Raw genomic sequence first — 110,606 nt, forward strand, 5'->3', positions numbered from 1 at the left:
TCCGCCTGGCCCGAGGACGTCGCCGACCATGAACGGCCGCTCGCGCCGCGCGGCCTCAGGGACGCCCCGGCCGCGGGGCGGGCGCTCGTCGAGGCCGACTGCCTGCCCGACCTCGCGCTGTGCTCCACCGCCGTGCGCGCCCGCCAGACCTGGGAGCTGGCCTCGGCCCAGTGGAGCATCCCGCCGCCCGTTCGCTTCGAGGCGCGGCTGTACGCCGCCGACGTACCCGATCTGCTGGAGGCCGTGCACGAGGTGCCCGCAGGGGTTAGGACGCTGCTGCTGATCGGGCACAACCCGGGGCTCACGGATCTGGTGCTCGCCCTCGCCGGGCAGGGGCTCGACGACACGCTGGAGCGCGTCGGCACCAAGTTCCCCACCGCGGCGATCGCGGTCCTCGCCTCCCACGGCGGCACCTGGGAGGCTCTCGCCCCCGGCACGGCGCTCCTGACGGAGGTGATCGTGCCGAGGGGAAGGAAGAGGTAGCGGCGGCGCCGCCCGGCCGCGACCGGCGGCACCAGGGTTTCGTTTGGATCAGCCCGGGTCCGCGACGCCCGGCACGGCACCTCTCCGCGTTGTCGCATCACCCGAGTACATCCAGTACGCGGGCGATGCTCCGCCTTGCGATGCTCCCCCAGCTACCGCTGGGAGGTGCCCCCTGCACCGGACGCCGCGAGCTTTCCGGCAAACCCTTCCGGTCACAGCACTAGCCGACGTGGATCCGAGGGCGGCGCACCGGATCGGGCTCGGCGCGGCGCAGCACCTCACGGGTGACCGGGGCCACCTCGCCGTCCCCGAACACGAGGAAGCGCAGCAGATGGCTGAACGGGGCGCCCTCGGTCCAGTTGAAGTAGGCGTGCGGCACCTGGCCGGTGCGGTCGCGCAGCTCCATCAGGACCGCAGCGATGGTGTTGGGCACGGTCGCGCCCGCCACCCTCAGCCTGCGCACCCCGTGCTTCTCGTCGCCGTGGACCCTGAGATCGGCGGTGAAGTCCGAGGAGTCGGTGACGAAGACCTCCAGGAACAGCACCGGCCGTCCGTCCGGGATGTGCGTCTGTTCCCGCTGGCTGTACTCCTTGGCGCGGTACTCGCGCCTGCTGTGCTCCTGGGGTTCGTTGGCGATCAGCCGCAGCGGTCCGTGCGCCGCCGCCTCCTCGACGAAGCGGGTCGCCGCCTCGTCGAAGGTGACGGCCGCGGCACGGAGTTCAAAGGCACGGTGCACCCGCGAGGCGAACGATGTGACCAGGATCGCGAGGATGAAGATCAGTGCGATCTTGATGCCGTCGGGGCGCTCGATCACATTGGTGACCAGGGTGTAGGCGAGGACCGCGGTGATCGTTCCGAAGCCGAGCGCGGCGGCCCGGTGGCCCCGCCGGTGCACGGCGACCGTCGAGGCGAACGCCGCGGAGAGCATCAGCACGAGCACACCCGTCGCGTACGCGCCGCTCTGGGCGTCGACGTCGGCGTTGAACCACAGCGTGATGAGGACGGCGGCCACCATGAAGACCAGGACCAAGGGGCGGACGGCGCGGGTCCACTCCGGGGCCATGCCGTAGCGCGGAAGATAGCGCGGCACCAGGTTGAGCAGCCCGGCCATCGCGGAGGCGCCCGCGAACCAGAGGATCGCGATGGTCGCGACGTCGTACACCGTGCCGAAGGCCCCGCCCAGGTGTTCGTGCGCGAGATAGGCGAGCGCGCGTCCGTTGGCGGGGCCGCCGCTCTTGAAGGCGTCCTGGGGGATCAGGATCGTCGTGGCCAGGCTGGACAGCAGCAGAAGACAGCTCATGATCACGGCGGCCGTGGTGAGCAGCTTCCGGGTGTCCCGCACACGCCCGGCCGGATGGGCGTAGGTGTCCGACGGATCGCCCTTGACCTGGGGCATCACGGCCACACCCGTCTCGAAGCCGGACATGCCGAGCGCCAGCTTAGGAAAGACGAGAAGCGCCACGCCGATCATGGCGAGAGGCGAGGAGTGCTCGGCGGTCATCGCGTCCGTCCAGTCGCCGATGCTCACCGGATGGCTCAGCACCTCCCAGACGGCGACGGCGAGCACGATCACGTTGAGGGTGAGGTACGTGGCGACCAGCGTCACGGCGATGCCGATGGCCTCCTTGAACCCCTTCAGGAAGACGGCGCCGAGCGCGGCGAGCAGAAGCAGGGTGATCCAGGTGTTGCCGCCGTCGGCCCAGTGCGGGGCGTACGGGTTCTCCACGACGTGCGCGGCGGCGTCCGCGGCCGACAAGGTCATCGTGATCATGAAGTCGGTGGCCGCGAAGCCGAGCAGCACCAGTACGAGGACCTTCCCCGCCCACCACGGCAACAGCCGCTCCAGCATGGCGATCGAGCCCTCGCCGTGGGGGCTCTCGTGGGCCACCCGGCGGTAGACGGGGAGCGCCCCGAGAAGGGTCAGCGCGATCAGCACGAGCGTCGCGAGCGGCGACAGCAACCCGGCCGCGAGGGCGGCGATACCGGGCTGGTAGCCGAGGGTGGAGAAGTAGTCCACGCCGGTCAGGCACATGACGCGCCACCAGGAGTGCCCCTCGTGCTCGTCGTCCGGGGTGGCGTGCGGGCCAGGGTGCCGGGCCGTCCGCTCGCTCAGGCCCTCCAGGAGCCAGCCCCGCCAGCGGGTCGTGGCGGCGGAGGGCCGCACATGGTCGGGCTCGGCGGCGTCCGGGCTCTCCACCTGGGTGCCGGTCATGCTGTGCTCTCCTGCGTTCGCTCGGGCGGCCCCGCGGGGCCACGGCTCTGGTCCCGGGCTTCGAACGGCCCGGAACCCGGGGACAACGACGAGCGAGTATCCACTACGGGGCCGTATGCCCGGGTGCCGGGGGCGAACGCGTCGAGGCCGGAAGGAGCCGGGTGAGAGCTGCGGCACATCGGGCGGATGCCTCGTAAGAGCCGGGGCCCGCCGCGTCCGCCCCGCCCCACCGCGGCCCCGTCGACGCCCTCGTGCGGCGTGCCCGGGCGCGCCGCATAGGCTGGCGTGATGCAGGACGAGTACCGCACCGTCGCCCGCGCGGGCGTGCACGAGACCGAGGTCAACCGCTCCCGCTTCCTGTGCGCCCTCGCCCCGGCCGCCACCGAACTCCAGGCGCAGGAGTTCATCGCCCGCGTCCGCAAGGAGCACACGGACGCCACCCACAACTGCTACGCGTACGTCATCGGCGCCGACGCCGCGATCCAGAAGGCGAACGACGACGGCGAACCGGGCGGCACCGCCGGCGTCCCCATGCTCCAGATGCTGCTGCGCCGCGACATGCGGTACGTCGTCGCCGTCGTCACCCGCTACTACGGCGGGGTGAAGCTCGGGGCGGGCGGGCTCATCAGGGCGTACGGGGGAGCGGTCGGCGAGGCACTGGACACCCTCGGCACCCTCACCCGCCGCCGTTTCCGGCTCGCCACGGTGACCGTGGACCATCAGCGCGCGGGCAAGGTGCAGAACGACCTGAGGGCGACCGGCCGCGAGGTGCGCGACGTGCGTTACGGAGAGGCCGTCACCATCGAGATCGCACTGCCCGACGCCGACGTCGAGGCCTTCCGCGCCTGGCTCGCGGACGCCACCGCGGGCACGGCCGGGTTGGAACTGGGCGAAGAGGCGTACGGGGACGTGGACTCCGGACGGTGAGACTCCGGGCTGAGTCCTCCTCGCAGGGAGCCGGATGATGGCGGATATGTCGCAGTATCGGGCCTCGGGCAGGGGGATGACAGGTCGAGGTTCGTGAGGGAGCAGCCGCCGAGAGGGGTTAGCGTGGTGGGCGCGGACCGGGAGTCAGTGCCCGGTTCGTGCCGGTCGTAGAGGTGCGGTAGGGGGAGACGTGCAGGTCGGAGCGGTTTCTTGAGATTGCTGCACACGTCCGACTGGCATCTGGGGCGGGCGTTCCACCGTGTGAACATGCTTGAGGCCCAGGCCGCGTTCATCGACCACCTCGTCACGACCGTGCGCGAGCGCGGCGTGGACGCCGTGGCGGTGTCGGGAGACGTGTACGACCGGGCGGTTCCGCCGCTGGCCGCGATCGAACTGTTCGACGACGCCCTGCACCGCCTCGCCGACCTGGGCGTGCCCACGGTGATGATCTCCGGGAACCACGACTCGGCGCGACGCCTCGGCGTCGGCGCCGGACTCATCGGCCGCGCCGGCATCCATCTGCGCACCGGGCCCGCCGCCTGCGGCACTCCGGTCCTGCTGCCGGACGCCCACGGGGACGTCGCCTTCTACGGCCTGCCGTATCTCGAACCGGCCCTCGTCAAGGACGAGTTCGGTGTCAGGAAGGCCACCCACGAGTCGGTGCTGGCGGCCGCCATGGACCGGGTCCGCGCCGACCTCGCGACGCGACCGCCGGGAACCCGCTCCGTCGTCCTCGCCCACGCCTTCGTCACCGGGGGCGAGCCCAGCGACAGCGAACGGGACATCACGGTCGGCGGGGTCGCCGCGGTACCCGCGGGCGTCTTCGCCGGGGTGGACTACGCGGCCCTCGGGCATCTGCACGGCAGCCAGACCATCACCGAGCGCGTGCGTTACTCCGGCTCCCCGCTGCCGTACTCCTTCTCCGAGGCCGACCACCGCAAGAGCATGTGGCTCGTCGACCTCGGGGCCGACGGCTCCGTGACCGCGGACCGCGTCGCCTGCCCGCTGCCGCGCCCCCTCGCCCGGATCCGGGGGAGTCTGGAGGACCTGCTCGCGGACCCGGAGCTGGAGCGCCACACGGAGGCGTGGGTGGAGGCCACGCTCACCGACCCGGTGCGGCCGCCCGAGCCCATGGCCCGGCTGACCGGGCGTTTCCCGCACACCCTCAGCCTCGTCTTCGACCCCGAACGCGCCCCCGAGGATCCCGCCGCGTCCTATGTGCGGCGGCTGGCGGGCCGCTCCGACCAGCAGATCGCGGAGGACTTCGTGGCCCATGTGCGCGGGGCGGGACCCGACGAGCGCGAACGGGTCGTGCTCCAGGACGCGTTCGACGCCGTGCGCGCCGACGAGGCCGTGCGGGAGGTCGCCCGGTGATCTCGCACGCTCGGGACACGGAAGGAGCCCTGTGAGGCTGCACCGGCTCGACATCACCGCCTTCGGTCCCTTCGGCGGCACCCAGAGCGTCGACTTCGACGCACTGTCCACCGCCGGGCTGTTCCTGCTCCACGGCCCCACCGGGGCGGGCAAGACCTCGGTGCTGGACGCCGTGTGCTACGCGTTGTACGGGGCCGTTCCGGGTGCCCGGCAGAGCGGCCAGGGCCTCACGCTGCGCAGCGACCACGCGGCGCCGGGGACCTGCACCGAGATCCGGCTCGACCTCACCGTCGCCGGACGCCGGCTGGAGATCACCCGCCGGCCGCCCTGGGAGCGCCCGAAGAAGCGCGGCACCGGTACGACCACCGACAAGGCACAGACGTGGCTGCGCGAGTACGACGCCACCGCATCCACCTGGAAGGACCTCAGCCGCTCCCATCAGGAGATCGGAGAGGAGATCACCCAGCTGCTCGGCATGAGCCGTGAACAGTTCTGCCAGGTCGTGCTGTTGCCGCAGGGTGACTTCGCCCGCTTTCTGCGCGCCGACGCCGAGGCCCGCGGCAAGCTGCTGGGCCGGCTCTTCGACACCCGGCGCTTCGCCGAGGTCGAAAAGCGCCTCGCCGAACGGCGCCGCGCCACCGAGGCGGAAGTGCGCGACGGAGACGCCGCGTTGCTCGCCGACGCCCACCGGATGCAGCAGGCCGCGGGCGACCTGCTGCCCCTGCCGGACCTGGCGCCGGGCGACCCGGGTCTCGCCGCCGCCGTCCTCGGCTGGGCCGCCGTCGCCCGCAGCACGGCCCGCGAGCGGCTCACCGTCGCCGACTGTGCGCGGAGGGCCGCCGAGTCGGCGCGGGCCGCCGCCGAACGCGCTCTCGACGACGTACGCGAACGGGCCCGGCTGCAGCGCAGATTCACCGAGGCCCGGGAGCGTGCGGCACTGCTGGAAGAGCGGGCCGACGCCCACCAGGAGGCCCAGGCACGCATGGAGCGCTCCCGGAAGGCCGAATCCGTGGGGCCCGCCCTCGACCTGCGGGAGGCCGCCGAGACGCGGCACCGGCGGGCCGCCGCCGAGGAGGCACGCGCGCGTGCCCTGCTCCCGGACACCTTCGCGGACGCCGGCGCGGCGGGGCTCGCCGCCGCCGCGCGCCGCGCCGCCGAGGAACTGGGCGGCCTGGAGTCGGCCCGCCGTGCCGAGCGGCGACTCGCCGGCATCACCGCGGAACGCGCGGACCTCGACCGCGAGGAGCGCGCCGACGAGGCGGTCCTGCGGGATGCCGAGGACTGGCTCGCCGAGTGGGAGGAGACCCTCGCGGGCCTCCAGTCCCGTATCGACTCCGCCCAGGAGGACGCCACCCGGGCCGAGCAGCTCGCGGTGCAGCGCGAGACCGCGCGCAAGCGGCTGGAGGCGGCCCGCGAGCGTGACCGGCTGGCCCGGGACGCCGACGCCGCTCAGGCCCGCGCCCTGGCCGCGCGGGAACGCGCGCTCATGGCCCATGAACACTGGCTCGACCTCAAGGAACAGCGCCTCAAGGGCATCGCCGCCGAACTCGCCGCAGGACTCGTCGACGGCGAACCCTGCGCCGTCTGCGGAGCGCCCGACCACCCGGCGCCCGCGCGGAAGGTCGCCGGACACGTCGACCGGGAGGCGGAGGAACGCGCCCTGGCCGCCCATCGGCACGCCGAGGAGGTGCGGGCCGAGGACGAACGGCGGGTCGGCGCCCTACGCGAGGCGCTGGCCGCCGCCACCGCGGAGGCCGGTGACGTACCCGCCGGCCGCCTCGCCGCCGAGGCGGAGGAGCTGGAGCGGCTCTACGGCGCCGCCCGGGCAGGTGCCTCCCTGCTGCACGCCGCCCAGGAGGATCTCAGACGGGCCGAGCGCGAGCGGGAGCAACGCGCCACGGCCCGGCAGGAGGCAGCCCTGCGCGCGGCGGCCCGGACCTCCCGCAGGGACACACTGGACCGGGAACGCGGCGCGCTGCAGGAGGAGTTGGACCGTGCCCGGGGCGACGCGGTGAGCGTGGCCGCCCGCTCGGTGCAGCTGGAGCGCAGGACCGCCCTGCTGACCGAGGCCGCCGACGCCGTCCGCGCCGCCGAGGACGCCGCGCAGCGGCTCAAGGAAGCCGACGCGCGCCTCGCCGACGCCGCCTTCCGCGCCGGATTCGACACCCCGCAGGCGGCGGCCGCCGCACTCCTGGACGACGCGGCCCACCGCGAGCTGCAACTGCGCCTGGACGCCTGGCAGCAGGAGCGGGCCGCCGTGCGCGCGATGCTGGCCGAGGCCGACACGGTGGCCGCCGCGCAGCAGCCGCCCGCCGACCCGGCCGCCGCCGAACGGGCCGCCGAGGCCGCGGCCCGGCGGCTTCAGGAGGCGGTGTCCGCGCTGGACGCGGCGGCCCGGCGCTGCGCCGAACTCGACCGGTTGTCCGCGCGCGCCACCGCGTCCGTACGGCGTCTCGCGCCGCTGCGCGAGGAGCACGACCGGGTGGCCCGGCTGGCGTCCCTGACGGCCGGCACCTCCGCCGACAACGAACGCAAGATGCGCCTGGAGTCGTATGTGCTCGCCGCCCGCCTCGAACAGGTGGCGGCCGCCGCGACCGTCCGGCTCCAGCGCATGTCCTCCGGCCGCTACACCCTCGTGCACTCCGACGACCGCTCCGGACGCGGCCGCAGCGGCCTCGGCCTGCACGTCGTGGACGCGTGGACGGGACGCGAGCGGGACACCGCGACGCTCTCCGGCGGGGAGACGTTCTTCGCCTCCCTCGCGCTCGCCCTGGGCCTCGCGGACGTCGTCACCGACGAGGCCGGCGGCGTCCGTCTCGACACCCTCTTCATCGACGAAGGGTTCGGCAGCCTCGACGACCAGACCCTCGACGAAGTCCTCGACGTACTGGACTCTTTGCGGGAGCGGGACCGCAGCGTGGGCATCGTCAGCCATGTCCCGGACCTGCGGCGACGCATCCACGCACAGCTGGAGATAGTCAAGGGCAGAACAGGGTCGTCCGTACGTCAGCGGGGAGTCGGCTGAGGCGGCTCGGTGGCCGGGGCGGCACATCGCGCGGCGGTCACCGGCCGAGGGGGCGGTGGGGGAGAGGGGACGAGTAGACGACGCTCGTCGTCACCGAGCCCAGAGCGCCGATCCTGCCCGAGACCTCCTCCAGGTGGCGCATCGAGCGCGCCGCGACCTCCACACCTGGCCGGGCTCGCCGCGGACCGGGCGGGGTCGATCGCCGGCCGATCATCGACTCCGAGGGCCGCTCCCGGCGCTGACGGCCGGGCCCACACCGACGACGTGGGCCCGGCCGCGCGGTGCGGTCAGAGCCGGGACAGCTCGTCCAACAGATCGTCCAGGCCCAGGGAGCCCTGCGAGAGCGCCGCCATGTGCCAGGCCTTCGCGTCGAACGCCTCGCCGTGGCGGCTCCTGGCGTTCTCGCGGCCGAGCAGCCAGGCCCGCTCGCCGAGCTTGTAGCCGATCGCCTGGCCGGGCATGGAGAGGTAGCGGATCAGCTCGCTCTCCACGAAGTCGGCCGGGCGGCTGCTGTGCGCGCCGAAGAACTCCTGCGCCAGCTCCGGGGTCCAGCGCTCGCCCGGATGGAAAGGCGAGTCCGCCGGGATCTCCAGCTCCAGATGCATACCGATGTCGATGATCACGCGGACCGCCCGCATCATCTGCGCGTCCAGATAGCCGAGCCGCCGCTCCGGATCGGAGAGGAAGCCCAGCTCGTCCATGAGGCGCTCGGCGTACAGGGCCCAGCCTTCGACGTTGGCGCTGACACCGCCCACCGTCGCCTGGTAGCGCGAGAGGTTGTCCGCGACGTGCACCCACTGGGCGAGCTGGAGGTGGTGGCCGGGCACGCCCTCGTGGTACCAGGTCGAGACCAGGTCGTACACCGGGAACCGGGTCTGCCCCATCGTCGGCAGCCAGGTCCGGCCCGGGCGGGAGAAGTCGGCGGACGGCGAGGTGTAGTACGGTGCCGCGGCGCTGCCCGGCGGCGCGATGCACGACTCCACCTTCCGGACCTGCTCCGCGAGTTCGAAGTGCGTGCCGTCGAGCGCTGCGATCGCCTCGTCCATCAGGCCCTGGAGCCAGGCGCGGGTCTCGTCGACGCCCTCGAGGTGGGCTCCGTGCTCATCGAGGTGCGCGAGCGCGACCCACGGCGTCTCGGCGCCGGGCAGGACCTTCTCGGCCTCCTTCCTCATCTCGCCGAGGATGCGGTGGTACTCGGCCCAGCCGTACGCGTACGCCTCGTCGAGATCCAGGTCCGTGCCGTTGAAGTAGCGGGCCCAGCGGGCGTAGCGCTCGCGGCCGACCGTGTTCGGCGCGTCCTCGACCGCCGGCGCGTACACGTCGCGCATCCAGTCACGCAGCTCGACGACGGCCGCGTTCGCCGCACGGGCGGCCTCGTCCAGCTCCGTACGCAGCGTCTCGGGCCCCTGGGAGGCGAAGTCCTCGAACCAGCCGTGGCCCTCGCCGTCCAGGTCCGACCACTCGGTGAGCTGCTGGATGAAGGTCGCGGTCGGGCGCGGGCCCGCGTACAGCTTGCGCTCCAGACCGAGGGCGATGGACTCGCGGTAGCCGCGCAGGGCGGCCGGCACGGCCCGCAGGCGCTCCGCCACGGCGGCCCAGTCCTCGTGGGTCGCGGTGGGGGTGATGGTGAAGACGTCACGCACGGAGTGCACCGAGGTGTGCATATTGCCCACCGTCCTGAGGCCCTCTTCCGCCTCGTGCACGGCGAGTTCGGCGGTCAGCCGCTCGCGCAGCAGGCGCGCGCACCGGCGCTCGATGTCACTATCCGCGCCGGGTTGGCGCTCCGCCTCGTCCAGCCGTGCGAGGGTGGCCCGGGCCAGCTCGGCGAGTGCCTCCTGGCCCGCGGGCGAGGTGTCGGGCAGCTTGCTCGCGCTCTCCTTCACCCCGAGGTACGTGCCGGTGACCGGGTCGAGGGCGACGAGGTCGTCGACATAGGCGTCGGCGACCTCCCGTGGCAGGAGTCTCCTGGTGGTGTCTGACATGCGGACCATCCTCATACGGTGACGTGGTCCACGTCACGGGGATTCCGCGCTCGGCTTAGGGGTCCTTGCACAATGAGCGCCCGATGAGGTCGCGTGGTCCGGTGCCGTGCATCGCAAGGCGCCGAAGAGCCCTTGTAGCGGAGCTACCAGGGCTTTGCGGCAACGCGGCGAGGTGTGGTGCCAGGCCGCAAGACCCGGGCGGGCATAGTGCCAAGGACCCCTTAGGCCTGCTCAGCGGGTTTCGGCGCGACCTGCCCGGGTGGCAGCAGTGGTCCGCAGTCCCACTGCTGGAAGATCAACCGGGTCTCCACCCGCGCGACTTCGCGCCGGGCCGTGAACTCGTCGAGGACCAGGCGCTGCAGGTCCGCCATGTCCGCCACCGCGACGTGCACCAGATAGTCGTCGGGGCCGGTGAGATGGAAGACGGTACGGGACTCCGGCAACGCCCGGATCCGCTCCACGAAGGGCCCCACCAGCTCCCGTCGGTGCGGCCTGACCTGCACCGACAGCAGCGCCTCAAGGCCGCGCCCCAGCTTCGCCGGATCCAGCCGCAGCTGATGGCCGAGAATCACTCCCGAGCGGCGCAGTCGGGTCACCCGGTCGAGACATGTCGAGGGCGCCACCCCGACCTGCGCCGCCAGGTCGCGGTACGTCGTCCGGGCGTCGTTCTGCAACAGGCGCAGAAGATGCAGATCCACCGGGTCAAGTACGACGGATTCGGCCATGCGCCGAACGTAACACGGGTTCCGCCTCCGTGACCCCGTTCGGTGTTCAGGCTGCGGTCCATGGATGCCCGTACTCAGGACACGCAGGACGGATTCCCCGCGGGCGGTCTGCCCGGCCGCCGGGCGCTGGCCACCGAGGCCGTGCACGCCGGACGCGAGGATCTCGTCGCCCAGGGACTGCACGCCCCGCCCCTCGACCTCTCCACCACCTACCCCTGCCACGACAGCCGGGGCGAGGCCGCCCGGCTCGACGCCTTCGCGGCCGACGGCGCGGAGCTGACCGGCCCGCCCGTCTACGCGCGGCTCGGCAACCCGACCGTCAGCCGTTTCGAGACGGCGCTCGCCCGGCTGGAGGGCACCGAGAGCGCGGTCGCGTTCGCCAGCGGGATGGCCGCGCTGAGCGCCGTCCTGCTGGCGCGGAACGCGCTAGGGCTGCGTCATGTCGTGGCCGTACGACCGCTGTACGGATGCAGCGACCATCTGCTGAACGCCGGACTGCTGGGCTCCGAGGTGACCTGGACGGACCCGGCGGGTATCGCGGAGGCGCTGCGTCCCGACACCGGTCTGGTCATGGTCGAGTCCCCGGCCAACCCGACGCTCGCGGAAGTCGACCTGCGCGCGGTCGCCCACGCCTGCGGTTCGGTTCCGCTGCTGGTGGACAACACCTTCGCGACGCCCGTACTGCAGCGCCCCGCCGGGCACGGCGCCCGGTTGGTGCTGCACAGTGCCACCAAATACCTCGGCGGGCACGGCGATGTGATGGGTGGCGTGGTGGCCTGCGACGAGGAGCTGGCGCGCCGGCTGCGTCAGGTGCGCTTCGCCACGGGCGCGGTGCTGCACCCGCTCGCCGGCTATCTGCTGCTGCGTGGTCTGTCGACGCTGCCGGTACGCGTCCGCGCCGCGTCCGCCACCGCCGCCGAACTCGCCTGCCGGCTCGCCGTCGACCCGCGTGTCGCCCGTGTGCACTACCCGCGTATCGGCGGCGCGATGGTCGCCTTCGAGGTGCACGGCGATCCGCACGCGGTGATCGCCGGGGTCCGGCTGATCACCCCCGCGGTGAGCCTCGGCAGCGTGGACACCCTCATCCAGCACCCGGCGTCCATCAGCCACCGCATCGTCGACGAGAGCGACCGCCACGGCGCCGGGGTGAGCGACCGGTTGCTGCGGCTGTCGGTGGGCCTGGAGGACGTCGAGGACCTGTGGACCGATCTGGACGGGGCGCTCGGGAGCGAGCGGACCGGGGGCGAACGGCGCAGGGAAGAAGTCGCGGGGCGGTAGCCGGGCGGCAGTCGCCGGGCCCCGCGGCCGCGCGGCCCGGTGGAGCGGAATTCCGTCGCGTACGCCGAGCGGAGCGGTAGACCGTGAACTGCGTCCCGTACGCCGAACGGCCCGGCGGAGTGCGCCGGGCCGTGGCCTTGGGGCGTAGGGGAGGTGCGCCTCGTCAGTCCTGGACGCCCTTCGCGCCGTGCTGCTCGTAGGTGTGGGCGTAGGGCAGGCGCGAGGCCGCCGGGGTCCCGTCCAGGCGGGCCGTGATGACGAGGGTGCCCTCCTCGATCTGGTAGTCGAGGGGCAGCCCGAGGCCGCGCATCGCGGCGACCATGCCCGTGTTGGACGCCTGCGTGACCGCGTAGACGTTCTCGCAGCCCGCCTCGACCGCCATCGCCACCAGGCGTGTGAGCAGTTCGCCGCCGATGCCGCGCCCCTGCCACTCGTCCTCGACGAGCAGCGCGACCTCCGTCTCGTCGCCGTCCCACAGCAGATGCCCGAGGCCGACGATGCGCCCCGACGGCGTCTGCACCGCGAGGGTCCGGCCGAGGCGAGGGCTGAGCAGGTGGTTGAGGTAGCGGTCGGCGTCGCCGACCGGTCCGTGGTAGCGCATGCCCAGGGTGCGCGGCGAGCACCTCGCGTGCATCTCCTTCGCCGCCTCGACGTCCGAGGTGTCGGCGCGCCGCACGGTGATCGCGCTGCCCTTCGGCAGGCTCAGTACGTCCTGGCTGAGCGGGATCCGCGGGCCGAGCCGGGTGTCCAGCTCGACCAGCGCGCGGGCCCGCGCGAACTCCGTCGGCGTGAACGGCAGATACGGCCGCTCCACCGTGATCACCCCGCCCTCCGGCGCCCGCAGCCGCATCACCGTGTCCTCGAGAACCCCTTCCACCGGGACCTCCTCCTCCGGGAGGCCGGAGCAGGGGGACACGGCGGGCAGGGAACGGATGGTGCACCGGCCGAGCAACTGCCTCAGAGCCAGCGGTAGTTCGGCCGCGTCCAGCGCGGTGCGCGTGGCCAGTCCGAGCACTCGGGTCGGGGCGTCCACGAGGTCGTGCGCGTCGGCCCGCTCGATCCAGGTCTCGGAGCCGCCTGCCAGCGAGACGGCGCGGGTGATCCCGCCGGCTTCCTGCTCGGCCGGGGCCCGCACCAGGAACTCGTCGACCGTGCCCTCGGCCAGCGGATGCGCCTGGAGGCTCAGGATGTCGATCCGCAGCCCGGCCAGCGCCGTGCACAGCGCGGCCAGCGTGCCCGGTTCGTCCTGCACCGTGGTCCGCATCCGCCACAGCGCGGTCGCCCCGGCGGCCGCGTCCCGCTCGGACGGCCCGGCCTGCTGCCCCTCGGAGAGCGGCCGGGCGCCGGTATCACCCTCGGGCGGAGCGTGACCGTGGCGGCGTGCCCACCAGCTGTGGAAGGCGGCCGTCGCGACGAGTGCCGCGGCCGACAGCCCCAGCAGGACGGGGCCGTCGGGGCCGTGCCCGACCAGATTGGCGGTCACATCCGCCACCGCGACCGCTGTGAACAGGGCAGCGAGCTCCACCAGGTCCCGTCGCCAGTGGTGGACCGGACGACCGTGCTTCGCACGCCTCACATCAGACATGTCTGGAGTCATGCAACCACTGTGGACGAAGGGTGTTGCGTGATCACAAACGCTTTGTGTCTGATGGGTAAAGTGTGCTTCTGTCCTTTTTGTTGTTCTTTTGATTAAGCTCGTGGACGCGGGCGCCTCTCCGCGCGGCGCACCGGGGGATGACACCGGTGCGCGACGTGGTGATCGAGGGTACGCGAGACGGCGGGCGCGGGCCTCAAGTGGCGGGCCCCAGGGGAGTTACTGCCCGACCCGGCCCGGTTGCAGTACCTGGGTGAACAGTACGGTCCCGTCCTGCTCCCGCAGCCTGACCGTCAGCTCGCCGCTGCCGCCGTCGATCTCGACCTCGCCGAAGAACTGGTAGCCGCCCGCGGGGGAGACGTTCGAGGCGGTCGGCGCCTTCACGAACACCCGTTCCGGGCCGAAGGTGCCGTCCAGCGCGCTCGCCGGGAACGCACCCGCGTTGAGCGGCCCCGAGACGAACTCCCAGAACGGCTCGAAGTCGGTGAACGCGGCGCGCGAGGGGTGGTAGTGCTGCGCCGAGGTGTGGTGCACGTCGGCCGTCAGCCACAGCGTGCCCGTGATCCTGCGGTGCTTGATGAACCGCAGCAGCTCCGCGATCTGCAGCTCCCGTCCCAGCGGCGCGCCCGGGTCGCCCTGGGCGACGGCCTCGAAGTTGGGCTGGTTCTCCATGGGATCCGGCACGACCAGGCCGAGCGGCATGTCCGTGGCGATCACCTTCCACACCGCACGCGACCGCTGCAACTCCCGCTTGAGCCACTCCAGCTGCTCGGCGCCGAGGATGCCCTGCGCGTCGACGGTCTGGCTGTCGGGCGAGTTGGCGTTGCGGTACGTGCGCATGTCCAGGACGAAGACGTCCAGCAGCGGACCGTGCCGCATCACCCGGTACACCCGGCCGTTCCGGTCGCCCGGCCGCAGCGTGGAGAGCGGGAAGTACTCGCTGAACGCCCGCCTGGCCCGGGCGGCCAGCACGTCGACGCTCTTCTCTGTGTAGCGGGTGTCGGAGGAGGCGATCACCTCGCCGGGGTACCAGTTGTTACGCACCTCGTGGTCGTCCCACTGGATGATCGACGGAACCTGGGCGTTGAACCGCCTGAGGTTCTCGTCCAGCAGGTTGTAGCGGAAGTTGCCGCGGTACTCGGCCAGGGTCTGGGCCACCTTGGACTTTTCCTCGGTGGTGATGCTGCGCCAGGTGCTGCCGTCGGGCAGGGCCTGGGTCGCCGGGATCGGCCCGTCGGCGTAGATGTTGTCACCGCTGCACAGGAAGAAGTCCGGGTCGAGCTTCGCCATCGCGTCGTAGATCCGGTAACCGCCGAGGTCCGGGTTGATGCCCCAGCCCTGGCCCGCCAGGTCGCCCGACCACAGGAAGCGCACTCCGTGGCGCCGTCCGAGCGGTGTCGTGCGGAAGGTGCCCGTCACGGGCTCGCCGGTGCGCCGCGGGTCGTCCGGGTCGGCCAGCAGCACCCGGTAGTGGATCTGCTCACCCGCCGGCAGCCCGTGCAGTCGCGTGGTGCCCGTGAAGTCCGTGCCGGCGCCCACCAGCGGGCCCTGCCACCTGCGGGGGTTGCGGAACGACTCCGTCGCGGCGGTCTCGACGACCATCCGGGCGGGCCGGTCGGAACGCACCCAGACGAGACCGGAATGGGCGCTCACGTCTCCGGCCTGGACTCCCCATGCCGCCTTCGGACGCCCCGACAGGGCGAAGGCCGGTGCCGCGCCGAGCGCGGGGGGCAGGGTCAGGGCGGCCGACGCGGCGAGGGAGCCGCGCAGGACGCTGCGGCGGCCGGGGAAGGGACGATGCGACATGAAGGTGCCTCCTGGGACGGTTCCGGCCAATGGGCACTGTCACAACTACTGGGGCACCGCAGCGCGCACGGAAACCACAAGTGAACAACTGCCCGCCGTGCCACGAGCACCAGGGAGGACAGGTGCCGTCCGCAAGGGTCCTCAGCGGCTGCCGTCCAGGATCACGCGGGCCACCAGCGCCGGGTCGTCGTTCATCGGGACGTGTCCGCAGCCGGGCAGCCGTACCAGACGGGCCGCCGGGATGATCCGCTTCGCGCGGACTCCCTGACGAGGCACCAGGATCCTGTCCCTGGTACCCCAGGCCACGGTGACCGGGAGCCCGGGCACGTCCTGCGTGAACCGCACGGTCGCGCCCTGTCGGAGGGTCGCGGCGAACCCCTCGGCCCTGGCCAGCGCCAACGTCTCGGCGACGACGGCCTCGGGGGAACGGCGGCCCGGCCGGGCGTAGATGGTGCTCGTCAGCACCGTGCGCCCGGCCGCCGTGCGCGACAGCCGCTCCACCACCGGCAGCGGCACGTTCCGCGCGGCCTGACGCATTGCGAGGAGCACCGTGAACGCGTACCGCCGCTCGGCCGGGGTCCAGAAACCGGCCGGTGCGAGGGCGGTGACGGATCGTACGAGCTTCTCGCGGCCCAGTTCGAGGGCCAGCAGACCGCCCAGCGAGTTGCCCGCCACATGTGGGCGGTCGATCTCCAGTGCCTCGCACAGCGCACCGAGCGCGGGCACCACACTCGGCAGGTCGTACCCGAGCCCGTCCGGCAGGGCGGGAGAGGCGCCGAAGCCGGGAAGGTCGACGGCGATCACATCGCGCTCGGTGGCCAGGATGTCCACGACCGGGTCCCAGGCCTGCCGGTGATGGCCGATGCCGTGCAGCAGGAGAAGCGGTTCGCCGGTGCCCACGCGCGCGTACGACACGGTCACGGTCCGCGGGCCGTGCGGGGAGGGAACGCCGAAGGAGACCGTGGCGGCCATGCTGCTGCTCCTCGTCTGGATTCGGGCTACGGACGATGTTCGTAGACAGCTTGTCAGCAACCGCTACCGCTCGGTAGCCCCCGGTTCGCCCGCGTGTCATCCGTGTCGCCCCCGCGAACGTCGTGTGAACGCGCTGGGGCATCGCACCCGAGCGCTGCGTAAGGGATCGAGGATTGGTCTTGACCAAGGGTGGGGGCCGCCCTATGGTCGCAGAGAAGTGCAACAACCTTTAATAAACAAGGGCGCTAAAACGCCGCCGCACCACGGCGATTGCGGAGGACAGGGTGGGGACCACGCAGCTGGAACCGGCGCCGGAACCTAAGTACTGGCACCTGAAGACCGTGCTGACCGAAGCACTCGACTCGGAGTTCTCGGTGGGTGAGATCCTGCCCAACGAACGCGACCTGGCAGCCCGCTTCGGCGTCGCCCGCGCCACGCTGCGGCAGGCGCTGGAACAGCTCGAACTGGAAGGCCGGCTGCAACGCCGCCGCGGTGTCGGAACGACCGTCGCCCCGCCCCGCGTCGGGGTCGCCGTCGGTTCCGAGCGGCACATGTGGCCGGGCGCCGCCGGAGACGCCTGGCGGCCCGTCGACTGCACGACCGCGGTCCCGCCCGCCGCCGTGGCCGACCTCCTGGGAACCGCCCGGGACGAGGAGGCCCACACGGTGCGGCGCTCCCGGGTGACGCACGGCCAGCCCGTCGCCGCCGAACTGCTCTACATCCCGGGCTCCTCGGTGCCCGACCTCTCCGCGATCGACGCGCCCTCCGGTGCGGCACGCGCCCGTGCCGTCCTGCGGGAACTCCAGCGACGCGAGCTTGAGGACCAGGACCAGGCCGTCGAGCTGGGCTCGGCCAGCGCCGAGGACGCCAAGGAGCTCGACCGGCTGCCCGGCGCGCCCGTCCTCGTCGTCACCACCCGCTACCACGCCGAGGGCCGGACGGCGGCCGTCTCCGTCGCCACGTACCGCGCCGACACCTGTCGGCTGACCTTCGGCGCCTCGGGCCGCGTCGAGATCCACCACGACCCGGAGCGCCGCGCCTCCTGACCGCCCGGGGGCAGGCCCGGGGCAGCCCGTGCCCGGGGCCACTCCGCCCTGGGTTCGGCGGGCTTGCGGGTTCACCGGCCGGGTTCACCGGCCGGGTTCCGCGGGCCGCGGGTTCGCCAGGCGGGTTCCCGGTGCGGAGAGGTTCACCCGGCCACCGAGAGAGCCGCATCCGTCGCGTCCCGGGACATCCGGGGCGCGAGGCTTTGGCGCGACCCCAGGCGCCCGTACGCGGACGGACCCATGCTGCGCACGCGGTCCGCTTCAGCGCCGCGCCGTGACCGTGCCCTCCACCGCGAACAACTGCTCCTCCACATGGTCAAGCGCCAGCCGCAGCGCCCCCGTCGCCACCGCGGCCTCGCCGAGCCGGGACAGGGTCACCTTCGGCGGGCGCAGGCAGTAGCGGGCCAGTTCCTGGCGCAGCGGATCCAGTACACCGTCCAGGCCCGCCGCCCAGCCGCCTATGACGACCAGTTCGGGGTCGAGGGCCAGGACGAGGGCGGCCACGTCGTGCACCAGCCGCTGGATGAAGCGGTCCACGGCGGCGCGGGCCCTCTGGTCGCCCCCGCGGGCGAGGGCGAAGACGTCGGCGACCTGCTGCTCGTCCAGCGGCTGAAGTGGTTCGTCCGTGGTCGACAACAGCTTCTCGGGAGCCGCCTCGCGGCCCAGCAGGTGCAGTGCGCCGATCTCCCCCGCCGCCCCGCCGTAGCCGCGGTGCAGCCTGCCGCCGATCAGCGAGCCGGCGCCGGGACTCAGCCCCGCCAGTACGAAGACAATGTCGTCGGACTCCGCGGCGGCGCCCTTCCAGTGCTCGGCCACGGCCGCCGCGTTGGCGTCGTTCTCCACGAGAACCGGGCACTTGAAGGAGCGGCTGAGCCGTTCGCCCAGGTTCAGACCGGTCCACTCCGGCAGGGCCGTGCCCAGGCGCACGGTGCCGTCCGCCTCCACGATGCCGGGGCTGCCCACGCCCACCGCGCGCAGCGAACCGCGAGCCACGCCCGCACGGCGCAGCAGCTCGGCGACCGTGCCCCGCAGCCGGTCCAGACGTTCGTCGGCCGATGCCGCCTCGGAGATCTCCTTGGACAGCGAGCCCAGCTCCCGGCCGTCGAGGTCGGTGAGAAGGGCGGTCACCCGGTGGGCGCCGACATCCAGGCCGAGCAGATGGCCCGCCTCCGCCCGGAACCGGTACCTCCGTGCGGGCCGCCCCTGCCGACGGGCCGCCCCCTCCTCGGCGGCCTGCTCCACCACGAGCCCGGCCTCGATCAGCCCCTCGACCACTCCCTCGACGGTCGGCCGGGACAGCCCGGTCACCTTGGTGACCTCGGTGAGAGTCGCGCAGTCCGTGGCACGCAGCGCGTGCAGCACCACCGCGGAGTTGATCCTTCTGAGCAGAGAGGGATCCCCGCCGGTCAGCCGCCCCAACGTCCGTCCTCCCAGCTCGTGCGCGTGTTGGCCGGATGGTACTCGGCACCGCGCACGCCCGCGAGGGCCGGGCGGCATCCAGACGGATCAGCCCGGCGTGACGAACCCCGACTCGTACGCCGCGATCACCGCCTGGGTGCGGTCCCGGGCTCCCAGCTTGGCCAGCACGGCGCTGACGTGGGACTTCACCGTCTCGGTACCGACGATCAGCTGTCCGGAGATCTCGGCGTTCGACAGGCCGCGCGCCATCAGCCGCAGCACCTCGGCCTCGCGCTCGGTCAGCGCGGCCCGCTCCATCGCCGCCCGGGCCGCCCGGTTGGCCCCGCCGTCCCCGTACGCGGCGGCCAACTCCCGTACTGACGCCGGGAACAGCAGCGACTCACCCTCGGCGACCAGCCGCACCGCGTGCACGATCTCCGCCGGACGTGCCCGCTTCAGCAGAAAGCCGTCCGCGCCCGCGCGCAGCGCCTGGTAGACGTACTCGTCGTTCTCGAACGTCGTCACCACGATGATCTTGGGTGGGGCGTCGACGGTACGCAGCACCGCGCGTGTGGCCTCTATGCCGTCCATCAGCGGCATACGGACGTCCATCGCGACCACGTCCGGCCGCAGTCGGCGCACCAGGGGGATGACCGCCGCGCCGTCCGCCGCCTCGCCCACCACCTCGATGTCGGGCTGCGTCTCCAGCACGGCGCGCAGACCCGTGCGGACCAGGGGCTCGTCGTCCACGAGCAGAACGGTGACCGGCATCCGGTCAGCCTAGTGCTGCGACCGGACGGGTTCACCGGCCACAGCACCAGATCAACCGAGCGGCAGCTCCGCACGCACCTGCCAGTCGCCCTCGTCCGGACCGGTACGGGCGCTGCCCCCCAGCAAAGCGGCGCGCTCCCGAATACCGCGCAGCCCGCTGCCCCGCCCGGGCCCGGGTATCGCGGCCGGGAGCGGATTGCGGACCTCCAGGGCGAGCGTGCCGTCCGTGACGGACACCCGGACCCGCACCGGGACGGAACCCGCGTGCCGCAGGACATTCGTGAGCGCCTCCTGAAGGATGCGGTACCCCTCACGGGAGACCGGCCCCGGCAGCGCCGCCACGGGCCCTGTCACCTCCGCGTCGATCTTGGCGCCGGAGGCGCGCGCCGACTCCAGGAGGCGGCCGGCGTCGGCCAGCGTGGGCCGGGCGCTCGCGGGCCGCTCCGACTCGCGCAGCACCCCGAGGACCCGCTCCAGGTCGGCGAGGGCGGCCCGGCCGGTTTCCTCGATGGCCCCGAGCGCCCGGTCGGTGAACGCCGGATCGCCCGCCGCCCGCGCCGCGCCCGCCTGCACCACCGCCACCGTCAGGGCGTGCCCGATCGAGTCGTGCAACTCCCGTGCGATCCTGGTGCGTTCGAGCAGCTGCTCGGTGCGCTCCTCCAAGGCGGCCAGCCGCTCGGCGGCGGACGGTCCGAGGAGCCGGCGCGCGCATGCCGTGACCAGCACGCCCAGAGCGAGGACGGCCCCGTAGAGGGCGAGCAGCGGGAGCGGAGCCAGCAGGGCGAGGGCCCGGTTCGGCGGCAGCCGATCCACCAGCGGAAGGCCGGAAGGCGCCCCTCCCCAACCGCACCTCGCCAGCTCGTAGGTGAGGGCCGGCAGCCACACCGTGGCGAACGAGGCCACCCAGCCGAGAGCCATCCGCAGCTCCAGCCACAGCACCGTGCGCATCCGGTCCCGCCAACCCGCCGACGGGGTCACGGAGATGCCCGGCTCCTCCTCGCCGGGTGTCAGCAGCAGCCGGGCCTGCACGCCCTCGCCCGTGCGCACGGCGGGCACGAGGCCGATCGGGACGAGGACGAGCGCGGGCACCCAGGGTCTCGACATGTCGATGAACAGCCACACGCTTTCGATCAGCATGGGCACCCAGAGATGCAGCAGGCGGGTGTACGTCGTCCCGCGCAGCAGCGGACGCAGGAAGCGGACCATGGGCACATGGTCGCAGGGGGGCACCGACAACGGCCTCCCCCGCACGGGGGAGACGATCTCCACCGGCGGGGGAGGATCCGATCCGTCCGCCCGGCCAGGCTGGTGCCATGACCAGCATCGACGTACGAGGCCTCACCAAGGAGTACGGCAGCCGACGGGCCGTGGACCAGCTCACCTTCAGCGTCCGCCCCGGCCGCGTCACGGGCTTCCTCGGTCCCAACGGCGCCGGAAAGTCCACCACCATGCGGCTCCTGCTCGGCCTCGACCGGCCGACCTCCGGCACCGCCACGATCGGCGGCCGTGCCTACGCCGGACTGCGCGACCCCCTGCGCCGGGTGGGCGCCCTGCTCGATGCGCGGGCCGCGCACGGCTCCCGCACCGCGCACGCCCATCTGCGCGTCCTGGCGGCGAGCAACCGTATCCCGGTCCGGCGGGTCGAGGCCGTACTGGAGGAGACCGGACTCGCCGCGGTGGCCCGGCGCCGGGTGAAGACGTACTCCCTCGGCATGCGTCAGCGGCTCGGGATCGCCGCGGCCCTGCTCGGCGACCCCGAGGTGATCCTGCTGGACGAGCCCGCCAACGGCCTCGACCCCGAAGGCATCGCCTGGATCCGCACCCTGCTGCGCAGACTGGCCGCCGAGGGCCGTACCGTCCTGGTCTCCAGCCATCTGATGAACGAGACCGCGGCCTTCGCCGACCACCTCGTGATCCTCGGCCGCGGCCGTCTCCTCGCCGACACCCCCGTCCAGGAGTTCATCCACGCGCGCGTCCGGCCCGGGGTCAGGATCCGCACCACCGACGCCGTTGCCCTCGGCGACCTGCTCGCCCGGCACGGCCACGACGCCTCCAGGGGCGAGGACGGGACGTGGACCGTGCGGCACGCGCGCGTCGACGACCTCGGCCGCCTCATGTCCGAGGCGGGCGTGCCCGTACTGGAACTGGCCCCCCAAGAAGCCACCTTGGAGCAGGCCTACTTCGATCTGACCGCGGCCGAGGCCGAGTTCACCACCCAGCCCCAGGAGGCCTGACCATGCCGCTCGCCCCCGTTCTGCTCGCCGAGTGGATCAAGATCCGGACGCTGCGCTCGCTCGTCGGCAGCCTGGCCGGGATCCTTGTCGCCACCGCCGCGTTCTCCGCGCTCGCCTCCGCCGACGCGGGCACCGACGACCCGGACCCGCTGTTCTCCGTGTTCCTCGGCGTCGGCTTCGGGCAGATCGCCGCGATCGCCTTCGGTACGACGGCCCTGTCCTCGGAGTTCCGGGGCGGCGCGCTGCGGCTGACGCTGGCCGCCGTGCCCGACCGGCGGCGCTGGTTCGCCGCGAAGGCCACCGCGATCGCACTGCCCGTGCTCGCCGTCGGCCTGCTCACCGGAGTGGTCACGCTGCTGGTGGGCAAGGCCGTCCTCGGCGCCTTGGGGCCGAGTTGGACCGAGGGACTGCGCGGTGCCGTGGGCTGCGGCCTCCATCTCACACTGATGGCGCTGTTCGCCACCGGACTGGCGGCCGTGCTGCGCAGCGGCGTCGCGACCCTCTCCATCCTGATCCCGTTCCTGCTGATCGTGTCCTTCGTCATCGGCGACCTGTCCGCGGGCGTCGCCGACTACCTGCCCGACCGGGCCGGTCAAGTGGCCCTGCACAGCACATGGGAGGGCTCCCTCGGCCCCTGGACCGGGCTCGCGGTCGCCGCGGTGTGGACGGGGGCGGCCCTGTTCGCGGGAGCGTGGAGCATCCAGCGCAGGGATGCCTGAGGGCCCGCCAATTGTCAGTGGTGCCCGCTTTACTGGATCACATGGACATCGCGAACCACCTTGCTGTGATCGACCGGCTGTGCGCCCGGGAGTTCCCCGCGGCGCACGGCAGGACGGACGCCGGCACGGGCGGGCCCGGCTATCTCATAGCCGAGTTACAGACCAGCGGGGACTTCCACGAGGACGACGGCACCGAACGGGAGGAGACCCAGGCGCAGTACGAGGCCGACCGGGACGCGCTCGGGGAGCGGCTCGCCCAGCGGTGGGGACCGGCGGACGTGTTCAGCCTGTACAGCGTGTTCCGGCGCGGCATGGAAGGCGAGGAGATGGCGGAGCCATGGGGCACGCTCGCCTCGCACGTGCCCGATGTGCATCTGTGGCGGGCGGAGTCGGGCCGCTGGGTCGCCCTGGGCGTGTCCCAGTGGGACGGCGAACTGCCCTTCCAGCTGCTGGCCGTGGTCACCGACACCGACCCACCCTGACCCATCAGGCCCGCGCAGCCTCCCGCAGCCGCGCGAACTCCTGCGCCATCGTCGCCGCGGTCCAGTGCGCGTTCAGCCCGCTGGGGTTGGGCAGCACCCACACCCGCGTGTCCGCGATGGTCCGTTCCTGCGGCCCCACTTGGGCCCTGCGGTCCCCGAAGGCGGCCCGGTACGCGGTCACTCCCACCACGGCCAGCCATCTCGGCCGCCACCGCGTCACCTTGGCCGTCAGCAGTCGCTCGCCCTCGATGTACTCCTCGGCGGTGAGCTCGTCGGCCCGCGCGGTCGCCCGCGCCACCACGTTCGTGATGCCCAGCCCGTACGACAGGAGCTCGTGCTGCTCGGCGGGCTTCAGCAGCCTCGGCGTGAAGCCGGACAGGTGCAGCACCGGCCAGAATCGGTTGCCGGGCCGGGCGAAGTGATGCCCTGTCGCCGCCGTCATCAGGCCCGGGTTGATGCCGCAGAACAGCACCTGGAGACCGTCCGCGACCACGTCCGGGACAGGACGCTCGCGGGCGGCCTCCAGTTCCGCCGGGGTGAAGCGGCTCAGAGGATCGCTCCGGGGGTGTAGCCGGCAGCCTCCGGGTGCTGCTTGACGATCTCCTCGATCCGGCCGGCGACCACGCCGACCTGGGCGGCGGCCGCGCCGGTGAAGGACAGCTTGTCGGCCATCAGCGCGGCCAGCTGCTCACGGTCCAGCGGCAGCCGCTCGTCGGCGGCGAGCTTGTCCAGCAGGTCGTTGCGCTCGGCGCCCTGCTCGCGCATCGCGAGCGCCGTGGCGACGGCGTTCTCCTTGATCGCCTCGTGCGCGACCTCACGGCCGACACCGGCGCGCACGGCGCCCATCAGCACCTTGGTCGTGGCGAGGAACGGCAGGTAGCGGTCCAGCTCGCGGGCGATGACCGCCGGGAAGGCGCCGAACTCGTCGAGCACCGTGAGGAAGGTCTCCAGCAGGCCGTCCAGCGCGAAGAACGCGTCCGGCAGCGCGACCCGGCGCACCACCGAGCAGGAGACGTCGCCCTCGTTCCACTGGTCGCCCGCCAGCTCACCGGTCATCGAGGCGTAGCCACGCAGGATCACCATCAGGCCGTTGACGCGCTCGCAGGAGCGGGTGTTCATCTTGTGTGGCATCGCCGAGGAGCCGACCTGGCCGGGCTTGAAGCCCTCGGTCACCAGCTCGTGCCCGGCCATCAGCCGGATCGTCTTGGCCAGCGAGGACGGCGCGGCCGCCAGCTGCACCAGGGCGGTCACGACCTCGTAGTCCAGCGAGCGCGGGTAGACCTGGCCGACCGAGGTGAAGGCCTGCGAGAAGCCCAGGTGCCGCGCGATGCGGTTCTCCAGCTCGGCGAGCTTCGAGGCGTCGCCGCCGAGCAGATCCAGCATGTCCTGCGCGGTGCCGACCGGGCCCTTGATGCCACGCAGCGGGTAGCGGGCGAGGAGCTCCTCGACCCTCGCGTACGCCACGAGCAGCTCGTCCGCGGCGGTCGCGAAGCGCTTGCCGAGGGTCGTGGCCTGCGCGGCCACGTTGTGCGAGCGTCCGGCCATGACCAGCTCGGCGTACTCGCCGGCCAGCTTGCCCAGACGCGCCAGCACGGCCACCGTACGATCGCGCACCAGCTCGAGCGAGAGCCGGACCTGCAGCTGCTCGACGTTCTCGGTGAGGTCACGGGAGGTCATGCCCTTGTGTACGTGCTCATGCCCGGCGAGGGCGTTGAACTCCTCGATCCGCGCCTTCACATCGTGCCGGGTGATCTTCTCGCGCTCGGCGATCGAGGCGAGGTCGACCTGGTCGAGCACGCGCTCGTAGTCGGCGATCGCCGCGTCCGGCACGTCGACCCCCAGGTCCTTCTGGGCCCGCAGCACGGCGAGCCAGAGCTGCCGCTCCAGCCTCACCTTCTGCTCGGGGGACCAGAGCGTGGCGAGCTCGGCGGAGGCGTAGCGTCCGGCGAGGACGTTCGGGATACGGGGCTTTGCGGGCGCAGCAGTCACGTGTACGGAGTTTACCTGCCGTCCTTGCGGGGTCCGGCTGGTGCGCACTGTCCACTCCGCCCAGGTCAGAGGCGCCGTGATTGCCATGCAGCGCCGGGTCTGTGAGATGTCCGTGAGATGGAGCCGCCGGCCGCGGGGCCGGCGGACAGACAACGGCCCCGGGTGGTGAAGGTTTCCGGTTCCTTCGCCGCTTCGGGGCCGTTGCGGTCGCACGATGGAATCGAACATATGTTTCCAATCTTGTACCCCTGAGGCGGGGCCGCGAGGGAAGGACCCGCCCCGCCGGAGGTTTCCGGGACTCCGACAGGGCGGGGCCTCATGGGGCACCTCCCACTCGGCGGGGCGTGATGGCACGCGGCGTCCCGGGCCTGGCAGGCGGCGAGGACCTCGGTCGGGTCCTCGGTGACGTACACGGATGACGATGCCGCCCTGGCCGCAGGTGAGGTTCTTGATCGGGCCGAAGCTGAAGCAGGTCAGGTCTCCGGTCGCGCCGACGCCCGTACTGCCCGTCCTCCAGTACCCGGGCGACCGCGGCGGCTTCCTCGCCGTACAGGTACGGGGAGGCGTTGCGTCCGGCGTCGGGCTTCACGGTGGTGGTCATGCGGTGGCTCCCGTCGGCGCGGCGGCGACCTCCAGCTCTGCGATATCACCGACGCGCAACGTCTCCAGGTAGTTCGCCAGGAACACGCCGTTGCGGTAGGCGAGCTGGTCGTGGGCGACCGGCTGGCCGAACAGGCCGTTGACCATCTGTCCGACGAGGTCCGCTCCGGCCGCCTCGCTGAGCGCGAACCCTCCGGCGACGCGAACGTTCAGCTCGTGGATGACGATCCCGTCGTCGGTAATGAATCCCTGCACGCAGCTCAGGCCCTGCGCGTGGACGGCCTGCAGTGTCTTCACGACCAGGTCCCGTACGGCCTGGTCCTCGAACGTCGTGGAGACGGCGACACATCCGGCCTTGACCAGGTCCCGCCTTCGCAGGATCACCGAGGCCTGTCCGTCGCGGTCCACGAGGCAGTCGGCGGTGAACTCGGTGCCGTAGACGCGCTTCTGGACGATCGGGTCGGGGACCAGCTCACACAGCAGCCAGGCGTGCCGCCCGTGACGTCACCATGTGGACGTTCTCATTCGGCGGTGGAGCTGCCGGGGGTGACCAGGCCCGTCTCGTAGGCGATGATGACGGCTTGGGCGCGGTCGCGCAGGGCAAGCTTGGCGAAGATCCGGGCGACGTGGGTCTTCACGGTGGCCTCGCTGAGGGTGAGGGTGGCGGCGAGTTCGGTGTTCGACAGGCCCCGGCCCAGGAGGACCAGCACCTCGCGTTCGCGGGGTGTTAGCGGAGCGAGGTCGCGGTGCAGCGGGGATGTGCGGTCCACGGTCGCCGCACTGACGGGGCGGTGAGCCGCCTCGGCTCGGCCGGCCTCGAGTGTGGTCGCGTAGCGTTCGACCAGACGGCGGGTGATCGAGGGGGCGAGCAGCGCGTCGCCCGTGTTCACCAGCCGCACCGCCGCGGCGAGATGGGCGGCGGTGACGTCCTTGAGTAGGAAGCCGCTCGCCCCGGCGGCGAGCGCCGCGTAGACGTAGCGGTCGAGGTCGAACGTGGTGAGCATGAGGACCCGGCAGCGCGGGAGCAGCCGCAGGACGCGCTTGGCGGCTTCCAGGCCGTCCAGTTTGGGCATGCGGATGTCCATCAGGAGGACGTCCGGGCGTAGCCGTTCGGCCTCTGCGATGGCTTCTACGCCATCTGCGGCCTCGCCAAGGACCTCGATGCCGCGCGAGGTGAGGATGAGGCGGAAGCCGGTTCGGATGAGTTCCTCGTCGTCGGCGATGAGGACGCGCGGGGCGAGGGTTTCCCTGCTCGGGCTCGGCTCCTGGGCGTTCGGGATCCGGTTCGGGGCCTGGTGGATGCGGTCCGCGGGGGGCTGGGTCACGGGCGCTCCAGGGGGATGCGGGCGCGGACACGGTACCCGCCACCGACGCGGCGTCGGGCGTCGAAGTGGCCTCCGTAGACGGCGACGCGCTCGCGCAGACCGATCAGGCCGTGTCCCGCTCCGTCGTTCCGGCGCTGGTGGCCACCGGATCGGACTCCCGCGCTCGCGAAGCCGGCGGACAGCACGCTCGGCCCGCTGTTGAGCACCTCGACCCGCAGACCGTGGTCCGCATAGCGCACCGTCACGGTCGCGGTGCCGCCGTCGCCGTACTTGAGCGCGTTGGTCAGCGCCTCCTGCACGATCCGGTAGGCGGTGACGTCGATGCCGGGCGGCAACGGGCGCGGTTCCCCGGAGATGCGCACCTCGACCGGGAGGCCGGCGAAGGCGATCCGGTCGACCAGGGTGCCCAGTTGACTCAGGCTCGGCTGGGGTGCGAGTCCGGAGAGGTCTCCTTCGCCCTCGCGCTCGGTCCGGTCGTCGTCGCCGTCCGGCGACGGCGCCAGCAGGCCCAGCAGGTGGCGCAGTTCGGTCATCGCGTCGCGTCCGGCACCCTCCACGGCCTGCAGCGCGGTCTCCGCCGCGTTCGGCAGGGCGGTGAGCACCTCGCGGGCTGCGGTCGCCTGTACGACCATCAGGCTGACCTTGTGGCTGACGATGTCGTGCAACTCCCGTGCGATGCGGGCACGTTCGGCTGCCACCGCCGTGCGGGCGGCAGCCTCCCGCTCGCGCTCCAGCAGCCAGCGGCGGTCCTCCAGGATCTTGCGGTAGCGGCGGCGGGCGCGCGCCAGCAGCAGGGCGGTGCCCCCGGTCACCGCCAGGCTCACGGTCGTGAGAGCGATGAGCAGCCAGCCCGTCTCCGATCTCCACACATCGTCCATCGTGCCAGCCGGCCGACGAGCGGGCGTCCCTCTCCGGGTCCACCCCGTACATCGCCAGGATGACCACCGCCGCGGGATACCTCCGGGGGCTGACGCTCGGGGCTGCCCACGCCGCCTACCGTCCCTGTCATGACCACCGAAGACATCAGCGGCACGACTACGGAGGCCGGCCCCGCCGCCGTGCACGAGCAGGACATCGTCCGGGTGAGCGGCCTGCGCAAGGAGTACGGCGACACCGTCGCCCTGAACGGGGTGTCGCTGAGGATCGGCGCCGGGGAGGCGGTCGCGGTGATGGGACCGTCCGGCTGCGGCAAGTCCACACTGCTCAACATGATCGCCGGCCTTGACCGGCCGAGCGCCGGCCGGGTGCACGTGCACGGCGAGGACCTGGGCGCGATGAACGAGACCGGGCTGGCGCTCTTCCGGCGCCGCCGGATCGGCATGATCTTCCAGTTCTTCAACCTCATCGACGACCTGCCCACGATCGACAACGTCGCCCTGGCCGCCCAGCTCACCGGAACGTCCACCCGTCAGGCCCGGCGCCGGGCGCTGGAACTGCTGGACGAACTCGGCATCGCCGACCGCAGGAACGTCTACCCCGCCGCGCTCAGTGGCGGCGAGCGCCAGCGTGCGGCGGTGGCCCGCGCGCTGATGAACCGGCCCGCGCTGCTGCTGGCGGACGAGCCGACCGGCGCGCTGGACAGCCACGCGGGCGAACAGGTGATGGACCTGCTCATCGACCTCAACGAACTGGGCCAGACTCTGCTGTTGGTAACGCACGACCAGACACTGGCCACCCGCTGTGCCGACCGCCTGGTGATCATGGCGGACGGCCGGATCACCGGCGAGCGGGCTTTGGAGCGGTCGGCGTGAGCGCGGTGTGGAGGGCCTCCCACGCGGCCGTGCGTCGGCGCCGGTTGCAGACTTCCGTGATCGCGGCAGTGGTCCTCGTTTCCAGTACGGCCCTGGTGATCGCCCTCGGCCTGCTCGACGTCGCGTCGGGCCCCTTCGACCGGCTATTCGGTCAGGTGCACGGCGCGCACGTCGTCGCCACCTTCGACGCGGCGAAGGTCTCCGGCACGGAACTGGAGCGCACTGCGGAACGTCCGGGCGTACGGGCCTCGGCCGGGCCGTTTTCGCAAGCCGTGATCGACATGCCGGAAAGCGCGGCGTCCCAGATGCCCGGAATGGCGCCCGGCCCCCTGACAGTCGTCGGGCGGGCGGACCCCGGTGGCGACGTCGACCGACTGGACCTGTTCGCCGGGCACTGGGCCACCGGTCCGGGCCAGATCGTGCTGGCGTTGCCGGACGCGCCCGGGATGGGCCAGGGTCCGCATTCGCCGATCGGCAAGAGGATCCAACTGCCCGGGCAGCGGCCCCTGACCGTGGTGGGCCTCGCCTCCAGCGTGAGCGGCACCGCGCAGGCATGGGTCTCCCCGCAGCAGATCCCGGCCCTGCACCCCACGACGTACCAGATGCTCTACCGGTTCGACCGGGCCGCGACAGCCCGTCAGATCAGTGCGGACACCTCGGCGGTCAGCGCCGGCCTGCCATCCGGATCGCTGGTCGCGCATCAGTCGTACCTGACCTTGAAGGCGCAGGTCGCGGCCAACCCCAACGGCTACGTGCCGTTCCTCATAGCCTTCGGGATCCTCGGCCTGCTGGTGGCCGTCCTGATCGTGGGCAACGTGGTGAGCGGCGCCGTCGTCTCCGGCTTCCGCCACATCGGTGTGCTCAAGTCCCTAGGCTTCACGCCCCGACAGGTCGTCGCCGTCTACCTGGTGATGGTCTGCGTCCCCGCTACGGCGGGCTCGCTGGCCGGCACAGCCCTGGGCGGGGTGGTCGCGCCGCCGCTGCTGCACCAGGTCTTCCAGGGCGCGAACCTCGGCACCGCAACCGTACACCCGACGATCAGCTCCTGGGCGTACGCGACCACCGCACTCGGCATGCCCCTGACGGTACTGCTGGCCGCGCTGATCCCGGCCCAGCGCGCCCACCGGCTCTCCGCGGCACGCACCATCAGCGCGGGCAGCGCACCACACGCCGGACGGGGACCGGCGGTGCAGCGGTGGTTGAGCGGGGTGCGGCTGCCACGCTCGATGACTCTGGGCCTGGGCCTGCCCTTCGCCCGGCCCGGACGGGCGCTGCTGACCATCGCCTCGGTCCTGCTCGGCGTGGCCACGGTGACCTTCGCCACCGGCCTGTCGGCCACCATGGTCTCCTACGGCCACGCGGAACAGGACTACGGCAAGGCACAGTCGACCGTCTGGCGAGGACAGACCAAGTTCGATCAGACCACCCCGCGTCACAACGACGCCGCAACGCAGAAACTCCTGCGCTCTCTGCCGGATGTCGCAGACGTGGCCGCAGTGGGCTTCATCAACGTACGGATCCTCGGCCGGAGCGAAGGAGTGGCGATCGAGGGCGTGCGCGGGGGACAGTCGACGCTCCCGGACAGCCTGGCGCGGGGCCGCTGGATGAGCAGACCCGGCGAAGTGGTGGCCTCCGGCAGATTCCTCGCCAAACAGGGGTTACGGCTCGGCGACTCCTTCACCCTGACCGCGGCGGACGGCCGCCAGGAGCGCGTGACCCTGGTCGGCGAGAACCTGGCCGGCCCGGAGGACTGGATGCGCGCGGACTGGTCGACGGTGACCGCTCTGGCACCGGACGCGCAGGCCAACCAGTACTGGGTGCACCTCACCCGCGATGCCGACTTCAACACCTACACGAAGGCCGTACAAGCCGCCGACCCGGGGCTCTACCCGACCAAAAACACCATGCTGAACACAGACGCCGTGACTGTCATCAGCTCCGCCTCCGCACTGACCCTGATGCTGACGCTGGTCGCAGCGATGGGCGTGTTCAACACCGTCGTACTCAACGCACGGGAACGCCAGCGGGACCTCGGGATGCTCAAGTCCATCGGCATGACGCCACGCCAGGTCACGGTGATGATGGTTGTGTCCATGGCCGGACTCGGGCTCGTCGGCGGGATCCTGGGCCTGCCGCTCGGAGTCGCCGGGTACCACGTGGTGATCCCGATCACCGAGCACGCGGCCCACCTCACCTTCCCTGCCCGGATGCTGGACGTGTGGCACCCAGGGTTGATGACGTTGCTGGTGCTGGCCGGGGTGGCGATCGCCGCACTGGGTGCGCTGCTGCCGGCGCGTGCGGCGGCCCGGCAGAGCATCGCCCGCGTACTGCACACCGAGTGACGGCCGGCGGTCGTCCCTGCTGCTGCGGCGTCGACGCGTCAGAGGCCCCAGCCTCACCGTGTCGCAAGCCAAGACGGCGTCGGCGTGCGGGGCGGCGGACCGGACGTGCGGGGGCACTGAGTCGCCGGTTGTCCCGCGAGCCTCGTCAAACCCCCAACAGATGGCCGTGTCGTGGGTCACACTGGGCTCTCGATTTTTGAGCTGGGGGGACGATGAGTAATCCGTATGCCAACGCGCCGATCCGGGCCCGCATGTACTCGTCCACCGTGCACAAGGTGGTGTGGGTCGTCGTCGTGGTGCTGTCCGCTGGCCTGCTGGCGCCGGCGTTGTTCTTCATCGCGGCGAAGAAGCGGGTGGTGACGATGCTGGTGCCCGTGGTCTACGCGGTGGTGATCTACGGGTCGGCGATCGTGGAGTCGCTGGTCGGGAATCCGAAGAACTGGGAGGGCGGTGTCCTCGCCATCACGATGATCGTCGCTGCCGTGCACGCGGCGATCCTGGACACGGACTGGAAGGCGGGGCGGTAGCGGTGGGGCTTGCGATCTCGCTGGTGCGGCTGATGCTGCGCCTGACGTTCGGCATGATCGACATGATGTTCTGGGCGTGCACCCTGGGGAAGGTGGACCCTCGGACGCGCCGTTTCGTGTAGGCGTGGATCGGGGGTGCTCGGCCCGCCGGTCCCGAGAGGTACGGGACGGAACGGCGGGCCGCTGCGTGTCTGACTGCAGGACCGCCCGAATGTGCGTCAGTGGATGCAGCGCAAGCGGCTGACCGTCACCAAGAAGAAGCTGACGGAAGCGAAGGCCGAACTCGCCTGCGTCGATGTTCGGTGGAACCTACGAGAGCGCCGTCACCTTGGCCCGGGGCCGCACCCCGCCGCTACGACGGGCGGCCCGGGTGCTCGGGGTGCTCCGCGACCTCCGCCAGGATGTCGCCGTGGCACAGTTCGGGTGCGCACCAGCAGGCGAGTGTTCTGCCGCGCAGCTCCGGCACCTGGGCCAGCAGGTCGGGGCGCGCCATCAGATACTCCCGGTACTTGGCCATCACCTCGGACCGGGTCCCGTCGTTCTTCTTCCTCGGGGTGTCGATCTGGAACGGGTTGTACAGCGGGTGCTGGGGCAGGTTCCAGCCGCCCCTGGTCAGGCGGCGGCCGATGTAGACGAGGTCGTCGGGGGCGTACTCCAGCCGGGGACCGAAGTCCTGGAGGCGGCCCTTGAGATTGATCACCCTGGTCGTCACGCGCGACTCCCTCCGCAGGGTCGGTGCTCCCGGACGGCCGGGCCGTCGTACGGCAGCAGTTCCGGACGCTTGGCCGGGCGGCCGTCGCCCGACGAGCGGCCCGTCAGCCGCCGCCCTATCCACGGCAGCAGATGCTGCCGGGTGAAGCGGACGTCCTCGGTCCGGCGTGCGAGCCAGCCGGGCGGCAGGCTCGGCGGCATCGCGGTACGCCACTGCGTATCCTCCGCCTTGTACCCGAGCGTCTGCCATACGGCTTCCGCCACCCGGCGGTGTCCCTCTGCCGTCAGATGCAGCCGGTCCACGTCCCACATGCGGGGGTCGGCGAGCGAGGGCGCGCCGTAGAGGTCGACCACGAGCGCGCCGTGCAGCGCGGCGAGTTCGTCGACGCAGGCGAACAGCTCCTCCATGCGGGGCCGGAAGCGTTCGAGGACGGGGCCCTGCCGGCCGGGGCTGCGCATCAGGACGAGCTGCTTGCACGCGGGGGCCAGCCGCTCCACGGCCTGAGTGAGCAGATCCCGTACGCGGCCCATGTCGCACTTGGGTCGCAGCGTGTCGTTCAGGCCGCCGACCAGGGTGATCACGTCGGGGCGCATCGCGGCGGCGAGGTCGATCTGCTCTTCGACGATCTGCCCGATGAGTTTGCCGCGCACGGCCAGGTTGGCGTACCGGAAACCGGGTGTCCGAGCGGCCATCCGGCCCGCGAGGACGTCGGCCCAGCCGCGGTAGGAACCGTCGGGAAGCAGGTCCGACATGCCCTCGGTGAAAGAGTCGCCGACCGCGACCAGGCTGGTGTGGGTGGGGTTCGTCTGCATGGCGCCGACGATGCTATCCCGTGGCCATACCCGCCGGTCGGTCGGCCCGCCACGGGGCGGGGTGCGTCAGACGCGGTGGTGCCCGAACAGTTCCCGCAGGACGTCCTCCATGGTGACCAGGCCCGCCAGGCGACCGTCCGTACCCAGGACCGCCGCCAGGTGGGTACGGCTGCCGCGCATCGCCGTGAGCACGTCGTCGAGCGGTGTGCTCTCCCGCACCCGTGCGATGGGCCGCATGTCCCTCAGCTGGAACGGGGCGTCCCGCGGTGATGCGTCCAGCGCGTCCTTGACGTGCAGATAGCCGACGATCCGCCGCCCCTCGTCCACCACCGGGAACCGGGAGAACCCGGACTCGGCCGACAGCCGCTCCAGTTGCTCCGGAGTGACACCGACACGCGCGTACACCACGCGTTCCAGCGGCACCACCACGTCGCGCACGGGCCGGCGGCCGAGTTCCAGGGCGTCGTGCAGCCGCTCCTGGGCGCGGTCGTCGATGAGCCCGGCCTCGCCGGAGTCCGTGACGAGCCGTGCCAGTTCGTCGTCCGAGAAGGTGGCGGTGACCTCGCTCTTCGTCTCTACGCGCAGCAGCGTGAGCAGCGCGTTCGCGAACGCGTTCACGGTGAAGATCACCGGGCGCAGCGCCCGGGACAGACCGACCAGTGGCGGGCCGAGCAGCAGCGCCAGCCGCACCGGCTCGGCGAGCGCGACGTTCTTCGGAACCATTTCGCCGAGCAGCATGTGCAGATATGTCGCCAGGGCCAGCGCGATCACGAACGACACCGCCCGGCCCGCGCCCGGCGGGACGCCGACCGCGTGGAACACCGGCTCGAGCAGATGCTCGATCGCGGGCTCGGCGACGACACCGAGGACCAGAGTGCACAGGGTGATGCCGAGTTGTGCGGCCGCCAGCAGCGCCGAGACGTGCTCCAGTCCCCACAGCACACTGCGGGCCCTTCGGTCGCCCGCCTCGGCCTGCGGCTCGATCTGGCTGCGGCGGACGGAGATCAGCGCGAATTCGGCGCCCACGAAGAAGGCGTTCACGACGAGCGTCAGCAGGCCGATGAGCAGCTGGACGACGGTCACGGCTTCTCCCCCCGCTCGGGGGCCGGCGCGTGCAGCAGCAATCGGGCGGCCCGGTGACCCGTCGCGTCCACCACGTCGAGGCGCCATCCGGCGACCTCCACGGTGTCGCCCTTCACCGGGATGCGCCCGAGTTCCGTGGCGACCAGTCCGGCGAGTGTCTCGTAAGGGCCTTCGGGCACCCGCAGCCCGACGCGTGAAAGCTGGTCGATGCGGGCCGATCCGTCGGCCGAGAACAGCGCGCGGCCGTCGGCGTCCCTTCCGGCCGGGGCCAGGTCGGGCGCCTCGTGCGGGTCGTGCTCGTCCCGCACCTCCCCGACGACCTCCTCGACGATGTCCTCCAGGGTGGCGACCCCGGCCGTGCCGCCATACTCGTCGATGACGACGGCCATGGTGTTCTTCCCGGAGAGCCGGTCCAGCAGCCGGTCGACGGTGAGGGACTCGGGGACGAGGAGCGGCTCGTGCATCACCTGCGTGACCGAGCAGTGGGGGCGCGTCTCGGCCGGTACGGCCACGACGTCCCTGACGTGTGCGACACCGACCACCGAGTCCAGGTTGCCGCGGTAGACGGGGAAGCGGGACAGACCCGTCGCGCGCGTCGCGTTCGCCACGTCCTCGCACGTGGCCTGGGCGTCCAGGGCGATCACCTGGACGCGCGGGGTCATCACGTTCTCCGCGGTGAGGTCGGCGAGGTTCAGGGTGCGCACGAACAGCTCGGCGGTGTCCGCCTCGAGGGCGCCCTCCTTGGCGGAGTGCCGGGCGAGCGCCACCAGTTCCTGGGGACCGCGCGCGGAGGCCAGCTCCTCGGCCGGTTCGAGGCCGAGGCGGCGGACCATGCGGTTGGCCATGTTGTTCAGATGCGTGATGAACGGCCGGAACGCGGCGCTGAACCAGCGCAGGGGCGTGGCCGCCCGTCTGGCCACCGCCAGCGGCGAGGAGATCGCCCAGTTCTTGGGCACAAGTTCGCCGACCACCATCAGGAACATGGTCGACAGGCCCGTGCCTATGACCAGGCCCATGGACGTGGCAGCGGAGCGCGACAGGCCCAGTGACCCCAGCGGGCCGGCGATCAGCTTGGCGATCGACGGTTCGGCCAGCATGCCGACCACCAGGTTGGTGGCCGTGATGCCGAGCTGGGCGCCCGAGAGCTGGAACGTCAGATTACGTACGGCCTTCAGGGCGCCCGCCGCACCGCGCTCGCCGCGCTGTACGGCGTGCTCCAGCTCGCTGCGCTCGACCGTGGTGAGGGAGAACTCCGCGGCGACGAATCCACCGCAGGCGAGCGAGAGCAGGATCGCCACCAGCAGGAGGAGCACTTCGGTCATCGGGTCACCTCCGTCCCAGGATCGGCCAGGGACGCGGCAACCGCGCGAGGTCGGGTACTGGGAGGCTCGCCCATCGGCGGACACTCACACCTTTCCATGGTGGGACGGGTTGACCCCGTGGAGGAACCGTGTGTCCCCTCCCTGGTAAAGGATATGCAAAGTCACTCAGCTGGGGAGGGGTTTCACCCAGCGGCGCCAGTGCTGCTCGGGCGCGTACCCTGCGGCCCGCCACGCATGCTGGGCCGTCGTGTTGCTCTGGAGCACCATCGCGTCCCCGCGGCGCCCTCCGAGCCGTACGAACCGCTCCTCCGCGGCGGCCAGGAGTGCGGAGCCGATGCCGTGCCGTCGCCGGTCCGGGTGCACCGCGAGCCGGTACAGATGGCAGCGCCAGCCGTCGAAGCCGGCGATCACCGTCCCGGCGAGTTCGCCGTCCTCCTCCGCGAGGAGCAGCGCCTCCGGGTCACGGGCGAGGAGGCGCTCCACGCCGTCCCGGTCGTCGCTGATGCTCGTCCCCTCGGCGGCCACCTTCCAGAAGGCCAGCACAAGGTCGAGGTCCTCGGGCCCGGCGGTACGTATACGCAGATCACTCATGTGGTGATCACACACCATGCCCGGAGGGGACGCCCCGAACATTCCGCCATGCGGACGTCGCCTCGCGGGCGACGCACAGTGCGAGGGCCTGGGCGCACCCGCGGCGCGGCCACCGGGCGGCCGGCGCCGGGGCGCGGTCCGCCCGGCCGGCGGCAGCATGGTCTCACCGCATGGCGCCGTCGTGACCCCGTCGTGGCGCTGTCACTCGTGTGCGATCGCCGCCAGCACGTTCATGCGCGACGCGCGCAGCGCGGGCAGCAGCGCGGCCACCACGCCCACGACCGCCGAGCCCACCACGACGGCCACGATCGTGCCCCAGGGGATCGCCAGCGCCTTCATGCCCTGCAACGCGAGCACCCGCTGGATGCACAGCCCCCACACCAGCCCCAGGGCCAGCCCGAGGACGGCTCCGAACACGGCGATCACCACGGACTCCAGCCTGATCATCCGCCGCAACTGCCGCCGGGCGAGCCCGATCGCACGCAGCAGCCCGATCTCCCGGGTGCGCTCGACGACCGACAGGGCCAGGGTGTTGACCACCCCCAGCACCGCGATGAGGATCGCCAGGCCGAGCAGCGCGTAGACCAGGTAGAGCAGCACCGCGATCTGGTCGTGCACCAGCTTCTTGTAGTCGGCCTGGTCACGGACCTGCACCTGGGGGTACGGATCGAGCGTCTTCTCCAGACGGGCCCGGAGCAGGTCCTTGGATGTGCCGGGCGCGGCGTTCACATACAACCCGGAGTCCTGTCCGCCCGGTACGTACTTCTGGAACGTGGCCATCCCGAGGAACAGTCCGCCCTGGGTGCCGAAGCCGTCCGACGCGCCCTGGTCGGTGAGGGCCCCGACCCTGAGGCCGGCGCTGCGCCCGTCCGGGAACCGGACGACAAGCGTGCTGCCGACGTGGACGCCGTGTTCCCTGGCGAACGGCGCGTCCATCGCGATGGAGCCGGGTGCGAGCGCGGCGGCCGTGTCCCCCCGGACGTAATTGATGTGGGCCACCTCGTCGAGCCGCGGGTCGTAGCCCCCGGCGATCGTCTCGACGCGCCTGCCGTCCGGCAGCCGCAGCGCGACGGGTGTGAACCGCTGGCGTACGACGAGCCCCGCGCCGTTCGTCGCCCCGACCCGGTCGGTGATCTCCCGCGGGAACGCCTGGAAATTGCTGTTCTGCACCACGAAGTCGGCGCCGAGTGTCTTGTCGATCTGCTGGTCGAACGACTTGGACATGGACGTGCTCGCCACCGACATCCCGGTGACCAGGGCGATCCCGACCATCAGGGCGGAGGCGGTGGCACCGGTGCGGCGGGGATTGCGCAGGGCGTTGCGCTGGCTCATCCGCCCGATGGGGCCGAACAGAGCGGGGAACGCGGCGCCCAGCACCCGGATCACGGGCCGTACCAGCAGCGGGCCCGCGATCACGGTGGCGACGAGCGTGAGGACCACGCCGACCCCCAGCAGGGACGCGGCGGGCGCGGTCTTCGTCGCCCGTACGCAGCCCGCCAGCGCGGCCACGCCGAGCACGCCGACGATCGCGCCCGCCACCGCGCGGATCGTCAGGGGCCGTCCCACACCGGCGACCTCGGCGTCCGCGAGGGCGGCCATCGGGGACACCGCGGCCGCCCGCCGGGCCGGGAGGTACGCGGCGACGAAGGTGACGCCCACCCCGACGACGTACGCCGCGACAGGGGTCACCCAGCCGATCACCATCTCGGTGGACTTCAGGTTCATGCCGAACGCGCTCATCAGCCGGATCAGCCCGGCCGCGAGCCCGATCCCCGCGGCGAGCCCGAGCGTCGAGGCGACCAGGCCGAGCAGCAGGGCCTCCGTGAGCACGGACCGGCGCACCTGCCGCCGGTCGGCGCCCAGGGCACGCAGCAGGCCCAGTTCACGGGTGCGCTGGGCGATGAGCATCGAGAACGTGTTGACGATGAGGAACACACCGACGAGCACGGCGATGCCGGCGAACCCCAGCATCACGTACTTGATCACGTCGAGAAACGCGCCGAGCTGGTCGGTGGCGGACTTGGCCCGTTCGCTCGCCGTCCTCAGATCGTAGGGCGAAGAGTCGCGGGACGAGGGGCCGGTGGGCGAGGAGTCGCGGGACGGGGACCCGGAGGACGAGGAGCCGTCGGACGAGGGCTCGAGCGCCGCGGCGATCCGCTGCTTGAGCCGCGCGTCGGACACTCCCGGTGTCGCGTCGACCGAGATGGCGGTGGCCGCCTCTGGCCGGCCGAGCAGCCGGGTCTGGGCGGTCGGGGTGTCCAGGAAGACCAGGGCGGCGCCCGGGTTGGTGGTCGTGAAGGTGGCGATCCCGACCACCCGCACCGTGAACGAGCCGGGCTGTGCGAGCACCCGCAGAGTGTCGCCGATCCGCACCTGCCTGTGCCGGGCCGTGTCCGCGTCGAGCAGCGCCTCACCGGGACCGTGCGGTGCGTGCCCCGACGTCAGCTTCACCGGGCTGCGGTCGGAGACGTACCAGTTCTTGGCGATGGTGGGCGCGCCGGTCGTGGGGCCCACGGGCTCGTTCCCGCGGTCGACGACCGTGATGTTCTCGACGGCGACGTCCACATGGGCCGCCGCCACCCCGTCGACCCGGGCGATCCGCTCGGCCAGCGACGCGGGGAGGGTCGACGTCACTCCGGTCGGGACCGGCGAGGTCAGGTCCTCCTTGGGACTCACGGTCACATCGGCCGCCGTGGAGGCGAACAGACGGTCGAAGGTACGGGTGACCGTGTCCGAGAAGATCAGGCTGCCCGCGACGAACGCCACGGACAGCAGGACGGCCAGGGCCGAGAGCGCGAGCCGTCCCTTGTGCGCCAGAAAGCTGCGCAGCGTCGCCTTCAGCACGGTCGCCTCAGCCCTCCCTCACTCCTCGTGGTGGGCCGTGTCGTCCGCGCCCGCCCGGACCGTGCCGAAAGCGGGATCCTGGGGGCTCCCCCCGGCGAAGAGGCGCATGCGTTCCAGCACCGCCTCCGCCGTGGGCCGTGCCATCCGGTCCACGATCCGCCCGTCGGCCAGGAACAGCACCAGGTCGGAGTGCGCCGCCGCGCCCGGATCGTGCGTGACCATGACGACGGTCTGCCCCAGTTCGTCGACCGCCCGGCGCAGAAAGCCCAGGACCTCGAGCCCCGCCCGGGAGTCGAGGTTGCCCGTCGGCTCGTCCGCGAAGATCAGTTCGGGGCGGGAGGCGAGCGCGCGGGCACACGCGACACGCTGCTGCTGCCCGCCGGAGAGCTGCGACGGCCGGTGCGTCAGCCGGTCGCGCAGCCCGAGAGTGTCGATCACCTGGTCCAGCCACTTCCGGTCGGGCTGCCGGCCCGCGATGTCCATGGGCAGCGTGATGTTCTCGGCCGCGTTCAGCGTCGGGATCAGATTGAACGACTGGAACATGAAGCCGATCCGGTCCCGGCGCAGCCGGGTCAGCTCGCGGTCCTTCAGACCGGTGATCTCGGTGTCGCCGAGCCACACCTGCCCGGCCGACACGGTGTCGAGCCCCGCGAGGCAGTGCATGAGGGTCGACTTCCCGGAGCCCGAGGGACCCATGACCGCGGTGAAACGGCCGCGTGCGATGTCCACGTCGACCGAGTCGAGGGCGAGCACCGTCGTCTCGCCCGAGCCATACGCCTTCGTCAGCCCCCGGGCGCGGGCGGCGATGCCGTCCCCCTCCCCGGGCCCCGGGGAGAGCTCCGCAGCAGCAGTGGACAAGGCCACCTCCTCGGTCGTGGACGTCCCGGCTCCTTAGCAGGGTCCGTCCGGCACGAGCGTAATGTGATGCGCGCCACGCCCGGTATCCCCCTGGCTCCAGGCGCGCCCTTCTCGCAGGTCATGCCCGGACCGTTGGTGCGAGGGGCGCTCGCCTCGTACCGGCGGTGCGCCCCCCGCGCCCTTGCCGGTGCTAGCGCGGCGGCGCTAGCGTCGGAGGATGGCGAAGACCCAGCTGAACGTGAGGGTGGACGAGGACACCGCCCGAGTCGCCCGCGAACGTGCCCAGGAGCGCGGTATGAGCGTCAATCGCTACATCGAGGAACTGGTCCGGCAGGACACGGGCGAGGCCGGCCACACGTTCGTCGAGGCCGCCGCCGACTTCATGAAGCAGTACGAGTCCGTCTTCGCCGAGGAGTTCGGGTCCGCTCCCGGGGGCCGGACCGAGGGCCCGCGGGAGCGCCGGGGCGAAGGCAAGTCGCTGAGCCGTTGAGCCATCTCAGGATCGACCTCGCCTGGCTGCTGATGGTCGCAGAACAGAAGACCCCCGGGGATCCCCAGGTCACCGACTGGGGAGCGCTCGTCGCCGCGGTCGGCCGGCACGAGGCGGAGATATTCGGCGTCCCCGTCTACGACACCCCGCACGCCCGCGCCGCCGCCCTGCTCCAGCTCCTGCTGCACATTCCGGCGCTGGAGCGCTCCAACGCGCTGTTCGCCTCCGCGGTCGCCTACGCCTACCTCGTCGCCAGCGGCGTCAAGGTCGTCACCTCAGCCGAGCAGGTGCGCGACCTGGCCCGGCTGGTGAAGAGCGGCGCGGCCTCGGTGGACGACATCGCGCGGGAGCTGCGGCAGTGGAGCCTGTGACTACTCCTCGCGCGCGGGCCGCCATGCGGTGCCCAGCACGCAGTACGACGTCGGCAGCCGCGGCCCCTTCTCCGGCACCAGCATCCGTCGGTAGGGGCCCAGTTCGAAACCGGCGGCGCGCAGGACCGCGACCGGGTCCCGGGAGAGATGACAGCCGCCGTTGAGCGCCGGCCACACCGTCCGGTCCAGGGCGCGCTGGGCGGAGCGCATCGCGGGGCCCCCGCCCACTCCGTGCTCGAAGAACCTCAGGCACCCGCCGGGCCGCAGCACCCGCCGTACCTCGCCGAGCGCCCGCGGCACGTCCCGCACGCTGCACAGCACCAGTGAGAGGACCGCCGCGTCGAAGGCCTCGCTCTTGACCGGCAGCGCCTCCGCCGCGCCCGGGGCCACGTCCACGGGCACGTCGGCGCGCAGGGCCGCCTCGACCGCGCGCTGCCGCAGCAGCCGCTCCGGTTCGATGGCGACGACCTCCGAGACCGTACCCGGATAGTGGGCGAAGTTCAGACCGTTGCCCGCGCCGATCTCGATCACCCGGCCGGACAGTCCGGCCAGCAGGCGGTCCCGTATCGGGCCCATGCCGAGGCGGGTCTCGGCGGCGACGCTGATCCGGGAGTAGTAGCGGGCGAACAGCGGGTGGTGCACGGTGTCGCGCGACACCCTGCGGGTGCGGACGGACCGCAGCGCCATGAGCACCTCCGGGGGAGGACGGGCCTTACCCGGATTGTCCCCCGCACCCGCCGTCCCCATCCCCGCCGCCGGCCTCCGCGTCACGCCTTACCGGACAGCACAGTCAGGGCGCCTGCGACGAGGCGAACGCCTCCGAATCCCACCTGCCGCCGAGCGGAGCAGCCAGCCAACCGGGCGCCTCGGCACGGAAGTCGGCGGGCGCGTATGCGCCGGCTCCCTCGGGCAGCGCCCCGAGCAGCGGCGCCTGAGCCACCACCGGAAGGTCCGCGAGGTTGCACCGCGACGCGAGGTCGGCCGCCCCGGGCCAGCTGCCGATGACCACACCCGTCAACTCCAGCCCGCGGCGCCGTACCTCCCGCGCCGTCAGTTCGGTGGTGTTGAGCGTGCCGAGGCCGGCCGTCGCGACCACCAGCACCGGTGCCGCGAGCAGCCGGGCCGCGTCCGCGAGGGTGCCGCCCTCGTCGTCGAACCGTACGAGCAGCCCGCCCGCCCCCTCGACGAGCACGAGGTCGTGCTCGACGGCCAGTTTCGCGGCCGCCTCCGCCACCTCCCGGGGCCGTACGGGCGGCAGGCCGGCCCGCCGGGCCGCCGTCGCGGGTGCCAACGGGTCGGGGTACCGGGCAAGTTCGCACACCGTCCAGGCACCCGAGAGCCGGGCCACCTCGCCGGCGTCCCCGCGCTCCTCGGGGCCCACCCCCGTCTGCGCGGGCTTGAGCACGGCCACGGACCGGCCCTCCGCGACGGCCACCGCCGCGACGGCCGCCGTCGTGACCGTCTTCCCGACCTCCGTACCGGTCCCCGTGACCACCAGTACCGACATGTCAGCCCTCCTGTGCCGCCGCGCACACCGCGTGCGCGATCCGTGCCACGTCCGCGTCCCCCGTCACATACGGCGGCATCGTGTAGACGAGGTCGCGGAACGGCCGCAGCCACACGCCCTCGCGCACCGCGGCCCGGGTCGCCGCCGCCATGTCCACCTGGTGGTCGAGCTGGACGACGCCGATGGCGCCGAGCACCCGCACCTCGCGTACGCCGGGCAGGTCCCGCGCCGGAGCGAGGCCCTCCTTCAGGCCCGTCTCGATCCGCTTGACCTCCGTCTGCCAGTCCTGCCCGAGCAGCAGGCCGAGCGAGGCGCAGGCAACGGCCGCCGCCAGCGGGTTGCCCATGAAGGTGGGTCCGTGCGCGAGCACCGGCACCTCGCCCCGGGAGATCCCCTCGGCCACGCGCGGGGTGCACAGCGTCGCCGCCATGGTCAGGTAGCCGCCGGTCAGCGCCTTGCCGACACACATCACATCCGGGGTCACCGCCGCGTGGTCGGCGGCGAACAGCGCGCCCGTACGCCCGAACCCGGTGGCGATCTCGTCGAACACCAGCAGCACGTCGTGCGCGTCGCACGCCTCGCGCAGCACCCGCAGATACGCGGGGGAGTGGAACCGCATGCCGCCCGCACCCTGGACCACCGGCTCGACGATCACCGCGGCCAGCTCGTCCGCGTGCCGTGCGATCGCCGCACGCAACCGTTCGGCGTACGACTCATCGAAGGCGGCCGGCGGCGCCTCGGCGAACACCTGCCGGGGCAGGACGCCCCGCCACAGCTCGTGCATGCCGCCCTCGGGGTCGCACACGGACATCGGGTGCCAGGTGTCTCCGTGGTAGCCGCCGCGCCAGGTCAGCAGCCGCTGCTTGGCGGGGCGGCCGAGCGAACGCCAGTACTGAAGGCACATCTTGACCGCGACCTCGACCGACACCGAGCCCGAGTCGGCCAGGAACACGTGCTCCAGACCGTCCGGCGACATGTCGACAAGGAGCTTCGCCAGCCGGACGGCGGGCTCGTGGGTGAGCCCGCCGAACATCACATGGCTCATGCGTGACAGTTGCTCGCGCGCGGCCTCGTTGAGCACCGGGTGGTTGTAGCCGTGGATCGCCGACCACCAGGACGACATGCCGTCGACGAGTTCGTAGCCGTCGGCCAGGCGCAGCCGCACCCCGCTCGCCGACTCCACCACGAGCGGCTCCTGCCGGCCCGGCATGGGGCCGTACGGATGCCAGACGTGCTGCCGGTCGAGCGCCAGCAGCACGTCCACGGACAGCTCAGGCATTGGGCGCGAGATCCGTTCCGGCACCCCGGCGGCGCACGGCGACCAGGTCCGTCCGGGCCTCGCCGACCTGCGGCACGGCAGCGGAGCCGCACACACTGCCACCCTCGTGCGACCCGCACGCGCCACCCTCGTGCGACCCGCACCCGGCGCCCCCGGAGGACCCGCATCCGGCGTCGGCGTGGGACCCGTGACCGGCCGCCGCCCGGTGCTCGGGCAGCGTCACCTGGTCCGTGCCCTCCACCTCGAATCCGGCGTCCGCGATCATGTCCAGGTCGGCCCTGCCCGCCTGGCCCTCACTGGTCAGATAGTCCCCGAGGAAGATGGAGTTGGCCAGGTGCAGGGCCAGCGGCTGCATCGTGCGCAGGTGGACCTCCCGGCCGCCCGCGATGCGCACCTCGATGTCCGGGCACACGAACCGGACCATGGCGAGGATCCGCAGACACCGCTGCGGCGTCAGGTTCCACTCCTTCGCCAGCGGCGTGCCCTCGAACGGGATCAGGAAGTTGACGGGCACCGAGTCCGGGTCCAGCTCCCTCAGCGAGAAGACGACGTCCACCAGGTCCTCGTCGCTCTCGCCCATGCCGGCGATCAGCCCGGAGCAGGCCGAAAGCCCGGCGGCGTGCGCCTTCTGCACCGTGTCCACCCGGTCGGCGTAGGTGTGGGTGGTGGTGATGTCCCCGTAGGTCGCCTCGGAGGTGTTGAGGTTGTGGTTGTAGGCGTCGGCGCCCGCGGTGCGCAGTCGTTCCGCCTGACCGTCCGAGAGCAGACCGAGGCAGGCGCACACCTCTACGCCCTCGTTCTGCTCCTTGATGGTCCTGATGGTGTCGGAGACCCGGTCCACGTCCCGGTCGGTGGGCCCGCGGCCACTCGCCACCAGGCACACCCGCTTGGCGCCGCCCGCGACGCCGGCCGCCGCGGCCTGCGACGCCTCGTCCGGCTTGAGCCAGGTGTACTTGAGGATGTCGGCCTTCGAGCCGAGCCGCTGGGAGCAGTAGGAACAGTCCTCGGGGCACAGGCCCGACTTCAGGTTGACGAGATAGTTGAGTTTCACCCGTCGGCCGAACCAGTGGCGGCGCACCTTCCCGGCCGCGGCCACCACATCGAGCACGTCGTCGTCGGAAGTGGCGAGGACGGCCAGAGCTTCCTCGCGGGTCGGCATCTCGCGCCGCAGCCCCTTGTCCACCAGCGTGTTCAGCAGGTCCATGAGAGTCGATCCTGTCCTACGTGACCGGCCCGGGCCAAGGAGGGAGTGCACAACAGACACGGTTCGACGTGTGGGTATCGCCACACCCTGGGCGGCTGGAGGTCCCGTTAGTGTCTGTGCACTGCCTACAAATGCCCGGAGGACCGATGGCGTTCGGCTGGATCGACGAACAGGCGCGGGCGCGCCGCCGGGCCGGACTCGTCCGCGCGCTGCGCCCCCGCGCCGCCGACTCCCCGCTCCTCGACCTCGCGGGCAACGACTACCTGGGCCTGTCCCGCCATCCGGAGGTCACCGAGGGCGCGGCGCGGGCGGCCCGGCTGTGGGGCGGGGGCTCTACCGGTTCCCGGCTCGTCTCCGGGACGACGGAACTCCATGGCGAGCTGGAGCGCGAGCTTGCCGGCTTCTGCGGCTTCGAGGCGGCGCTCGTCTTCTCCTCCGGCTACGCGGCCAACCTCGCGGCGGTCACCGCGCTCGCTCCGCACGGTTCGCTGATCGCCTCCGACGCGGGCAACCACGCCTCGCTCATCGACGGCTGCCGGCTCGCCCGCGGCACCACACAGGTCGTGGCGCACGCCGATCCGGAGGCGGTGCGCAAGGCGCTCGACCCCCACTGCGGGCCCGCCGTCGTGGTCTCCGACACGGTGTTCTCGGTGGACGGCGACGCGGCCCCGCTGGCCGATCTGGCGGAGGCCGCGAGGGAGTTCGGGGCCGGGTTGATCGTCGACGACGCGCACGGGTTCGGCGTGCTCGGGTCCGGAGGCCGGGGCGCTCCGCACGCGGCCGGCCTCGCGGGCGCGCCGGACGTGGTGGCGACGGTGACGCTGTCGAAGTCGCTCGGCAGCCAGGGCGGGGCCGTTCTCGGCCCGGCGCGCGTGATCGACCATCTGGTCAACGCGGCACGGACGTTCATCTTCGACACCGGGCTTGCCCCGGCGGCGGTGGGCGCGGCACTCGCGGCGCTGCGTCTGCTGCGCCGCGAGCCGGAGCGTGCCGCACGGGTCCGCACGGTGGCGACGGCCCTGCACACCCGCCTCACGGCCGAGGGCCATGAGGCGGTGCGCCCGGACGCCGCCGTGGTCTCCGTGCGGGCACCCTCCCCCGAACTGGCCGTACGGTGGACGGCGGACTGCCGGGCGGCCGGAGTAGCCGTCGGCTGTTTCCGTCCGCCGTCCGTGCCCGACGGCATCCCACGGCTGCGGCTGACCGCCCGTGCGGATCTCACCGACGGGCAGGTCGAGCACGCCGTGCGCGTGATCGGCGAGACACGACCGTGAGTCGGCGAGACGGCCGTGCATCGCTCGTCGCACGCGAGTGACGCGTACGCAACCGTGAGGGGAGTACTCCGTCAGAGGTGACGACGAATTCGACTCGAAATTGGCTCAAACAAGTCCGAGTCGACTGGGCATGATCAGCTCAGTCCGGTCAGAAACTCCTTCCAGGCCTCGGAAGTGAAGAGCAGGGCCGGCCCGGTCGCGTTCTTGGAGTCGCGCACGGCCACCAGTCCCTGCCAGGGGCCGGTGCCCGGACGGGCGGTCTCGACGCAGTTGTTCATTCCCGTACTGCGGCTGCTGCGCAGCCACCGTACGCCGTGCAGGAAGGTACTGGCAGGGATGTGCCGAGGCGGTGCTGACATGATGCCTCCTTACGCATCGCCGGCCAACGCGGCGATGTAATCCAACGAGTCCTCGGGCGAAAAGGCGTGGATCCGAAGGGAGTCGAAGGCCTCGCAGTAGGCCTGGAGGTCTTCTTTCCGTTCGAGGTAGAGGCTACTCGTCAAGTGGTCGAGAACGACCACATCCAGATCAGATCTGCTCGGGAATGAGAAGATAACGAAAGGCCCGGTGATGCCGATGTGCGCCCCGGCGGCGAATGGCAGCACCTGCAACCGCACATGGGGCAGCCGGGCCGCTTCCACGAGCCGCTTCAGCTGGCGCGCCATGGTCTGCGGACCGCCGACCTCCCGGCGCAGCACGGCCTCGTCCAGGACGGCGCTCAGCCGCAGCGGCGACTGCGCACGCAGCACCTCCTGACGGGCCAGCCGTACCTCCACCAGGGCGTCCAGCTTGGCGTCCTCCAGGGCGCCCACGGCGGCCCGTGTCACCGCGTGGGCGTACTCCGGCGTCTGGAGCAGGCCCGGCACCACCGAGGTCTCCAGCGTGCGCATACCGCTCGCCTGGGACTCCAGGCTGATGAAGTCGCGGTAGGCCGGTGGCAGCACCCCGCGATAGGCGTGCCACCAGTTCTGCCGGCCACCGCCGTCCTCCGAGCCCGCCAGCACGAGCAGCAGCTCCCGCAACTCGGGGTCCTCGACGCCGTAGGCGTCCAGCAGCAGCCGTACGTCCCCCGGCTTGACCCCGCTGGAGCCCGTCTCGATCCGGCTCACCTTCGACTGGTGCCAGCCGACGAGGGCGGCGGCCTCGCCGCTCGTGAGGCCCGCCCCGGCGCGCAGGCCGCGTAGTTCGGCGCCGAGTTTGCGGCGGCGCACCGCTGGTCCGTACTGCATGGCCGACTCCCTCCGCACGGCGCGCGGCTTTCACGGCGACGGTAGAGGATGACCCCGAAGGCGGCCTGAATACGGTCGGTCGTCGCAGAGTTCACCGCTTCGAGCGACAGATATATGCATATCTCGGGGGATCGCACCCGGGCGAGCCCCGGTGATGGCAGTCTGACGCGCAGCACCAAGTCCGGGACCGTTCCCGAACCAAACCGTTCCGAGTCGGACTCCGGTCCCGTGGGAAAGGGACGACGTCGCCATGGCAGACCATCAGGAAGCATCCGTCACTCTGCCGAGCGATCCCGCCTCGGTCTCCGCCGCTCGAAAATACGTCTCGGACGTCCTCACCGAATGGGGCCTGCCGAGCGACGCCGAAGTCGCCGACACCGTTCGCCTGATCGTGTCCGAGCTGGCGACCAATGCCGTGCAGCACACCCTCGGGCAGTCGCCGACGTTCACGGTCGACATCGCACTCGCGCGGGAGGAGATACTGCGCATCGGCGTCACGGACAGCCATCCGCGTTTCCCCAGGCGGCTGCCCGCCTCCGTGCAGCAGGACAACGGCCGGGGCATGGTGATCGTCCGCTGGCTGACCACCGAGTACGGCGGGACGCTCAGTGTGCGGCCCACCCGTGAGGGCGGCAAGACAGTCGCGATCGTGCTGCCGTGGACCGTTCCGGTGCGGTCGGTCACGGCGGCGGGACAGCAGGAGCCCTGAAACGGCGGGACGGCGTCCGCCCCGCCTGATCGGCGGGGCGGGTTCCGGTCCGGTCGTGGTGCCGGTGTCGGCGCAGACGTGCCGGGGCGGCCACGCGGACCCCGGAGGCGGTCACCGGGAGTGCGCCGACACTCCTGGGTCGTCTGCTTCACCCCGAGTCGCCCGCGACCTGACGAGCGAGCGTCGCACCAGCAGCGGCAGGAAGTGCCACAGGCCCACGCACACCAGGAGCGTGACCGCGCCGCCGACGATGCCGGCGGTTCGGCCGAGTGACACGTCCACGACCAGCAGCACCGCGCCGGTGAACGCCAGCGTCAGCACCGCCATCCCGGCGGCGGCGAGGCGGGAGGAGATCTGCACGATGACGGGCTTGGCGTTCTGCTGGAAGAGTATCCGGTGCAACGAGGCCGGCGCCGTGAACAGGGCCGCGGCCACCACGGACAGCAGCAGGGTGGTGACGTACGTGACGCGCTGGGCCAGATCGAGGGACGGGAACCGCTGGGTGAACGCAAGGGTCAGCAGGAACGCGAAGAGGATCTGCACACCGGTCTGGGTGACGCGCAGTTCCTGCAACAACTCGGCGAAGTTGCGGTCGGCGCGCTCCAGGGGTGTCTCGTCCCGTGCCTGGAGGGGTGGTCGGTCGGTCATGGCGGACGAGTAACCGCTGCGGACCGCTTCACGCCCCTCTTGCGAGGTCAGGGCACACCCCGCGGAGGGAAGGCACCCCCGCGGGGTGAGGGCATGCCCCTGCGGGGTGACGGCGCACCCGTGCCGTCACCCCGCCCGCCGGGTCAGCGGACCCGGCCGTACCAGACGCTCTTGGTCCAGATCTTCTCGAGCCGCACGACCGACCCGCTCTTCGGGGAGTGCCAGATCTTTCCCTTCCCGGCGTAGATGCCGACGTGGTAGACGTTCCGGCCCGAGTGGAAGAACACCAGGTCGCCCGCCTTGCGGTGGGAGGCGGAGATGTGGTGCGTCTTGTTGTACTGAGCCGCGGCCGTACGGGGCAGGGCCTTGCCCGCCTTCTTGTACGAGTAGAGCGTGAGCCCGGAGCAGTCGAAGCGACGCGGTCCGGCGGCCCCCCACTTGTAGGGAGCCCCCTTCTTGGACGCGGCGACCTGGAGCGCCTTGGTCCCCGGGGACGCGGCCGCCGCGTCGGCTGCGGCGCCGGGGACCGCGATGCTGCCGCCGACGGCGGCGAGGGTGAGGGCCGAGGCCGTGCCGGCCCGGGTCAGCAGCGACGGGACACGATTGAGCGCAGTCATGCGCAACCCTTCGTCAGCCGCCTGTGAAGGATGACCTGTCGGATTCGGGCTGGCGAAGTAGCCCGGCCGCTCGCGCGGCTTCACCCCAAGGACCGGCCGGATCTCTCCGGCGGCCCGCCATGCTGGGTCCTCCACTCCTGCCGATCCACTCCTGTCGACCGGTCATCCGGGCGGCGGCAGGACTCGGCGTCCGCCCGGACCGCCCCGCCGCGGTGGCGGGGGCTTGTCGTCAGGAAGGGATCTTCGCCCAGGGATGTCGGAAAATCACAATGCAATCGAGGGTTTGTGGCATTACTCACCACTCACCCGTTCGGCTGGACGCCCCTGTATCGGGGGGCCGTTGGGGGGATCGACGAGGCCGGGACCTGCGACGGAGCGGATTCCCGCGCCCTGTTGCCAGACGCTCGGCCCACCTTTTCCGGGCTCCCGGACGGAGCAGCGTCTACGCCGGCCAGGGGTACGCCATTTGGTCCGTTTGAAACCGGCTCCGGGCGTACCGTCCGCGTGCCGCGCGTGCATGGAGGCGGGGGCCGTGGACAACTCCCCAGGTGTGGCGCGCTGGTCACCGGCCGTCAGCCGGTGCCCACCGAGCCCTGCAGCCCCTCCGTCACTGCGGTCCCGGTGGCACCGCGACCCGGGCCGTGCGGCGCTCGCCGTCCAGGACGCGCAGGGCCCGGGCCAGGGTGGGGCCGTGCAGTTCGTGCTCCCCGCGCTGGTGCATGACCGTCAGCGCGTCGCGCAGGGCCGCCGCCTTGCTCGCCAGGGCCTGGGCGGCGCGCAGGCCGCGGTAGGTGTCCCCGGAGTGCACCGGGTTGATGCGTCCGAGCAGATCGACGACGTCGAGGTAACGGTCGATCAATTCCGCCTCGGCGCCGGTCAGTGCGGGCAGTGGGGGAAGTTCGGGTGGCAGCATCGGTGGCTCACCTCGCGCCGGACGCGGTCCGCGACGCCTTGCGGCTCGGGATGATGCCGTCGACCAGTCCGTACTCCACCGCGGCCGGTGCGTCGAGGATCGTGTCCCGCTCGATGTCGGCGGCGATCCGCTGCGGGCTCTGTCCCGTGTGGCGTACGAGCATCTCCTCCAGCCGCGCGCGGACGCGCGTCAGTTCCCCGGCCTGGATCGCCAGATCGCTGGCCTGCCCCTGCACCGGCTCCGGCAGGGACGGCTGGTGGATCAGCACGCGCGCGCCGGGCAGCGCGAACCGCTTGCCCGGAGTCCCCCCGGCCAGCAGCACGGCGGCCGCGGACGCCGCCTGGCCGAGGCAGACCGTCTCCACGTCGCAGCCGACGTACTGCATCGTGTCGTAGACGGCGGTCATCGCAGTGAACGAGCCGCCCGGGGAGTTGATGTACAGCGAGATGTCGCGGTCCGGGTCGAGGTACTCCAGATGCATGAACTGCGCCATCACGTCGTTCGCCGAGGTGTCGTCGACCGGCGTCCCCAGGAACACGATCCGTTCGTCCAGCAGCTTCGCGTAGGGATCGAGGGTCCGGTGCCCATAGCCGGTCCGCTCGGTGAACTCGGGCAGCACATGGCGGGCGGACGGTCGGTTCATGACACAGGCCTCCTCGGAATCGCGCTTCTGTAAGAAATGTACAGGACGTACGCACCTGTGTGAGGTGATACACGCTGAGAGCGAAAAGGGGCGGACTCCGGTCCGAGCGATCTTCGCCCCGGGGGCCTGCCGGAGCCACGGTCTAAGCTGGATCGCATGGCCTACGAGATTCCGGTGACGCAAGCCAGGGCTGAGCTCGCCGATCTGATCAACCGCGTGGTGTACGGCGGCGAGCGTGTCGTCGTGACGCGGCACGGAAAGCCTCTCGTCGCCCTGGTCTCCGCCGCCGACCTCGAGCGGCTCGCCGCACTGGACGCCGCGGAGGAGCAGGTGATCAGCTCGGTCTCCGGCGTCCGCGAGGTCCCCTCCGTACCGGGCGAGCGACGCCGCTTCGGCATCACCGCGGAACACCGGGGACCCAACACGTCCTGACGGCCGGCGCATGACGACGTGGCGCCCCACTGCACATGGCCCCCGAGCGGGCCGTCCTTCGCCACCGAGATCCCGAGCGTGGTGTGCTGCGGGGTGAGAACGCGATCTCCGATCCGGTGCCGTCCTCCGCGCCGACCGGGGCGACGTACACCTGTAGTCGCATCAGCAACAGGTCACGGCTCGCGCCAGCCCTCGCCACGCCTGTTCCGCGGCCTTGACGGCCTCGTGGCCCTCCGCGGATCCGGCCTGGTTAACGCGCGCGAAACGCGGTCCAACTAGCCTGCCCATCCACGCCACCAGGGACTTTGCCCCGTGGCTGCGGCAACCGGGCCCCGCACGGTCCGGAGCGAGGACTGTGAGGTGGGACGTGCAGCTGACCCCGCACGAGCAAGACAGGCTCCTGATCCACGTGGCGGCCGACGTGGCGGAGAAGCGCCGGGCCCGAGGGCTCAGGCTGAACCACCCCGAGGCGGTCGCACTCATCACGTCGCACATCCTCGAAGGCGCCCGTGACGGCCGTACGGTCGCCGAACTCATGGCCTCCGGACGCACGCTTCTCACCCGGGACGACGTCATGGAGGGCATCCCGGAGATGATCCACGACGTCCAGGTGGAGGCCACCTTCCCCGACGGCACCAAGCTCGTCACCGTCCACGACCCGATCGTCTGACCGGGGGAAACGGCCACCATGATCCCCGGAGAGATCCTGTTCGCGGACGGGCCCGTCGTCTACAACGAGGGTCGCGAGGTCACCCGTGTGACCGTGCTCAACGCCGCCGACCGGCCCGTCCAGGTCGGCTCCCACTACCACTTCGCCGAGGCCAACCCGGGGCTGGGCTTCGACCGCGCGGCCGCGCGCGGCAAGCGGCTGAACATCGCCGCCGGCACCGCCGTGCGCTTCGAGCCCGGCATCCCCGTCGACGTGGAACTCGTCCCGCTCGCCGGCGCCCGTGTCGTGCCCGGTCTGCGCGGGGAGACCGGAGGTGCTCTCGATGCCTGAGATCTCGCGCGCCGCGTACGCGGACCTGTTCGGGCCGACCACCGGCGACCGCATCCGGCTCGCCGACACCGATCTGCTGGTCGAGATCGAGGAGGACCGCTCCGGCGGGCCGGGTCTCGCCGGGAACGAGGCGGTGTTCGGCGGCGGCAAGGTCATCCGCGAATCCATGGGCCAGTCGCGGGCCACGCGTGCCGAGGGCGCCCCCGACACCGTCATCACCGGCGTCGTCGTCATCGACCACTGGGGCGTCGTCAAGGCCGATCTCGGCATCCGTGACGGCCGGATCAGCGGCCTCGGCAAGGCCGGCAACCCGGACACGATGGACGGCGTCCACCCGGCACTGGTGATCGGCCCCGAGACGGAGATCATCGCGGGCAACGGCCGGATCGTGACCGCCGGAGCCATCGACGCCCATGTCCACTTCATCTGCCCCCAGATCGCCGACGAGGCGCTCGCCGCGGGCATCACCACCCTGGTCGGCGGCGGCACCGGACCGGCCGAGGGCTCGAAGGCGACGACCGTCACCCCCGGACCCTGGCACCTGGCCAGGATGCTGGAGGCGATGGAGGGGTACCCGCTCAACCTCGGCCTCCTCGGCAAGGGCAACACCGTCTCGCACGACGCGATGCTCTCCCAGATCCGGGGCGGCGCCCTCGGCCTCAAGCTGCACGAGGACTGGGGCTCGACGCCCGCCGTCATCGACGCCGCGCTGACCGTCGCCGACCGCACCGGCATCCAGGTCGCGATCCACACGGACACCCTCAACGAAGCCGGATTCGTGGGCGACACGCTCGCCGCCGTGGCCGGGCGCGGCATCCACGCGTACCACACCGAGGGCGCGGGCGGCGGGCACGCGCCCGACATCATGACCGTGGTGTCCGAGCCGCATGTGCTGCCCAGCTCGACCAACCCGACCCGGCCGTTCACCGTCAACACCGCAGAGGAACACCTCGACATGCTGATGGTGTGCCACCACCTGAACGCGGCGGTACCCGAGGATCTCGCTTTCGCGGAGTCACGGATCCGGCCGTCCACGATCGGCGCGGAGGACATACTGCACGACCTGGGCGCGATCTCGATCATCTCCTCCGACTCCCAGGCCATGGGCCGTGTCGGCGAGGTCGTCATGCGGACCTGGCAGACGGCCCACGTGATGAAGCGGCGGCGGGGAGCCCTGCCGGGCGACGGCCGCGCGGACAACCATCGCGTACGTCGCTATGTCGCCAAGTACACGATCAACCCGGCCCTCGCCCAGGGGCTCGCCCACGAGATCGGCTCCGTCGAGACCGGCAAGCTCGCCGACCTGGTCCTGTGGGAGCCCGCGTTCTTCGGCGTCAAGCCCTACCTTGTGATCAAGGGCGGCCAGATCGCGTACGCGCAGATGGGCGACGCCAACGCCTCCATCCCGACCCCCCAGCCGATCCTGCCGCGCCCCATGTACGGGGCGATCGGGCGGGCTCCGGCCTCGAACTCGGTCAACTTCGTGGCCTCCCTGGCGATCGAGGACGGGCTGCCGGAGCGGCTCTCCCTCGGGAAGAGGTTCGTGGCCATCGAGTCGACGCGCGGAGTCACCAAGGCGGATATGCGCGAGAACGACGCCCGGCCCCGGGTGCGGGTCGACCCCGACAGCTTCGCCGTGCACATCGACGGCGAGCTGGTCGAGGCCACTGCGGCCGCAGAACTGCCCATGGCCCAGCGCTACTTCCTCTTCTGATGACCAGGGCAGCACTTCTCGTCCTGGCCGACGGCCGCTTCCCCGCCGGAGGGCACGCCCACTCCGGCGGGGCCGAGGCGGCCGTCCGCGCCGGGCGGATCACCGGGGCCCCGAGCCTGGAGGACTTCTGCCGCGGACGGCTGCACACCGCCGGGCTGGTGTCGGCGTCCCTCGCCGCGGCGGCCGCGCTCGGTGTGGACCCCCTCACGCTGGACGCCGCCGCGGACGCCCGTACACCGTCGTCCGCGCTCCGTATCGCCGCGCGCAGGCTGGGGCGGCAGCTCATGCGGGCGGCGCGGGCCACCTGGCCCTCCGCCGAACTGGACGCCCTGGCACGCGAGTTCCCCAAGGGGGCCCACCAGTCGGTGGTGCTGGGACTGGCGGCCCGGGCCGCGGGTCTGGGGGCGCAGGACGCCGCCTACTGCTGCGCGTACGAGAGTGTGAGCGGGTCCGCGACCGCGGTCGTACGGCTGCTGAGCCTGAACCCCTTCGACGCGTCGGCCGTTCTCGCACGGCTGGCGCCCGAACTGGACCGGGTGGCCGACCGCGCGCGGGAGGCGGCCCGGCGCGTCCTGGACGGCGGGGTCGAGGTCCTGCCCGCGGCTTCGGCGCCCCTGTTGGAGATCAGTGCGGAGGACCATGCCGCATGGCCCGTACGTCTGTTCGCGTCGTAGACCTTGCCGGGTCCGGGGGCGCCGCCCCCGGGCCCCGTTCGCCCTGAACGGCCTCGTCCCCCTCGCCGGACGGGCCGGCCATGACCACCCCCGGCCACCTGGAGCCGCAATCATGCACCTCGACCACATCCACGACGGCCCCACCGCCGTCTCCGCCGACGCCCACCGCCCGGACGGAAGGCGCCGTGCCCTGCGGATCGGGCTCGGCGGACCCGTCGGATCCGGCAAGACCGCCACCGTCGCCGCCCTCTGCCGCGTCCTGCGCGACGAGCTGTCCCTCGCCGTCGTGACCAACGACATCTACACCCGTGAGGACGCCGACTTTCTTCTGCGGGAGGCCGTGCTGCCGCCCGAGCGGATCACCGCCGTGGAGACGGGAGCCTGTCCGCACACGGCCATCCGGGACGACATCTCCGCCAACCTCGAAGCCGTGGAGGACCTGGAGGACGAGGTCGGGCCGCTCGACCTGATTCTGGTCGAGTCCGGCGGGGACAACCTCACCGCCACGTTCTCCAAGGGGCTTGTCGACGCGCAGATCTTCGTCATCGACGTCGCGGGCGGGGACGACATTCCACGCAAGGGCGGCCCCGGTGTCACCACCGCGGACCTGCTCGTCGTGAACAAGACCGATCTCGCGCCGCACGTCGGGTCCGATCTCGCCCGAATGGCCGCCGACGCGAAGGCGCAGCGGGCCGAACTGCCCGTCGTGTTCCAGTCCCTGCGGAGCGAGGCCGGCGTCGGAGAGGTGGCCGGCTGGGTGCGGGCGCAGCTCGGCGCGTGGACGGCGTGACGACGGGAGTACGGGCCACCGCACGGATCGTGGCCCGGGACGACGGCCGGGGCGGAACGTCCCTGCCGGTGCTGGCGGGCGAGGGACCGCTCGCGCCGCGGCGCACGCGCGCGAGCGGTCACGAGGCGCGGGTCATGCTGGTGGGCGCGATGAGCGGGCCGCTCGGCGGGGACCACCTCACGGTCGAGGCGGACGTGGGCGCAGGCGCCCTGCTCCATGTGGGGTCGGCCGCCGCCACCATCGCCCTGCCCGGACAGGCCCCGGGACAGGCCCGCTACGATATCCGGCTCGAGGTGGCCGCCCGCGGCGAACTGCGGTGGCTGCCGGAGCAGTTGATCTCGGCCCGGGGCAGTGAGCTGTCGGTCTCCTCGCGCATCGACCTCGCACCTGGCGCCCGCCTCGTCTACCGCGAGGAGCAGGTCCTCGGCCGTGTCGGAGAGGACCCCGGACGGCTCACCAGCCGTCTGACCGTACGGCTGGCCGGGCGCCCGCTGCTCGACCAGGAGGTGGCCTGCGGGCCGGGTGCCCCCGGCGGGTGGGACGGGCCCGCCGTGCTGGCGGGACGCCGGACGCTCGGGCAACTTCTTGTGGCCCGGCCGGAGTTCGAGGGCAGCCCGGTGGCGGCGCGCCCGCTGGGGGAGTGGGCCGCGCTCACCCCGCTCGCCGGGCCCGCCGTGCTCGTCACCGCGGTCGCGCCCGACGCGCTGCGCCTGCGCCGGGTACTGGACGAGGCGCTGGACAGCCTCGACTGACCGGTGCTGCCCGCTCGGCGGAGCGCCGTGTACCGGTTATCGGATTGGTAAAGAAAGCCCAACCCCCCCTGTTCCCAGGGAACTCACAGCAGAAAGGATCCCCGTACCTATCGCAACCTTGTACGGGGAGGTCCCACTTGAGGGGAATCAGACCGACGAGACGAGCGACCGCGCTCGGCTCAGCGGGAGCGCTCGTCACGGCGACGCTGATAGCCGGTGCCGTGGCGGCGCCGTCGGCCGCCGCCGACTCGCGCCACGGCCAGAACCCGGAGGCCCGGGGCGTCGCGATCGCCGCCGCACGCGCCGCCAAGGACGGGATCGACTGGCAGGACTGCCCGGCCGGCTGGGGACTCGAGAAGCCCATCCAGTGCGGCTGGGTCACCGTCCCGGTCGACTACGCCCGCCCGAACGGCAAGCAGATCAAGCTCGCCGTCGACCGCATCGCGAACACGGGCACCAAGACGGAGCGCCAGGGCGCCCTCGTCTACAACCCCGGCGGCCCCGGCGGCTCCGGACTGCGATTCCCGCGCCGGGTCACCACCAAGAGCCCGCTGTGGACCAACGTCTCGAAGGCCTACGACTTCGTCGGCTTCGATCCGCGCGGTGTCGGCCACTCGGCGCCCATCTCCTGCGCGGACCCGCAGGAGTTCGTGAAGGCGCCCAAGGCGGACCCGGTCCCCGACTCCGAGGCGGACAAGCTCGCCCAGCGAAAGCTCGCCCGTCAGTACGCGGAGGGCTGTGCCAAGCGCACCGGCCGGGCGATGCTCGAGCAGATGACCACGCCCAACACCGCGCGCGACCTGGACGTCATCCGGGCCGCCCTCGGCGAGAAGAAGCTCAACTACCTGGGCGTCTCCTACGGCACCTACCTCGGCGCCGTCTACGGCACCCTGTTCCCGGGCCACGTCCGCCGCATGATCGTCGACAGCGTGGTCAACCCGTCGCGGGAGAACATCTGGTACCAGGCCAACCTGGACCAGGACGTCGCCTTCGAGGGCCGCTGGAAGGACTGGGAGGACTGGGTCGCGGCGAACGACGCCTCCTTCCACCTGGGCACCACCCGCGCCGCGGTGCAGGAGAAGTGGCTCCAGCTGCGCGCCACGGCGAAGAAGAACCCGATCGGCGGCGTCGTCGGCCCGGCCGAGCTGATCTCCTTCTTCCAGAGCGCCCCGTACTACGACTCCTCGTGGGTGCCGGTCGCCACCGTCTTCAGCAAGTACGTCGCCGGTGACACCCAGGCACTCGTCGACGCGGCGGCGCCCGATCTGTCGGACACGGCGGGCAACATCGCCTCCGAGAACGGCAACGCCGTCTACACGGCCGTCGAGTGCACCGACGCCAAGTGGCCTACGAGCTGGCAGAGGTGGAACCGGGACAACACCCGGCTCAACAAGGACTACCCCTTCATGACGTGGGCCAACGCCTGGATGAACCTGCCGTGCGCCACCTGGCCGGTCAAGCAGCGGACCCCGGTGGAGGCCAGGACCGGCAAGGGTCTGCCGACCGTCCTGATCGTGCAGTCCACGCGTGACGCCGCCACACCGTTCGACGGCGCGGTCGAACTGCACAAGCGCTTCAAGGGCTCCCGCCTGATCATCGAGAAGGACGCGGGATCCCACGGCGTGACCGGTCTGGTCAACCCGTGCATCAACAGCCGGGTGGACACGTACCTGCTCACCGGCAAGACGGACGGCGCGGACGTGACCTGCGCGCCGCACGCCACGCCTAAGCCGTAGGCGTAGTCGTACGCACGCGTCGTACGAGCCGTCGTACGCACGCGCGAAGGGGGCGGCCGGACATCGGCCGCCCCCGGTCGCGTCCGGGCTCAGCCCAGCGGCATCCGCGGGAACCTGGCGGTCTTCTCACCCGCCGCCCCCGCCTCCTCGGCCTTGACGACCGCCGCGTACCGGTCGACGTACTCCTGGCCGGACAGGGACAGGATGGCGTACATGATCTCGTCGGTCACGGCGCGCAGCACGGTCTTGTCGTCCTCCAGACCGGCGTAGCGGGAGAAGTCCAGGGGCTTGCCGAAGCGGATCGTCACGGGACGGACGCGGGGGATGGTCCGGCCGGGCGGCTGGGCCTCGAACGTCCCGATCATCGCGCACGGAACCACCGGGACCTGGGCCTTGAGGGCCATCACGGCGACGCCCACCTTGCCCCTGTACAGGCGCCCGTCGTGGGAGCGGGTGCCCTCGGGATAGATGCCCAGCAGCTCGCCCTTGCGCAGTACGCCGAGGCCCTCGCGGATCGCGGCCTGTCCCGCGTCCTTGCCGGAGCGGTCCACCGGGATCTGGCCGGCGCTGCGGAAGAACGCGGCGGTGAGACGGCCTTTGATGCCTGGCCCGGTGAAGTACTCGGCCTTCGCGAGGAACGTGATGCGGCGCTTGAGGATCGCGGGCATCAGGAAGTGGTCGGAGAAGGAGAGGTGATTGCCGGCGACGATGGCCGGTCCATCCGCCGGCACATGGGGAAGACCCTCGATCCGCGGCCGGAAGACCAGTCTCAGCAGGGGACCGAGAAGGACGTATTTGAGCAGGTAGTAGAACAAGGGCCTCGCTCCTCACTCCGGCGGATCGGCACGACCGCCGCGTTCCAGCAGCTCAACCGGCATGTGATGGGGTGCCAGTGTAGGGTCGGGCGCGATCGGCGGGAACCGGGCGGACCGGACTCGTGCCGGGCCCCGGGCGGGGGCCCGGCCGAGGTGAGGGAAAGACGGTGCGAAGATCAGTCCTACTGATTACAGGTAGTCTTCGTCGTCCTGCTTCGGGTACACAGACGTCGACTCGCCGTCCCGGCGACGGCCGTGCTGCTGCTGTTCCAGCCGGTGCTGGCGTTCCTGGCGCTCCTGTTCCTGGGCGCCGAGGGTCTCCTCGGTCATGTCCCTGAGGTGGCCCGACTCGTCCTCGAACGGGTGGCGTTCCCGGTCGGTCATGGCGGCTCACTCCTCGACGAGGTGAGACAGAGGTGAGGCGGGGGGTGTGGCTCCGCCCCCGATCAGCCTGGCATGGGTGGCACGGCGCTGCATATCGGCAGGCGGGCCTGTCTATGTCTCCTCCTCCATGCGGATCGAGTCCCGGAGTTCTTTCAGGGCGCGGCTGTCCTTGCCCTCGTTCATCTCCAGCAGGGCGCGGGCGATCGCGTCGAGCTTGCGCTGAATGGCGTGCTCCGCCCGCATCTCCGAGTTCTTGAGCAGGGCGAGCAGCAGCAGGGTGACCGCGGTCATGGACTCCCCCGCGAGCAGGAGCAGCTCCAGGGACAGCTGGGCGGCGTGGGCGGCGACGAAGAACCCGACGAAGGCCAGACAGATCAGGAAGAACAGCGGGGAGCTCGTCAAGTTGGAGGCTCTCTCCGCCAGTTGCTCGAACTTGCCGCGCCGGGGGCCGCCGCGCTCGGCCGGGCTCTGAAAGGTCATGAGGAAGCCTTACCCCGCTCCTGCCGCCCCCCTGGGCGGGCGTGCCGCCGATCGGTCGTCGCGTGGCGGGGCATGCACCCGGCCGGGGGAGCGCGACGCCGACCCGGCGGTGGCATCGGTCGAGCCGAACAGCGACCGGGTGTCGGTCAGCGTGAGCAGCCTCCGCACAGCCGGCCCCGTGGCCCCGAGGGCGAGGACCTTGCCGTCCTTGAGGGCCCGGCGCCGCACGCAGAGCAGAACGTTGAGACCGGAGCAGTCACAGAAGCGAACCGCGCCCATATCGAGATCGACGCCGGTCACCGAGCGGCGCAGGGCCTCCCGCAGGGCACCGTGCAGCGCCCGCTCCGTGTCGAGGTCGACCTCGCCCGAGATCACCGCGGCCACCCGGTCCCCGTCGTCGTGGGTCTCCACACTCAGGCCCGAGCGCCCCGGGGAGTGGGTGCGGCCCGCACACGCGGCGCCGTCCGGGCTCTGCGGCTCGGGACGTACGCGCTCCGCCATGGCAGCCTCCCGAGCCGGTCCGGACGCGACCCCGTAGCCCCAGGCTCTGCCCGTCCCGTGTCGCCTGTCAAGGCATACCGGAAATCCCTTTCGTCCTTTTGTATTCATGTACCCGGCCGCCTACCCTCAAAGACATGGCAGGAGTGCCTGAGCCGCACACCGGGTGGACGTTCCTCACCAACCACGCACGCGTGCTTGCCGCGATCGCCGACGACCGGACCAGCCGCATCCGTGACATCGCCGCCCGCTGCCGGCTGACCGAACGCGCCGTCCAGAAGATCATCTCGGACCTGGAACAGGACGGCTACCTCACCCACACCCGCGAAGGCCGCTCCAACACCTACCGCATCCAGCCAGGCACACTCCTCAGGCACCCGGCCGAGGCGAGTCTGAGCGTCTCCGACCTGCTCGCGCTGCTCGCGCGGCACGGCGCCCGGCACGGCGCCCCGCGCCCCAGCCGGCAGCAGCAGCACCCGTGACGCAGTGACGCAGTGACGCCCTACGGGGTGTGCAGCTCCTGCGCGCACCGGGTACTCGCATCTCCCGGTCACGAGAGGAGCAGACAGTGAGCACCGCAACGGGTAAGAAGATCGTGGTCACGGGCGCCACCGGCAACGTGGGCACCAGCCTCGTACGCCTGCTCGCCGAGGACCCGGACGTGGCCGGCGTGCGGGGTCTCGCACGCCGTATCCCCGACCTGGGTCCCGATCGGGTGGAGTGGTCGGAGGTCGACCTCACATCCGAGGGGGCCGACCTGGTGAAGGAGTTCGACGGCGCGGACGCGGTCGTCCACCTGGCGTGGGCGTTCCAGCCGACGCACGATCCGGTCGCGACCTGGGAGACGAATGTGCTCGGCAGCATCCGGGTCTTCGAGGCCGTCGCCGCCGCCAAGGTGGGCACGCTGGTGCACGCCTCCTCCGTCGGCGCGTACTCCCCGGGCCCCAAGGACCACGCCGTCGACGAGTCCTGGCCCACGCACGGCTGGCCGGACGCCGCCTACACCCGGGAGAAGGCCTACCTGGAGCGGACCCTCGACGCCTTCGAGTACGAGCACCCCGGAACCCGGGTCGTCAGGATGCGGCCCGCCTTCCTGTTCAAGCGGGAGTCGGCGAGCGAACAGCGGCGGATCTTCGCCGGCCGGTTCCTGCCCGGACCACTGGCCCGGCCTGAACTGCTGCCGTTCCTGCCGGACGTCGCCGGGCTGCGGGTGCAGGCCCTGCACACCGACGACGCGGCGCGCGCGTACCAGCTCGCGATCCACGGCGACGTGCGCGGCGCGTTCAACCTGGCCGCCGATCCGCCCCTGGACGCGGCCGTCCTGGGCGACCTCCTGGGCTCCCGCCCGGTGCGGCTGCCACGCACCGCCGCACGGTCGGCGATCGCCGCCGCGTGGGGACTGCGTCTGCTTCCCGCCTCACCGCACCTCTTCGACGCCGTGCTGCGCCTGCCGCTCATGGACTGCTCCCGTGCGCACAGCGAACTGGGATGGCGGCCGCGGCAGACGGCGACCGAGGTCCTGGAGGAGTTCCTCCAGGGCCTCCAGGAGGGCGCGGGCGCGGCGACCGCCCCCCTGCACGGCCGCAAGGTCGGCTGAGGGGCCGTTCGGGCGGGCCGCTATGGCGATACAGGTGGCGGTGTGCGGGCCGGCGCGGTGCGGGGAGCGCGAGTGGGGACTCGCCCATGAACTGGGGCGGCTGCTTGCGGACCGCGGAGCAGTGGTGGTCTGCGGCGGGCACGGCGGGGTGATGGCCGCTGTCGCGGCAGGCGCCCGGTCGCGCGACGGCCTGGTCGTCGGGGTTCTGCCGGGGGCCGACCGCAGCGGTGCCGGGCCGGATCTGAGCGTCGCGGTCGCCACCGGCCTCGGGCAGGCACGCAACAGTGTGATCGTCCACAGCGGGGACGCCGTCGTGGTGGTCGGCGGCTCCTGGGGCACCCTCTCGGAGCTGGCGCTGGCCATGCGCCGCGGCGGGGTGCCCGTGGTCCAGCTCGGCGACGGCTGGCGACTCGCCGACGCCGACGGACGGGAGATACCGGGCGTGCGGCACGCGCGGACGCCCGCCGAGGCGCTCGACCTCACGGGACTGTGGGCCTGAGCCGCACTGTGGGCCTGAGCCGACGCGTCGACGCCGCAGTTCGCGCTCCGGCCTCTTCCCGCGCGTCCGGTACGGCCCGTCGCAGGGGCCGCGCGCGGGTGGACCACGCGTGCCACAGAGCGCGCCGGCGACCGTACGGGCCTCGCAGGCGGCGAGACGGGTCGCCGGAGCGCTCCACCTCCGGTGGCGGTCGACCGCGGACGGAGGCCACCACCACGGCTCCCGGGAGCCCCTCGTCGCGCTCCCGGGTGCCGTCGTCGCGGACCTCAGGCCGTCAGGACCCGCTCCAGTGCCTCCAGCGCCGATCCCAGCTCCTCGCCTGTGATCGTCAGCGGCGGGGCCAGGCGGATCGTGGAGCCGTGGGTGTCCTTGGCGAGGATGCCCTCCCGCATGAGGCGCTCGCTGATCTCACGGCCGGTGCCGATCGCGGGGTCGATGTCCACGCCTGCCCACAGCCCGCGCGAGCGGAAGCCCACGACACCCTTGCCGAGGAGCGCGGTGAGACCGTCCCTCAGCAGTACGCCGGACTCGGCCGCCGCGCGCTGGAACTCCCCCGTCTCCAGAAGACCGACGACCGCCGATCCGACCGCCGCGGCCAGCGGGTTGCCGCCGAACGTGGAGCCGTGCTCGCCCGGCTTGAGGACGCCGAGCACCTCACGGCGCGCGACCACCGCGGACACGGGCACGATGCCGCCGCCGAGCGCCTTTCCGAGCAGCAGGACGTCCGGCACGACCCCCTCGTGGTCCACGGCCAGGGTGCTGCCGGTGCGGCCGAGGCCCGACTGGATCTCGTCGGCGATGAACAGACACCCGGCGCGGCGGGTGAGGTCACGGACCCCGGTGAGATAGCCGTCGTCGGGGATGATCACGCCCGCCTCGCCCTGGATGGGCTCGATCAGCACGGCCGCCGTCGTCTCGTCGACGGCCGCCTCCAGCGCGGCCAGGTCGTTGTACGGGACGATCCGGAAGCCCGGGGTGAACGGGCCGAAGCCCGCCCGCGCCGTCTCGTCGGTGGAGAAGCTGACGATCGTCGTCGTACGGCCGTGGAAGTTGCCGGCCGCCACCACGATCGTCGCCCGGTCGGCCGGCACGCCCTTGACCTCGTACGCCCACTTGCGGGCCACCTTCACGGCGCTCTCCACCGCCTCGGCGCCCGTGTTCATCGGCAGGACCATGTCCAGGCCGGTCAGCGCGGCCAGGGACTCCGCGAACTCGGCGAGCTGATCGTTGTGGAAGGCGCGCGAGGTGAGGGTCAGACGGTCCAGCTGGCGGTGCGCGGCCTCGATCAGCACCGGGTTGCGGTGGCCGAAGTTGAGGGCCGAGTAGCCGGCGAGCATGTCGAGGTAGCGGCGGCCCTCGACGTCCTCCACCCAGGTGCCCTCGGCGCGCGCCACCACCACGGGCAGCGGGTGGTAGTTGTGCGCGAGGACCGGCTGTTCGGCGCTGATCAGCTCGTCGGACGAACGCGTACGGGCGGGTGCGGTCATGAACGGATCTCCTGAGTGCAGCACTTGATGCCGCCGCCGGCCTTGTGGAACTCGGACAGGTCGACGGGGACGGGGTCGTAGCCGTGGTCGGCGAGCCGGGCGGCGAGCGCCTCGGCGCGGGGGGCGATGAAGACGTGGCGCCCGTCGGAGACGGAGTTGAGACCGAACGCCATGGCGTCCTCGCGGGTAGCCGGCACCGCGTCCGGGTAGAGGCGGGCGAGCACCTCGCGACTGCCGGGCGAGAACGCTTCCGGGTAGTACGCGATGTTGTCATCGTCGAGGACGAACAGCGCCGTGTCCAGGTGGTAGAAGTACGGGTCCACCAGGGTCAGGCTGATCACCGGGTGGCCGAAGAACTCCTGTACCTCGCGGTGCGCCTCCCGCGTCGTACGGAACCCGGTGCCGGCCAGCAGGTAGCGTCCCGTCCAGACCAGGTCGCCCTCGCCCTCGCAGACGGACTCGGAGCGGTGCACGTCGTAGCCGGCCGCCTTGAACCACGTCTCGTAGTGGTCGGACTCGGGGCGCCGCTCGGGAAAGTGGAAGAGGGAGCCGAAGACGCGGCCGTCGACGACGACCGCCGAATTCGCGGCGAACACCATGTCCGGGAGGCCGGGGACCGGATCCACGGCGTCGACGGTGTGGCCGTGGTCGCGGTAGGCGCGGATGAGTCCCTGCCACTGCTCCTGGGCCAGATCCACGTCGACCCTCTTGTCGGGATGCATCCACGGGTTGATCGCGTACTGCACGGCGAAATGTCTGGGTTCGCAGACGAGGAAGCGCCGCCGGCGCGGCACACGGCTTTCGGCCACAGAGGGGTTCCTCCGCTTCCTGGGGTGTCGAGTGAGGGTTGACACAAAGGTAGGAAGCCGCCGAGACGGCCGACAAGAAACAATGGCTGCGTCTTCGCGCAGCAACGCTGCGTCTTCGGGCTTCTCAGCGCACGTCTGCTGCGCCGTCGGGCGCGGCCTGGCTGGCGCCCGCCTCCGGGCTTTCCGGGAGGAGGTGGGACAGCACCATCACACTGATCGTCTTCCGGATGAAGGGCTCCGCACGGATGCGCTCCAGCACCTCCTCGAAGTGCTCCACATCCCGCGCCCGCACGTGCAGCAGCGCGTCCGCCCCGCCCGTCACCGTCATCGCCGCGGTGATCTCCGGATGGTTGCGCACGACCTCCGCCAGGCGCCGCGGCGGCGCCGCGCCCTCGCAGTACACCTCCACATACGCCTCCGTGCGCCAGCCAAGGGCCGACGGCTTCACCGTGGCCGTGAACCCGGTGATCACCCCCGACTCGCGCAGCCGGTCCACCCGGCGCTTGACCGCCGTCGACGACAGGCCGATGGCAGCGCCGATCTCGGCGAAACTCGTCCTGGCGTTCGCCATCAGAGCGGTGATGATCTTCCGGTCGAGCTCGTCGAACGGCGCCGGCCTGCTGTTCATGCGGGCACTGTATCCAGCGGGAACGTCCATGTTCCGCACATGTCCAGGCGTAGGGAATGCTCCTACACTCCACGTTCATGCTGCGCGCCCTCGCCGTCGACGACGAACGCCCCTCGCTGGAGGAACTGCTCTACCTGCTGCATGCGGATCCGCGGATCGGCAGCGCGGAGGGCGCGGGCGACGCGACCGAGGCGCTGCGCCGCATCAACCGCGCCCTGCAGTCCGGGCCCGACGGTCCCGACGCCATCGACGTCGTCTTCCTCGACATCCACATGCCCGGGCTCGACGGCCTGGAGATGGCCCGGCTGCTGACCGGCCTCGCGGAGCCGCCCCTCGTCGTGTTCGTCACCGCGCACGAGGGCTTCGCCGTGCACGCGTTCGACCTCAAGGCCGTCGACTACGTCCTCAAGCCCGTGCGCCGGGAGCGGCTCGCGGAGGCGGTGCGCCGGGCCGCGCAGCTGCGCCGGGCCGCACCGCCGATACCGGTCCACGAACCCGACCCCGACCACATCCCGGTCGAGCTCGGCGGAGTGACGCGGTTCGTGTCCGTCGAGGACATCACCCGAGTCGAGGCGCAGGGCGACTACGCCCGTCTGCACACCCCGCAGGGCAGCCACCTCGTCCGCATCCCGCTGTCCACCCTGGAGGAGCGCTGGCGCGCGCGTGGCTTCCTCCGCATCCACCGCCGCCACCTCGTCGCCCTGCACCACATCGGCGAACTCCGCCTCGACGCCGGCACGGTGAGCGTCCTCGTCGACTCCGTCGAACTCCAGGTCAGCCGTCGGCACGCGCGCGAGCTGCGCGACCTGCTGATGCGCCGGACCACCGGCCGGTGAGGAGAACGGCGTGCCCCAGGACTCCACCGAACGCCGAGTCGTCGTCACCGGTCCGCCCCGGCACCCCCGCCGGGCCTTCGGCTACTACCGCCCACGGACCGAGATCGACGAGCAGACCACCCTCGGCCACACGTACGTCCGCTCGCTGATGCGCAGTCAACTCCGCGCCGCCTTTGCCGGGTTCATGGTCCTCCTGCTTCTCGTGGGTCCCCTGCCCCTCGTCTTCGCCGCCACCCGTAACAAGGGGCTCGAGTGGACCGTCCTCGGCTTCGGCCTCTACCCGCCGCTGGTCCTGCTCGCCCGCTGGTACGTACGCCGCGCCGAGCGCAACGAGAGGGATCTCGTGCGTCTCGTCGAGGACCGCTGAGGCGCGGCCGTGAACCAGAACTACGCCGTCCCCGCGGTCGCCCTGGTCGTCCTCGCGACCGTTCTCGTCGGCGCCTTCGGACTGCGCGTCTCCCGCACCACCTCGGACTTCTACGTCGCCTCCCGAACCGTGGGCCCCCACCTCAACGCGGCCGCGATCAGCGGCGAGTACCTCTCCGCCGCCTCCTTCCTCGGCATCGCCGGACTGGTCCTCGTCCAGGGCCCCGACATGCTGTGGTACCCGGTCGGCTACACCGCGGGCTATCTCGTCCTCCTCCTGTTCGTGGCCGCCCCGCTGCGCCGCTCCGGTGCCTACACGCTGCCCGACTTCGCGGAGGCCCGGCTCGCCTCACAGCAGGTACGCCGGCTCGCCGGGGGCTTCGTCGTCGGGGTCGGCTGGCTGTACCTGCTGCCCCAACTCCAGGGCGCCGGGCTCACCCTGGCCGTACTGACCGGCGCGCCCGAACCGCTCGGCGGGTTCCTCGTCGCGCTGGTGGTGGTCGCGACCGTCGCCGCGGGCGGCATGCGCAGCATCACCTTCGTCCAGGCCTTCCAGTACTGGCTCAAACTCACCGCCCTGCTCGTCCCCGCGCTGTTCCTGGCCGTGGCCTGGCAGGGCGACGGCGCTCCACGCGCCGCGTTCGCGGAGCCCCCGGCGTTCCGCGACCAGAGGGTCGTACGGATCGACGAGACCCTCGACCTCAGGCTCGCGGAGCCGCTCGACGTCACGGTCACGGGCAGCGTCGACGGCCGGCGCCACACAGACCGGCCTGTGCGCCTCACCACCGGCGTCCACCGCATCGGGCACGGCACCCGGCTGACCTTCGGCCCGGGAGACCGCGTCCCCGCGCCCGTCGCCGACCGGGGCGGCGACGGGGGCCTCACGGCCCCGACGGCGTCCGGCCGCGAGGAGCGCCCGCTGTACGCCACCTACGGACTGATCCTCGCCACCTTCCTCGGCACCATGGGCCTGCCCCACGTCGTCGTCCGCTTCTACACCAGCCCGCACGGGGTCGCCGCGCGCCGCACCACCGTCGCCGTGCTCGCCCTGATCGGCGCCTTCTACCTGCTGCCGCCCGTCTACGGGGCGCTGGGCCGGCTCTACGCCCCCGAACTCACCCTGACCGGGAACGCCGACGCGGCCGTCCTGCTGCTGCCCGGCCGGATGACCGGCGGTCTCGGCGGGGACCTGCTGGGTGCCCTGGTCGCGGGCGGGGCCTTCGCCGCGTTCCTGTCCACCGCGTCGGGCCTGACCATGGCGGTGGCCGGAGTGCTCACCCAGGACGTCCTGCCGTCCCGCGGCGTGCGGCACTTCCGGCTCGGCACACTGCTGGCGATGGCCGTGCCGCTCGCGGCGAGCGTCCTGGTGGGCACGCTGCCCGTGGCCGACGCGGTGGGACTCGCGTTCGCCGTGTCCGCGTCGTCGTTCTGCCCGCTGCTCGTCCTCGGCATCTGGTGGCGGCGGCTGACCCCGCCCGGTGCGGCCGCCGGGATGCTGGTCGGCGGCGGCTCGGCGTTCGTCGCGGTCGCGATGACCATGGCGGGCCACCCGGCCACCGGCACCGCGCACACGCTGCTCGCCTGGCCGGCGCTCTGGTCGGTGCCGCTGGGATTCCTCACCATGGTCCTGGTGTCCCTTGCGACGCCGGGCCGCGTACCCGCCGGGACGGCCGCGATCCTGGCACGGTTCCATCTGCCGGAGGAACTGCGTGCGGAGGCGGAGGCATGAGCGGTTTCCTCGCCGGACTGTGCGTGGCCGTGCTCCCGCTGCTCGCCGCCGGGTTCTGGCTCGGGCGGCGCACCGCGCGCCCCGAGACCCTCGGCGGGCTCGGCACACCCGTCGAACACGCCACCTTCCAGACCCTGCACACCGCCTCCCTGGCCGCCCCGCCCCTGCGCGCCGGGCTCACCGAGGAGACGGCCGGCAGGTCCGCGCGGCGGCTGCGCACCCTGCTCGGCACCGACGCCCTCTGCCTGACCGACCGGGAGTCCGTGCTGGCCTGGGACGGTGCGGGGGAGCACCACCGCGACGAGGTGCTCCAGCGGCTCGGCGGCCCGCTGGAGAACGGCCGCGGTGAGGCCTTCCGCCTCCGCTGCGACACCCCCGACTGCCCGCTGCGCTGGGCCGTCGTCGCCCCGCTCACCGTCGACGACCGGGTGCACGGGACGCTGGTGGCCTGCGCGCCCCGCGAGTCCGCGGTCCTCGTCCGGGCCGCCGGCGAGGTCGCCCGCTGGGTCTCCGTGCAACTGGAGCTGGCGGACCTCGACCGCTCCCGCACCCGGCTCATCGAGGCGGAAATAAAGGCGTTGCGCGCCCAGATCTCCCCGCACTTCGTCTTCAACTCGCTCGCCGTGATCGCCTCGTTCGTGCGCACCGACCCCGAGCGCGCCCGCGAACTCCTGCTGGAATTCGCCGACTTCACCCGCTACTCGTTCCGCCGGCACGGCGACTTCACCACGCTCGCCGACGAACTCCACGCCATCGACCAGTACTTGGCGCTTGTACGGGCACGCTTCGGCGACCGGCTCTCGGTCACCCTTCAGATCGCCCCCGAGGTACTGCCGGTCGCCCTGCCGTTCCTGTGCCTTCAGCCGCTCGTCGAGAACGCCGTCAAGCACGGCCTGGAGGGCACCACCGACAAGCGCCACATCAGCATCACCGCCCAGGACGCGGGAGCCGAGGCCCTGGTCGTCATCGAGGACGACGGCGCCGGCATGGACCCGGAGCTGCTGCGCCGCATCCTCGCCGGGGAGGCCGGACCCTCCGGCGGCATCGGCCTGTCCAACGTGGACGACCGGCTGCGCCAGGTCTACGGCGACGACCACGGGCTCGTCATCGAAACCGCCCCGGGGGCGGGCATGAAGATCACCGCCCGCGTGCCGAAGTACCGGCCGGGAGTGCACTCGGCCGGGCCGCTGCCACGTCAGTGAGCCTCAGGTGTCGCGGGTGAGGACCATGGCGAGGGTGATCAGGCCGAGCACGACCCAGCCGAACCACAGCCAGCCGCTGCCGCCGAGCGCCACCGTGTAGGCCGTCACCACGACGAGGCCCCCGACGGTGAGCACTCCCATCGTCTTCGTGGAACCGGGCATCGCAACACCCTCCTCATGGTTCGTCCTTCCCCATGGTGCCCCCGTTCTGCTTCCGCACGGTGCACACGACCAGATGAGTTCCGGACGTCCACGCGGCGTTTCCCGTCCAGGAGGCGGCCTGATAGCGGGACGGGTCGTAGCCGTAGTCCTTCGGTGGGACGTCCCGCGCGCACGCCGCGTCCGACAGGCCCTTCGCCTTCGGCAGGGTGGTGTCCGGGGCCAGCCGGGTGAAACCGAGCACCTGCTGGTCGTGGGCCCCGGCACAGGAGACCAGCCGCGCCGCCGACCGTGACAGCGCGTCCAGACAGTCCCCCTTCTGCATGTTCGCCGTGTCGACGAACCTCATCCCCGGCCTGCGGTGGTCGCCGAGCGGCCCGTACACCGGCCCGTGCGCGCCCAGCACCAGACACGCGGTGCGCCGCCCGGCCGCCTCGAAGCCCGACCGGGTCGGGACGACGGCGTAACCGCGGACGTCCGCGAGCTTGTCACGTATCGCCTGGGTGCGCCGCTCGCACGCGGCGGGGCCCCGCTTGCCCGCCTCGTCGGCGGATGCGCCGGGCACGAGCGCCATGACCTGCCCGTCCGGGCTCTCCTCGGCGCAGCTCGGATCCACGGTCAGCCGCGGAGGGGCACCCAGGAACGGCTTCCCGGGCCAGACGGCGACGACGCAGTCGCCCTCTTCGAGCGGGCGGCTGAGCGCGACGGCCGCACCGTACGGTTTCGCCGTCCCGCCGGACGCCGGGCGGTGCACCGCGTACCAGACCCCGCCCAGGGCGAGGACCAGCCCGAGGAGGCAGGCGAGGAGGGCCCGCAGGACGTGCGACCGCCTCCGATGCGGCGCGCTCCGGCCGGGCGGCGGGCCGAAACCCGCCCCTCCCGCCCCGCCGGGCACGTCCTGCCCGTACGACACGGTGTGCGCCGCCGGGGCGCCGGGACCTGCCCCGACGGAAGACGCGGCCCCCGAGGCGGGCGGAGCCTGCCCGGAGCCTCCGTCCCCCTCGGCGGGAACGGTGCCCGGCAGCGACCGGCGCTGGGCGGTCTGCGTCGGGGCGGCGGAGCCCTCCCACGACGGCGGCGACCCCCGGTCGCCCCGGGTGCCCGTCCGCGGCCCTGGGGTGGTGAGCGCCGCCAGCGCGGCCGTGGTGTCGCCCGCCGTGATCCGCAGGGCCGGGTCCTTGACCAGCATCGCGGACAGCAGCGGCGCCAGCGCCCCGGCCCGCCGCGGCGACCGGGGTTCCTCCAGGACCACGGCGGTGACCTCCGCGAGCTGTGTGGCGCGTTCGAAGGGTCCGCACCCCTCCGCCGCGAAGTACAGGGTGCAGCCGAGCGAGAACAGGTCCGCGGCGGCGGTCGGGGGCCCGCCCGTCGCACGCTCAGGCGCGAGATAGCCCGGTGTCCCGACCAGCGCGGACGTCAGCGTGTAACGGGTCTCGCCCGCGTCCGGCTGCACCGCGATGCCGTAGTCGGTGAGCAGGACACGGGCGTACGGCACCCGGGAGCGGTCCGGCGCCAGCAGGATGTTCGCAGGCTTCACATCCCGGTGCATGACTCCCCGCTCGTGCCCGGCGGTGAGCGCGTCCAGCACGGCGAGCCCGATGCGGGCGCATTCGACGGCAGTGAGGGGGCCGTGCCGGTGGACCCGCTCGCGCAGGTCCAGTGCGCCCGGCACGTACTCCATGACGATCCACGGCAGCCCGTCGTGCTCCAGTACGTCGTGCACGGTCACCACATGCGGGTGGCCGCGCAGCCCGGCCGCGAGCCGGGCCTCCGCGCGGGCCCGGGCGACCCGGGCCGCCCGTTCCCCGGTCGCCTCGGCCGGATCGCGGAACGCCACCTCCTTGAGGGCGACCTCGCAGGCCAGCCGGTCGTCATGGGCGAGCCAGACGTGGCCCATGGCGCCACTGCCGAGCTGGTTGAGCAGGCGGTAGCGGCCGGCGATGACCCGGCCCACTCCGGACTGCGGTGATCCTGATGCCATCGCTCGCTCCCGAATCCAGGTCGTGTCTAGGGCGTGCCGGTCGCGGGCGAGCCTGTGACGGGCGGCTCATGGGTGGCCGGCGGGCTGGTGGCGGGGACGCCGGTCGCCGCCTTGCTCGTGGCCGGTCTGCCGGCCGTCGGACTGCCGGGAGCCGACGGCGTGCCGCCTCGTGGTGTGGGGGAGCCGGTGGCCGTCGTGGGGGGTGTGCTGCCTCGTGACGGCGTGGGGCCGCCCCGCTCGGGCGGCGAGGACGCCCTCCCGCTGTCACTCGGGGTTGCGGAGGAGCCGTCCGTCTTTCCGGGCGTCGGGCCGCCCGGCGACGGTGGGGCGGACCCGCCGCCGTCCTGCCCCCGGCCCCTGCCGCCCTCGCTCGCTCCACTCGTCTCCTCGCCGGGCCCGCCGGATCCGCCCGGCGTCGCGGGCTCCCCGGATCCGCCCGGCGTCGCGGGCCCCCTGGATCCGCCCGGCGTCGCGGGCCCCCTGGATCCGCCCGGCGTCGCGGGACCGTGCGTCGCGCCCGCGTCCACCGAGAGCGTCACGTACTGGCCGAACGCCAGCTCGGTGCCGGGCCCGGGATCCGAGCCCGTGACCGCGGCCTCGTCGGGCGGCGCTCCCCGGCCGGCGTAGGCCACCGCGAGTCCCTCGGCCGCGAGGCGCCGGCCGGCCTCGATGAACCCGAGGCCCGTCACATCGGGCACCTTGTGCCCTATCCGGGTGTCGAAGAGGGCGTCGTGTCGGCCGGTCGTGCCGATCGGCCGGTCGAGCCCCCGGTCCGGGTCGTCGACGTCGACGAGCGCGATCCGCGTCAGCGGCTGGGGGGCGGGACGGACCGCCACCACGGAGGCACGGTCGTACCCGGCCCATTTCTCGTTGCGGCCCTCGAACTCTACGGAAATCCGGGTGGTGTCGCCACGGAAGGGGCGCAGTGGATTTCCGCACGAGCACTTCACCGTGGGCTGTCCCTGCTCGTCCACCAATACCGCGATTCCGGCCTGGAGCAAGGAGTCGAAAGGTGTGGCCCTGCCCTTCTTGTAGTCGTGGTTCTGTACGAGCGTGTCGTGACGCAGAAGGACGGGTGTGAGCCGGTCGAGATAATCCGGGATCTCCGCCTGTGCGATCCCCTCGACCCTCGCCCAGACCTCGGCCTTGCGGTTGTTCCTCGGGTCGGTGAGGAATTCCTTCAGCCGTGTGACGTCACAGACCGTCGGTGTCCGCGAACCGCCGTAGAGCCCCGGTGTATTGCCCGCCTGGAGGCCTCCGGGCGCCCGGCCCGTCCGGACCGTGGTGTCGCGGCCGAGGCCGCCGCGCTCGTCGAAGAAGGGGGCGAGCGACGGCACCCCGGCGGCGACGGCCTTCACCGTGAACACCTGTGCGTTTCTGCCGCATCCGCTGAGGATCAGCGCGGCGGCCAGAAGAAGGCCGATCCTCCGGATCGCTGATTTCCCGGCCCTTTGCAGAAATGCGCGACGTGTCATCACCGCTCCCCCCTGCGGTCCCCCCGCGCCCTACAGAGCGGAGGCAGGGCGCCGGGCACCAGATTACCGAATGCGGAAGCATTTCAGGTGCCTTGAAAGGAAAGGGAATTCAGCGGTGCGACGGAAATCAGTGGCCGCGTGCGTTGAGCGAGGCCAGATAGGCGTTGTACGCCTCGAGTTCCTTGTCGCCGTCGCGGTCCGCGGCCCGGTCCTTGCGCTTGGCCTGCCGCTGCTCCGAGCGGTACCACTGGAACAGCAGGGCCAGGAGCACCAGCACGGAGGGAACCTCGCTGAACGCCCAGGCGATACCGCCCGCGGCGGTCTGGTCCGCCAGGGCGTCGATGCCGAGCGAGGCGGGCGGATACCGGTACGTGTCGACCATCGGCGTGGACGCCATCATCAGCGCGATGCCGAAGAACGCGTGGAACGGCATGCCCGCGAACAACTCCAGCATCCGCATCAGATAACCGGGGCGGTGCGGACCGGGGTCGATGCCCATGATCGGCCAGAAGAACACCACGCCGACGGCGAGGAAGTGCAGCATCATCGCGATGTGCCCGGCCTTGGACTGCATCAGGAAGTCGTAGAGCGGCGTGAAGTACAGCCCGTACAGACTCGCGATGAACAGCGGGATGGTGAACGCCGGATGGGTGATGATCCGCACATAGCGGCTGTGCAGCAGCATCAGCAGCAGTTCGCGCGGACCCTTGCGGTCGCGGCCCGCGGTGGGCAGCGCGCGAAGCGCCAGGGTGATCGGGGCGCCGAGCAGGAGCAGGATCGGCGCCAGCATGCTGATCACCATGTGCTGCACCATGTGCACGCTAAACATGACCATGCCGTAGTCGTTCAGCTTGGTGCACATCACCAGCATCACCATCAGCACTCCGATGACGTACGCCACCGTCCGGCCCACCGGCCACTTGTCGCCGCGCCGTGTGAGCCGGGCCACCCCCCAGGCGTACAGCCCGAGTGCGAGCAGGCAGGCTACGAGGAAGAACGGGTCGGCGGACCATTCCAGGCCCCGCCCCAGCGTGAACGGCGGCAGGTCCATGGTCATGCCGTGCCCGCTGTGATCCATCCGCCGGCTCCTGTTTCATGGGGGTTGCACGCTGTCTGTCCGCACCAGAGTAGAACCGCCCCCGGCCGCGACTGCGACCGGGGGCGGACTGTTCGACTCCGTGTGCGTTCAGTCCCGCACCGGGCGGAACCACTTCCGTGCTAGAGGACGCACTCGGCCTCGGCGTACCTCTCCTGCGGCACCGTCTTCAGCGTCTCCACCGCCTCTGCCAGCGGCACCATCACGATGTCCGTGCCGCGCAGCGCGGCCATCTTCCCGAACTCGCCGCGGTGCGCCGCCTCGACCGCGTGCCAGCCGAAGCGGGTGGCGAGCACACGGTCGTACGCCGTCGGCGTGCCGCCGCGCTGCACATGCCCGAGGATCACCGGACGGGCCTCCTTGCCGAGGCGCTCCTCCAGCTCGACCGAGAGCTGGCGGGCGATGCCGGCGAAGCGCTCGTGGCCGTAGACGTCCTTGCCACCCTCGTCGAACTCCATGGTGCCCGGCTTCGGCTTGGCGCCCTCGGCGGCCACCACGATCGCGAACCGCTTGCCGGCGTCGAACCGCTCGCCCACCCGGGCCGCCAACTCCTCGATGTCGAAGGGGCGTTCCGGCACGACGATGGCGTGGGCGCCGGCGGCCATGCCGGAGTGCAGAGCGATCCAGCCGGTGTGGCGGCCCATGACCTCCACGATCAGCACCCGCTGGTGGGACTCGGCGGTGGTCTTCAGCCGGTCCAGGGCCTCGGTCGCCACCCCCACGGCCGTGTCGAAGCCGAAGGTGACGTCCGTGACCGCGATGTCGTTGTCGATGGTCTTGGGCACTCCGACGATCGGCAGCCCGTTGTCGGACAGCAGCCGGGCCGCTTTGAGCGTGCCCTCACCACCGATCGGGATGATCGCGTCGATACCCAGTTCCTCGACGTGGCCCCTGGCCCGCTCCACTCCGTCCCGCAGGTGCTCGGGGCGGACCCGGGAGGAGCCGAGGATGGTGCCGCCGCGAGCCAGGATGCCGCTCACCGCGTCGAGGTCGAGCTTGAGGTAGTCGCACTCCAGGAGGCCCTTCCAGCCGTCCCGGAAGCCGATGACCTCGTCGCCGTGGTCGGCGACGGCGCGGTGCACGACGGACCGGATGACGGCGTTCAGGCCGGGGCAGTCGCCGCCGGACGTGAGGACACCAATGCGCATAGCCCGAAAAACCTTCTCCACGTGAGCCGGGTCCGGACCACACTGTCCGGCTCGATCCCCGCCACCCTACCGGCGACGGGGGGCGGGGCAGCACCGTGCGTCCGCCTGCTGGACGCGCCCGCTCAGCTGTGCGGACAGGCCGTCAGACGGGCTGGTTGCGCCCGGTGGACCGTCAGGTGTACGGGCCGCCGGACGGGCTTTGCGGAACCGTTTCCGGCGCGCAGGCGGGACTTTCGAAAAACGCCCTAGGCGGGCTGCGTTGCGGCCGTGATCCGCTCGCTGCGCAGCGCCTCGTACCAGCGGTCGTCGACCGGCGGAAGGGCGTTGACGTCGAGCGCCAGCTTCAGCAGCAGGTCGGCGATCAGCGGGTTGCGCGCGAGAACGGGACCGTGCATGTACGTGCCGAAGACCGTCCCGTTGTACGCGCCCTCCGTGCCGTCACCCGTGCCGTTGCCGTTGCCGAGCCGCACCTGCGCGAACGCGCGGGCCTTCGGGCCGAGGTGGGTGACGCCCTGGTGGTTCTCGAAGCCGGTGAGCTGGGGCAGGCCCAGCTGCGGGTCGATGTCCGCGAGGACGTCGCCGACGCACCGCTCGCCCTCGCCGCGCACCGAGACCACGTCCAGCAGGCCGAGGCCCGGCTCGCGCTGCCCGAGGTCGTTGATGAACTCGTGGCCGAGGATCTGGTAGCCGGCGCAGACGGAGAACACGATCGCGCCGTTCTCCACGGCCCGGTACAGACCGCCGTCGCGGCGCAGCCGCTCGGCCGCGAGCCGCTGCGGGCGGTCCTCACCCCCGCCGATCAGATAGATGTCGCCGGACGTCGGGATCGGCTGGTCGCTGCGCACGTCGAGCCGGGCCACGTCCAGGCCGCGCTGGCGGGCCCGGCGCTCCACGACGAGCGCGTTGCCCTGGTCGCCGTAGGTGCTCAGCAGGTCCGGGTAGATCCACACCAGACGCAGGCTGTTGTCACTCATCGATGATCGTCCTTCGTGGTCAGTTGCCGACGCGGCGGCGCAGGTCCTGGAACGCTGTGTAGTTCGCGATGACCTCGATACGGCCCGGCGGGGCCTGCCCGACGGCCTGGTCGAGGTCCTCGCAGACCTGGAAGGACTGGTTGGCGACTTCCAGGCGCACGGCGAGGTCCAGCTTCCGGTCGCCGATGACGAAGATCGGGTGACCGGTCAGCCGCGTGTAGTCGACGTCCCACAGCCAGGAGGTGTCGGTGCCGTCCGCGCCGCGCGCGTTCACCGAAAGGATCACCGGGGTCGGCGGCGGGTCGATCAGCGAGAACGTCTCCAGCCAGCCGGCCGGGTTCTTCGCGAGCAGCAGACGCAGGTCGCGGCCCTGGAACTGGACGACGTCGTAGCGTCCGGCCACTGCCTGCACCTGGTACATGCGCTCCAGCGCGACCTGCGGGGGCACGCCGAAGACGGCGGCGACGGCGGCCGAGCTCGCGGCGTTGGCCTTGTTGGCGCGGCCCGGCAGCTGGAGGTGGATCGGCCAGGCGGAGCCGTGCGGGTCGAGGACGTGGTCGCCCGACAGGACCCAGGAGGGGGTCGGCCGGCGGAAGCCGCACTCGCCGCAGAACCAGTCGTCGCCCGGGCGCTGCATCACACCGCCGCAGGACGGGCAGGACCAGGCGTCGTCCTTCCACATCTGCCCGGCCGCGACCCAGATCACATTGGGCGACGACGAGGCGGCCCACACGACGAGCGGGTCGTCCGCGTTGGCGACGATCACGGCCTTGGAACCGGTCAGGCCCTCACGCCAGTTCTCGGCGAGCATCCGGGTCTCGGCGGCGCGGTCGAGCTGGTCGCGCGAGAGGTTGAGCAGCGCGATGCACTTGGGGTCGGTGTCCCGGGCGACGCCGGCGAGGTACTTCTCGTCGACCTCGATGACACCGAACTTGGCGTCCGAGCCGCCGGCCAGCGCCGAGGTGATACCGGCGGGCATGTTGGCGCCGAGCGCGTTGGAGACGACCGGGCCGGCGGCGCGCAGGGCCTCCGCGATCAGCCGGGTGGTCGTGGTCTTGCCGTTGGTCGCGGAGACCAGGATGACATCCAGGTTCTGAGCCAGCCGGCCGAGCAGGTCGGGGTCGAGTCTGAGCGCCACTCGGCCGCCGATCACCGATCCGCTGCCGCGCCCCGCGGCGCGCGATGCCGCAGCGACCGCCTTGCCCGCGGTCACGGCCAGCTTGGCCCGCGGCGTCAGCGGGTCCGAGTTGCCTGCCATCAGTTCTCGATCCTCCTTGCGTACGGCGCCGCGCCCTGTCCCGGCAACGTGTGGGCCTCAGCCTATCGAGATCCGTTCACGCGCCCGAACCGCGGCACCACCCCGGCGCCCGCGCGGCCCTGTCGACCGTACCCTTGCCGCCATGCGACACCGTTCCATCCCGGGCGTCCGAGGGCGCGTCCGGCCCATCATCCTGCTCGGCGACAGCGTGCTGCGCACCCCCGGCGCGGAGGTCACCGACTTCGGCCCCGAACTGGCCCGGCTCGTCGAGGACATGTTCGCCACGATGTACGCCGCGCAGGGCGTGGGGCTGGCGGCGCACCAGATCGGCGAGGCACTGCGGGTGTTCGTGTACGACTGCCCGGACGACGAGGAGGTGCGCCATATCGGGCATGTGGTGAACCCACGGCTCGTCGAGACGGACGGTGTGGTGCTGCGCGGGCCGGAGGGGTGCCTGTCCCTGCCGGGCCTGGAAGCGGGCACGGAGCGGTACGACCGTGCGGTCGTCGAGGGCTTCACGGTGCACGGCGAGCCGGTGCGGGTGGAGGGCACCGGGTGGTTCGCCCGGTGCCTGCAGCACGAGTGCGACCACCTGGACGGTGGTCTCTATGTGGACCGGCTCGGTGGCCGGCGGCACCGCCGGGTGATGCGGCAGGCCGCGCGGGCGCCGTGGAGCACATGAGCGTTGTCCTCCGGCCGCGTCCGGCTGCGGCCGGACGCGCTCGCGCGGCGAAGTCGCATGGCGGCACGGCCGGACGCCGCATGGCGGCACGGCCGCGGGGCCCTGAACGGGGCCCTTCAGAACCCGGGGCCCCCTATGCGGTCCCCCGCCGCGGCCAGCCGGCCCCACAAAAGGTCCGCCAGGCTGCGCACCAACTCCGCCCGGGAGCAGGGCCTTTCGCCCAGCCACCAGTCACCGGCCGCGTGCATCATGCCGACGATGCCGTGCCCCCACACCCGGGCGAGCCGGTGGCTGCCGGGGCCGAGGTCCAGGCGCTCCTCGATCACCTGGGCCAGCTCCTCGCCCATGCGGCGCAGCAGCGGAATGGAGTGCCGGCCGGTGTCGAAGCCCTGGTCGTTCTGGGAGCCGCCCTCCGCCGGATGCATCAGGAAGCGGTAGACCTGCGGCCGTGCCTCGATGGCCGCAAGATAGGTGTCGAGGGTGGCCTCCACCCGCTCCCGCCGGTCGGCCGGGGCGTCCAGCGCCGCCCGCAGCGAGTCGAGCAGCGCGTCCGTGTGGCGCTTGGCGAGCGCGGCGTACAGCCCGCCCTTGTCGCCGAAGTGGCGGTAGAGGATCGGCTTGGTGATGCCGGCCTCGGCGGCGATGGCGTTCATCGAGGCCCCGGGGCCGTCGCGCAGCACCACCCGGTCGGCGGCCTCCAGCAGCTCGCGCCGTCGGCGGTCGGCGGACCGCTGCTGATCGGCCCGCTGCGTGGTGTCCATGATTTCTCCCCACCCGTGCTGTGTCGGTGACGCCTGCGCAAACTAACACTGAAAGGCAGGTCGGTATCGAACGAGCTGCCGACCACCCCTGGTGGACGACCGCTCCGGCACGGGAGTTGACTTCTCCTACTGGTGAGTAACAGACTGCCGTTACCGCAAGTAACAGGTTAGCGCAGTGCTGGAGGGGACATGGCCGAGTTCACCATGGAGCTCAACGACGAACAGAAGGAGGTCCGGGACTGGCTGCACGGCTTCGCCGCCGATGTGATCCGCCCCGCGGCCGCCGAATGGGACGAGCGTGAGGAGACTCCCTGGCCGGTCATCCAGGAAGCCGCCAAGGTCGGTATCTACTCCCTCGACTTCTACGCGCAGCAGTACTTCGACGCCACCGGCCTCGGCATCCCCATGGCGATGGAGGAGCTGTTCTGGGGCGACGCGGGCATCGCGCTGTCGATCGTCGGCACCGGACTCGCCGCCGTGGGCGTCCTCGCCAACGGCACCGAGGAGCAGATCGGCATCTGGATCCCACAGATGTACGGCGATGCCAACGATGTCAAGGTGGCCGCCTTCTGCTCCTCGGAGCCCGACGCCGGCTCCGATGTCGCCTCCCTGCGCACGCGTGCCGTGTACGACGAGGCCAAGGACGAGTGGGTGATCAACGGCACCAAGACCTGGGCCACCAACGGCGGCATAGCCAATGTCCACGTCGTGGTCGCGGTCGTCGACCCGGAGCTGGGCTCCAAGGGACACGCCTCCTTCATCGTCCCGCCGAACACCCCGGGGCTGGCCCAGGGCCAGAAGTTCAAGAAGCACGGCATCCGCGCCTCGCACACCGCCGAGGTGATCCTCGACAACGTCCGCGTCCCCGGCTCCTGCCTGCTCGGCGGCAAGGAGAAGCTGGACGAGCGGCTGGCCCGGGCCCGGGAGAAGGCGAAGGCGGGCGGGATGGGGAGGGTCAAAAACGCTGCCATGGCCACGTTCGAGGCATCGCGTCCGGCCGTCGGCGCGATGGCCGTGGGAACGGCCCGCGCGGCCTACGAGGTCGCCCTCGACTACGCGCAGACCCGTGAGCAGTTCGGGCGGCCGATCATCGACAACCAGGGCGTCGCCTTCCAGCTCGCGGACATGCGGACGCAGATCGACGCCGCCCGACTGCTGGTGTGGCGGGCCTCCTGGATGGCGGTCAACGGCAAGCCGTTCACGGCGGCCGAGGGCTCCATGTCGAAGCTGTTCGCCAGCGAGACGGCCAAGAAGGTCACCGCGCAGGCGATCCAGATCCTGGGCGGCAACGGCTACACCCGGGAGTACCCGGTGGAGCGGATGCACCGCGACGCGGCCATTTACACGATCTTCGAAGGGACGAGCGAGATCCAGCGGCTGGTGATCGCGCGGACCCTGTCCGGAATGCCGATCCGCTAGTACGGGCCGCTGCCGACGGCTTCCGCGCCCGCCACGCGCACTCCCGTCGTGGCGGGCGTCGTTCCGTCCCGTTCCGTCGGCTTCCGGTCCGCCGCCGGGGGTGGACGGCCGCCCGGCCGGGAAGTACGCATCGCCGGACAGGCGGTCGCCGTTCACCGGTGCTTCAGCGGAGTGAGCTGTTCGATGTCGTAGCGTCTGCGCAACGCCTCGATCGCCGCCTGGTCCGGCGGGCCCCCGTCCGCGAGGATCTCCAGCAGTTCCTCGAAGTAGCGTTCGTGATCCGGTGGCGGAGACGCCTGGAAGAACATCTTCGCGGGGGTCTGCGTCGGGTTCGCGAAAGCGTGGGGACAGCCCGGCGGTACGACGATGACCGTGCCCGGCGTCGCCCGTACCACCCGGCGGCCCGACCTCGACTCCCACTTCTGCCAGTGGTCGCGTGTCCGTACACGGGGCTCGAAGGCCAGCACGTCCAGCTCGCCCTCGAGGACGTAGAACAGCTCCTCGCTCCGGGTGTGGACGTGCGCGCCGACGTCGAAGCCCGGCGGCACGATCACCTCGAACGTGGACGCCATGCGCGAGTGCGAGCCGGTCACCTTGAACGTCACATGCTGCGCCGGTGTCCGCACGACGCGTCCATGGCCGGGCGGCACGAACAGTCCCTCGGCCGCCGACACTTTGTCGGTCGTCGTCACTCTCGGTTCTTCCCGTGTCCGGGGTTGTGCCAGCGGCCCAGGGCCATTTCCGCCGTGATGCCCGGTCCGAAGCCGGCGAGCAGCCCCCGCGCCTTGTGATCGACGCCGCCCGCGTCGAAGAGCCGGCGCAGCGCGTCCAGGACGACGGCGCTGGCGATGTTGCCGTACTCGGTCAGCGTGGCCCGGCTGAACCGGAAGGCCTCCGACGGCACTCGCAGGAACTTGCTCAGGTCGTCCAGGATCCGGGGACCGCCCGCGTGGATGATGTAGAAGTCCAGGTCGGAAGCGTTCCAGCCGTGTTGCCGAGCCAGCTCCTGAAGCGCGGGGGCAAGCGGTTCCATCGTGGTCGGCACCCGCTTGTCCAGCAGGAAGTGGAAGCCGGTGGCCCGGACGTCGTACGCGATCCACTCCTCGGTCTTGGGAATCAGATAGGAGCCGTTGCGCTCCAGCTTGACGCCGGTGCCGCCCTTGCCGCGCACGACGGCGGCCGCGATGCCGTCACCGAACAGCCCGTTGGACAGCAGCGAGCCGACCCCCAGGTCGGTGGGCTGGTAGCACAGCGAGCAGAACTCGCAGGCCACGATGAGGGCGTTGCCGAGCGGATAGGCGGTGCAGAAGTCGTGCGCCCGGTTGATGGCTGCGCCGCCCGCGGCGCAGCCCAACTGGGCGATGGGTATCTGCCGGGTGTCGGTGTTGAAGTCCATCGTGTTGATCAGCCACGCGGTCAGTGAAGGCATCATGAACCCGGTGCACGACACATAGAGGATCACGTCGATGTCGGTGGTGAGCAGCTCGGCGTCGTCCAGCGCCCTTTGCACGACCGCGGGGACCCGGGCCTTCGCCTCGGCCTCGTAGAGATTGTTGCGCTCCTCGAAGCCGGGGTGCTTGAGGGTCTCCTCGATGGGCTGCACGATGTGCCGGGTGTGGACCCCAGTGTTCTCGATCAGTCGCAGCGCCAGCGGAAGTTGGGGGTGGTCCGCGTGGCGAGAGCGCGCCAGTTCGAGCGTCTCCTCCATCGTGATCACGTACTCCGGAACGGAAACGGCGGGTCTGCACAGAGTGGCCATGGAGCGCGCCTTCTTTCGCCTTTGCGGGGGATCAGTCGCCCCCCGGCGGAAGGGGTTCACCCGTATGAGGGCTTCACCCACGATCACCCGGCGGGGCTGCGATATCTCGTCGGGTTACTCCGCTTCAGTGATGCGCGCACAGTGACCTTACGGTCATGCTCGGTGAGTGAAACGAGTAGGAGGAGGAGCGCCGATGACGCGCACGGCCAGGGAACTGCTGGATGAGGCCACCAGGAAGCTCGCCCCGGATCCGCACGCCAACCGGCTGCTTCCGCTGATCGCCCGGGGCGCGGCCCAGCCCGCCACCCTCGCGGCCCTGGCCCACGAACAGCGCGAGGTCATCGCCTCGGACCGGCGGGCGTTCCTGCATCTGTCCGAGCGGTCGCGGGACGAGCCCGCGTGCGAGGCGTTCTTCACCGCGCTCGCCGATGGTGAAGCCGTCGCACAGGACCGTCTCGGTGCCTACGCCGCGGTCTGCCACGCCGACGAGACCGCGGACACCTACGAGCCGCCGGCGGACTGCCAGGGCTATGCCGCGTACGTGGCCTGGCTCGCCCTGAACGGGGAACCGTCCGACGTCGTCCTGGCCCTGAGCACCAACTTCGCGGCCTGGGGCGGTTACTGCGCGTCGATCGCGCAGGCGCTGCGCCGCCACTACGGCTTCGACGACACGGCCTGCGCCTTCTTCGACTTCTTCGCCGAGCCGTCACCGGACCTGGACCGCAGGGCCGAGGAGGCGGTGCGGGAAGGCCTGGACTCCGGCCGCCTGGACGAGGCCCGCGCACACCGCTACGGCCGGCTGCTCCAGGGATACGAGACGCAGTTCTGGCACGCTCTGTGGGAGCTGGACGCGCGGGTCTGATCGGTCCCCTGCGTCCCTAGCGGAGCGAACCGCTGCTGTGGGCGATGCACGCCACATCGATGCGGTCCGCCAGCTTGGCCAGCTCGATGGTCAGCGCGGCCACGGTGTCCTCGTCCAGCCCGTCCTCGCCGGCCTCGACGAGTCGCAGCCACCGGCCGCCCACCGTGCGCAGCAGCTTGCTGACGTCCGCGGCCGCCACCTGCAACGTGCCGCGGTCGTCGACGATCAGAGGCAGGGTCACTTCGCGGTTCACACCAGGGATCGTAGCCGCGGAACGCTCACGCCCCGTGCCATACGGTGGTGATGTTGCAGAACTCGCGGATTCCGTGCCCGGACAGCTCGCGGCCGTAGCCGGAGCGTTTGACCCCGCCGAACGGAAACGCGGGGTGGGACGCCGTCATACCGTTGATGTACACACCACCGGCCTCGAGGTCCTGGACGAAACGGTCCACCTCGGTGCCGTTGTGCGTCCACACGTTCGAGCTCAGCCCGAACGGCGAGTCGTTCGCGATCGCCACGGCCTCGTCGATGTCGGCCGCCCGGTAGAGCGTGGCGACCGGGCCGAAGGCCTCCTCGCGGTGGATGCGCATCGCGGAGGTGATCTCGGCGAGGACGGTCGGCGGGTAGTACCAGCCGGGACGGTCCGGGCGCTCGCCGCCGCACAGCACCCGCGCGCCCTTGCCGACCGCGTCCTCGACCAGTTCCTCCAGATCGGCGCGGCCCTGCTCGCTGGAGAGCGGACCGACCTCCGTCTCCTCCTCCATCGGGTCGCCGATCGTCAGCGCCCGCATCCGGGCGGTGAACCGTTCCGTGAACGCGTCGAACACATCGCTGTGCACGATGAACCGTTTCGCGGCGATGCACGACTGCCCGTTGTTCTGCACCCGGGCCGTCACCGCCACCTCGGCGGCCCGTTCCACGTCCGCGGACGGCATCACGATGAACGGGTCGCTGCCGCCCAGCTCCAGGACCGTCTTCTTGATCTCGTCCCCGGCGACCGAGGCCACCGACCGGCCCGCCGGTTCGCTGCCGGTGAGCGTCGCGGCCTTGACCCTCGGGTCACGCAGGATCTTCTCCACCGCCCCCGAGCCGATGAGCAGGGTCTGGAAACAGCCCTCGGCGAAGCCCGCCCGGCGGAACAGATCCTCCAGGTAGAGCGCTGTCTGCGGGACATTGGAGGCGTGCTTGAGCAGCCCCACGTTGCCCGCCATCAGGGCGGGCGCGGCGAAGCGGACCACCTGCCACAGCGGGAAGTTCCACGGCATCACGGCGAGGACCGGGCCGAGCGGCCGGTAGCGCACGATCACCCAGGAGGCGCCCGAGTCCTTCACGTCGTACTCGGCGGGCTCCTCGTCGGCGAGCAGCTCCTCGGCGTGCTCCGCGTACCAGCGCATCGCCTTGGCGCACTTCGCGGCCTCCACGCGGGCCTGCTTGATCGGCTTGCCCATCTCGGTGGTCATCACCCGGGCGATGTGCTCCTGGTCCTCTTCGAGCAGATCGGCCGCCTTGCGCATGCGCAGGGCCCGTTCGGCGAACGTGGTCGTGCGATGGGTACGGAACGCGGCCTCGGCGGCGGCGAGCCTGCGCTCGATCTCTTCCTCGCCCAGGGCGTCGTACGTCTCGAGCGTCTCGCCGGTCGCCGGATTGACGGTGGCGATGGGCATGGCTGACCTCCTGGGAACAGGCTGTGCTTCGACCTTCCCGCGCGGCGGCGGCAACCGCAACGCGGCGTGCTTGTCAACCCGAGTGCTCCGCGAGCCGGTCGAGAAACGCGGCCTGTGCCTTCACGATCACCTCGCGGGCCCGGTCGAGGCCGAACCACTGCACGCGGTCCAGCTCGGGGAACTCCTCCAGGCGCCCCGAGCGCGGCGGCCACTCCATCGTGAAGGTGCCCGGGACGACCGCAGCCGGGTCGAGGTCCGCCTCGACCGCCCAGGCCGTGACCACCTTGCCGCCCGACTGCCGGACCTCGCCGAGCGGCACGGCCTCTCCGTCGGGCGGCGGCAGCCCCAGCTCCTCCCGGAACTCGCGGCGCGCGGCTTCCCAGGAGGGCTCGTCCGGCTCGTGCTCGCCCTTGGGCACGGTCCACGCGCCGGCCTCGCGGCGGACGAAGAACGGGCCGCCCATATGGCCCAGCAGGACTTCCAGACCGTGATCGGTGTGCCGGAACAACAGCAGACCGGCGCTGCGCCTGGTAGCCCCGCTCATGGCGCCACGTCGGGGTGGGCGGCCAGCAGCGTCTCCAGCGTATCCGCCTCCTCGGGCCGCTTGTCCTCGCGGTAGCGCACGACCCGGGCGAAGCGCAGGGTGATACCGGCCGGGTAGCGGCTGGACCGCTGGAGTCCGTCGTAGGCGATCTCGACGACCAGTTCGGGGCGCACCGTCACCACCCAGCCGTCGTCGTCCACCGCCAGTTCCCTCAGACGCTCGGTCTGCCAGGCGAGCATCGTGTCCGTCATGCCCTTGAACGTCTTGCCGAGCATCACGAAGGAGCCGTCCGGGGCGCGGGCGCCCAAGTGCAGATTGGACAGCTTGCCGGTGCGGCGGCCGTGCCCCCGCTCGGCGGCCAGCACCACGAGGTCGAGGGTGTGCACAGGCTTGACCTTGAGCCAGGAGGCGCCGCGCCGGCCCGCGCTGTAGGGGGCGTCGAGTGCCTTGACCACCACGCCCTCATGGCCTCGGGCCAGGGTCTCGGTGAGGAAGCCCTCCGCGGCGGCCACGTCCTCGGGCCCCATCACCAGCGTGCGCCGCACCCGCATCGGCTCCGGTACGAGCCGGGCCAGCTCCGCATGACGGTCGGTGAAGGGCAGGTCCAGCAGGTCCCGGCCGTCCACCGACAGAGCGTCGAAGAAGACCGGGGAGACGGGGACGGCCGCGGCGGCGGTCGCCACGTCCAGCCGGGAGCCCACCCGCCCGGCGGTCTCCTGGAAGGACCGCGGCCGTCCGTTCTCCTCCAGCGCGATGACCTCGCCGTCCAGGATGAACCGCTCGCCCGCCAGCTCGCGGGCGGCGGCGGTGATCTCCGGCAGCCGGTCGGTGATGTCGTCGAGGGTGCGGGTGTGGATCCGTACCGCGTCGCCGTCCCGGTGGACCTGCACGCGGATACCGTCGAGCTTCTCCTCGACGGCGCACGCGCCGAGCTTCCCGACGGCCTCGGCTACGGACGACGCGGTGTGCGCGAGCATCGGCTGCACGGGCCGGCCGACGGTGAGCCGGAAGGCGCCGAGGGCCGCCGGGCCGTCGGCCAGCAGGGCCCGCGCCACGGTCTGGAGCGATCCGGCGAGCATGACGGCCCGCCGTACCTGGGTCGCATCGGCCCCCGTCGCCTCGGCCAGCCCCTCCACGGCCAGGGCGTCCAGCGCCCCCTGCCGCACCTCCCCGGTCAGCAGCCCGGTCAGGAACCGCTGCTCGTCCGCGGTGGCCGCGGCCAGCAACTCGCCCACCAGCCGCTTGCGCTCGGCCTGGGAACCGGTGCCGGTGACGGCGCCGATCCCGCTCAACCGGGCGTCCACGTCCCGCACGGTGAGAGTCGGCTCGGCGGCGGGCTCGATCCGCTGCCCGAGGAGCTTCCAGCCGATGCCGAGCCGCCCTTGCGGCAGCCGCCCCGCCAGATACGGGATGACGATCGGTACGTCGTCCGCGTCGGCGTCCCGGAACAGCCCGCCGAGCAGTGCGATCTTCCGGGACCGGGCCGACGTGGCGGCGACCTCCTGGGACACACGGGCCAGCCGGGCGAAGAGCATGCAGTCATGGTGCACCGCCGACGGCCGGTCTACACCCCTGCGGCCGCGTCCAGGTCCGCCATGAGCAGTTCCCCGTTGATCGCGGCCCCCGCGCGGTACCCGCGGCTGGCCGCGTTGACGACCTGCTCGGCGAAGCCGCCGGCATTGCCCGCCGCCCATAGTCCGGGCACGGTCGTCAGCCCCCGCTCGTCGACCACCGGGTACCGGCCGAACGGGGTGTCGCTCAGCTCGGCGCCCAGTCGCTCGAGCAGGCGGGTGCGGGGGACGGGACGAGGCGCGACGAACAGCACGGAGCGGTCGTGGACCGTCCCGTCCGCGAGCCGGACCCCGGTGAGCCGGTCCCCCTCGGTCACCAGCCCCGCGACCTCGCCGGGGACCAGGCCGACCCCGGCCGCCGCGAGCCTGCGCAGGTCCTGGTCGGACAGCTCCTCCTCGGCGACCGTGTGCAGGAACAGGGTCACGTCCTTCGACCACTGGGAGACCATCAGCGCCTGGTGCACGCTCTGCGGGCTCGTCGCCAGCACACCGAAGGGACGGTCGCGCACCTCCCAGCCGTGGCAGTAAGGGCAGTGCAGCACATCGCGTCCGAATCGCTCGGCCACCCCGGGCACCGAGGGCAGTTCGTCCCGCAGACCGGTCGCGACCACCAGGTGCCGGGCGTGCACCGGCCGCCCGCCCGCGAGCGTCACGTCGAACTCGCCGTCCGCGTCCCGTACTGCGTCCACCGCGCGGTCCCGGACCAGCTCCACGCCGTAGCGCGCGATCTCCCCACGGCCGGCCGCGAGGAACTCGGCCGGCGGCATGCCGTCCCGGGACAGATAGCCCTGCATGTGCGCGGCGGGCGCGTTGCGTGGCTCGCCCGCGTCGACGACGAGCGTGTGACGCCGTGCCCGGCCGAGGACCAGGGCCGCCGACAGTCCGGCCGCCCCGCCTCCGACGACGACCACCTCGTACGTCCCGGTGTCCTTCCCCGCGTACTGTGCGGTGTCCTGCTCGGTCATGGTGACCACCTCCGCCGGAACAGTGGACCGGCCGCTGCGGCATTGACAAACATGTTTGCCGAAACTGCAATGAGTCCCATGGGTACGGACGAGGTTCTCGCGGGCGTGGGCCCGAGGCTGCGGCGGCTGCGGAAGGAGCGGGAGGTGACTCTCGCGGAGCTGTCGGAGACGACCGGCATCTCCGTCAGCACGCTCTCGCGCCTGGAGTCGGGCCTGCGCAGGCCCAGCCTGGAGCTGCTGCTGCCGATCGCGCAGGCACACGAGGTGCCGCTGGACGAACTGGTCGGCGCTCCGCCGGTCCGGGATCCGCGGGTGCGCGGGAAGCCGATCGTCCGCCATGGCCGCACCCACTGGCCGCTCACCCGCCAGCCCGGCGGACTCCAGGCCTTCAAGGTGCTCGAACCGAAGCGGAAGCTCGAACCGGACCTGCGGACGCATGAGGGCTACGAGTGGCTGTATGTGCTCTCCGGCCGGCTCCGGCTCGTGCTGGGAGAGCATGACGTGGTGCTGGCGCCCGGCGAGGCCGCCGAGTTCGACACCCGGGTGCCGCACTGGTTCGGGTCGACCGGTGAAGGGCCGGTGGAGTTCCTCAGCCTGTTCGGGCCGCAGGGCGAGCGCATGCACGTAAGAGCGCGGCCCCGCCGGCCGTGACGCATCCGACTGTTCCCTGATCGACAAGCGACCGCTTAGTATGCGACCGAACCGATCAGGCGGACACGACCCGCACAGCCCCCTGGAGGCCGCGCATGCAGGCATGGCAAGTGCACGAGAACGGCGAGCCGAGCGAGGTGATGCGGCTGACGGAGGTGGAGCCGCCCACGCCCGGCGACGGCCAGGTCCTGCTGAAGGTGCGGGCCGCGAACATCAACTTCCCCGACGCGCTGCTGTGCCGCGGCCAGTACCAGGTCAGGCCGCCGCTGCCGTTCACACCGGGTGTGGAGATCTGCGCCGAGACCGAGGACGGACGGCGGGTCATCGCCAACCCGGCCCTGCCTTACGGGGGCTTCGCCGAGTACGCCGTCGCCGATGCCGCGGCCGTCCTGCCCGCGCCCGAGGCCCTCGACGACGCCGAGGCCGCGGCCCTGCACATCGGCTACCAGACGGGCTGGTTCGCCCTGCACCGCCGGGCCGCCCTCCAGGCCGGGGAGACGCTTCTCGTCCACGCCGCCGCCGGAGGCGTCGGCAGCGCGGCCGTACAGCTCGGCAAGGCCGCGGGCGCCACCGTCATCGGTGTCGTCGGCGGCGCCGAGAAGGCCGCCGTGGCCCGCGAACTGGGCTGTGACATCGTGATCGACCGCCGCGCCGAGGACGTCATCGCCGCCGTGAAGGAGGCCACCGGCGGGCGGGGCGCCGACGTGATCTACGACCCGGTGGGCGGGGAGGCCTACGCGCAGTCCGCGAAAGCCGTCGCCTTCGAGGGGCGGATCGTCGTCGTCGGCTTCGCCAGCGGCTCCATCCCCAGCCCCGCCCTCAACCACGCCCTCGTCAAGAACTACTCCATCCTCGGTCTGCACTGGGGCCTGTACAACACCAAGAACCCGAAGCTCGTCCAGAACTGCCACGAGCAGCTCACGGAACTGGCCGCGCAGGGCGCCATCAAGCCCCTCGTGAGCGAGAGGGTGCCGCTGGGCGCGGCCGCGGACGCCGTGCAGCGCGTCGCCGACGGCGTCACCACCGGCCGGATCGCCGTCGTACCGCAGAACGGAGCCGCAGCATGACCGACGCAGCCGAACTGCGTCTCCGCACACGGGAGTTGCTGGCCGCGCACCCACCCGCCTCGACCGGCCGTCTCGACTTCCTGCGGGCCCGTTTCGACGCCGGACTGGCCTGGGTGCACTACCCGGAGGGCCTCGGCGGCCTCGGCGCCCCGCGCTCGCTCCAGGCGGTCGTCGACGCCGAACTCCAGTCCGCGGGCGCGCCCGACAACGACCCGCGGCGCATCGGCATCGGCCTCGGCATGGCCGCGCCGACGATCCTCCGCTACGGCACCGAGGAACAGAAGCGGCGCTACCTCAGGCCGCTGTGGACGGGCGAGGAGGTGTGGTGCCAGCTGTTCAGCGAACCGGGCGCGGGCTCCGACCTCGCGGCGCTCGGCACCCGGGCCGTCCGGGACGACACGGGGGACTGGGTGGTCAACGGGCAGAAGGTGTGGACCTCCAGCGCCCACCTCGCCCGCTGGGCCATCCTCATCGCTCGCACGGATCCGGACGCGCCCAAGCACCAGGGCATCACGTACTTCCTCTGCGACATGACCGACCCCGGCGTCGAGGTCCGGCCCCTGCGGCAGATCACCGGAGAGGCCGAGTTCAACGAGGTCTTCCTCACCGACGTCCGCATCCCCGACGCCCGCCGCCTCGGCGGGATCGGCGACGGCTGGCGCGTCGCGCAGACCACGCTGATGAACGAGCGCGTGTCCATCGGCGGCATGCGGATCCCGCGCGAGGGCGGCATGATCGGCCCGGTCGCGAGGACCTGGCGCGAGCGTCCCGAACTGCGCACCCACGACCTGCACCAGCGGCTGCTGACGCTGTGGGTGGAGGCGGAGGTCGTCCGGCTCACCGGCGAGCGGCTGCGCCAGCAGCTGTCCGCGGGGCAGCCCGGCCCCGAGGGCTCCGGCATGAAGCTCGCCTTCGCCCGCCTCAACCAGGAGATCAGCGGCCTGGAGGTCGAACTCCTCGGCGAGGAAGGCCTGCTGTACGACGACTGGACCCTGCGGCGGCCCGAACTCGTCGACTTCACCGGCCGCGACGCCGGCTACCGCTATCTGCGCGCCAAGGGCAACAGCATCGAGGGCGGGACCAGCGAGATCCTGCTGAACATCGTAGCCGAGCGCGTCCTGGGCCTGCCCGCCGAGCCGCGCACCGACAAGGACGTCGCGTGGAAGGACCTCGCCCGATGACCGACCTGCTCTACTCGGAGGAGGAAGAGGCGCTCCGCGCCGCCGTGCGTGACCTCCTCACGGACCACTGTGACCCGGCCGGTGTGATCGCCCGCACCGAGTCGGACGCCCCGCACGACCTCGCCCTGTGGAAGTCGCTCGCGGACACCATGGGCCTGGCGGGGCTGCTGGTGCCCGAGGAGCTGGGCGGTCAGGGTGCCTCGCACCGCGAAGCCGCCGTCGTCCTCGAGGAGTTGGGCCGGGCGGTCGCCCCCGTGCCGTATCTGAGCAGCGCGGTGGTGGCCACGGAGGCCTTGCTCGCGTGCGGGGACGGCGAACTGCTCGCGCGGCTCGCCTCCGGGCGGACCATCGGCGTCCTCGCGGTCGGGCTGCACATCGCGCCCGGCGGCGCGTTCACAGCCGTACGACAGGAAAGCGGCGCCCTGCACGGGAAGCTGACCGGGATCGCGGATGCCGCGGCGGCGGACGTGCTGCTGGTGCCGGCCGAGGACGGCGGCCTCTACGCCGTAGACGCCGACGCCGACACCGTGACGGTCACCCCTCGGGTGTCCCTGGACCTGACCCGGCCGGTCGCCACCATCACGTTCGACGGGGCTCCGGGACGCCGCATCGGCGACGCAGCACCCGCCGTACGACGCGCTCTGCGCGCCGGGGCCGGGCTGCTCGCCTCCGAGCAACTCGGCCTCGCCGACTGGACCTTGACCGAGACGGTCCGCCATCTCAAGGAGCGAAAGCAGTTCAACCGGCCCGTCGGCGGCTTCCAGGCGCTCAAGCACCGGCTCGCCCAGCTGTGGCTGGAGGTCGTCAGTCTGCGCGCCGCCGCCCGGGGCGCGGCCGACGCCCTGGCAACCGGTGAGGACGCCGAGGTGACGGTCGCCGTGGCCCAGGCCTACGCGGGTCCCGTCGCCGTCCACGCCGCCGAGGAGGCCCTCCAGTTGCACGGCGGGATCGGTATGACCTGGGAGCACCCGGTCCATCTGTACCTGAAACGGGCGAAGGCGGATGCGATCGCGTACGGGACCGCCGGCCGTCACCGTGCGGCACTGGCCGAACTGGTCGATCTGCGCGCCCCGTTGTAGACGGCCGGCGAACGGGCCCGTCGCTCCCCCTCCCGGCGGCGGGCCCCAGGCGAGGGTCCTTTCACGAGCGGCCGTAGAACCACACGTTCGGGGGACACGTCAGCCGCCCGGACGGACCCTTCGCTACGCCACACTTGCGGCCGACAGCCGCGAAGTGGGCGTGGCGAAGGAGGCTGACGATGGCCGTTTCCATCTCTGTGGTGCTGCTGCTCCTGATGATTATGGTGATCTTCATCCGCAACGGCGCGCTGAAGATCTCCCATGCCCTGATCTGCATACTGCTCGGCTTCTTCCTGGCCAGCTCCAGCATGGCCCCGACGCTCCACCAGGGCCTCGCGGCGACGGCGCAGATCGTCAGCAACCTGCGTCCCTGACCGTCAAGGCGGCCGTCCGAAGGCAACCCTCAGGAGGCGGCCGTCAGTAAGCGGGGAACACCCCGATCCCGTTGGGCACCGGGCGTTCGACGCCCCCGCTGGGGTGGTTGCGCACGGTCACCGCGCTCGCGCCCTCCTGCCGGGCGACCAGTGTCGAGGAGCCGCCGCCGTCCAGGTTGAAGCCGTCGGCGGCGCCCAGCCTCCGTAGCGTGGAGGCGAGTTCGGCGAGGGTGAGACCGCTGCGGTAGGCGGCCGCACCGTCGAGCGCGAGCAGCAGCAGACGCCGGCCGCCGTCCTCGATGCCCACCGCGGTGCGCACGGCGGATGTCGCGTTGTCGAGACCGGCCGACGGCACGCCGTGCCGCAGCACGGGGAAGCCGCCGATGGCGAAGCGGTACGGGACTCCGGACGAGGCGGCCACCAGGCGGCGGCTCACCTGGACCGGCTCGCCCTGGTACAGCTCGCGCAGATGCCGGGCCCCCGCCTCCCGGCCGACCAGCACCGTGGTGCCGACGGCGACGGGGCCGCCACCGGGCCTGTCGGAGGTGGCCACGACCCGGCCGTTGCTGACCGTCACCTCGTAAGTGTCCGTGCTGCACGGCGCGCCCCGGTCGGTGTCGGTCCCGCAGACCGCCCGCATCCGCGAGGCACTGCCCCAGTCCGAGGTGTACGCCCCGATCGAACCCTTCGGCAGCGCGTACTGGTTGAGCCCGCGCAGCGCCAGCCGCCCGTGAGCCGTGCGCACGGAGCCGTCCAGGGACAGCCGGTCCAGGCGGGCCGTGCGGTCGGTACCCACCCCGAGCACGTCCTTGGTATCGGCGCCCGGCGGCAGACGGGGCCCGAAGCGCTGCCCGTTCGGCACGGCGGCCTTGAGCACGCGCGCACCCGCGATCGCCGGCCCGTCGCTGGAGCCGGTGGCCTCCACCCCCGGGTGCTGGGTCTCGGAGATGTCGAAGAAGTCGCCGTTGATCCCCGCGAACGCGCCCCGCGCGGCGGCGAGCCGGGAGACGGTGGCCCGGGCGGCGACGGTGCCCGGGTACAGCAGGTCGACGCGCACACGGGGATCCCGCAGGTCGACGGTGAGAAGGTGCGCGTGTGCCGTGCCACGGGCCGCGGCGATGTCGAACTGGCTGTACAGGACTCCGGGAGCGATCGTCCGGGCGCCCGGCACACCGCTGGCCGGCGCCGCCCCCACAAGGGCCGCACCGGCCAGCGCGCTCCATGCCACGAGGACCGTCAGTAGTGTTCTGAGCCGTCTGTCACGAGGCGCCATGCTTCCCCCTGATGTCTCGTCAACGTGCGTAGCAATCAGGGGAAGTGCACCAGACCGCGGTGTCACGCGGGGTGTTCAGGCGTCTACGACGCGGGAACGGATGAGAAAACGCACTCCTTCGGGTGCTTCCAGGGAGAAGCCGCTGCCGCGGCCGGCCACGACGTCGACGATCAGCCGGGTATGGCTCCACACCTCGTACTGGCTCCTCGACATCCAGAAACCCACCGGTTCGTCGACTCCGTCGACCTCCAGCTCCGCGAGCAGCACGTCGGAGCCGCCGGTGCGGAACTCGCCCTTCGGGTAGCACATCGGGGCGCTGCCGTCGCAACAGCCGCCGGACTGGTGGAACATCAGCGGACCGTGGGCCTCCCGCAGGCGCCGCACCAGCTCGGCGGCCACAGGGGTCAGCTCCACGCGCGGGATCATGTCCATGGTCACGTGCCCATTCCAGCGCGAGACACGTTGCAACGACGTTGCGCCCCGCGGCGGGATCCCCCGGGACCGGACCCACCGGGCCCGGTGCGCCCCCGCAACGGCATGTTCGCCTTCGGCGTCTTGGACGGCCGGCGCGAGGAACTTGCGCTGATCCGGGGCCAGATGGGCATCAAGTCTCTGCTGTACACACTGACGCCCACCGGCATCGTCTTCGGCTGCGAAACTCCCTAGGCGCCGCTCGCCCACCCCGACATCGCCACCGTCGTGGCCGGCGACGGGCTGTGCGAGCTGCTCGCCCAGACCAAGTCGCCCGGCACCTCGATCTACACCGACATCCGGGAGATGCTCTCCGGCGGCCGGGCGCCCGCCGTAGCGCACCGGGCGTGTTCTTGCACCCACGGGCCGGAGTCCCCGCGCCCCCAGGCGAGGACGTCATTTCGGGCCCGGCTGCCGCGCGTGGCCGCTCACCAGCGACGTTCCCCCGGTCCTCACCGAGGGTGACGGCGAGGCAGCCGGGCTCCGGTGCTCGGGCGGAACGGCCCCGCGGCGGGCGCCACGACATGCGCGTTCCGCCATTCGGCCGCATCCTGAAACGGCACACCACACCAGGCCGCACAGGCCGACCACCCACGGGAGGTCCTGTGATGATCCTGCTTGCCCTCCTCGCGCCGGTCCTGATGATGGCCTTCCTCTTCGGTATGTCCGCCCTCGAAGAATTCCTCTTCCTGCGCCCGACGTCCACGGACGAGGCCAGCCCTCCGGCCGACGAGGCGGAGACCCCCTCGTCCTGACGCCGCAAACCTCATCCGGACCTTTCCCGAACCTGCGCCGGCCGTAGCCGGGGGCTGTCGGTGATCCGTAGGCGATGTGTCGGCGCCCGCTGCCACCGTGGGTGAGGAGCCGGCCCCCGCGGGCGGCCCGACCGCACAGTCGCCCACGCGAGGGAGTCCACCGTCATGCCGTCCGTATCTCCCGCGTCGCCCGTGCCGCACTGGGACGTCCACCGGCTGCCGAGGGCCGACGGAGCCGTCTTCCTGGTCACCGGCGGCAACGCGGGCATCGGGTACTTCATCGCCGAGCAACGAACCTCAGACCGTTGCCGAAGATGACGCTGGTCGTGTGCGGCGTCCCATCCTGTCCCACCACAAGGTCAACGTCAGCTCCGCCTTCGCACACCGCGAGTCCTGCGGCTGCCCCCTCTGAAGCACGCAGGTGCCGCTCCGTCCGGGGGCCGAAGCAGGACTGGGCGGTCTCTGTCCGCGTCACAGGCCGGCGTACGGACCCGTGACCGCCGCCGTGGCTGCGCAGGACAGGTAGTTCCTCGCGTGGTGGAATCCGTAGCCCGCGTGCACGGTGTCCGTCAGGTCGAGGCCGATTCCCTGGAACGCGCGGCCGAGCCCCGGAGGGATGGCCACGGGGTCGCCGGGGTCCGCGATGTTCACCCACCGGCGCACGCACGCGGGCCGCTCGCCGCGGCGGCCCTCCGGGCCGTACTCGGGGCGGGGCAGCAGCCGGTCGAACACGGCGCGGGGCATCGCCAGCGGAGAGCCGACGGTCAGCAGCAACTCGACGTCCAGTTCGGGATGTGCGTGCAGCGCCTCGTAGGCGACGACGGAACCGAGGGAGTGCGCGATGACGATCCGGGGCCGGTGCCGGGCGATTCGTGCGGCCACCTCCTCGCGGGCGGCGGTCCGGGCGGGGTCGTTGTCATGCCGCAGATAGGTGGCCACCTCGCGGAAGAAGACCCGGATGAACAGCCGGGTGAGCCGGCCGTCCAGGCTGAAGTGTTCCGCCACCCAGGCCGCAGCGTGGCGCAGGGGCAGCGTGAGCGCGCCCTGGCTGACCGGTCGCGGGGCGTCCAGGGCGTCCAGCCACTGGGCCATCAGCTCCCGGGCGAGCGGGTCGTCCAGGTCCTCGGGGTCGCCGTCCCCCTGGGGCACGGGGCCGGTGCGGAGCAGCGGCGCGTAGTAGGCGAAGTCCCAGTCGAACGACGAGACCGGCACCTTGAGGCTGGACGCCAGATGCGACGCCCAGTCGGCCGCGCACGCGGCGCGCACGGCGTCCGGGGCGCGACGCCGGTCGAGATGTCCGACGCCGTGCACGCCGACGATACGGACCGGGGTCGTTGTCACGAGGGCCTCCACGCCGAGGGGGTGAGAGTCAGGGCGATCACCTCGTGCCCCATGCCGAGCACGATGTGTCCTTCAGGGCCGACGCCGACGCTGTGCGGGACGTCGGGCAGGGCGAGAGTGGTCAGGCACCGGCCGTTCGCGAGATCCCACACCCGGGCCGTGCAGTCGTAGCCGGTGGTGATCGCCCACGTGGTGTCGCCGCGCACTAGGGCGGCGATGTCCGTCACGCCGTCGGTGTGCCCCTCGAGCACCGTGGCCTCACGGGGGTCGCTCAGGTCCCAGACGCGTACGGCGCCCTCACTGTTCCCGGTGACCGCGACGGGCAGGCCGCCGAGGGTGGTGGCCGCGACGGCGGTGACGGCCGGCGCGTCGCGGTCCAGGGGGACCGTCGTGGCCCGATCGTCGCCCAGGTCGGGATGCCAGTCGGCCCCCGACGCGGCCGCGAAGACGGCGGCGAGCCGGTCACCGACGACCACGACGTCCATTGCCTGGACCTCCTGGGAGATGACACGGACGGCGCGCCTGACGGCCACGTCCCACACCCGGACCGTGCCGTCCGCGGCGGCTGTGACGGCGAACGGCCGCTCGTGCAGGACTGCCAGGCCGACCCCTGTTACCCCTTCGGTGTGGAGGGTGAACACCGCCGTTGTCCGGCCGCTGACCGCGTCCCACACACGCGCGGTCCGGTCGGCGCTGCCCGTGAGGGCGACAGGACGCCCGGCCACGACGGCCATGGCCACGCCGGTGATCGGCCCCTGGTGCCCTTCCAGCACCGTTCTGGTGGTTCCGGCGGTCACGTCCCACACGCGTGCCGTGTGGTCGCGGCTGCCGGTGACCGCGAGCGTACGGCCGTCGGCCGAGGCGGTGGCCGCGTCGGTAACCGCGTTCGTGTGGCCCGGCAGCCCGACCACGGTGCCGCGCGCGGACAGGTCCCAGACCTGGACGGTCCCGCGCTCGCCGGCGGTGACGACGACGGGCCAGCCCGCCGGGTCGGCCATGGCCACGCCGGACAGCCACTGCGAACTGCGGTCCACCGTCGTGGTGGCGGCGGTACGGCCCGTTGCCAGGTCCCACACCCGGGCCGTCCCGTCCCTGCTGGAGGTGACGGCGACGGGACGGCCGTCGAGGACCGCGGCGGCCGCGCCCGTCACCCAGTCGGTGTGCCCGACGAGGACCGTCTCCTGACGGCCGTTGATCAGGTCCCAGACGCGTGCCGTGCGGTCCCGGCCGGCGGTGATCGCCACCGGCCGGCCGTCCATCACGGTCAGGGCCGCTCCGAGGACCCAGTGCGTGTGGCCGGTCAGGGTGAGGCCCGGCCCGTGCGGTCCGGTGTCGAAGTCCCAGACGCGGGCCGTGCCGTCGTAGCTGGTGGTCACTGCCACGGGCCAGCCCTGGAGCACGCCGGCGGCCACCGAGGTCACCGGGGCTGTGTGGGCGGGCGGGAAGGTCCGCGGGTGGCTCTCCGCGAGCAGGTCGGCGGCCAGGTCCCAGACGTGGACCGTGCCCTTGTACGCAGTGATCACCGCGATCGGCCGGCCTTCCACGGAGGTGGTGGCCACACCCGTCAGCGGACCGGCCAGGACGCGCTGGACGGAGATGGTGCGGCCGGTGGCCAGGTCCCACACACGAGCGGTGCCGTCCCAGCTCGAGGTGACGGCGACCGGCCGGCCGTCGGCGGCCGTCACCGACACCGCGGTCACGGAGCTGGTGTGCCCTTCGAGGGTGTGGGTGGTGAGTCCGGTTGCCAGGTCCCACACCCGCACTCTGCCGCCGTAGCTGGAGGTCACCGCGACCGGCTGTCCGTCGAGCGCCGTCAGCGCCACGCCGGAGACCTCGTGCGTGTGACCCTCCAGCGTGGCGGTCAGGGATGTCGCGGCCTGCTGGCCGGTGGCCCACCGGTGTTCCCAGTCGCTGCCGCGGGCCAGCTCGCGGCCGAGTTCGAACGCCTGGAAACGTGCCGCGTCCAGGGCCAGGATCTGCCGCCGCTGGTACGGCTGGAGGCGCCGGTGGGCGCTGTAGGAGGCCCGGTAGACCATCGCGGCGACCCGGGCGTCCCGCGCGCCGGCGCTGCTCAGTATCTCGGAGACCGCCTCCGGGTCCGCCTCGACGAGGAAGTCCGCGTCCAGCAGCAGGTCGTCCGCCCGGCTCGCCCGTACGGCGTGCTGGGCGGCGTGCCGCAGCAGATAGGGGTCGGCGACCTGCCAGAGACGCCGGCCCTCCCCGGCATCGGGTACCGAGTCCAGCAGACGGGCGTAGACCGCTTCGGCGTACGGCGACCGGATCGGCGCGTTCACGCCCCGTCCCCCCTGCCCAGGCCTTGCGGATCGGCGCGCAGGCGTTCGGCCAGGCTCTCGTGGAAGAGCCGGTACAGCGTGGTGCCGTCGACGTCGACATCGCGCCGCAGGTAGAAACGGGCCTGGTCCAGGGCCTCGCGGACGAGCGCGGGCCTGAGCGGCTCGCTTCCGGCGGCCTGTGGGCCGACCGCGACGTTCTGCGGGGCGAAGGCGACGGCGGCGTGCGCGAGGACGCGCTCCGGCATGCCCAGCCCCTCCGCGTGGGCCAGGGCCGCCAGCACCGGGCCCATCCAGGGCCGGTCACCCGGGCCTGCCAGGTCCAGGTGGAGCAGCTCGGTGAGTTCCCGGGGCGTGGCGAGCCCCAGTTGCCGTGCCCGGGCCGGGTCGCTCTCGACCGGCAGGGTCAGGAGATGCCGCAGATAGAGACCGGCGACGAGGAACTCGCCCCACTCCAGGGGATGTTCATCGGCCAGGCTGGCCTCTCCCGGGGATCCGACGAGCCGGGCGGCGATGCCTGCCGCGAGTTCCCGGGCGGCGGCCGCGTTCTCCTTGCGTTCGTAGGGGCCGCCGCCGCTGGCCAGCAGGTCCCGGACGTACGCCTCCAGACCCGTGCGCAGGTCGTCCCGGTCGGCCGTGTTGAGGTCGATCAGCAGCCCGTCCCGCATGGCGATGTCCAGCAGCACGCCGAACGGCGGCTCGGGCCGGGTGCCGATCAGAAGGCGCACGCCGTTGCCGCGCGTGGCCTCCTGGGCGAGGGGCACGAGCAGCGCCCGGACCACGTCCGCCGGGCGTTCGGCCTCGTCCAGGGCGTCGAGCACGAGCGTGGCGGGTTCCTTCGGGTCCGTACCGGCGAGCCGCGCGAGCCCTTCCGCGTCCCATCCGCCGGTCGGCCTGTCGTCGGGGCGGGCCCCGAGCTGACGGGCAAGGGAGTCGGCTATCTCCTCCAGGTTGCGGCGGCGCGTGTGCACGACGGCGAGCCGGCTGTTGACCGCAGGGCGGCGCGGCAGGGGCAGCCACAGGTGCTGGGTGCCCGTGCGGAGCGCGGGATGGGCGGCGCAGACCATCACGCCCAGCAGGGCCGACTTGCCCACGCCAGGCTTGCCGGTGACGACGCCGAACCGTGGGCCCGCGCCGTCGAACCACTCGGTGAGTTCGGCGGCCTCCTTGCCGCGGCCCCGGAAGTAGCCCTGGGCGAGCCCTCGATCCAGGGCTTCGGCGCCGGCGCCCCGCTTCATGAAGTGCAGCGGGTCGAGCGCCTCGTCGGCCAGCGGCACCAGGTCCTCGTCCAGCTCGGCGGAGAGGCCGGCCCCGGCACGGTACTCGGGGTTGGGAAAGAAAGGCAGGTGGTCGAGCGTGTCGAAGAATGGGATGTGGCTTCCGGCGAGCTCCTGGGACAGGCCCTCCTCCGCGTTGAGCCGCGCCACCTTGCGCTTGATCTCGCGCACGACCGTCGGCAGCGGGATGTAACGGCGCGAGGGGTCCGCACGGAGCAGGCCGTCGCGGTACTCGTTCAGCACCGCCGTGGTGGCGCGGCTGAGCCGGTAACCGAAGGCCCTGTCCCTCGCCCCGGAGGCGGCGATCACCCAGGCTCGTCGCTCCAGGGTGCGCATCTGGTGGTGCCAGGGGAGTTCGGCGGCGACACCGGAGTGGCACAGGTCGAGGATGAACAACGTGAGGGGCCGGACCTTGTCCGGGTGCGACTCGATCAGGCTGATCCAGGCGACGACGGGATCGTCGAGGTTGCGCCCGTCCCGGCCCACCGCGTGCAGCGTGCGCTCGCCGGAGGCGGCGATCCGGCCGTGCGCCACCAGGTGCACGACGAGTACAGCGGTGTCGCCGTCCGGCATGGTGATCGCGGCCCGGATCCGGCCGGACGGGTCGCCGTCCCCCGCCTCGGCGGACGAAGGCGCGTCGCCGCCGGCGGAGGGAGGCCGGTAGCCGAAACGTGCCAGCGCCTTCGCGACGTCCGCGGCGCGGCGCGGGGCTTCGGCGAGCGGGTCGAGTTCCTGGTGTTCCAGCGACGGCGGTCCCTCCTGACCGTCGTCGTCGATCGGAAGACCGATCGTGAGCATCGTCCGCAGCACAAAACCCCCCGGCCCCCGTCGTCGTTCCCGCCCGGCCGGCTCCCGCCGTCCGCACGCTCGCGCGGACAGCGTCGCGGCCGACATCGAGCGATCTTCGCAGGTTCGTCCGCCCGCCACCACCGAGTCCGGGACATTCATCACGGGGCTGGGGAGGGGGAGTTGTGCGTGCGGGGGGAGGCGGGGTGCGTGGGCCGCAAGCCGAGCTGCTCCCGCAGTCGCGAGCCGATCAGACCTGCCCCGCGATCGATGAGCGGATGACGTCTAACGGATTGGCCTGGGGACCGGTTGGGGACCACACGGTGTGCTCGGTGGCGCACGTCATGCCCCCGCATGCACCTGTCGTCCCGACGGTGCGATGTCTCAGGACAGCGGCATGACCCCGTACCCACGACTGGGTTCGGGGTCATCGCCGTTTGCTGGGCCAGGCGGGTTGACGTGGGTTCCGGTGTGGCTTCGTCCGACGCCGATGTGGTGCAGGAGTCCGGCCAGGAGAGGGGTATGACGCCGGAGGCAGCTCCCGCGCGCCCGGATCATGGCAGGAGGGCAGCGAGCGAGTCCGGGACCCGGGATCTGAGGTGCTTCCATTCGCCCTCGCTCACATGGCGTGCCAGAGAGCTCAGAACCGTGCGCACCAGGTGCTCGCTGCCGCCCTCGACCGCGTAGGGGAACTCGCTCCGGACCCGGTCGAAGAATTCGTCGTTGCTCATCTTCACAGGGACCTCGGCCGGCCTCCAGCCGTCGTAATACATGCCCCTGACGATGGTCGGCATCTGGGCGCCGAACTGCACGGCCGTCTCGACCGGCAGGCGGTCCCTGAGGGGGTGCAGCACGGCACGTAGTGCGGCGTACGACTGCTTGCGCCGTTCCTTGGGCCACCCGAAGGCCTCCTCGACATCCCTGAGGAGCCGATTGGCCTTGTCCACCATGGTGTCGAACGAGGAGAAACCTGTCTCAACCATTTCCTGGGCCTTTCGCTCACGGACGCGGCGGTGCCGGATCGATGTCCGGCACCGCCGGGGGTCGTCCTTCAGCCGCTGCTCTGGCCGCTTCCGCTCGCCTCGCTGATCTCGATGCGGCGTGGTTTCGCGACCTCGGCTTTGGGGACGGTGATCGCGAGGATGCCGTCCTTCATGTCGGCTGTGATCTTGTCCGTGTCGATCTCCGGGCAGCTGGAGCCGGTATTCGAAGGATCCGGTGCGACGGGTGCTGCGACGCAGGACGCCCTTGCGTTCCTTTTCCTTGATCTCTCCGGTGACCACCAGTTCCTGGCCGTTGGCCTCGACGTTGACGTCCTTGCTCTTGACGCCGGGGAGTTCGATCTCGATGTGGAAGGCGTCGTCGGATTCCGTGACGTCCGCGAGGGGGACCCACGCGACGGCGGGCGCTGCGCTGCCGACCGTGGATTCGAGCAGGCCGCTCATCTCGCCGAGCAGTTGGTCGAACTCGGTCAGAGGGTTGCGTGCCCAGCCGAGGGGCCTGCCCTGTATCGCGCCACCGCCGTGACGCCGGACGGGCGTGGTCATGCCCATCGCCTCCTTCTCCTTTGGGTGATCTGATCGGCCGCCCTTGTCAGGCGAGCCATGCGGACTCCTTGGGGCGGGTTCGTGTCGAGGTGTCCGTGCTGCCGGGGTGGGCCGTGCGGCTGAGGTACCGGTGGACGAAGTGGATGGCCATCGCGCCCTCGCCGACCGCGGAGGCCACCCGTTTGACCGAGCCGCTGCGGACGTCACCGGCCGCGAAGACACCGGGCAGACTGGTCTCCAGGGTCAGGCAGTTGCGGCCCTGGCTCTGCCACAGTTCGGAGACCGAGGAGGTCTGGGCCTCGGACCCGGTGAGCAGGAAACCCCGCGCGTCCAGGGCGAGCGTGCCGGACAGCCACTCGGTGTTCGGGTCCGCCCCGGTGAAGACGAACAGGGCGCGGACCGCGATACGGTCGTGCTCACCCGAGCGGCGGTCGACCACCTCGACCGCCTCCAGCACCTGGTCGCCGATCGCCCGGGTGACCTCGGTGTGCAGCAGCACCCGCACTCGTGGGTGGCGTTCGATCTGGTCGATCAGGTAGCGGGACATGTGGATGGCGAGATCGGGCCCGCGCACGAGCAGGTACACCTGTGGTGCGTAACCGGCGAGGAACAGTACGGCCTGGCCCGCGGAGTTGCCGCCGCCGACCACCGCCACGGGGTCGGTGCGGCACTGCTGCGCTTCATAGACGGTCGCCGAGTAATGGACGCTCGTACCCTCCAGTCGTTCGATGCCAGGTGCATGGAGGCGGCGGTAGCGGGCCCCGGTGGCCAGCAGCACGGTGCGGGCAGTGATCTCGGTGCCGTCGGCGAACGCCACCGTGTAGTGGCCGTCATGAGGCTCGAGCCGGGTCGCTTCCGCCGGTACGGTGATCCGGGCTCCGAACTTGCCCGCCTGGAGCACTCCGCGCTCGGTGAGTTCGGCGCCGGAGATGCCCGAGGGGAAGCCGAAGCAGTTGTCGATGCGCGAGGACGTCCCGGCCTGGCCGCCGGTGGCGATCGCTTCGACCACGGTCGTGCTCAGGCCTTCGGAGGCGGCGTTCACCGCGGCGGCGAGGCCGGCGGGGCCGGAGCCGACGATGAGGATGTCGCCGAAGCCCTTTTGGGCGGGCAGCGGCGGCAGGCCGATGAGCCGGGCGAGTTCGGCGTTGCTGGGGTTGCGCAGCAGGGTGGTGTCCCGCCAGATGACCAGGGGTGTCTCCTCCGGTCCGATGCCGAAACGGCGCAGCAGCGCCTCGGCCTCCTCGTCCGTCTCCAGGTCGATCCAGCGGTGCGGCAGCCGGTTGCGGGCGGCGAACTCGCGCAGCCGCCGGGTGTCGGCCGAGTAGCGCGAGCCGATGATGCGGAATCCGGCGCCTTGCCCGACGAGCAGGGCCCGGCGGCCCAGACAGGCACGCAGCACCAGATCGCCGAGAGTGGAGTCCCGGGTCACCAGGTCGCGCAGCTGGTCCATGGACAGGACGAGGACTTCTCCGGGGTCCCTGACCACAGCCGTGTAGAAGGCCACCTGTCCGTGCAGGAGACCGAGTTCGCCGATGAAGCGGCCGGGGCCGTGCACGCGCAGCAGGTGTTCGTCGGGCGTGCCGTAGTCCTCGACGATGGCGACGGAGCCGGTGAGGACGACGTAGAACGTCTCGCAGCGTTCGCCTTCCCGGATCAGCACGTCACCGGATTCCACCGCACGCCGTCTGCCGCGCTCGGCCAGGCGGGCCATCTGGTCGTCCGACAGGCGGGGGTAGGCGCCGTAGACGTCCGGGCTCTCGAAGGGGACGGCCTCTCCCGCATCGTCCGGGGCCGATGTGCCTTGCGGCCGTGTCTCGTCGCCGGACATCAGACGAACGCCTCGTGGACGAAGCACCACCGCCAGTCCTCGCCGGGCTCCATCGACGCCGCGATCGGGTGGCCGTCCTCGGCGGCGTGGCCGCGTGCGTGGCGGTTGGGGGAGGAGTCGCAGCAGCCCACGTGCCCGCAGGTCAGGCAGAGTCTCAGGTGGACCCAGGGGGAGCCGAGGCGCAGGCACTCCTCGCAGCCCTCGAGGGTATGCGGCTGGACGGGCCGTACGAAGGCGAGGTGGGGGTCGGCGCGCAGGGTCATCGGGCATCATCCTTTCCGGGCCGGCTCGCGGCCCGCGATCGACTGCTCGACCCACTGGCGCAGGACGGGGGCGGGTGCGGCCCCCGCCTGCCGGGCGACGGTCTCCCCGTGGTCGAGGACCAGCAGCGTCGGCACGGCCTGGACCTCGAATCTCCGTGCCAGCTGTGGGTTTTTGTCGATGTCGACCTTGGCCAGCTTGATCCGTCCGGCGAGCTCGGTGGCGACCTGCTCCAGGGCGGGGCTGACCATCCGGCAGGGTCCGCACCAGGTGGCCCAGAGGTCGACCACGACGGGCACGGAGGCCTTCTCGACCACGTCCGTGAAGTCGTTGTCCCCCGTGTCGACCACCCAGGGCAGGGGCTGCTTGCAGTGGCCGCACCTCGGGCGGCCCTCGGCGGCCACGGGCACGCGATTGGCGCGCCCGCAGTGAGGGCAGGTGACGGTCGTCGCTCGCGCGGTGCTCATGCGGCCCTCGCCTCTTCCACGTCCGCGGGCTGGTCGTACGTGACGACCAGTTCGCCATCCCGGGCGTCGACCCGGATGGTGGCGCCGTCCTGGACGTCGCCACGCAGCAGGGCTCGTCCGACGAGGGTTTCGACCTCGTGGGAGATGTAGCGGCGCAGCGGGCGTGCCCCGTAGACCGGGTCGTAGCCCTGATGGGCGATGAATTCCCTTGCGGCACCGGTCAGTTCCACGGTGATGCGGCGTTCGGCCAGCCGCGTGCGCAGCTCGTCGAACTGCAGCTCCACGATCCGCTCGATCTGGGCCTCGCCGAGCGGCTTGAACAGCACGATGTCGTCCACACGGTTGAGGAACTCGGGCCGGAAGTGACTGCGCAGCTCGCCCATCACCAGTCCCCGGGCATCCGGCTTGATCTCCCCCTCGGCGGTCACGCCGTCCAGGAGGTACTGCGACCCGATGTTGGACGTCATGATGATCACGGTGTTGCGGAAGTCGACCGTACGGCCCTGGGCGTCGGTGATCCGTCCGTCGTCGAGGACCTGCAGCAGCGTGTTGAAGACATCGGTGTGCGCCTTCTCGATCTCGTCGAACAGCACGACCGAGTAGGGCTTGCGGCGCACGGCCTCGGTGAGCTGGCCTCCCTCCTCGTAGCCGACGTAACCGGGCGGCGCGCCGACCAGTCGGCTGACGGTGTGCCGCTCCTGGTACTCGCTCATGTCGAGGCGGATCATGTTCTCCTCGGAGTCGAAGAGGGCGGCCGCGAGGGTCTTGGCGAGCTCGGTCTTCCCGACGCCGGTGGGGCCGAGGAAGATGAACGAGCCGATCGGCCGGCGCGGGTCGCGGATTCCGGAGCGGGCGCGGATGATGGCGTCGGCGACCAGTTTGACCGCCTCGTCCTGGCCGATGACCCGTTCGCGCAGGATCTCGTCCAGGCGCAGCAGCTTCTCCCGCTCGCCTTCCTGGAGGCGGGCGACGGGGATGCCGGTCCACGCGGCGACGATCTCGGCGATCTCCTCCTCGGTGACGACCTCCCGCAGCAGCCGGTTCTGGCCCTGCTTGGCGGCCAGTTGCTCCTCTTCGGCGGCCAGTCGGCGCTCCAGTTCCTGTAGGCGGCCGTAGCGGAGCTCGGCGGCGCGGTTCAGGTCGTAGTTCCGCTCGGCCTCCTCCGCCTCGTGGCGGACCTGCTCCAGTTCCTGGCGCAGTTCCTGCACCCGGCGGATGGCCTGGCGTTCGGCCTCCCACTGGGCGTGTTTGGCGTCGGCCTCGGCGCGCAGGTCGGCCAGTTCCTTTCGCAGTTCCTCCAAGCGGGCCTTGCTGGCGGGATCGGTCTCCTTGGACAGGGCCGCCTCCTCGATCTCCAGGCGGGTCACTCGGCGGGTGATCTCGTCGAGTTCGGCGGGCATGGAGTCGATCTCGGTGCGCAGCCGGGCGCATGCCTCGTCGACGAGGTCGATGGCCTTGTCGGGCAGGAAGCGGTCGGTGATGTAGCGGTGGGAGAGGGTCGCCGCGGCGACCAGCGCGGTGTCCTGGATCTTCACGCCGTGGAAGACCTCAAGGCGTTCGCGCAGTCCGCGCAGGATGGAGATGGTGTCCTCCACGCTCGGCTCGTCGACCAGGACCTGCTGGAAGCGGCGTTCGAGGGCGGCGTCCTTCTCGATGTGCTGCCGGTACTCGTCGAGGGTGGTCGCCCCGATCATGTGCAGTTCGCCACGCGCGAGCATGGGCTTGAGCATGTTGCCGGCGTCCATGGCGCCTTCGGCGGCGCCCGCGCCGACGACCGTGTGCAGTTCGTCGACGAAGAGCAGGATCCTGCCCTGGGCGGCCTTGACCTCGCTGAGGACGGCCTTGAGGCGTTCCTCGAACTCGCCGCGGTACTTGGCCCCGGCCACCAGCGAGCCCATGTCGAGGGCGAACACCGTCTTGTCGCGCAGGCCCTCGGGTACGTCACCGCGCACGATGCGCTGGGCCAGTCCCTCGACGATGGCGGTCTTGCCGACGCCGGGGTCGCCGATGAGGACGGGGTTGTTCTTGGTCTTGCGGCTGAGGATCTGGGTGACCCGGCGGATCTCGGCGTCCCGGCCGATGACCGGGTCCAGCCGCCCGGAGCGGGCCTCGAGGACCAGGTCGCGGCCGTACTTCTCCAGCGCCTCGTAGGCCACCTCGGGATTGGCGGAGGTGACGCGTTGATGGCCGCGGACCTGGGTGAGCGCGCTCAGGAAGGACTCCCGGGTCACGCCGTGCTCCTTGAGCAGGCGACCGGCGGCGGTCGCCGAGCCCTCCTCGGCCAGGGCGAGCAGCAGGTGCTCCACGGACACGTACTCGTCCTTGAGGCGTTTGGCCTCCCGTTCGGCCGCGTCCAGCAGCCGGGACAGGCGCTGGGTGACGAAGACCTGGCCGGGCGCCGCGCCGGGTCCGGTGACCCGGGGCCGGCGGGAGAGCTCCTCCCGTACGGCGGTACGCAGCTCCTCGGGCCCGGTGCCCGCCTGTTGCAGCAGCCGTGCGATCAGGCCCTCCTCCTGGTCGAGGAGGGCGAGCAGCAGATGTTCTCCGTCGACCTCGGTCTGGCCCATGCGGATGGCGGTGGTCTGGGCTTCCTGGAGTGCTTCCTGGGACTTCTGGGTCAGGCGGTTCATGTCCATGGTGGCGGATCACTCCTTGTGCCGGCGCGGCGCAGCGCGGCTTCGAGCAGGCTGATGCGGTCGAGCAGGTCGAGCACCAGGCCGATGGATGCGTAGTTGAGGCACAGCCCGGTGCGCAGCCGCTGGACGCGGGCGAGGGCGGCCGGTGCCGTGGGAGCGAACACAAGTCGCCCCGCGGCGTCGCGTTCGGCGTCCACCAGTCCGAGGGCCACGAAACGGCGGACGAGGTCGGGATGGAGGCCGGAGCGGCGTGCGACGGTGTCCAGGGACAGCCTGGGCACCGGCACGATCGCGTACTGGACGCGTGCCGCTGCCGGTGCCGTCCACGCGGGTGCCCGTCGCGTGTGGGCCGGTCGGTCGCTCATCATGTCCTCCTGGGGTCGAACGAGGAGACGGCGGCGAGTTCCTCGAACAGCCGTCGTTCCTGGTCACTGAGCCGGGGCGGCACCACGATGCGGAGCTCTGCGTAGAGGTCTCCGTTGTTGCCCCGCGGGCCCGGCATGCCCTCACCGCGCAGTCGCAGCCGACGCCCGCTGGAGGACCCGGCAGGCACGGTCACCTTCGCTGTGGCGCCGCTCGGGGTGGGTACGGGCACGGTCGCACCCAGCGCCGCCTCCCAGGGGGTGACCGGAAGCTGCACGTGCACGTCCCGGCCGTCGACGCGGAACACCGGGTGCGGCAGGATCCGCACCCGCAGGTACAGGTCCCCGGCGGGGGCGTCGCCGCTGCCGCGGCCGCCCTCGCCCGCCAGCCGGATACGCTGCCCGTCCGTGACGCCGGGCGGCACATCGACCTCGTAGCTCCGCTGCCCGGAGGGCCCGGCGAGGGTGACGGTGCGGCGGCCGCCGCGGTAGGCCTCCTCCACGGAGAGCGGCAGCTCGGCCTCCTGGTCCGCCCCGGGCACGCGCATCCGCCCGGCGCCGCCGAAGAACGACCCGAACAGGTCCTCGAAGTCGACGCCCTCCCCGCCGAAGCCGGCGGTGGTGTACCGCCCCCGGGGGCCGCCGTCCCCGGTGGACCAGCGGAAGCCGCCGCCGGCTCCCGCACCGGCTGCAACCCGTTCCTCCCAGTCCTCGGGAACCTTGCGGAAGTCCTCCCCGAAGCGGTCGTAACGCGCCCGCTGTTCGGGATCCGACAGCACGCTGAAGGCCTCGTTGATCTCCTTGAACCGATCCTCCGCCGCGGGGTCCTTGTTGACGTCGGGGTGGTACTTGCGGGCCAGGGAGCGGTAGGCCCGCTGGATCTCGTCCCGGTCGGCGTTCCGCGGGACTCCGAGCACCTCGTAGAAGTCGCGTGCCATCGGCGGTCACTCCCGCTTGGCGACGGTGACGGCGGCCGGCCTCAACTGCCGTTCGCCTTCGCCGTAACCGGGGCGCAGCACTTGCACCACGGTGTTGGGTTCGGCGTCCGGATCCTGGACCACGCCGACGACCTCGTGCCGGGCGGGGTCGAAGCTCACTCCCGTCTCGGCGTGGCGCGGATAGCCCAGGCCTTCCAGGATGTTCACGGCCTGGTCACGGACAGCCCGGACGCCCTCCACGATAGCGCCGGGATCGGCGCCCGCGTGGCTCAGGGCGAGTTCGAGGTTGTCGATGACGGGCAGGAAGGCCGCAGCCGTGCGGGCGCGTTCGGCCGACCGCTCCCGCTCCAGCTCCCTGACGTGGCGCTTGCGCAGGTTGTCGAGATCGGCCAGAGCGCGACGCCAGCGGTCCTCGACGTCGTTGAGCGCTTCCGCGTACTCGTCTTCCCGCGCGGCCGGGCCGGTCGCCGCGTCCGGCCCGGGTGCGGCCTCCTCCGTCGGCGGGCCGGGCTCGGGGAGGTGACCGGACGGCGGCTGGACGGCGCCTTCCGGCGGCGGTTCGGGGACTCGGTCCTCGGGACGGACAGGCATGGCGGGTACCTCAGCCCTTGTCGAATTCGGCATCGACGACGTCGTCCCCGCCGCCGCCCGTGGGCGCACCGCCCGGCTCCCCGGCGTCCGTCGGGCCACCGGTCGTGGCGCCCGCCTGGTGGGCCGCGAGGCCTGCGAAGACCTGCTGCAGCTCGGAGATCAGCGGCCGGACCTTGTCCACGCCGGCCTCGTTCTTCACCGCATCGCGGGCCTCGGCCACCAGCATCTCTGCGCGGGCCTTCTCGTGCGCGGGCGCGGCATCGCCCAGCTCGCCCAGTCGCTTTTCGACCTGGTAGGCAATCGCGTCCAGCTCGTTGCGCGCATCGATTGCCTCGCGGAGCGCCTGGTCCTCGCCCCGGTGGCGTTCGGCCTCCTGCACCATGCGCTCGACCTCGCTGCGATCGAGGTTGGAGCTCTCGCTGATGGTGATGCCCTGCTCCTTGCCGGTGTCCTTGTCGCGTGCGGTGACGTGGAGGATGCCGTTGGCGTCGATGTCGAAGGTGACCTCGATCTGAGGCTCGCCGCGGGGCGCCGGGCGGATGTCGGTGAGCTGGAAGCGGCCGAGGACCCGGTTGTCGGCCGCGAGCTCGCGCTCGCCCTGGAGGACGACGATGTCGACGGCCGGCTGGTTGTCGGCGGCCGTGGTGAAGGTCTCGGTACGGCGGACCGGGATGGTGGTGTTCCGCTCGATGATCTTCGTCATCACGCCACCGGCGGTTTCCACGCCGAGGGACAGCGGCGTGACGTCGAGCAGCAGGACGTCCTTGACCTCGCCCTTGAGGACCCCGGCCTGGATCGCGGCGCCCAACGCCACGACCTCGTCCGGGTTGACGGTCATGTTCGGGTCCTTGCCGCCGGTGAGTCGGCGCACCAGCGCCTGGACGGCGGGGATACGAGTGGAGCCGCCGACGAGGATGACCTCGTCGATGTCGTTCTCGCTTACCTTGGCGTCCTCCATGGCCTGCTTGACCGGGCCGAGACAGCGTTCCACCAGGTCAGCGGTGATCTGCTCGAAGGTGGAGCGCATGATCGTCGTGGTCAGGTGCTTGGGCCCGGAGGCGTCGGCGGTGATGAACGGCAGGCTCACCTGCGTCTGCGTCACAGAGCTGAGCTCGGTCTTCGCCTTCTCCGCCGCCTCGAACAGGCGCTGCAACGCCTGCGGGTCCTTGCGCAGGTCGATGCCGTTCTCCTTCTGGAAGTCATCCGCGAGGTAGTCGACCAGTCGGCGGTCGAAGTCGTCGCCGCCGAGATGGCTGTCTCCCGCCGTGGACCGTACCTCGACCACGCCGTCGCCGACGTCGAGGATGCTCACGTCGAAGGTGCCGCCGCCGAGATCGAAGACCAGCACCGTCTCGTGGTTCTTCTTGTCCATGCCGTACGCGAGGGCGGCCGCGGTCGGCTCGTTGATGATCCGCAGCACCTCCAGGCCGGCGATCCGGCCCGCGTCGCGGGTGGCGGTGCGCTGAGCGTCGTTGAAGTAGGCGGGTACGGTGATCACGGCCTCCGTGACGCGCTCGCCCAGCTGCTTGGAGGCGTCGTCGGCGAGCTTGCGCAGCACGAGGGCGCTGATCTCCTCGGGCGAGTACAACTTGTCGCGCACCTTGAAGCGGGCGGCTCCGCCTTCCCCTTCGACGACGTCGTACGCGACGGCCTTGGCCTCTTCGGATATCTCGTCGAAGCGCCGGCCGATGAACCGCTTGGCCGAGTAGATGGTGCCCTTGGGGTTGAGGATCGCCTGGCGCCGGGCCAGCTGGCCCACCAGGCGCTCGCCGGTGTCGGTGAAGGCCACCACGGACGGTGTCGTGCGGTTGCCCTCGCTGTTCGGCACCACCGTCGGCTCGCCCCCCTCCCACACGGCGATCACCGAGTTCGTGGTGCCCAGGTCGATTCCCACTGCCTTGGCCATGAGGAGACTCCTTTCACAGGGCGGGCCGACGTTCGTCGGTGACCGTTCGTCCTCCGAGGGCTGTTCCGCGCTCATTCAGGTGGGGACGGGACCGCTGTGTGGCCGCCCGA

Annotated in this window: 108 protein-coding genes, 4 pseudogenes and 1 riboswitch (1 of these 113 cut by a window edge); of the genes and pseudogenes, 42 read left to right on the top strand and 70 right to left on the bottom strand. The window is 71.9% G+C overall.

Annotated elements, in window-relative coordinates:
• A protein-coding gene (locus tag ABZ823_RS18665; RefSeq protein WP_361660990.1) for a histidine phosphatase family protein crosses the window boundary here: on the top strand, positions 1–483 show its 3' portion. Its footprint begins 60 nt before the window's first position; only the last 483 of its 543 coding nucleotides appear in the window; the start codon falls outside the window, past its left edge; the stop codon is at positions 481–483.
• Positions 484–703: 220 nt separating this feature from the next.
• Here ABZ823_RS18665 and ABZ823_RS18670 read toward each other — a convergent pair whose 3' ends face one another.
• On the bottom strand, positions 704–2,695 hold the full coding sequence (locus ABZ823_RS18670; protein ID WP_361660993.1) for an amino acid transporter: 1,992 nt from the start codon (positions 2,693–2,695) through the stop codon (positions 704–706).
• Between the two features lie 288 nt (positions 2,696–2,983).
• On the opposite strand from ABZ823_RS18670, the gene ABZ823_RS18675 reads away from it, so the two are divergent.
• The 3 genes from ABZ823_RS18675 to ABZ823_RS18685 all read left to right on the top strand — a co-directional run bounded on the left by ABZ823_RS18675 (position 2,984) and on the right by ABZ823_RS18685 (position 8,021).
• The gene (locus tag ABZ823_RS18675; protein ID WP_361660995.1) at positions 2,984–3,622 is read left to right on the top strand and encodes a YigZ family protein; all 639 of its coding nucleotides are present in this window, start codon (positions 2,984–2,986) and stop codon (positions 3,620–3,622) included.
• Positions 3,623–3,832: 210 nt separating this feature from the next.
• Positions 3,833–4,996, top strand: coding sequence for an exonuclease SbcCD subunit D (locus ABZ823_RS18680; protein WP_361660998.1), 1,164 nt, complete (start codon positions 3,833–3,835; stop codon positions 4,994–4,996).
• A gap of 31 nt (positions 4,997–5,027) precedes the next feature.
• Entirely contained in the window at positions 5,028–8,021 is a 2,994-nt protein-coding gene (locus ABZ823_RS18685; protein WP_361661001.1) for an SMC family ATPase, read from the top strand.
• A 37-nt stretch (positions 8,022–8,058) separates the two neighbouring features.
• Here the strand turns inward: ABZ823_RS18685 and ABZ823_RS18690 are convergent.
• From ABZ823_RS18690 to ABZ823_RS18700, 3 genes and pseudogenes are all read right to left on the bottom strand, one after another.
• Positions 8,059–8,184: pseudogene (locus ABZ823_RS18690) on the bottom strand (Lrp/AsnC family transcriptional regulator); the annotation flags it as partial.
• A 124-nt stretch (positions 8,185–8,308) separates the two neighbouring features.
• Positions 8,309–10,003, bottom strand: coding sequence for a DUF885 domain-containing protein (locus tag ABZ823_RS18695; protein ID WP_361661004.1), 1,695 nt, complete (start codon positions 10,001–10,003; stop codon positions 8,309–8,311).
• A 221-nt stretch (positions 10,004–10,224) separates the two neighbouring features.
• Entirely contained in the window at positions 10,225–10,728 is a 504-nt protein-coding gene (locus ABZ823_RS18700; protein WP_361661007.1) for an Lrp/AsnC family transcriptional regulator, read from the bottom strand.
• Positions 10,729–10,788: 60 nt separating this feature from the next.
• Between ABZ823_RS18700 and ABZ823_RS18705 the strand changes: the two genes are divergently transcribed.
• Positions 10,789–12,006 (top strand): PLP-dependent transferase, encoded by a 1,218-nt coding sequence (locus ABZ823_RS18705; protein ID WP_361661010.1) that lies wholly within the window; start codon positions 10,789–10,791, stop codon positions 12,004–12,006.
• A gap of 163 nt (positions 12,007–12,169) precedes the next feature.
• Here the strand turns inward: ABZ823_RS18705 and ABZ823_RS18710 are convergent, their stop codons facing one another.
• From ABZ823_RS18710 to ABZ823_RS18720, 3 genes are all read right to left on the bottom strand, one after another.
• Positions 12,170–13,591 carry a GNAT family N-acetyltransferase gene (locus tag ABZ823_RS18710; protein WP_361661013.1) on the bottom strand — a complete coding sequence of 474 codons (1,422 nt, stop codon included), beginning with the start codon at positions 13,589–13,591 and terminating at the stop codon, positions 12,170–12,172.
• A 228-nt stretch (positions 13,592–13,819) separates the two neighbouring features.
• Positions 13,820–15,406, bottom strand: a complete 1,587-nt coding sequence (locus ABZ823_RS18715) for an alkaline phosphatase D family protein (protein ID WP_361661016.1) — start codon at positions 15,404–15,406, stop codon at positions 13,820–13,822.
• A 141-nt stretch (positions 15,407–15,547) separates the two neighbouring features.
• Positions 15,548–16,378: an alpha/beta fold hydrolase gene (locus ABZ823_RS18720; protein ID WP_361661018.1), complete on the bottom strand. Its 831-nt coding sequence runs from the start codon at positions 16,376–16,378 to the stop codon at positions 15,548–15,550.
• Positions 16,379–16,662: 284 nt separating this feature from the next.
• On the opposite strand from ABZ823_RS18720, the gene ABZ823_RS18725 reads away from it, so the two are divergent.
• Positions 16,663–17,424: a GntR family transcriptional regulator gene (locus ABZ823_RS18725; protein ID WP_361661021.1), complete on the top strand. Its 762-nt coding sequence runs from the start codon at positions 16,663–16,665 to the stop codon at positions 17,422–17,424.
• A 261-nt stretch (positions 17,425–17,685) separates the two neighbouring features.
• Here the strand turns inward: ABZ823_RS18725 and ABZ823_RS18730 are convergent, their stop codons facing one another.
• From ABZ823_RS18730 to ABZ823_RS18740, 3 genes are all read right to left on the bottom strand, one after another.
• Positions 17,686–18,843 (bottom strand): ROK family transcriptional regulator, encoded by a 1,158-nt coding sequence (locus ABZ823_RS18730; protein ID WP_361661024.1) that lies wholly within the window; start codon positions 18,841–18,843, stop codon positions 17,686–17,688.
• Positions 18,844–18,930: 87 nt separating this feature from the next.
• Positions 18,931–19,593, bottom strand: coding sequence for a response regulator transcription factor (locus tag ABZ823_RS18735; RefSeq protein ID WP_361661027.1), 663 nt, complete (start codon positions 19,591–19,593; stop codon positions 18,931–18,933).
• 51 nt (positions 19,594–19,644) lie between these two features.
• Positions 19,645–20,799 carry a histidine kinase gene (locus tag ABZ823_RS18740; RefSeq protein ID WP_361661030.1) on the bottom strand — a complete coding sequence of 385 codons (1,155 nt, stop codon included), beginning with the start codon at positions 20,797–20,799 and terminating at the stop codon, positions 19,645–19,647.
• A gap of 107 nt (positions 20,800–20,906) precedes the next feature.
• Here ABZ823_RS18740 and ABZ823_RS18745 point away from each other — a divergent pair, with 107 nt between their 5' ends.
• The 3 genes from ABZ823_RS18745 to ABZ823_RS18755 are packed head-to-tail and all read left to right on the top strand — an operon-like array spanning position 20,907 to position 23,028.
• Positions 20,907–21,827, top strand: coding sequence for an ATP-binding cassette domain-containing protein (locus ABZ823_RS18745; RefSeq protein ID WP_361661033.1), 921 nt, complete (start codon positions 20,907–20,909; stop codon positions 21,825–21,827).
• Positions 21,828–21,829: 2 nt separating this feature from the next.
• Positions 21,830–22,546 carry an ABC transporter permease gene (locus ABZ823_RS18750; protein ID WP_361661036.1) on the top strand — a complete coding sequence of 239 codons (717 nt, stop codon included), beginning with the start codon at positions 21,830–21,832 and terminating at the stop codon, positions 22,544–22,546.
• Between the two features lie 41 nt (positions 22,547–22,587).
• Complete coding sequence (locus tag ABZ823_RS18755; protein WP_361661038.1) at positions 22,588–23,028, top strand: hypothetical protein; 441 nt, start codon at positions 22,588–22,590, stop codon at positions 23,026–23,028.
• Positions 23,029–23,032: 4 nt separating this feature from the next.
• On the opposite strand, the gene mug is transcribed toward ABZ823_RS18755, so the two are convergent.
• From mug to ABZ823_RS18785, 6 genes and pseudogenes are all read right to left on the bottom strand, one after another.
• Positions 23,033–23,578: a G/U mismatch-specific DNA glycosylase gene (gene mug, locus ABZ823_RS18760; RefSeq protein ID WP_361661309.1), complete on the bottom strand. Its 546-nt coding sequence runs from the start codon at positions 23,576–23,578 to the stop codon at positions 23,033–23,035.
• The gene (gene purB / locus ABZ823_RS18765; protein ID WP_361661040.1) at positions 23,575–25,017 is read right to left on the bottom strand and encodes an adenylosuccinate lyase; all 1,443 of its coding nucleotides are present in this window, start codon (positions 25,015–25,017) and stop codon (positions 23,575–23,577) included. The genes mug and purB overlap by 4 nt, the downstream gene beginning before the upstream one ends.
• Positions 25,018–25,443: 426 nt before the next feature.
• A pseudogene (locus ABZ823_RS18770) lies at positions 25,444–25,500 on the bottom strand (hypothetical protein); the annotation flags it as partial.
• A gap of 114 nt (positions 25,501–25,614) precedes the next feature.
• Positions 25,615–26,100, bottom strand: a complete 486-nt coding sequence (locus tag ABZ823_RS18775) for an ATP-grasp domain-containing protein (protein WP_361661312.1) — start codon at positions 26,098–26,100, stop codon at positions 25,615–25,617.
• 38 nt (positions 26,101–26,138) lie between these two features.
• Positions 26,139–26,897 carry a response regulator transcription factor gene (locus ABZ823_RS18780; RefSeq protein ID WP_361661314.1) on the bottom strand — a complete coding sequence of 253 codons (759 nt, stop codon included), beginning with the start codon at positions 26,895–26,897 and terminating at the stop codon, positions 26,139–26,141.
• 41 nt (positions 26,898–26,938) lie between these two features.
• Positions 26,939–27,820 (bottom strand): histidine kinase, encoded by an 882-nt coding sequence (locus ABZ823_RS18785; protein WP_361661043.1) that lies wholly within the window; start codon positions 27,818–27,820, stop codon positions 26,939–26,941.
• Positions 27,821–27,949: 129 nt separating this feature from the next.
• On the opposite strand from ABZ823_RS18785, the gene ABZ823_RS18790 reads away from it, so the two are divergent.
• From ABZ823_RS18790 to ABZ823_RS18800, 3 genes are all read left to right on the top strand, one after another.
• Positions 27,950–28,693: an ABC transporter ATP-binding protein gene (locus ABZ823_RS18790; protein ID WP_361661045.1), complete on the top strand. Its 744-nt coding sequence runs from the start codon at positions 27,950–27,952 to the stop codon at positions 28,691–28,693.
• Positions 28,690–31,035 carry an FtsX-like permease family protein gene (locus ABZ823_RS18795; RefSeq protein ID WP_361661048.1) on the top strand — a complete coding sequence of 782 codons (2,346 nt, stop codon included), beginning with the start codon at positions 28,690–28,692 and terminating at the stop codon, positions 31,033–31,035. The genes ABZ823_RS18790 and ABZ823_RS18795 overlap by 4 nt, the downstream gene beginning before the upstream one ends.
• 212 nt (positions 31,036–31,247) lie before the next feature.
• The gene (locus tag ABZ823_RS18800) at positions 31,248–31,562 is read left to right on the top strand and encodes a hypothetical protein (protein ID WP_361661050.1); all 315 of its coding nucleotides are present in this window, start codon (positions 31,248–31,250) and stop codon (positions 31,560–31,562) included.
• Positions 31,563–31,914: 352 nt separating this feature from the next.
• On the opposite strand, the gene ABZ823_RS18805 is transcribed toward ABZ823_RS18800, so the two are convergent.
• From ABZ823_RS18805 to ABZ823_RS18835, 7 genes are all read right to left on the bottom strand, one after another.
• Positions 31,915–32,274: a DUF4326 domain-containing protein gene (locus ABZ823_RS18805; RefSeq protein WP_361661053.1), complete on the bottom strand. Its 360-nt coding sequence runs from the start codon at positions 32,272–32,274 to the stop codon at positions 31,915–31,917.
• Positions 32,271–33,086, bottom strand: a complete 816-nt coding sequence (locus ABZ823_RS18810) for an SGNH/GDSL hydrolase family protein (protein ID WP_361661056.1) — start codon at positions 33,084–33,086, stop codon at positions 32,271–32,273. Before ABZ823_RS18810 ends, ABZ823_RS18805 begins: the two co-directional genes overlap by 4 nt.
• 66 nt (positions 33,087–33,152) lie before the next feature.
• Positions 33,153–34,169: a hemolysin family protein gene (locus tag ABZ823_RS18815; RefSeq protein ID WP_361661058.1), complete on the bottom strand. Its 1,017-nt coding sequence runs from the start codon at positions 34,167–34,169 to the stop codon at positions 33,153–33,155.
• A complete protein-coding gene (locus tag ABZ823_RS18820; RefSeq protein WP_361661061.1) occupies positions 34,166–35,491 on the bottom strand; it encodes a hemolysin family protein in 1,326 nt (441 codons plus the stop codon). The genes ABZ823_RS18815 and ABZ823_RS18820 overlap by 4 nt, the downstream gene beginning before the upstream one ends.
• 165 nt (positions 35,492–35,656) lie before the next feature.
• Positions 35,657–36,082, bottom strand: coding sequence for a GNAT family N-acetyltransferase (locus ABZ823_RS18825; RefSeq protein ID WP_361661063.1), 426 nt, complete (start codon positions 36,080–36,082; stop codon positions 35,657–35,659).
• A gap of 201 nt (positions 36,083–36,283) precedes the next feature.
• Positions 36,284–38,926 (bottom strand): FtsX-like permease family protein, encoded by a 2,643-nt coding sequence (locus tag ABZ823_RS18830; RefSeq protein ID WP_361661067.1) that lies wholly within the window; start codon positions 38,924–38,926, stop codon positions 36,284–36,286.
• 18 nt (positions 38,927–38,944) lie between these two features.
• Complete coding sequence (locus ABZ823_RS18835) at positions 38,945–39,784, bottom strand: ABC transporter ATP-binding protein (protein ID WP_361661070.1); 840 nt, start codon at positions 39,782–39,784, stop codon at positions 38,945–38,947.
• Positions 39,785–40,001: 217 nt separating this feature from the next.
• Between ABZ823_RS18835 and ABZ823_RS18840 the strand changes: the two genes are divergently transcribed.
• Positions 40,002–40,274, top strand: coding sequence for a toxin-antitoxin system HicB family antitoxin (locus ABZ823_RS18840; RefSeq protein ID WP_361661073.1), 273 nt, complete (start codon positions 40,002–40,004; stop codon positions 40,272–40,274).
• Positions 40,271–40,645: a fic family toxin-antitoxin system, toxin component gene (locus tag ABZ823_RS18845; protein WP_361661076.1), complete on the top strand. Its 375-nt coding sequence runs from the start codon at positions 40,271–40,273 to the stop codon at positions 40,643–40,645. The genes ABZ823_RS18840 and ABZ823_RS18845 overlap by 4 nt, the downstream gene beginning before the upstream one ends.
• Here the strand turns inward: ABZ823_RS18845 and ABZ823_RS18850 are convergent, their stop codons facing one another.
• The 4 genes from ABZ823_RS18850 to bioB form a co-directional block, all read right to left on the bottom strand.
• Positions 40,646–41,332, bottom strand: a complete 687-nt coding sequence (locus tag ABZ823_RS18850) for a class I SAM-dependent methyltransferase (RefSeq protein WP_361661080.1) — start codon at positions 41,330–41,332, stop codon at positions 40,646–40,648.
• Positions 41,333–41,435: 103 nt separating this feature from the next.
• A complete protein-coding gene (gene bioD / locus ABZ823_RS18855) occupies positions 41,436–42,152 on the bottom strand; it encodes a dethiobiotin synthase (RefSeq protein ID WP_361661083.1) in 717 nt (238 codons plus the stop codon).
• 1 nt (position 42,153) lies between these two features.
• Entirely contained in the window at positions 42,154–43,431 is a 1,278-nt protein-coding gene (locus tag ABZ823_RS18860; RefSeq protein ID WP_361661086.1) for an adenosylmethionine--8-amino-7-oxononanoate transaminase, read from the bottom strand.
• Positions 43,424–44,635: a biotin synthase BioB gene (gene bioB, locus ABZ823_RS18865; protein WP_361661089.1), complete on the bottom strand. Its 1,212-nt coding sequence runs from the start codon at positions 44,633–44,635 to the stop codon at positions 43,424–43,426. The genes ABZ823_RS18860 and bioB overlap by 8 nt, the downstream gene beginning before the upstream one ends.
• Positions 44,636–44,781: 146 nt before the next feature.
• Here bioB and ABZ823_RS18870 point away from each other — a divergent pair, with 146 nt between their 5' ends.
• On the top strand, positions 44,782–45,909 hold the full coding sequence (locus tag ABZ823_RS18870) for an 8-amino-7-oxononanoate synthase (RefSeq protein ID WP_361661317.1): 1,128 nt from the start codon (positions 44,782–44,784) through the stop codon (positions 45,907–45,909).
• Between the two features lie 134 nt (positions 45,910–46,043).
• Here the strand turns inward: ABZ823_RS18870 and ABZ823_RS18875 are convergent, their stop codons facing one another.
• A complete protein-coding gene (locus ABZ823_RS18875) occupies positions 46,044–46,268 on the bottom strand; it encodes a DUF397 domain-containing protein (protein WP_361661092.1) in 225 nt (74 codons plus the stop codon).
• Between the two features lie 9 nt (positions 46,269–46,277).
• Positions 46,278–47,138 carry a helix-turn-helix transcriptional regulator gene (locus ABZ823_RS18880; protein WP_361661095.1) on the bottom strand — a complete coding sequence of 287 codons (861 nt, stop codon included), beginning with the start codon at positions 47,136–47,138 and terminating at the stop codon, positions 46,278–46,280.
• 250 nt (positions 47,139–47,388) lie between these two features.
• On the opposite strand from ABZ823_RS18880, the gene ABZ823_RS18885 reads away from it, so the two are divergent.
• Complete coding sequence (locus ABZ823_RS18885) at positions 47,389–47,847, top strand: ATP-binding protein (protein WP_361661098.1); 459 nt, start codon at positions 47,389–47,391, stop codon at positions 47,845–47,847.
• A 111-nt stretch (positions 47,848–47,958) separates the two neighbouring features.
• Here ABZ823_RS18885 and ABZ823_RS18890 read toward each other — a convergent pair whose 3' ends face one another.
• The 4 genes from ABZ823_RS18890 to ABZ823_RS18905 form a co-directional block, all read right to left on the bottom strand.
• Positions 47,959–48,495, bottom strand: a complete 537-nt coding sequence (locus ABZ823_RS18890) for a DUF6328 family protein (RefSeq protein ID WP_361661100.1) — start codon at positions 48,493–48,495, stop codon at positions 47,959–47,961.
• Positions 48,496–48,638: 143 nt separating this feature from the next.
• On the bottom strand, positions 48,639–49,112 hold the full coding sequence (locus ABZ823_RS18895; RefSeq protein WP_361661102.1) for a C40 family peptidase: 474 nt from the start codon (positions 49,110–49,112) through the stop codon (positions 48,639–48,641).
• Between the two features lie 3 nt (positions 49,113–49,115).
• Positions 49,116–49,311, bottom strand: a riboswitch (cyclic di-AMP (ydaO/yuaA leader).
• A 408-nt stretch (positions 49,312–49,719) separates the two neighbouring features.
• Positions 49,720–50,025 carry a hypothetical protein gene (locus ABZ823_RS18900; protein ID WP_361661105.1) on the bottom strand — a complete coding sequence of 102 codons (306 nt, stop codon included), beginning with the start codon at positions 50,023–50,025 and terminating at the stop codon, positions 49,720–49,722.
• Positions 50,026–50,032: 7 nt separating this feature from the next.
• Entirely contained in the window at positions 50,033–50,668 is a 636-nt protein-coding gene (locus ABZ823_RS18905) for an ATP-dependent Clp protease proteolytic subunit (RefSeq protein ID WP_361661108.1), read from the bottom strand.
• A 156-nt stretch (positions 50,669–50,824) separates the two neighbouring features.
• Here ABZ823_RS18905 and ABZ823_RS18910 point away from each other — a divergent pair, with 156 nt between their 5' ends.
• From ABZ823_RS18910 to ABZ823_RS18945, 8 genes are all read left to right on the top strand, one after another.
• Positions 50,825–51,100, top strand: a complete 276-nt coding sequence (locus ABZ823_RS18910) for a type II toxin-antitoxin system Phd/YefM family antitoxin (RefSeq protein WP_361661110.1) — start codon at positions 50,825–50,827, stop codon at positions 51,098–51,100.
• Between the two features lie 367 nt (positions 51,101–51,467).
• A complete protein-coding gene (locus ABZ823_RS18915; protein ID WP_361661113.1) occupies positions 51,468–51,770 on the top strand; it encodes an urease subunit gamma in 303 nt (100 codons plus the stop codon).
• Between the two features lie 18 nt (positions 51,771–51,788).
• The gene (locus ABZ823_RS18920) at positions 51,789–52,100 is read left to right on the top strand and encodes an urease subunit beta (RefSeq protein WP_361661116.1); all 312 of its coding nucleotides are present in this window, start codon (positions 51,789–51,791) and stop codon (positions 52,098–52,100) included.
• Entirely contained in the window at positions 52,093–53,814 is a 1,722-nt protein-coding gene (locus ABZ823_RS18925; protein WP_361661119.1) for an urease subunit alpha, read from the top strand. Before ABZ823_RS18920 ends, ABZ823_RS18925 begins: the two co-directional genes overlap by 8 nt.
• Positions 53,814–54,488: an urease accessory UreF family protein gene (locus ABZ823_RS18930; RefSeq protein WP_361661122.1), complete on the top strand. Its 675-nt coding sequence runs from the start codon at positions 53,814–53,816 to the stop codon at positions 54,486–54,488. Before ABZ823_RS18925 ends, ABZ823_RS18930 begins: the two co-directional genes overlap by 1 nt.
• A gap of 112 nt (positions 54,489–54,600) precedes the next feature.
• Positions 54,601–55,278, top strand: a complete 678-nt coding sequence (gene ureG, locus ABZ823_RS18935) for an urease accessory protein UreG (protein WP_361661125.1) — start codon at positions 54,601–54,603, stop codon at positions 55,276–55,278.
• The gene (locus tag ABZ823_RS18940; RefSeq protein ID WP_361661128.1) at positions 55,266–56,030 is read left to right on the top strand and encodes an urease accessory protein UreD; all 765 of its coding nucleotides are present in this window, start codon (positions 55,266–55,268) and stop codon (positions 56,028–56,030) included. The genes ureG and ABZ823_RS18940 overlap by 13 nt, the downstream gene beginning before the upstream one ends.
• 137 nt (positions 56,031–56,167) lie before the next feature.
• Complete coding sequence (locus ABZ823_RS18945; RefSeq protein ID WP_361661132.1) at positions 56,168–57,766, top strand: alpha/beta hydrolase; 1,599 nt, start codon at positions 56,168–56,170, stop codon at positions 57,764–57,766.
• Positions 57,767–57,855: 89 nt separating this feature from the next.
• Here ABZ823_RS18945 and ABZ823_RS18950 read toward each other — a convergent pair whose 3' ends face one another.
• From ABZ823_RS18950 to ABZ823_RS18965, 4 genes are all read right to left on the bottom strand, one after another.
• Positions 57,856–58,581: a lysophospholipid acyltransferase family protein gene (locus ABZ823_RS18950; protein ID WP_361661135.1), complete on the bottom strand. Its 726-nt coding sequence runs from the start codon at positions 58,579–58,581 to the stop codon at positions 57,856–57,858.
• Between the two features lie 189 nt (positions 58,582–58,770).
• Positions 58,771–58,965, bottom strand: coding sequence for a hypothetical protein (locus ABZ823_RS18955; protein ID WP_361661138.1), 195 nt, complete (start codon positions 58,963–58,965; stop codon positions 58,771–58,773).
• Between the two features lie 111 nt (positions 58,966–59,076).
• Positions 59,077–59,445: a low affinity iron permease family protein gene (locus ABZ823_RS18960; protein WP_361661141.1), complete on the bottom strand. Its 369-nt coding sequence runs from the start codon at positions 59,443–59,445 to the stop codon at positions 59,077–59,079.
• A 9-nt stretch (positions 59,446–59,454) separates the two neighbouring features.
• Entirely contained in the window at positions 59,455–59,946 is a 492-nt protein-coding gene (locus tag ABZ823_RS18965; protein WP_361661144.1) for an STAS domain-containing protein, read from the bottom strand.
• Between the two features lie 134 nt (positions 59,947–60,080).
• Between ABZ823_RS18965 and ABZ823_RS18970 the strand changes: the two genes are divergently transcribed.
• The 3 genes from ABZ823_RS18970 (at position 60,081) to ABZ823_RS18980 (ending at position 62,039) form a co-directional block, all read left to right on the top strand.
• On the top strand, positions 60,081–60,425 hold the full coding sequence (locus tag ABZ823_RS18970; RefSeq protein ID WP_361661147.1) for a helix-turn-helix domain-containing protein: 345 nt from the start codon (positions 60,081–60,083) through the stop codon (positions 60,423–60,425).
• Between the two features lie 86 nt (positions 60,426–60,511).
• Positions 60,512–61,540 carry an SDR family oxidoreductase gene (locus ABZ823_RS18975; protein ID WP_361661150.1) on the top strand — a complete coding sequence of 343 codons (1,029 nt, stop codon included), beginning with the start codon at positions 60,512–60,514 and terminating at the stop codon, positions 61,538–61,540.
• A 22-nt stretch (positions 61,541–61,562) separates the two neighbouring features.
• A complete protein-coding gene (locus ABZ823_RS18980; RefSeq protein ID WP_361661152.1) occupies positions 61,563–62,039 on the top strand; it encodes a TIGR00725 family protein in 477 nt (158 codons plus the stop codon).
• A 266-nt stretch (positions 62,040–62,305) separates the two neighbouring features.
• Here ABZ823_RS18980 and rocD read toward each other — a convergent pair whose 3' ends face one another.
• From rocD to ABZ823_RS18995, 3 genes are all read right to left on the bottom strand, one after another.
• Positions 62,306–63,526: an ornithine--oxo-acid transaminase gene (gene rocD, locus ABZ823_RS18985; protein ID WP_361661155.1), complete on the bottom strand. Its 1,221-nt coding sequence runs from the start codon at positions 63,524–63,526 to the stop codon at positions 62,306–62,308.
• The gene (gene ddaH, locus ABZ823_RS18990; protein WP_361661158.1) at positions 63,523–64,380 is read right to left on the bottom strand and encodes a dimethylargininase; all 858 of its coding nucleotides are present in this window, start codon (positions 64,378–64,380) and stop codon (positions 63,523–63,525) included. Before ddaH ends, rocD begins: the two co-directional genes overlap by 4 nt.
• Positions 64,381–64,459: 79 nt before the next feature.
• Positions 64,460–64,963 carry an Lrp/AsnC family transcriptional regulator gene (locus ABZ823_RS18995; RefSeq protein WP_361661161.1) on the bottom strand — a complete coding sequence of 168 codons (504 nt, stop codon included), beginning with the start codon at positions 64,961–64,963 and terminating at the stop codon, positions 64,460–64,462.
• Between the two features lie 77 nt (positions 64,964–65,040).
• Here ABZ823_RS18995 and ABZ823_RS19000 point away from each other — a divergent pair, with 77 nt between their 5' ends.
• From ABZ823_RS19000 to ABZ823_RS19015, 4 genes are read left to right on the top strand one after another with little or no spacing between them, the layout of a single operon-like run.
• On the top strand, positions 65,041–65,799 hold the full coding sequence (locus ABZ823_RS19000) for a LytTR family DNA-binding domain-containing protein (RefSeq protein ID WP_361661164.1): 759 nt from the start codon (positions 65,041–65,043) through the stop codon (positions 65,797–65,799).
• Positions 65,800–65,809: 10 nt separating this feature from the next.
• Positions 65,810–66,166: a hypothetical protein gene (locus tag ABZ823_RS19005; RefSeq protein ID WP_361661167.1), complete on the top strand. Its 357-nt coding sequence runs from the start codon at positions 65,810–65,812 to the stop codon at positions 66,164–66,166.
• 9 nt (positions 66,167–66,175) lie between these two features.
• The gene (locus ABZ823_RS19010) at positions 66,176–67,894 is read left to right on the top strand and encodes a cation acetate symporter (protein WP_361661170.1); all 1,719 of its coding nucleotides are present in this window, start codon (positions 66,176–66,178) and stop codon (positions 67,892–67,894) included.
• Positions 67,891–69,096, top strand: coding sequence for a histidine kinase (locus ABZ823_RS19015; RefSeq protein WP_361661173.1), 1,206 nt, complete (start codon positions 67,891–67,893; stop codon positions 69,094–69,096). The genes ABZ823_RS19010 and ABZ823_RS19015 overlap by 4 nt, the downstream gene beginning before the upstream one ends.
• 3 nt (positions 69,097–69,099) lie before the next feature.
• Here ABZ823_RS19015 and ABZ823_RS19020 read toward each other — a convergent pair whose 3' ends face one another.
• The 7 genes from ABZ823_RS19020 to ABZ823_RS19050 all read right to left on the bottom strand — a co-directional run bounded on the left by ABZ823_RS19020 (position 69,100) and on the right by ABZ823_RS19050 (position 77,187).
• A complete protein-coding gene (locus tag ABZ823_RS19020; protein ID WP_361661175.1) occupies positions 69,100–69,258 on the bottom strand; it encodes a hypothetical protein in 159 nt (52 codons plus the stop codon).
• A gap of 13 nt (positions 69,259–69,271) precedes the next feature.
• Complete coding sequence (locus ABZ823_RS19025) at positions 69,272–71,236, bottom strand: protein kinase (RefSeq protein ID WP_361661178.1); 1,965 nt, start codon at positions 71,234–71,236, stop codon at positions 69,272–69,274.
• Between the two features lie 26 nt (positions 71,237–71,262).
• Positions 71,263–72,711, bottom strand: a complete 1,449-nt coding sequence (locus ABZ823_RS19030) for a DUF6777 domain-containing protein (protein WP_361661181.1) — start codon at positions 72,709–72,711, stop codon at positions 71,263–71,265.
• A 127-nt stretch (positions 72,712–72,838) separates the two neighbouring features.
• Positions 72,839–73,789, bottom strand: a complete 951-nt coding sequence (locus ABZ823_RS19035; protein ID WP_361661184.1) for a cytochrome c oxidase assembly protein — start codon at positions 73,787–73,789, stop codon at positions 72,839–72,841.
• A 140-nt stretch (positions 73,790–73,929) separates the two neighbouring features.
• Positions 73,930–74,955: a 6-phosphofructokinase gene (locus tag ABZ823_RS19040; protein WP_361661187.1), complete on the bottom strand. Its 1,026-nt coding sequence runs from the start codon at positions 74,953–74,955 to the stop codon at positions 73,930–73,932.
• Positions 74,956–75,200: 245 nt separating this feature from the next.
• On the bottom strand, positions 75,201–75,929 hold the full coding sequence (locus tag ABZ823_RS19045; protein WP_361661190.1) for a glutamine amidotransferase: 729 nt from the start codon (positions 75,927–75,929) through the stop codon (positions 75,201–75,203).
• Between the two features lie 19 nt (positions 75,930–75,948).
• Positions 75,949–77,187 (bottom strand): MurT ligase domain-containing protein, encoded by a 1,239-nt coding sequence (locus ABZ823_RS19050; protein ID WP_361661193.1) that lies wholly within the window; start codon positions 77,185–77,187, stop codon positions 75,949–75,951.
• Positions 77,188–77,329: 142 nt separating this feature from the next.
• Between ABZ823_RS19050 and def the strand changes: the two genes are divergently transcribed.
• A complete protein-coding gene (def, locus tag ABZ823_RS19055) occupies positions 77,330–77,869 on the top strand; it encodes a peptide deformylase (protein ID WP_361661196.1) in 540 nt (179 codons plus the stop codon).
• Between the two features lie 116 nt (positions 77,870–77,985).
• On the opposite strand, the gene ABZ823_RS19060 is transcribed toward def, so the two are convergent.
• Positions 77,986–78,630, bottom strand: a complete 645-nt coding sequence (locus tag ABZ823_RS19060) for a TetR family transcriptional regulator (protein ID WP_361661199.1) — start codon at positions 78,628–78,630, stop codon at positions 77,986–77,988.
• Between the two features lie 189 nt (positions 78,631–78,819).
• Between ABZ823_RS19060 and ABZ823_RS19065 the strand changes: the two genes are divergently transcribed.
• Entirely contained in the window at positions 78,820–80,049 is a 1,230-nt protein-coding gene (locus tag ABZ823_RS19065) for an acyl-CoA dehydrogenase family protein (RefSeq protein ID WP_361661201.1), read from the top strand.
• Positions 80,050–80,201: 152 nt separating this feature from the next.
• Here ABZ823_RS19065 and ABZ823_RS19070 read toward each other — a convergent pair whose 3' ends face one another.
• Both ABZ823_RS19070 and ABZ823_RS19075 read right to left on the bottom strand, forming a co-directional pair.
• The gene (locus tag ABZ823_RS19070; protein WP_361661318.1) at positions 80,202–80,723 is read right to left on the bottom strand and encodes a cupin domain-containing protein; all 522 of its coding nucleotides are present in this window, start codon (positions 80,721–80,723) and stop codon (positions 80,202–80,204) included.
• A gap of 14 nt (positions 80,724–80,737) precedes the next feature.
• On the bottom strand, positions 80,738–81,868 hold the full coding sequence (locus tag ABZ823_RS19075; RefSeq protein ID WP_361661321.1) for a type III polyketide synthase: 1,131 nt from the start codon (positions 81,866–81,868) through the stop codon (positions 80,738–80,740).
• A 133-nt stretch (positions 81,869–82,001) separates the two neighbouring features.
• Here ABZ823_RS19075 and ABZ823_RS19080 point away from each other — a divergent pair, with 133 nt between their 5' ends.
• The gene (locus tag ABZ823_RS19080) at positions 82,002–82,670 is read left to right on the top strand and encodes a transcriptional regulator (RefSeq protein ID WP_361661204.1); all 669 of its coding nucleotides are present in this window, start codon (positions 82,002–82,004) and stop codon (positions 82,668–82,670) included.
• A gap of 16 nt (positions 82,671–82,686) precedes the next feature.
• On the opposite strand, the gene ABZ823_RS19085 is transcribed toward ABZ823_RS19080, so the two are convergent.
• The 5 genes from ABZ823_RS19085 to ABZ823_RS19105 all read right to left on the bottom strand — a co-directional run bounded on the left by ABZ823_RS19085 (position 82,687) and on the right by ABZ823_RS19105 (position 87,414).
• Positions 82,687–82,923 carry a DUF6213 family protein gene (locus ABZ823_RS19085; protein ID WP_234516374.1) on the bottom strand — a complete coding sequence of 79 codons (237 nt, stop codon included), beginning with the start codon at positions 82,921–82,923 and terminating at the stop codon, positions 82,687–82,689.
• 25 nt (positions 82,924–82,948) lie between these two features.
• Positions 82,949–84,334, bottom strand: coding sequence for an NADP-dependent succinic semialdehyde dehydrogenase (locus ABZ823_RS19090; RefSeq protein ID WP_361661208.1), 1,386 nt, complete (start codon positions 84,332–84,334; stop codon positions 82,949–82,951).
• Positions 84,335–84,407: 73 nt separating this feature from the next.
• Entirely contained in the window at positions 84,408–84,878 is a 471-nt protein-coding gene (locus tag ABZ823_RS19095; RefSeq protein WP_361661211.1) for an NUDIX domain-containing protein, read from the bottom strand.
• Entirely contained in the window at positions 84,875–86,413 is a 1,539-nt protein-coding gene (locus ABZ823_RS19100) for an ATP-dependent DNA ligase (protein WP_361661214.1), read from the bottom strand. Before ABZ823_RS19100 ends, ABZ823_RS19095 begins: the two co-directional genes overlap by 4 nt.
• A gap of 29 nt (positions 86,414–86,442) precedes the next feature.
• Positions 86,443–87,414 (bottom strand): NAD(P)/FAD-dependent oxidoreductase, encoded by a 972-nt coding sequence (locus ABZ823_RS19105; protein WP_361661217.1) that lies wholly within the window; start codon positions 87,412–87,414, stop codon positions 86,443–86,445.
• Between the two features lie 78 nt (positions 87,415–87,492).
• Here ABZ823_RS19105 and ABZ823_RS19110 point away from each other — a divergent pair, with 78 nt between their 5' ends.
• The 5 genes from ABZ823_RS19110 to ABZ823_RS19130 all read left to right on the top strand — a co-directional run bounded on the left by ABZ823_RS19110 (position 87,493) and on the right by ABZ823_RS19130 (position 91,766).
• Positions 87,493–88,065, top strand: a complete 573-nt coding sequence (locus tag ABZ823_RS19110) for an XRE family transcriptional regulator (RefSeq protein ID WP_361661221.1) — start codon at positions 87,493–87,495, stop codon at positions 88,063–88,065.
• 95 nt (positions 88,066–88,160) lie between these two features.
• Positions 88,161–89,132 carry an NADPH:quinone oxidoreductase family protein gene (locus ABZ823_RS19115; protein ID WP_361661224.1) on the top strand — a complete coding sequence of 324 codons (972 nt, stop codon included), beginning with the start codon at positions 88,161–88,163 and terminating at the stop codon, positions 89,130–89,132.
• The gene (locus tag ABZ823_RS19120; protein WP_361661227.1) at positions 89,129–90,313 is read left to right on the top strand and encodes an acyl-CoA dehydrogenase family protein; all 1,185 of its coding nucleotides are present in this window, start codon (positions 89,129–89,131) and stop codon (positions 90,311–90,313) included. The genes ABZ823_RS19115 and ABZ823_RS19120 overlap by 4 nt, the downstream gene beginning before the upstream one ends.
• Complete coding sequence (locus ABZ823_RS19125) at positions 90,310–91,392, top strand: acyl-CoA dehydrogenase family protein (RefSeq protein WP_361661230.1); 1,083 nt, start codon at positions 90,310–90,312, stop codon at positions 91,390–91,392. Before ABZ823_RS19120 ends, ABZ823_RS19125 begins: the two co-directional genes overlap by 4 nt.
• A 179-nt stretch (positions 91,393–91,571) precedes the next feature.
• Positions 91,572–91,766: a hypothetical protein gene (locus ABZ823_RS19130; protein WP_361661232.1), complete on the top strand. Its 195-nt coding sequence runs from the start codon at positions 91,572–91,574 to the stop codon at positions 91,764–91,766.
• A 43-nt stretch (positions 91,767–91,809) separates the two neighbouring features.
• On the opposite strand, the gene ABZ823_RS19135 is transcribed toward ABZ823_RS19130, so the two are convergent.
• Positions 91,810–93,039: a phosphodiester glycosidase family protein gene (locus ABZ823_RS19135; protein ID WP_361661235.1), complete on the bottom strand. Its 1,230-nt coding sequence runs from the start codon at positions 93,037–93,039 to the stop codon at positions 91,810–91,812.
• A gap of 75 nt (positions 93,040–93,114) precedes the next feature.
• Complete coding sequence (locus ABZ823_RS19140) at positions 93,115–93,471, bottom strand: DUF779 domain-containing protein (protein WP_361661324.1); 357 nt, start codon at positions 93,469–93,471, stop codon at positions 93,115–93,117.
• Between the two features lie 87 nt (positions 93,472–93,558).
• Here ABZ823_RS19140 and ABZ823_RS19145 point away from each other — a divergent pair, with 87 nt between their 5' ends.
• The 3 genes and pseudogenes from ABZ823_RS19145 to ABZ823_RS19155 form a co-directional block, all read left to right on the top strand.
• The gene (locus tag ABZ823_RS19145; protein WP_361661238.1) at positions 93,559–93,705 is read left to right on the top strand and encodes a hypothetical protein; all 147 of its coding nucleotides are present in this window, start codon (positions 93,559–93,561) and stop codon (positions 93,703–93,705) included.
• A gap of 413 nt (positions 93,706–94,118) precedes the next feature.
• Entirely contained in the window at positions 94,119–94,265 is a 147-nt protein-coding gene (locus ABZ823_RS19150; protein WP_361661241.1) for a hypothetical protein, read from the top strand.
• Between the two features lie 165 nt (positions 94,266–94,430).
• A pseudogene (locus ABZ823_RS19155) lies at positions 94,431–94,556 on the top strand (short-chain dehydrogenase); the annotation flags it as partial.
• 180 nt (positions 94,557–94,736) lie between these two features.
• On the opposite strand, the gene ABZ823_RS19160 reads toward ABZ823_RS19155, so the two are convergent.
• From ABZ823_RS19160 to dnaK, 13 genes and pseudogenes are all read right to left on the bottom strand, one after another.
• Positions 94,737–95,606: a serine peptidase gene (locus tag ABZ823_RS19160; RefSeq protein ID WP_361661243.1), complete on the bottom strand. Its 870-nt coding sequence runs from the start codon at positions 95,604–95,606 to the stop codon at positions 94,737–94,739.
• Positions 95,603–97,900 (bottom strand): WD40 repeat domain-containing protein, encoded by a 2,298-nt coding sequence (locus ABZ823_RS19165; RefSeq protein WP_361661246.1) that lies wholly within the window; start codon positions 97,898–97,900, stop codon positions 95,603–95,605. Before ABZ823_RS19165 ends, ABZ823_RS19160 begins: the two co-directional genes overlap by 4 nt.
• Positions 97,897–99,972 (bottom strand): ATP-binding protein, encoded by a 2,076-nt coding sequence (locus ABZ823_RS19170; RefSeq protein WP_361661249.1) that lies wholly within the window; start codon positions 99,970–99,972, stop codon positions 97,897–97,899. The genes ABZ823_RS19165 and ABZ823_RS19170 overlap by 4 nt, the downstream gene beginning before the upstream one ends.
• A 542-nt stretch (positions 99,973–100,514) precedes the next feature.
• A complete protein-coding gene (locus tag ABZ823_RS19175) occupies positions 100,515–100,943 on the bottom strand; it encodes a DUF2267 domain-containing protein (RefSeq protein WP_361661252.1) in 429 nt (142 codons plus the stop codon).
• A gap of 68 nt (positions 100,944–101,011) precedes the next feature.
• Positions 101,012–101,507 (bottom strand): annotated as a pseudogene (locus ABZ823_RS19180) (Hsp20/alpha crystallin family protein).
• 46 nt (positions 101,508–101,553) lie between these two features.
• Positions 101,554–103,335, bottom strand: coding sequence for an FAD-dependent oxidoreductase (locus ABZ823_RS19185; protein WP_361661255.1), 1,782 nt, complete (start codon positions 103,333–103,335; stop codon positions 101,554–101,556).
• A complete protein-coding gene (locus ABZ823_RS19190; RefSeq protein WP_361661258.1) occupies positions 103,335–103,598 on the bottom strand; it encodes a UBP-type zinc finger domain-containing protein in 264 nt (87 codons plus the stop codon). The genes ABZ823_RS19185 and ABZ823_RS19190 overlap by 1 nt, the downstream gene beginning before the upstream one ends.
• Before the next feature lie 6 nt (positions 103,599–103,604).
• Positions 103,605–104,063 carry a thioredoxin gene (trxA, locus tag ABZ823_RS19195; protein WP_361661261.1) on the bottom strand — a complete coding sequence of 153 codons (459 nt, stop codon included), beginning with the start codon at positions 104,061–104,063 and terminating at the stop codon, positions 103,605–103,607.
• Entirely contained in the window at positions 104,060–106,699 is a 2,640-nt protein-coding gene (clpB, locus tag ABZ823_RS19200) for an ATP-dependent chaperone ClpB (RefSeq protein WP_361661264.1), read from the bottom strand. Before clpB ends, trxA begins: the two co-directional genes overlap by 4 nt.
• Positions 106,690–107,064 carry a chaperone modulator CbpM gene (locus tag ABZ823_RS19205; protein WP_361661267.1) on the bottom strand — a complete coding sequence of 125 codons (375 nt, stop codon included), beginning with the start codon at positions 107,062–107,064 and terminating at the stop codon, positions 106,690–106,692. The genes clpB and ABZ823_RS19205 overlap by 10 nt, the downstream gene beginning before the upstream one ends.
• Positions 107,064–107,999, bottom strand: a complete 936-nt coding sequence (locus ABZ823_RS19210; protein ID WP_361661269.1) for a J domain-containing protein — start codon at positions 107,997–107,999, stop codon at positions 107,064–107,066. The genes ABZ823_RS19205 and ABZ823_RS19210 overlap by 1 nt, the downstream gene beginning before the upstream one ends.
• Positions 108,000–108,005: 6 nt before the next feature.
• Positions 108,006–108,590 (bottom strand): nucleotide exchange factor GrpE, encoded by a 585-nt coding sequence (grpE, locus tag ABZ823_RS19215; protein WP_361661272.1) that lies wholly within the window; start codon positions 108,588–108,590, stop codon positions 108,006–108,008.
• A 10-nt stretch (positions 108,591–108,600) separates the two neighbouring features.
• Positions 108,601–110,496, bottom strand: coding sequence for a molecular chaperone DnaK (gene dnaK, locus ABZ823_RS19220; protein ID WP_361661275.1), 1,896 nt, complete (start codon positions 110,494–110,496; stop codon positions 108,601–108,603).
• Between the last annotated feature and the right edge of the window lie 110 nt (positions 110,497–110,606).

The sequence above is a fragment of the Streptomyces sp. NPDC047079 genome, from assembly GCF_040643755.1.
In the GTDB taxonomy this organism is placed as follows: Bacteria; Actinomycetota; Actinomycetes; order Streptomycetales; family Streptomycetaceae; genus Streptomyces.

Excerpts from the sequence above, each read along its gene's own strand:
- ABZ823_RS18670 (WP_361660993.1), bottom strand. The coding sequence starts at position 2,695 with ATGACCGGCACCCAGGTGGAGAGCCCGGACGCCGCCGAGCCCGACCAT.
- ABZ823_RS18675 (WP_361660995.1), top strand. The coding sequence starts at position 2,984 with ATGCAGGACGAGTACCGCACCGTCGCCCGCGCGGGCGTGCACGAGACC.
- ABZ823_RS18695 (WP_361661004.1), bottom strand. The coding sequence starts at position 10,003 with ATGTCAGACACCACCAGGAGACTCCTGCCACGGGAGGTCGCCGACGCC.
- ABZ823_RS18700 (WP_361661007.1), bottom strand. The coding sequence starts at position 10,728 with ATGGCCGAATCCGTCGTACTTGACCCGGTGGATCTGCATCTTCTGCGC.
- ABZ823_RS18705 (WP_361661010.1), top strand. The coding sequence starts at position 10,789 with ATGGATGCCCGTACTCAGGACACGCAGGACGGATTCCCCGCGGGCGGT.
- ABZ823_RS18710 (WP_361661013.1), bottom strand. The coding sequence starts at position 13,591 with ATGTCTGATGTGAGGCGTGCGAAGCACGGTCGTCCGGTCCACCACTGG.
- ABZ823_RS18715 (WP_361661016.1), bottom strand. The coding sequence starts at position 15,406 with ATGTCGCATCGTCCCTTCCCCGGCCGCCGCAGCGTCCTGCGCGGCTCC.
- ABZ823_RS18720 (WP_361661018.1), bottom strand. The coding sequence starts at position 16,378 with ATGGCCGCCACGGTCTCCTTCGGCGTTCCCTCCCCGCACGGCCCGCGG.
- ABZ823_RS18735 (WP_361661027.1), bottom strand. The coding sequence starts at position 19,593 with ATGCCGGTCACCGTTCTGCTCGTGGACGACGAGCCCCTGGTCCGCACG.
- ABZ823_RS18740 (WP_361661030.1), bottom strand. The coding sequence starts at position 20,799 with ATGGTCCGCTTCCTGCGTCCGCTGCTGCGCGGGACGACGTACACCCGC.
- ABZ823_RS18745 (WP_361661033.1), top strand. The coding sequence starts at position 20,907 with ATGACCAGCATCGACGTACGAGGCCTCACCAAGGAGTACGGCAGCCGA.
- ABZ823_RS18750 (WP_361661036.1), top strand. The coding sequence starts at position 21,830 with ATGCCGCTCGCCCCCGTTCTGCTCGCCGAGTGGATCAAGATCCGGACG.
- ABZ823_RS18755 (WP_361661038.1), top strand. The coding sequence starts at position 22,588 with ATGGACATCGCGAACCACCTTGCTGTGATCGACCGGCTGTGCGCCCGG.
- ABZ823_RS18785 (WP_361661043.1), bottom strand. The coding sequence starts at position 27,820 with ATGGACGATGTGTGGAGATCGGAGACGGGCTGGCTGCTCATCGCTCTC.
- ABZ823_RS18790 (WP_361661045.1), top strand. The coding sequence starts at position 27,950 with ATGACCACCGAAGACATCAGCGGCACGACTACGGAGGCCGGCCCCGCC.
- ABZ823_RS18800 (WP_361661050.1), top strand. The coding sequence starts at position 31,248 with ATGAGTAATCCGTATGCCAACGCGCCGATCCGGGCCCGCATGTACTCG.
- ABZ823_RS18810 (WP_361661056.1), bottom strand. The coding sequence starts at position 33,086 with ATGCAGACGAACCCCACCCACACCAGCCTGGTCGCGGTCGGCGACTCT.
- ABZ823_RS18820 (WP_361661061.1), bottom strand. The coding sequence starts at position 35,491 with ATGACCGAAGTGCTCCTCCTGCTGGTGGCGATCCTGCTCTCGCTCGCC.
- ABZ823_RS18825 (WP_361661063.1), bottom strand. The coding sequence starts at position 36,082 with ATGAGTGATCTGCGTATACGTACCGCCGGGCCCGAGGACCTCGACCTT.
- ABZ823_RS18840 (WP_361661073.1), top strand. The coding sequence starts at position 40,002 with ATGGCGAAGACCCAGCTGAACGTGAGGGTGGACGAGGACACCGCCCGA.
- ABZ823_RS18850 (WP_361661080.1), bottom strand. The coding sequence starts at position 41,332 with ATGGCGCTGCGGTCCGTCCGCACCCGCAGGGTGTCGCGCGACACCGTG.
- bioD (WP_361661083.1), bottom strand. The coding sequence starts at position 42,152 with ATGTCGGTACTGGTGGTCACGGGGACCGGTACGGAGGTCGGGAAGACG.
- ABZ823_RS18860 (WP_361661086.1), bottom strand. The coding sequence starts at position 43,431 with ATGCCTGAGCTGTCCGTGGACGTGCTGCTGGCGCTCGACCGGCAGCAC.
- bioB (WP_361661089.1), bottom strand. The coding sequence starts at position 44,635 with ATGGACCTGCTGAACACGCTGGTGGACAAGGGGCTGCGGCGCGAGATG.
- ABZ823_RS18870 (WP_361661317.1), top strand. The coding sequence starts at position 44,782 with ATGGCGTTCGGCTGGATCGACGAACAGGCGCGGGCGCGCCGCCGGGCC.
- ABZ823_RS18875 (WP_361661092.1), bottom strand. The coding sequence starts at position 46,268 with ATGTCAGCACCGCCTCGGCACATCCCTGCCAGTACCTTCCTGCACGGC.
- ABZ823_RS18880 (WP_361661095.1), bottom strand. The coding sequence starts at position 47,138 with ATGCAGTACGGACCAGCGGTGCGCCGCCGCAAACTCGGCGCCGAACTA.
- ABZ823_RS18885 (WP_361661098.1), top strand. The coding sequence starts at position 47,389 with ATGGCAGACCATCAGGAAGCATCCGTCACTCTGCCGAGCGATCCCGCC.
- ABZ823_RS18890 (WP_361661100.1), bottom strand. The coding sequence starts at position 48,495 with ATGACCGACCGACCACCCCTCCAGGCACGGGACGAGACACCCCTGGAG.
- ABZ823_RS18895 (WP_361661102.1), bottom strand. The coding sequence starts at position 49,112 with ATGACTGCGCTCAATCGTGTCCCGTCGCTGCTGACCCGGGCCGGCACG.
- ABZ823_RS18900 (WP_361661105.1), bottom strand. The coding sequence starts at position 50,025 with ATGCTGCCACCCGAACTTCCCCCACTGCCCGCACTGACCGGCGCCGAG.
- ABZ823_RS18905 (WP_361661108.1), bottom strand. The coding sequence starts at position 50,668 with ATGAACCGACCGTCCGCCCGCCATGTGCTGCCCGAGTTCACCGAGCGG.
- ABZ823_RS18910 (WP_361661110.1), top strand. The coding sequence starts at position 50,825 with ATGGCCTACGAGATTCCGGTGACGCAAGCCAGGGCTGAGCTCGCCGAT.
- ABZ823_RS18920 (WP_361661116.1), top strand. The coding sequence starts at position 51,789 with ATGATCCCCGGAGAGATCCTGTTCGCGGACGGGCCCGTCGTCTACAAC.
- ABZ823_RS18925 (WP_361661119.1), top strand. The coding sequence starts at position 52,093 with ATGCCTGAGATCTCGCGCGCCGCGTACGCGGACCTGTTCGGGCCGACC.
- ABZ823_RS18930 (WP_361661122.1), top strand. The coding sequence starts at position 53,814 with ATGACCAGGGCAGCACTTCTCGTCCTGGCCGACGGCCGCTTCCCCGCC.
- ureG (WP_361661125.1), top strand. The coding sequence starts at position 54,601 with ATGCACCTCGACCACATCCACGACGGCCCCACCGCCGTCTCCGCCGAC.
- ABZ823_RS18955 (WP_361661138.1), bottom strand. The coding sequence starts at position 58,965 with ATGACCGACCGGGAACGCCACCCGTTCGAGGACGAGTCGGGCCACCTC.
- ABZ823_RS18960 (WP_361661141.1), bottom strand. The coding sequence starts at position 59,445 with ATGACCTTTCAGAGCCCGGCCGAGCGCGGCGGCCCCCGGCGCGGCAAG.
- ABZ823_RS18965 (WP_361661144.1), bottom strand. The coding sequence starts at position 59,946 with ATGGCGGAGCGCGTACGTCCCGAGCCGCAGAGCCCGGACGGCGCCGCG.
- ABZ823_RS18970 (WP_361661147.1), top strand. The coding sequence starts at position 60,081 with ATGGCAGGAGTGCCTGAGCCGCACACCGGGTGGACGTTCCTCACCAAC.
- ABZ823_RS18980 (WP_361661152.1), top strand. The coding sequence starts at position 61,563 with ATGGCGATACAGGTGGCGGTGTGCGGGCCGGCGCGGTGCGGGGAGCGC.
- rocD (WP_361661155.1), bottom strand. The coding sequence starts at position 63,526 with ATGACCGCACCCGCCCGTACGCGTTCGTCCGACGAGCTGATCAGCGCC.
- ABZ823_RS18995 (WP_361661161.1), bottom strand. The coding sequence starts at position 64,963 with ATGAACAGCAGGCCGGCGCCGTTCGACGAGCTCGACCGGAAGATCATC.
- ABZ823_RS19000 (WP_361661164.1), top strand. The coding sequence starts at position 65,041 with ATGCTGCGCGCCCTCGCCGTCGACGACGAACGCCCCTCGCTGGAGGAA.
- ABZ823_RS19015 (WP_361661173.1), top strand. The coding sequence starts at position 67,891 with ATGAGCGGTTTCCTCGCCGGACTGTGCGTGGCCGTGCTCCCGCTGCTC.
- ABZ823_RS19020 (WP_361661175.1), bottom strand. The coding sequence starts at position 69,258 with ATGCCCGGTTCCACGAAGACGATGGGAGTGCTCACCGTCGGGGGCCTC.
- ABZ823_RS19025 (WP_361661178.1), bottom strand. The coding sequence starts at position 71,236 with ATGGCATCAGGATCACCGCAGTCCGGAGTGGGCCGGGTCATCGCCGGC.
- ABZ823_RS19030 (WP_361661181.1), bottom strand. The coding sequence starts at position 72,711 with ATGACACGTCGCGCATTTCTGCAAAGGGCCGGGAAATCAGCGATCCGG.
- ABZ823_RS19035 (WP_361661184.1), bottom strand. The coding sequence starts at position 73,789 with ATGGATCACAGCGGGCACGGCATGACCATGGACCTGCCGCCGTTCACG.
- ABZ823_RS19040 (WP_361661187.1), bottom strand. The coding sequence starts at position 74,955 with ATGCGCATTGGTGTCCTCACGTCCGGCGGCGACTGCCCCGGCCTGAAC.
- ABZ823_RS19045 (WP_361661190.1), bottom strand. The coding sequence starts at position 75,929 with ATGAGTGACAACAGCCTGCGTCTGGTGTGGATCTACCCGGACCTGCTG.
- ABZ823_RS19050 (WP_361661193.1), bottom strand. The coding sequence starts at position 77,187 with ATGGCAGGCAACTCGGACCCGCTGACGCCGCGGGCCAAGCTGGCCGTG.
- def (WP_361661196.1), top strand. The coding sequence starts at position 77,330 with ATGCGACACCGTTCCATCCCGGGCGTCCGAGGGCGCGTCCGGCCCATC.
- ABZ823_RS19060 (WP_361661199.1), bottom strand. The coding sequence starts at position 78,630 with ATGGACACCACGCAGCGGGCCGATCAGCAGCGGTCCGCCGACCGCCGA.
- ABZ823_RS19065 (WP_361661201.1), top strand. The coding sequence starts at position 78,820 with ATGGCCGAGTTCACCATGGAGCTCAACGACGAACAGAAGGAGGTCCGG.
- ABZ823_RS19080 (WP_361661204.1), top strand. The coding sequence starts at position 82,002 with ATGACGCGCACGGCCAGGGAACTGCTGGATGAGGCCACCAGGAAGCTC.
- ABZ823_RS19090 (WP_361661208.1), bottom strand. The coding sequence starts at position 84,334 with ATGCCCATCGCCACCGTCAATCCGGCGACCGGCGAGACGCTCGAGACG.
- ABZ823_RS19095 (WP_361661211.1), bottom strand. The coding sequence starts at position 84,878 with ATGAGCGGGGCTACCAGGCGCAGCGCCGGTCTGCTGTTGTTCCGGCAC.
- ABZ823_RS19100 (WP_361661214.1), bottom strand. The coding sequence starts at position 86,413 with ATGCTCTTCGCCCGGCTGGCCCGTGTGTCCCAGGAGGTCGCCGCCACG.
- ABZ823_RS19105 (WP_361661217.1), bottom strand. The coding sequence starts at position 87,414 with ATGACCGAGCAGGACACCGCACAGTACGCGGGGAAGGACACCGGGACG.
- ABZ823_RS19110 (WP_361661221.1), top strand. The coding sequence starts at position 87,493 with ATGGGTACGGACGAGGTTCTCGCGGGCGTGGGCCCGAGGCTGCGGCGG.
- ABZ823_RS19115 (WP_361661224.1), top strand. The coding sequence starts at position 88,161 with ATGCAGGCATGGCAAGTGCACGAGAACGGCGAGCCGAGCGAGGTGATG.
- ABZ823_RS19120 (WP_361661227.1), top strand. The coding sequence starts at position 89,129 with ATGACCGACGCAGCCGAACTGCGTCTCCGCACACGGGAGTTGCTGGCC.
- ABZ823_RS19125 (WP_361661230.1), top strand. The coding sequence starts at position 90,310 with ATGACCGACCTGCTCTACTCGGAGGAGGAAGAGGCGCTCCGCGCCGCC.
- ABZ823_RS19130 (WP_361661232.1), top strand. The coding sequence starts at position 91,572 with ATGGCCGTTTCCATCTCTGTGGTGCTGCTGCTCCTGATGATTATGGTG.
- ABZ823_RS19135 (WP_361661235.1), bottom strand. The coding sequence starts at position 93,039 with ATGGCGCCTCGTGACAGACGGCTCAGAACACTACTGACGGTCCTCGTG.
- ABZ823_RS19140 (WP_361661324.1), bottom strand. The coding sequence starts at position 93,471 with ATGGACATGATCCCGCGCGTGGAGCTGACCCCTGTGGCCGCCGAGCTG.
- ABZ823_RS19150 (WP_361661241.1), top strand. The coding sequence starts at position 94,119 with ATGATCCTGCTTGCCCTCCTCGCGCCGGTCCTGATGATGGCCTTCCTC.
- ABZ823_RS19170 (WP_361661249.1), bottom strand. The coding sequence starts at position 99,972 with ATGCTCACGATCGGTCTTCCGATCGACGACGACGGTCAGGAGGGACCG.
- ABZ823_RS19175 (WP_361661252.1), bottom strand. The coding sequence starts at position 100,943 with ATGGTTGAGACAGGTTTCTCCTCGTTCGACACCATGGTGGACAAGGCC.
- ABZ823_RS19185 (WP_361661255.1), bottom strand. The coding sequence starts at position 103,335 with ATGTCCGGCGACGAGACACGGCCGCAAGGCACATCGGCCCCGGACGAT.
- ABZ823_RS19190 (WP_361661258.1), bottom strand. The coding sequence starts at position 103,598 with ATGACCCTGCGCGCCGACCCCCACCTCGCCTTCGTACGGCCCGTCCAG.
- trxA (WP_361661261.1), bottom strand. The coding sequence starts at position 104,063 with ATGAGCACCGCGCGAGCGACGACCGTCACCTGCCCTCACTGCGGGCGC.
- clpB (WP_361661264.1), bottom strand. The coding sequence starts at position 106,699 with ATGGACATGAACCGCCTGACCCAGAAGTCCCAGGAAGCACTCCAGGAA.
- ABZ823_RS19205 (WP_361661267.1), bottom strand. The coding sequence starts at position 107,064 with ATGAGCGACCGACCGGCCCACACGCGACGGGCACCCGCGTGGACGGCA.
- ABZ823_RS19210 (WP_361661269.1), bottom strand. The coding sequence starts at position 107,999 with ATGGCACGCGACTTCTACGAGGTGCTCGGAGTCCCGCGGAACGCCGAC.
- grpE (WP_361661272.1), bottom strand. The coding sequence starts at position 108,590 with ATGCCTGTCCGTCCCGAGGACCGAGTCCCCGAACCGCCGCCGGAAGGC.
- dnaK (WP_361661275.1), bottom strand. The coding sequence starts at position 110,496 with ATGGCCAAGGCAGTGGGAATCGACCTGGGCACCACGAACTCGGTGATC.